The sequence below is a fragment of the Citrobacter sp. Cf087 genome (genome assembly GCF_030334285.1).
Classification (GTDB): Bacteria; Pseudomonadota; Gammaproteobacteria; order Enterobacterales; family Enterobacteriaceae; genus Citrobacter; species Citrobacter freundii.
This window is the reverse complement of the sequence record NZ_JAOWED010000032.1, coordinates 258,918-373,587: the sequence shown is the minus strand read 5'-3', so window position 1 is coordinate 373,587 and position 114,670 is coordinate 258,918. Positions and strand designations below refer to the sequence as shown.

Annotated in this window: 113 protein-coding genes and 1 tRNA gene (2 of these 114 only partly in view); 63 read left to right on the top strand and 51 right to left on the bottom strand. The window is 51.8% G+C overall.

The genetic code is table 11. The features are described 5' to 3' along the window. Positions 1–274 carry the 3' portion of a DUF202 domain-containing protein gene (locus tag OGV57_RS23360; protein ID WP_003840628.1) on the top strand. It extends 89 nt beyond the left edge of the window, so the window shows 274 of its 363 coding nt (coding positions 90–363); its start codon lies off the left edge, out of view; its stop codon occupies positions 272–274. After that, positions 271–1,383, top strand: coding sequence for an anaerobic sulfatase maturase (locus OGV57_RS23355; protein ID WP_157844753.1), 1,113 nt, complete (start codon positions 271–273; stop codon positions 1,381–1,383). Before OGV57_RS23360 ends, OGV57_RS23355 begins: the two co-directional genes overlap by 4 nt. A 2-nt stretch (positions 1,384–1,385) precedes the next feature. Here the strand turns inward: OGV57_RS23355 and dsdA are convergent, their stop codons facing one another. Further along, the gene (dsdA, locus tag OGV57_RS23350) at positions 1,386–2,708 is read right to left on the bottom strand and encodes a D-serine ammonia-lyase (RefSeq protein ID WP_048217036.1); all 1,323 of its coding nucleotides are present in this window, start codon (positions 2,706–2,708) and stop codon (positions 1,386–1,388) included. 17 nt (positions 2,709–2,725) lie between these two features. Further along, complete coding sequence (gene dsdX, locus OGV57_RS23345) at positions 2,726–4,063, bottom strand: D-serine transporter DsdX (RefSeq protein ID WP_003023897.1); 1,338 nt, start codon at positions 4,061–4,063, stop codon at positions 2,726–2,728. 229 nt (positions 4,064–4,292) lie between these two features. Between dsdX and dsdC the strand changes: the two genes are divergently transcribed. After that, positions 4,293–5,219, top strand: a complete 927-nt coding sequence (gene dsdC, locus OGV57_RS23340; protein WP_003840637.1) for a DNA-binding transcriptional regulator DsdC — start codon at positions 4,293–4,295, stop codon at positions 5,217–5,219. Between the two features lie 78 nt (positions 5,220–5,297). After that, positions 5,298–6,380: a cellulase family glycosylhydrolase gene (locus tag OGV57_RS23335; RefSeq protein WP_054528931.1), complete on the top strand. Its 1,083-nt coding sequence runs from the start codon at positions 5,298–5,300 to the stop codon at positions 6,378–6,380. On the opposite strand, the gene emrD is transcribed toward OGV57_RS23335, so the two are convergent. The 3 genes from emrD to tisB all read right to left on the bottom strand — a co-directional run bounded on the left by emrD (position 6,307) and on the right by tisB (position 8,731). Further along, a complete protein-coding gene (gene emrD, locus OGV57_RS23330) occupies positions 6,307–7,491 on the bottom strand; it encodes a multidrug efflux MFS transporter EmrD (RefSeq protein ID WP_003023905.1) in 1,185 nt (394 codons plus the stop codon). The two genes, OGV57_RS23335 and emrD, sit on opposite strands and share 74 nt — an antisense overlap. 193 nt (positions 7,492–7,684) lie before the next feature. Beyond that, on the bottom strand, positions 7,685–8,518 hold the full coding sequence (locus tag OGV57_RS23325) for an EamA family transporter (RefSeq protein WP_032937131.1): 834 nt from the start codon (positions 8,516–8,518) through the stop codon (positions 7,685–7,687). A 123-nt stretch (positions 8,519–8,641) separates the two neighbouring features. Further along, a complete protein-coding gene (gene tisB / locus OGV57_RS23320; RefSeq protein WP_003840643.1) occupies positions 8,642–8,731 on the bottom strand; it encodes a type I toxin-antitoxin system toxin TisB in 90 nt (29 codons plus the stop codon). Between the two features lie 521 nt (positions 8,732–9,252). Between tisB and ivbL the strand changes: the two genes are divergently transcribed. The 3 genes from ivbL to ilvN all read left to right on the top strand — a co-directional run bounded on the left by ivbL (position 9,253) and on the right by ilvN (position 11,441). Continuing rightward, positions 9,253–9,351: an ilvB operon leader peptide IvbL gene (gene ivbL, locus OGV57_RS23315; protein WP_003827118.1), complete on the top strand. Its 99-nt coding sequence runs from the start codon at positions 9,253–9,255 to the stop codon at positions 9,349–9,351. A 107-nt stretch (positions 9,352–9,458) separates the two neighbouring features. Next, complete coding sequence (gene ilvB, locus OGV57_RS23310; RefSeq protein ID WP_054528907.1) at positions 9,459–11,147, top strand: acetolactate synthase large subunit; 1,689 nt, start codon at positions 9,459–9,461, stop codon at positions 11,145–11,147. 3 nt (positions 11,148–11,150) lie between these two features. Next, on the top strand, positions 11,151–11,441 hold the full coding sequence (gene ilvN, locus OGV57_RS23305; protein WP_003023914.1) for an acetolactate synthase small subunit: 291 nt from the start codon (positions 11,151–11,153) through the stop codon (positions 11,439–11,441). Position 11,442: 1 nt separating this feature from the next. On the opposite strand, the gene OGV57_RS23300 is transcribed toward ilvN, so the two are convergent. Then, positions 11,443–12,228 carry a DeoR family transcriptional regulator gene (locus tag OGV57_RS23300; protein ID WP_003844461.1) on the bottom strand — a complete coding sequence of 262 codons (786 nt, stop codon included), beginning with the start codon at positions 12,226–12,228 and terminating at the stop codon, positions 11,443–11,445. A 324-nt stretch (positions 12,229–12,552) separates the two neighbouring features. Between OGV57_RS23300 and rbsK the strand changes: the two genes are divergently transcribed. The 8 genes from rbsK to OGV57_RS23260 all read left to right on the top strand — a co-directional run bounded on the left by rbsK (position 12,553) and on the right by OGV57_RS23260 (position 21,538). Beyond that, positions 12,553–13,473: a ribokinase gene (rbsK, locus tag OGV57_RS23295; RefSeq protein ID WP_003844463.1), complete on the top strand. Its 921-nt coding sequence runs from the start codon at positions 12,553–12,555 to the stop codon at positions 13,471–13,473. A gap of 27 nt (positions 13,474–13,500) precedes the next feature. Beyond that, complete coding sequence (fucP, locus tag OGV57_RS23290; protein WP_003023919.1) at positions 13,501–14,817, top strand: L-fucose:H+ symporter permease; 1,317 nt, start codon at positions 13,501–13,503, stop codon at positions 14,815–14,817. An 11-nt stretch (positions 14,818–14,828) separates the two neighbouring features. Continuing rightward, positions 14,829–15,842 (top strand): aldose 1-epimerase family protein, encoded by a 1,014-nt coding sequence (locus tag OGV57_RS23285; RefSeq protein WP_054528906.1) that lies wholly within the window; start codon positions 14,829–14,831, stop codon positions 15,840–15,842. Between the two features lie 153 nt (positions 15,843–15,995). After that, positions 15,996–16,589 carry a response regulator transcription factor UhpA gene (gene uhpA / locus OGV57_RS23280; RefSeq protein WP_003023923.1) on the top strand — a complete coding sequence of 198 codons (594 nt, stop codon included), beginning with the start codon at positions 15,996–15,998 and terminating at the stop codon, positions 16,587–16,589. Next, complete coding sequence (uhpB, locus tag OGV57_RS23275; RefSeq protein WP_003844466.1) at positions 16,586–18,088, top strand: signal transduction histidine-protein kinase/phosphatase UhpB; 1,503 nt, start codon at positions 16,586–16,588, stop codon at positions 18,086–18,088. The genes uhpA and uhpB overlap by 4 nt, the downstream gene beginning before the upstream one ends. Before the next feature lie 9 nt (positions 18,089–18,097). Further along, positions 18,098–19,426, top strand: coding sequence for an MFS transporter (locus tag OGV57_RS23270; protein ID WP_003023927.1), 1,329 nt, complete (start codon positions 18,098–18,100; stop codon positions 19,424–19,426). 142 nt (positions 19,427–19,568) lie between these two features. Then, the gene (gene uhpT, locus OGV57_RS23265) at positions 19,569–20,960 is read left to right on the top strand and encodes a hexose-6-phosphate:phosphate antiporter UhpT (protein ID WP_286531753.1); all 1,392 of its coding nucleotides are present in this window, start codon (positions 19,569–19,571) and stop codon (positions 20,958–20,960) included. 125 nt (positions 20,961–21,085) lie between these two features. Next, the gene (locus OGV57_RS23260; protein WP_003023933.1) at positions 21,086–21,538 is read left to right on the top strand and encodes a DUF1198 family protein; all 453 of its coding nucleotides are present in this window, start codon (positions 21,086–21,088) and stop codon (positions 21,536–21,538) included. Between the two features lie 66 nt (positions 21,539–21,604). On the opposite strand, the gene OGV57_RS23255 is transcribed toward OGV57_RS23260, so the two are convergent. Both OGV57_RS23255 and OGV57_RS23250 read right to left on the bottom strand, forming a co-directional pair. Next, on the bottom strand, positions 21,605–21,928 hold the full coding sequence (locus tag OGV57_RS23255) for a helix-turn-helix domain-containing protein (protein ID WP_003023937.1): 324 nt from the start codon (positions 21,926–21,928) through the stop codon (positions 21,605–21,607). Continuing rightward, the gene (locus OGV57_RS23250; RefSeq protein WP_032937135.1) at positions 21,912–22,271 is read right to left on the bottom strand and encodes a type II toxin-antitoxin system RelE/ParE family toxin; all 360 of its coding nucleotides are present in this window, start codon (positions 22,269–22,271) and stop codon (positions 21,912–21,914) included. Before OGV57_RS23250 ends, OGV57_RS23255 begins: the two co-directional genes overlap by 17 nt. A gap of 214 nt (positions 22,272–22,485) precedes the next feature. Here OGV57_RS23250 and nepI point away from each other — a divergent pair, with 214 nt between their 5' ends. Beyond that, positions 22,486–23,676 carry a purine ribonucleoside efflux pump NepI gene (gene nepI, locus OGV57_RS23245; protein WP_032937137.1) on the top strand — a complete coding sequence of 397 codons (1,191 nt, stop codon included), beginning with the start codon at positions 22,486–22,488 and terminating at the stop codon, positions 23,674–23,676. 49 nt (positions 23,677–23,725) lie between these two features. Here the strand turns inward: nepI and gmuD are convergent, their stop codons facing one another. After that, positions 23,726–25,108 carry a 6-phospho-beta-glucosidase GmuD gene (gene gmuD, locus OGV57_RS23240; protein WP_048233063.1) on the bottom strand — a complete coding sequence of 461 codons (1,383 nt, stop codon included), beginning with the start codon at positions 25,106–25,108 and terminating at the stop codon, positions 23,726–23,728. Positions 25,109–25,202: 94 nt separating this feature from the next. Beyond that, positions 25,203–25,496 carry a YicS family protein gene (locus tag OGV57_RS23235; protein ID WP_003840665.1) on the bottom strand — a complete coding sequence of 98 codons (294 nt, stop codon included), beginning with the start codon at positions 25,494–25,496 and terminating at the stop codon, positions 25,203–25,205. A gap of 130 nt (positions 25,497–25,626) precedes the next feature. Here OGV57_RS23235 and OGV57_RS23230 point away from each other — a divergent pair, with 130 nt between their 5' ends. The 10 genes from OGV57_RS23230 (at position 25,627) to nlpA (ending at position 35,611) form a co-directional block, all read left to right on the top strand. Beyond that, positions 25,627–26,043, top strand: a complete 417-nt coding sequence (locus OGV57_RS23230) for a GNAT family N-acetyltransferase (protein WP_003023951.1) — start codon at positions 25,627–25,629, stop codon at positions 26,041–26,043. Between the two features lie 90 nt (positions 26,044–26,133). Beyond that, a complete protein-coding gene (gene dagR / locus OGV57_RS23225; RefSeq protein ID WP_054528905.1) occupies positions 26,134–28,932 on the top strand; it encodes a transcriptional regulator DagR in 2,799 nt (932 codons plus the stop codon). 211 nt (positions 28,933–29,143) lie between these two features. After that, positions 29,144–29,569: a PTS sugar transporter subunit IIA gene (locus OGV57_RS23220; RefSeq protein ID WP_003023957.1), complete on the top strand. Its 426-nt coding sequence runs from the start codon at positions 29,144–29,146 to the stop codon at positions 29,567–29,569. Between the two features lie 12 nt (positions 29,570–29,581). After that, positions 29,582–30,067, top strand: a complete 486-nt coding sequence (locus OGV57_RS23215) for a PTS sugar transporter subunit IIB (protein WP_003023959.1) — start codon at positions 29,582–29,584, stop codon at positions 30,065–30,067. Between the two features lie 25 nt (positions 30,068–30,092). Further along, positions 30,093–30,842 carry a PTS mannose/fructose/sorbose/N-acetylgalactosamine transporter subunit IIC gene (locus tag OGV57_RS23210; protein WP_003023960.1) on the top strand — a complete coding sequence of 250 codons (750 nt, stop codon included), beginning with the start codon at positions 30,093–30,095 and terminating at the stop codon, positions 30,840–30,842. Then, positions 30,839–31,699: a PTS system mannose/fructose/sorbose family transporter subunit IID gene (locus OGV57_RS23205; protein WP_005121522.1), complete on the top strand. Its 861-nt coding sequence runs from the start codon at positions 30,839–30,841 to the stop codon at positions 31,697–31,699. The genes OGV57_RS23210 and OGV57_RS23205 overlap by 4 nt, the downstream gene beginning before the upstream one ends. 3 nt (positions 31,700–31,702) lie before the next feature. Then, entirely contained in the window at positions 31,703–32,812 is a 1,110-nt protein-coding gene (gene dgaE / locus OGV57_RS23200) for a D-glucosaminate-6-phosphate ammonia lyase (RefSeq protein ID WP_054528904.1), read from the top strand. Next, complete coding sequence (gene dagF, locus OGV57_RS23195; RefSeq protein WP_054528903.1) at positions 32,799–33,542, top strand: 2-dehydro-3-deoxy-phosphogluconate aldolase; 744 nt, start codon at positions 32,799–32,801, stop codon at positions 33,540–33,542. Before dgaE ends, dagF begins: the two co-directional genes overlap by 14 nt. A 211-nt stretch (positions 33,543–33,753) precedes the next feature. Then, positions 33,754–34,668, top strand: a complete 915-nt coding sequence (locus tag OGV57_RS23190; protein ID WP_003844476.1) for an Rpn family recombination-promoting nuclease/putative transposase — start codon at positions 33,754–33,756, stop codon at positions 34,666–34,668. 124 nt (positions 34,669–34,792) lie between these two features. Beyond that, complete coding sequence (gene nlpA, locus OGV57_RS23185) at positions 34,793–35,611, top strand: lipoprotein NlpA (RefSeq protein ID WP_054528902.1); 819 nt, start codon at positions 34,793–34,795, stop codon at positions 35,609–35,611. A 28-nt stretch (positions 35,612–35,639) separates the two neighbouring features. Here nlpA and OGV57_RS23180 read toward each other — a convergent pair whose 3' ends face one another. The 3 genes from OGV57_RS23180 to OGV57_RS23170 form a co-directional block, all read right to left on the bottom strand. Further along, positions 35,640–36,542 carry a carboxylate/amino acid/amine transporter gene (locus tag OGV57_RS23180; protein WP_003023973.1) on the bottom strand — a complete coding sequence of 301 codons (903 nt, stop codon included), beginning with the start codon at positions 36,540–36,542 and terminating at the stop codon, positions 35,640–35,642. Positions 36,543–36,660: 118 nt separating this feature from the next. Further along, positions 36,661–36,966, bottom strand: a complete 306-nt coding sequence (locus OGV57_RS23175; RefSeq protein ID WP_003023975.1) for a putative quinol monooxygenase — start codon at positions 36,964–36,966, stop codon at positions 36,661–36,663. 1 nt (position 36,967) lies between these two features. Beyond that, positions 36,968–37,975, bottom strand: a complete 1,008-nt coding sequence (locus OGV57_RS23170) for a zinc-binding alcohol dehydrogenase family protein (protein WP_032950556.1) — start codon at positions 37,973–37,975, stop codon at positions 36,968–36,970. A gap of 104 nt (positions 37,976–38,079) precedes the next feature. Here OGV57_RS23170 and OGV57_RS23165 point away from each other — a divergent pair, with 104 nt between their 5' ends. Continuing rightward, the gene (locus OGV57_RS23165; protein WP_016151204.1) at positions 38,080–38,982 is read left to right on the top strand and encodes a LysR family transcriptional regulator; all 903 of its coding nucleotides are present in this window, start codon (positions 38,080–38,082) and stop codon (positions 38,980–38,982) included. Between the two features lie 36 nt (positions 38,983–39,018). Here the strand turns inward: OGV57_RS23165 and OGV57_RS23160 are convergent, their stop codons facing one another. The 3 genes from OGV57_RS23160 to OGV57_RS23150 all read right to left on the bottom strand — a co-directional run bounded on the left by OGV57_RS23160 (position 39,019) and on the right by OGV57_RS23150 (position 42,092). Continuing rightward, positions 39,019–40,515 (bottom strand): C69 family dipeptidase, encoded by a 1,497-nt coding sequence (locus tag OGV57_RS23160; protein WP_005121531.1) that lies wholly within the window; start codon positions 40,513–40,515, stop codon positions 39,019–39,021. Between the two features lie 342 nt (positions 40,516–40,857). Further along, positions 40,858–41,322, bottom strand: a complete 465-nt coding sequence (locus tag OGV57_RS23155) for a hypothetical protein (RefSeq protein WP_003840687.1) — start codon at positions 41,320–41,322, stop codon at positions 40,858–40,860. After that, a complete protein-coding gene (locus tag OGV57_RS23150; RefSeq protein ID WP_016151203.1) occupies positions 41,322–42,092 on the bottom strand; it encodes a winged helix-turn-helix domain-containing protein in 771 nt (256 codons plus the stop codon). The genes OGV57_RS23155 and OGV57_RS23150 overlap by 1 nt, the downstream gene beginning before the upstream one ends. A gap of 576 nt (positions 42,093–42,668) precedes the next feature. On the opposite strand from OGV57_RS23150, the gene OGV57_RS23145 reads away from it, so the two are divergent. Next, positions 42,669–43,286, top strand: coding sequence for a helix-turn-helix transcriptional regulator (locus OGV57_RS23145; protein ID WP_003023988.1), 618 nt, complete (start codon positions 42,669–42,671; stop codon positions 43,284–43,286). A gap of 74 nt (positions 43,287–43,360) precedes the next feature. Continuing rightward, complete coding sequence (gene misL / locus OGV57_RS23140) at positions 43,361–46,171, top strand: intestinal colonization autotransporter adhesin MisL (protein ID WP_054528901.1); 2,811 nt, start codon at positions 43,361–43,363, stop codon at positions 46,169–46,171. 115 nt (positions 46,172–46,286) lie between these two features. On the opposite strand, the gene OGV57_RS23135 is transcribed toward misL, so the two are convergent. The 3 genes from OGV57_RS23135 to OGV57_RS23125 all read right to left on the bottom strand — a co-directional run bounded on the left by OGV57_RS23135 (position 46,287) and on the right by OGV57_RS23125 (position 47,651). Beyond that, positions 46,287–46,661, bottom strand: a complete 375-nt coding sequence (locus OGV57_RS23135; protein WP_003844485.1) for a Rap1a/Tai family immunity protein — start codon at positions 46,659–46,661, stop codon at positions 46,287–46,289. A 405-nt stretch (positions 46,662–47,066) separates the two neighbouring features. Beyond that, entirely contained in the window at positions 47,067–47,243 is a 177-nt protein-coding gene (locus OGV57_RS23130) for a hypothetical protein (RefSeq protein WP_054528900.1), read from the bottom strand. A gap of 117 nt (positions 47,244–47,360) precedes the next feature. Continuing rightward, positions 47,361–47,651 carry a SymE family type I addiction module toxin gene (locus OGV57_RS23125; RefSeq protein ID WP_003844489.1) on the bottom strand — a complete coding sequence of 97 codons (291 nt, stop codon included), beginning with the start codon at positions 47,649–47,651 and terminating at the stop codon, positions 47,361–47,363. 136 nt (positions 47,652–47,787) lie between these two features. Between OGV57_RS23125 and OGV57_RS23120 the strand changes: the two genes are divergently transcribed. Continuing rightward, complete coding sequence (locus tag OGV57_RS23120) at positions 47,788–47,982, top strand: toxin-antitoxin system HicB family antitoxin (RefSeq protein ID WP_044700466.1); 195 nt, start codon at positions 47,788–47,790, stop codon at positions 47,980–47,982. 8 nt (positions 47,983–47,990) lie between these two features. Here the strand turns inward: OGV57_RS23120 and OGV57_RS23115 are convergent, their stop codons facing one another. Together OGV57_RS23115 and OGV57_RS23110 are read right to left on the bottom strand one after the other, a co-directional pair. Then, positions 47,991–48,557, bottom strand: coding sequence for a DUF6680 family protein (locus OGV57_RS23115; RefSeq protein ID WP_049015891.1), 567 nt, complete (start codon positions 48,555–48,557; stop codon positions 47,991–47,993). A gap of 95 nt (positions 48,558–48,652) precedes the next feature. Continuing rightward, positions 48,653–48,747 (bottom strand) — tRNA-Sec (locus OGV57_RS23110). Between the two features lie 290 nt (positions 48,748–49,037). Here OGV57_RS23110 and OGV57_RS23105 point away from each other — a divergent pair. The 9 genes from OGV57_RS23105 (at position 49,038) to OGV57_RS23065 (ending at position 59,111) form a co-directional block, all read left to right on the top strand. Continuing rightward, a complete protein-coding gene (locus OGV57_RS23105; RefSeq protein WP_054528895.1) occupies positions 49,038–50,420 on the top strand; it encodes a glycoside-pentoside-hexuronide family transporter in 1,383 nt (460 codons plus the stop codon). 10 nt (positions 50,421–50,430) lie between these two features. Beyond that, complete coding sequence (gene yicI, locus OGV57_RS23100; protein WP_054528894.1) at positions 50,431–52,749, top strand: alpha-xylosidase; 2,319 nt, start codon at positions 50,431–50,433, stop codon at positions 52,747–52,749. Between the two features lie 322 nt (positions 52,750–53,071). Beyond that, positions 53,072–54,625: a BglG family transcription antiterminator gene (locus tag OGV57_RS23095; RefSeq protein ID WP_003844519.1), complete on the top strand. Its 1,554-nt coding sequence runs from the start codon at positions 53,072–53,074 to the stop codon at positions 54,623–54,625. Between the two features lie 26 nt (positions 54,626–54,651). Further along, positions 54,652–55,122, top strand: a complete 471-nt coding sequence (locus tag OGV57_RS23090; protein WP_008786490.1) for a PTS sugar transporter subunit IIA — start codon at positions 54,652–54,654, stop codon at positions 55,120–55,122. 19 nt (positions 55,123–55,141) lie between these two features. Further along, positions 55,142–55,462 (top strand): PTS fructose transporter subunit IIB, encoded by a 321-nt coding sequence (locus OGV57_RS23085; RefSeq protein WP_003844521.1) that lies wholly within the window; start codon positions 55,142–55,144, stop codon positions 55,460–55,462. Between the two features lie 26 nt (positions 55,463–55,488). Beyond that, positions 55,489–56,580 carry a PTS fructose transporter subunit IIC gene (locus tag OGV57_RS23080; protein ID WP_003837581.1) on the top strand — a complete coding sequence of 364 codons (1,092 nt, stop codon included), beginning with the start codon at positions 55,489–55,491 and terminating at the stop codon, positions 56,578–56,580. Between the two features lie 11 nt (positions 56,581–56,591). After that, entirely contained in the window at positions 56,592–57,443 is an 852-nt protein-coding gene (locus tag OGV57_RS23075) for a class II fructose-bisphosphate aldolase (protein ID WP_044714187.1), read from the top strand. 80 nt (positions 57,444–57,523) lie between these two features. Then, positions 57,524–58,384 (top strand): ketose-bisphosphate aldolase, encoded by an 861-nt coding sequence (locus OGV57_RS23070; RefSeq protein ID WP_003827236.1) that lies wholly within the window; start codon positions 57,524–57,526, stop codon positions 58,382–58,384. Between the two features lie 49 nt (positions 58,385–58,433). Continuing rightward, positions 58,434–59,111, top strand: a complete 678-nt coding sequence (locus OGV57_RS23065) for a D-lyxose/D-mannose family sugar isomerase (RefSeq protein ID WP_054528893.1) — start codon at positions 58,434–58,436, stop codon at positions 59,109–59,111. A 42-nt stretch (positions 59,112–59,153) separates the two neighbouring features. Here OGV57_RS23065 and OGV57_RS23060 read toward each other — a convergent pair whose 3' ends face one another. Both OGV57_RS23060 and xanP read right to left on the bottom strand, forming a co-directional pair. Then, on the bottom strand, positions 59,154–60,863 hold the full coding sequence (locus OGV57_RS23060; protein ID WP_054528892.1) for an AsmA family protein: 1,710 nt from the start codon (positions 60,861–60,863) through the stop codon (positions 59,154–59,156). A gap of 121 nt (positions 60,864–60,984) precedes the next feature. Continuing rightward, positions 60,985–62,376: a xanthine/proton symporter XanP gene (gene xanP / locus OGV57_RS23055; RefSeq protein WP_054528891.1), complete on the bottom strand. Its 1,392-nt coding sequence runs from the start codon at positions 62,374–62,376 to the stop codon at positions 60,985–60,987. A gap of 225 nt (positions 62,377–62,601) precedes the next feature. Here xanP and gltS point away from each other — a divergent pair, with 225 nt between their 5' ends. Further along, the gene (gene gltS, locus OGV57_RS23050; RefSeq protein WP_003024029.1) at positions 62,602–63,807 is read left to right on the top strand and encodes a sodium/glutamate symporter; all 1,206 of its coding nucleotides are present in this window, start codon (positions 62,602–62,604) and stop codon (positions 63,805–63,807) included. Between the two features lie 42 nt (positions 63,808–63,849). On the opposite strand, the gene recG is transcribed toward gltS, so the two are convergent. From recG to gmk, 5 genes are read right to left on the bottom strand one after another with little or no spacing between them, the layout of a single operon-like run. Further along, positions 63,850–65,931, bottom strand: a complete 2,082-nt coding sequence (gene recG / locus OGV57_RS23045; RefSeq protein ID WP_003837591.1) for an ATP-dependent DNA helicase RecG — start codon at positions 65,929–65,931, stop codon at positions 63,850–63,852. A 5-nt stretch (positions 65,932–65,936) separates the two neighbouring features. After that, positions 65,937–66,626, bottom strand: a complete 690-nt coding sequence (trmH, locus tag OGV57_RS23040; protein WP_003837594.1) for a tRNA (guanosine(18)-2'-O)-methyltransferase TrmH — start codon at positions 66,624–66,626, stop codon at positions 65,937–65,939. A 10-nt stretch (positions 66,627–66,636) separates the two neighbouring features. Then, entirely contained in the window at positions 66,637–68,751 is a 2,115-nt protein-coding gene (gene spoT / locus OGV57_RS23035) for a bifunctional GTP diphosphokinase/guanosine-3',5'-bis pyrophosphate 3'-pyrophosphohydrolase (RefSeq protein ID WP_003024038.1), read from the bottom strand. An 18-nt stretch (positions 68,752–68,769) separates the two neighbouring features. Next, positions 68,770–69,045 (bottom strand): DNA-directed RNA polymerase subunit omega, encoded by a 276-nt coding sequence (rpoZ, locus tag OGV57_RS23030; protein WP_000135058.1) that lies wholly within the window; start codon positions 69,043–69,045, stop codon positions 68,770–68,772. Positions 69,046–69,099: 54 nt separating this feature from the next. Further along, on the bottom strand, positions 69,100–69,723 hold the full coding sequence (gene gmk, locus OGV57_RS23025; RefSeq protein ID WP_003024042.1) for a guanylate kinase: 624 nt from the start codon (positions 69,721–69,723) through the stop codon (positions 69,100–69,102). Positions 69,724–69,984: 261 nt separating this feature from the next. Between gmk and ligB the strand changes: the two genes are divergently transcribed. Next, positions 69,985–71,664 carry an NAD-dependent DNA ligase LigB gene (gene ligB / locus OGV57_RS23020; protein ID WP_054528930.1) on the top strand — a complete coding sequence of 560 codons (1,680 nt, stop codon included), beginning with the start codon at positions 69,985–69,987 and terminating at the stop codon, positions 71,662–71,664. On the opposite strand, the gene OGV57_RS23015 is transcribed toward ligB, so the two are convergent. Together OGV57_RS23015 and OGV57_RS23010 are read right to left on the bottom strand one after the other, a co-directional pair. Next, entirely contained in the window at positions 71,661–72,278 is a 618-nt protein-coding gene (locus OGV57_RS23015) for a trimeric intracellular cation channel family protein (protein ID WP_003024049.1), read from the bottom strand. The genes ligB and OGV57_RS23015 overlap by 4 nt on opposite strands. Positions 72,279–72,537: 259 nt before the next feature. Next, a complete protein-coding gene (locus OGV57_RS23010) occupies positions 72,538–73,401 on the bottom strand; it encodes a YicC/YloC family endoribonuclease (RefSeq protein ID WP_003024052.1) in 864 nt (287 codons plus the stop codon). 125 nt (positions 73,402–73,526) lie between these two features. On the opposite strand from OGV57_RS23010, the gene rph reads away from it, so the two are divergent. Continuing rightward, the gene (gene rph / locus OGV57_RS23005; RefSeq protein ID WP_003024054.1) at positions 73,527–74,243 is read left to right on the top strand and encodes a ribonuclease PH; all 717 of its coding nucleotides are present in this window, start codon (positions 73,527–73,529) and stop codon (positions 74,241–74,243) included. 65 nt (positions 74,244–74,308) lie between these two features. Next, positions 74,309–74,950 carry an orotate phosphoribosyltransferase gene (gene pyrE, locus OGV57_RS23000; protein ID WP_003844527.1) on the top strand — a complete coding sequence of 214 codons (642 nt, stop codon included), beginning with the start codon at positions 74,309–74,311 and terminating at the stop codon, positions 74,948–74,950. Between the two features lie 82 nt (positions 74,951–75,032). Here the strand turns inward: pyrE and slmA are convergent, their stop codons facing one another. From slmA to coaBC, 3 genes are all read right to left on the bottom strand, one after another. Next, positions 75,033–75,629 (bottom strand): nucleoid occlusion factor SlmA, encoded by a 597-nt coding sequence (slmA, locus tag OGV57_RS22995; RefSeq protein ID WP_003024060.1) that lies wholly within the window; start codon positions 75,627–75,629, stop codon positions 75,033–75,035. Between the two features lie 116 nt (positions 75,630–75,745). Beyond that, positions 75,746–76,204: a dUTP diphosphatase gene (dut, locus tag OGV57_RS22990; RefSeq protein WP_006687626.1), complete on the bottom strand. Its 459-nt coding sequence runs from the start codon at positions 76,202–76,204 to the stop codon at positions 75,746–75,748. After that, positions 76,182–77,402 carry a bifunctional phosphopantothenoylcysteine decarboxylase/phosphopantothenate--cysteine ligase CoaBC gene (gene coaBC / locus OGV57_RS22985; RefSeq protein WP_003024066.1) on the bottom strand — a complete coding sequence of 407 codons (1,221 nt, stop codon included), beginning with the start codon at positions 77,400–77,402 and terminating at the stop codon, positions 76,182–76,184. Before coaBC ends, dut begins: the two co-directional genes overlap by 23 nt. A 171-nt stretch (positions 77,403–77,573) precedes the next feature. Here coaBC and radC point away from each other — a divergent pair, with 171 nt between their 5' ends. The 4 genes from radC to mutM all read left to right on the top strand — a co-directional run bounded on the left by radC (position 77,574) and on the right by mutM (position 79,790). Next, complete coding sequence (gene radC / locus OGV57_RS22980; RefSeq protein WP_003837605.1) at positions 77,574–78,239, top strand: RadC family protein; 666 nt, start codon at positions 77,574–77,576, stop codon at positions 78,237–78,239. Between the two features lie 218 nt (positions 78,240–78,457). Continuing rightward, positions 78,458–78,694, top strand: a complete 237-nt coding sequence (gene rpmB, locus OGV57_RS22975) for a 50S ribosomal protein L28 (RefSeq protein WP_003024071.1) — start codon at positions 78,458–78,460, stop codon at positions 78,692–78,694. Positions 78,695–78,714: 20 nt separating this feature from the next. Beyond that, positions 78,715–78,882 carry a 50S ribosomal protein L33 gene (gene rpmG / locus OGV57_RS22970; RefSeq protein WP_003024094.1) on the top strand — a complete coding sequence of 56 codons (168 nt, stop codon included), beginning with the start codon at positions 78,715–78,717 and terminating at the stop codon, positions 78,880–78,882. A gap of 98 nt (positions 78,883–78,980) precedes the next feature. Beyond that, positions 78,981–79,790 carry a bifunctional DNA-formamidopyrimidine glycosylase/DNA-(apurinic or apyrimidinic site) lyase gene (gene mutM / locus OGV57_RS22965; RefSeq protein WP_003844529.1) on the top strand — a complete coding sequence of 270 codons (810 nt, stop codon included), beginning with the start codon at positions 78,981–78,983 and terminating at the stop codon, positions 79,788–79,790. A gap of 38 nt (positions 79,791–79,828) precedes the next feature. Here the strand turns inward: mutM and coaD are convergent, their stop codons facing one another. Continuing rightward, complete coding sequence (gene coaD, locus OGV57_RS22960; RefSeq protein ID WP_054528890.1) at positions 79,829–80,308, bottom strand: pantetheine-phosphate adenylyltransferase; 480 nt, start codon at positions 80,306–80,308, stop codon at positions 79,829–79,831. A gap of 8 nt (positions 80,309–80,316) precedes the next feature. Further along, positions 80,317–81,594 (bottom strand): lipid IV(A) 3-deoxy-D-manno-octulosonic acid transferase, encoded by a 1,278-nt coding sequence (gene waaA / locus OGV57_RS22955; RefSeq protein WP_003837609.1) that lies wholly within the window; start codon positions 81,592–81,594, stop codon positions 80,317–80,319. Positions 81,595–81,990: 396 nt separating this feature from the next. On the opposite strand from waaA, the gene rfaQ reads away from it, so the two are divergent. Genes rfaQ through OGV57_RS22920 form a run of 7 tightly spaced genes read left to right on the top strand, consistent with a single transcriptional unit; the run spans position 81,991 to position 88,979 of the window. Next, a complete protein-coding gene (gene rfaQ, locus OGV57_RS22950; protein WP_046671031.1) occupies positions 81,991–83,061 on the top strand; it encodes a lipopolysaccharide core heptosyltransferase RfaQ in 1,071 nt (356 codons plus the stop codon). Next, positions 83,058–84,182: a glycosyltransferase family 4 protein gene (locus OGV57_RS22945; protein WP_046671030.1), complete on the top strand. Its 1,125-nt coding sequence runs from the start codon at positions 83,058–83,060 to the stop codon at positions 84,180–84,182. Before rfaQ ends, OGV57_RS22945 begins: the two co-directional genes overlap by 4 nt. Further along, a complete protein-coding gene (gene rfaP / locus OGV57_RS22940; RefSeq protein ID WP_054528889.1) occupies positions 84,175–84,972 on the top strand; it encodes a lipopolysaccharide core heptose(I) kinase RfaP in 798 nt (265 codons plus the stop codon). The genes OGV57_RS22945 and rfaP overlap by 8 nt, the downstream gene beginning before the upstream one ends. A 19-nt stretch (positions 84,973–84,991) precedes the next feature. Further along, a complete protein-coding gene (gene waaB / locus OGV57_RS22935; protein WP_046671028.1) occupies positions 84,992–86,080 on the top strand; it encodes a lipopolysaccharide 1,6-galactosyltransferase in 1,089 nt (362 codons plus the stop codon). Positions 86,081–86,085: 5 nt separating this feature from the next. Continuing rightward, positions 86,086–87,102, top strand: coding sequence for a lipopolysaccharide 3-alpha-galactosyltransferase (gene waaO / locus OGV57_RS22930; RefSeq protein ID WP_054528888.1), 1,017 nt, complete (start codon positions 86,086–86,088; stop codon positions 87,100–87,102). 51 nt (positions 87,103–87,153) lie between these two features. Next, on the top strand, positions 87,154–88,167 hold the full coding sequence (locus OGV57_RS22925; RefSeq protein ID WP_054528887.1) for a glycosyltransferase family 8 protein: 1,014 nt from the start codon (positions 87,154–87,156) through the stop codon (positions 88,165–88,167). Positions 88,168–88,193: 26 nt separating this feature from the next. Continuing rightward, positions 88,194–88,979 carry a glycosyltransferase family 25 protein gene (locus tag OGV57_RS22920; RefSeq protein ID WP_172616047.1) on the top strand — a complete coding sequence of 262 codons (786 nt, stop codon included), beginning with the start codon at positions 88,194–88,196 and terminating at the stop codon, positions 88,977–88,979. Positions 88,980–89,015: 36 nt separating this feature from the next. Here the strand turns inward: OGV57_RS22920 and OGV57_RS22915 are convergent, their stop codons facing one another. Genes OGV57_RS22915 through rfaD form a run of 4 tightly spaced genes read right to left on the bottom strand, consistent with a single transcriptional unit; the run spans position 89,016 to position 93,246 of the window. Beyond that, entirely contained in the window at positions 89,016–90,260 is a 1,245-nt protein-coding gene (locus tag OGV57_RS22915) for an O-antigen ligase family protein (protein ID WP_046671022.1), read from the bottom strand. A 22-nt stretch (positions 90,261–90,282) separates the two neighbouring features. Further along, entirely contained in the window at positions 90,283–91,251 is a 969-nt protein-coding gene (gene rfaC, locus OGV57_RS22910; protein ID WP_054528886.1) for a lipopolysaccharide heptosyltransferase RfaC, read from the bottom strand. 3 nt (positions 91,252–91,254) lie between these two features. Further along, a complete protein-coding gene (gene rfaF, locus OGV57_RS22905; protein WP_003837632.1) occupies positions 91,255–92,301 on the bottom strand; it encodes an ADP-heptose--LPS heptosyltransferase RfaF in 1,047 nt (348 codons plus the stop codon). Positions 92,302–92,313: 12 nt separating this feature from the next. Next, the gene (gene rfaD, locus OGV57_RS22900; protein WP_003827312.1) at positions 92,314–93,246 is read right to left on the bottom strand and encodes an ADP-glyceromanno-heptose 6-epimerase; all 933 of its coding nucleotides are present in this window, start codon (positions 93,244–93,246) and stop codon (positions 92,314–92,316) included. A gap of 215 nt (positions 93,247–93,461) precedes the next feature. Here rfaD and kbl point away from each other — a divergent pair, with 215 nt between their 5' ends. From kbl to OGV57_RS22885, 3 genes are all read left to right on the top strand, one after another. Then, entirely contained in the window at positions 93,462–94,658 is a 1,197-nt protein-coding gene (gene kbl / locus OGV57_RS22895) for a glycine C-acetyltransferase (RefSeq protein ID WP_054528885.1), read from the top strand. A 9-nt stretch (positions 94,659–94,667) separates the two neighbouring features. Then, on the top strand, positions 94,668–95,693 hold the full coding sequence (gene tdh, locus OGV57_RS22890) for an L-threonine 3-dehydrogenase (RefSeq protein WP_003024132.1): 1,026 nt from the start codon (positions 94,668–94,670) through the stop codon (positions 95,691–95,693). Positions 95,694–95,885: 192 nt separating this feature from the next. Next, the gene (locus OGV57_RS22885; RefSeq protein WP_003024135.1) at positions 95,886–96,923 is read left to right on the top strand and encodes a glycosyltransferase; all 1,038 of its coding nucleotides are present in this window, start codon (positions 95,886–95,888) and stop codon (positions 96,921–96,923) included. Here OGV57_RS22885 and OGV57_RS22880 read toward each other — a convergent pair whose 3' ends face one another. From OGV57_RS22880 to gpmM, 3 genes are read right to left on the bottom strand one after another with little or no spacing between them, the layout of a single operon-like run. After that, positions 96,924–97,859 (bottom strand): divergent polysaccharide deacetylase family protein, encoded by a 936-nt coding sequence (locus OGV57_RS22880; RefSeq protein WP_003024138.1) that lies wholly within the window; start codon positions 97,857–97,859, stop codon positions 96,924–96,926. A gap of 3 nt (positions 97,860–97,862) precedes the next feature. Then, positions 97,863–99,122 (bottom strand): murein hydrolase activator EnvC, encoded by a 1,260-nt coding sequence (gene envC, locus OGV57_RS22875; RefSeq protein WP_229235822.1) that lies wholly within the window; start codon positions 99,120–99,122, stop codon positions 97,863–97,865. Between the two features lie 33 nt (positions 99,123–99,155). Next, the gene (gpmM, locus tag OGV57_RS22870; RefSeq protein ID WP_003837640.1) at positions 99,156–100,700 is read right to left on the bottom strand and encodes a 2,3-bisphosphoglycerate-independent phosphoglycerate mutase; all 1,545 of its coding nucleotides are present in this window, start codon (positions 100,698–100,700) and stop codon (positions 99,156–99,158) included. A gap of 249 nt (positions 100,701–100,949) precedes the next feature. Between gpmM and OGV57_RS22865 the strand changes: the two genes are divergently transcribed. From OGV57_RS22865 to cysE, 5 genes are all read left to right on the top strand, one after another. Continuing rightward, a complete protein-coding gene (locus tag OGV57_RS22865) occupies positions 100,950–101,381 on the top strand; it encodes a rhodanese-like domain-containing protein (protein ID WP_003024148.1) in 432 nt (143 codons plus the stop codon). A gap of 52 nt (positions 101,382–101,433) precedes the next feature. Beyond that, positions 101,434–101,685: a glutaredoxin 3 gene (gene grxC, locus OGV57_RS22860; RefSeq protein ID WP_003844542.1), complete on the top strand. Its 252-nt coding sequence runs from the start codon at positions 101,434–101,436 to the stop codon at positions 101,683–101,685. A gap of 46 nt (positions 101,686–101,731) precedes the next feature. After that, entirely contained in the window at positions 101,732–102,199 is a 468-nt protein-coding gene (gene secB / locus OGV57_RS22855; protein ID WP_003024155.1) for a protein-export chaperone SecB, read from the top strand. After that, positions 102,199–103,218, top strand: coding sequence for an NAD(P)H-dependent glycerol-3-phosphate dehydrogenase (gpsA, locus tag OGV57_RS22850; RefSeq protein WP_003844543.1), 1,020 nt, complete (start codon positions 102,199–102,201; stop codon positions 103,216–103,218). Before secB ends, gpsA begins: the two co-directional genes overlap by 1 nt. Before the next feature lie 78 nt (positions 103,219–103,296). Then, complete coding sequence (gene cysE, locus OGV57_RS22845) at positions 103,297–104,118, top strand: serine O-acetyltransferase (RefSeq protein WP_003024160.1); 822 nt, start codon at positions 103,297–103,299, stop codon at positions 104,116–104,118. A gap of 86 nt (positions 104,119–104,204) precedes the next feature. Here cysE and trmL read toward each other — a convergent pair whose 3' ends face one another. The 6 genes from trmL to OGV57_RS22815 all read right to left on the bottom strand — a co-directional run bounded on the left by trmL (position 104,205) and on the right by OGV57_RS22815 (position 110,502). Next, positions 104,205–104,678: a tRNA (uridine(34)/cytosine(34)/5-carboxymethylaminomethyluridine(34)-2'-O)-methyltransferase TrmL gene (trmL, locus tag OGV57_RS22840; RefSeq protein WP_003024163.1), complete on the bottom strand. Its 474-nt coding sequence runs from the start codon at positions 104,676–104,678 to the stop codon at positions 104,205–104,207. A 46-nt stretch (positions 104,679–104,724) separates the two neighbouring features. After that, positions 104,725–106,065, bottom strand: coding sequence for an MFS transporter (locus OGV57_RS22835; RefSeq protein WP_003837645.1), 1,341 nt, complete (start codon positions 106,063–106,065; stop codon positions 104,725–104,727). A gap of 195 nt (positions 106,066–106,260) precedes the next feature. Further along, positions 106,261–107,451 carry an FMN-dependent L-lactate dehydrogenase LldD gene (gene lldD / locus OGV57_RS22830; RefSeq protein ID WP_048233023.1) on the bottom strand — a complete coding sequence of 397 codons (1,191 nt, stop codon included), beginning with the start codon at positions 107,449–107,451 and terminating at the stop codon, positions 106,261–106,263. Continuing rightward, a complete protein-coding gene (gene lldR, locus OGV57_RS22825) occupies positions 107,448–108,224 on the bottom strand; it encodes a transcriptional regulator LldR (protein ID WP_046671016.1) in 777 nt (258 codons plus the stop codon). The genes lldD and lldR overlap by 4 nt, the downstream gene beginning before the upstream one ends. Further along, a complete protein-coding gene (gene lldP / locus OGV57_RS22820) occupies positions 108,221–109,876 on the bottom strand; it encodes an L-lactate permease (protein WP_003837651.1) in 1,656 nt (551 codons plus the stop codon). The genes lldR and lldP overlap by 4 nt, the downstream gene beginning before the upstream one ends. A 263-nt stretch (positions 109,877–110,139) precedes the next feature. Beyond that, a complete protein-coding gene (locus OGV57_RS22815) occupies positions 110,140–110,502 on the bottom strand; it encodes a YibL family ribosome-associated protein (protein ID WP_003024174.1) in 363 nt (120 codons plus the stop codon). Between the two features lie 292 nt (positions 110,503–110,794). Here OGV57_RS22815 and OGV57_RS22810 point away from each other — a divergent pair, with 292 nt between their 5' ends. Then, positions 110,795–111,001 carry a hypothetical protein gene (locus OGV57_RS22810; RefSeq protein ID WP_003024176.1) on the top strand — a complete coding sequence of 69 codons (207 nt, stop codon included), beginning with the start codon at positions 110,795–110,797 and terminating at the stop codon, positions 110,999–111,001. A 12-nt stretch (positions 111,002–111,013) separates the two neighbouring features. Here the strand turns inward: OGV57_RS22810 and mtlR are convergent, their stop codons facing one another. The 3 genes from mtlR to mtlA all read right to left on the bottom strand — a co-directional run. Continuing rightward, the gene (gene mtlR / locus OGV57_RS22805; protein ID WP_003024179.1) at positions 111,014–111,601 is read right to left on the bottom strand and encodes a mannitol operon repressor MtlR; all 588 of its coding nucleotides are present in this window, start codon (positions 111,599–111,601) and stop codon (positions 111,014–111,016) included. Continuing rightward, positions 111,601–112,749, bottom strand: a complete 1,149-nt coding sequence (gene mtlD / locus OGV57_RS22800) for a mannitol-1-phosphate 5-dehydrogenase (protein ID WP_003024180.1) — start codon at positions 112,747–112,749, stop codon at positions 111,601–111,603. Before mtlD ends, mtlR begins: the two co-directional genes overlap by 1 nt. Before the next feature lie 220 nt (positions 112,750–112,969). Beyond that, positions 112,970–114,670, bottom strand: the 3' portion of a protein-coding gene (gene mtlA / locus OGV57_RS22795) for a PTS mannitol transporter subunit IICBA (protein ID WP_003024181.1). The gene runs 216 nt beyond the window's last position; 1,701 of the gene's 1,917 nt are visible here — the last part of the coding sequence; the start codon falls outside the window, past its right edge; the stop codon is at positions 112,970–112,972.

Sequence of the window (114,670 nt, the reverse complement as noted above, 5' to 3'; positions counted from 1 at the left end):
CTATGGCGCGTTAATGGCGCTGGCGCTAAAGCACAACTGGCATCAGACGGGGTTCCTGTTTTGGGTTTCAATTGTAGTGCTGGCGCTGGTGGCAATCGTTCTCTGGCGTTATACCCGTAGCCGCAACCTGATGGATGTCAGTCATAGCGATTTTTCTGAATCTCATGCGGTGCGTGACAAATTTATGATCTCCCTCGCGGTGTTATCCCTCGCAATACTGTTTGCTGTAGCGCATGTCCGCCAACTTATGGCATTTATCGGGAATTTAGCATGACAGGATGTCAGGTCATGGCCAAGCCGGCCAGCTCTCGTTGTAACCTCGATTGTCGCTACTGTTTTTACATTGAGAAACCCACTCAACCCACAATGGATGACGCTACCTTAGAGACGTTTATTCGCCAGCATATCGCCGCGCAGCCGGGGTCCGAAGTGATGTTCGCTTGGCAGGGCGGTGAGCCGACTCTTTGTGGGATCGACTTTTTTCGCCGCGTGGTGGCGTTGCAAAAACAGTACGGGGAAGGGAAGCAAATCCATAACGCTTTCCAGACCAACGGAATTTTGCTCAATGACGAATGGTGTCAGTTTTTACGCGATAACGGCTGGCTGGTTGGGATTTCCCTGGATGGCCCGGCCGAGTTGCATGATGCTTATCGCGTTAACCGCAGCGGAAAACCGACGCACCATAAGGTGGTGGAGGCCATTGCCAGACTTCGTGAGTATCAGGTGGAGTTCAATCTGTTGGTAGTGATTAACCGCCTGAACAGCCAGCAGCCCGGACAAATGTATCGTTACCTTCGCCAGTGCGGCACGCCGTTTTTGCAGTTCATTCCGCTGGTTGAATATGATGAAAAAGGCGAGCTTACCGCCGACTCGGTCCCGCCGCAGGCATGGGGAACCTTTCTGAATTCCGTCTTTGATATCTGGGTCAGAGAAGATATTGGCCGTGTATTCGTCCAGTTATTCGATTCAACCCTCGGGGTATGGTGCGGGCATCCGGCGCAGATGTGTTCGCTAAGCTCTACCTGTGGGCATGCTTTTGCCCTGGAAGCGAATGGCGATTTGTATCAGTGCGATCACTATGTTTACCCTGATTATCGCTTGGGTAATATTCATCACACATCGCTGGGTGAGCTCAATGCCAGCCCTCGGGCAGGGGAATTTGGTCAGTCCAAGAGAACCACGCTGAGCGCGGAATGTCAGGCGTGTTCACTGCTGCGTTTTTGCCACGGCGACTGTCCTAAGCACCGTGGCAGAAATGGAAAGAGTGCGATTTGCGGTGGATACAGCGCTTTTTTCAATCATACCGCGCCGCATATGCGAGTTATGCGCGATCTCATTAAGCAGCATCGCTCACCGATGGAGCTGATGGCGATGCTGCGCTGAGATTAGCGCCCTTTCGCCAGGTATTGCGCCATCTCGGTTTCCGGCACCATGCCGCCGCCGGTCGCCCACACCAGATGGGTGGCGTTATTGAGCTGATCCGCGTTGAAGCCATGCATCTGCTGGTAATCCGTGGAGGCACAAACGTGCTGAGGGCCAGCCATGCCTGCCAGCGCCGACGGCTCAAGACGAATGCCTTCTTCCTGCGCCAGCCAGCCCAGCATATCGTACATTGTCTGATCGTCCAGGGTGTACAGACCGTCGAGCAGACGTTCCATCGCCCGGCCAACAAAGCCCGATGCGCGACCCACCGCCAGCCCATCCGCCGCCGTCAGGTTGTCGATACCGATGTCCTGTACGGAAATGGTATCGTGCAGCCCGGTGTAAATCCCCAGCAGCATGCACGGTGAATGAGTCGGTTCAGCGAAGAAGCAGTGCACGTTATCGCCGAATGCCAGCTTCAGGCCAAATGCCACGCCGCCAGGGCCGCCACCGACGCCGCAAGGCAGGTAAACAAACAGTGGATGGTCTGAATCCACCGTGCGTCCCTGCTGCGCAAACTGCGCTTTCAGACGCTGACCGGCGACCGCATAGCCTAAAAATAGCGTGCGGGAATTTTCATCATCGATAAAGAAGCAGTTCGGATCGGACTGCGCCGCCTTACGACCTTGTTCAACCGCCACGCCGTAATCTTCTTCGTACTCCACCACCGTCACGCCGTGGCTGCGTAGCTTGGCTTTTTTCCACGCGCGGGCGTCGGCAGACATATGCACCGTGACGTTAAAGCCGATGCGGGCACTCATGATACCAATCGACATCCCCAGGTTGCCGGTGGAGCCAACCGCGATGCTGTACTGGCTGAAAAACTGTTTGAACTCCGGCGAAAGCAGAACGCGGTAATCGTCTTTGGTGGTCAGCAGACCGGCTTCCAACGCCAGTTTTTCCGCATGGGTCAGTACTTCATAAATGCCGCCACGCGCTTTAATCGAACCTGAAATCGGCAAATGGCTGTCTTTCTTCAGCAGGAGTTCGCCGTTAATGTGCTGCCCGAACTCTTTTTCCAACCGTTTTTGCATGGCAGGGATTGCGGCCAGCTCAGATTCGATAATGCCCCCAGTGGCGGCAGTTTCCGGGAAGGCCTGCGCCAGATACGGTGCGAAGCGCGTCAGACGCGCGTGGGCGTCCTCAACGTCGTGTGCTGTCAGGCCAACATACGGTAAACCTTCCGCAAGAGAGGTGGTGCCAGGGTTAAACCAGGTTGTCTCTTTCAGAGCCACCAGATCTTCCACTAAAGGATGCTGGGCGATAAGTGTTTGAATGTTTTCCATAGTCAGTCTCTTCGCGCTTAGATAATAAAGGAAAGCAGGAATGTGCAAGCCAGTGCAATAACGGACGCGATAAATGTCGCGGTCGTATAGTATTTGAACGTTTCATTCAGGGTGGCGCCGCAATACTGCTTCACCAGCCAGAACAGGGAATCGGTGACGATCGTGCAGCCAATAGCGCCGGAACCGATGGCAATGGCGATGATCTCCGGGCTAACGTTGGGATACAGCGGTAGCATCGGGGCAACGATTGCCGTTGCGCCCATCATCGCCACCGTGGCAGAGCCTACCGCCGCATGCAGAATCAGAGCGACCAGCCATGCCAGTAGAATCGGGTGCATATGCATGTTTGAGAGGATCAGCGCCAGAGTATCCGCCAGCCCGCTGCTCTTGAGAATAGCGTTGAATGCGCCGCCTGCGCCTATAATCAGCAAAATGTTAGCAATCGAGCCAAAACCGTTTTCGGTGTGGGTCAGCAGCGCACCCATACCGATGTGCTGACGCAGACCGAGAATGTAATAGGCTACGAAAACGGCGATAAACATCGCGGTGATCGGGTTACCAATAAACTCCAGCAGCGTATACACCGTGCTGCCTTTCGCCATGTTCAGCTCAGCGACGGTTTTGACCAGCATCAGGCCAATCGGCAGCAGTACGGTAAACAGCGTCGCGCCCAGCGATGGCAGCGTGCTTTCATCACGCACTTTCAGGTCGGAAAACTCAGCCGGTACCGGTTTAAATGGCAGACGGTTACCGAGGAATTTCAGGTACAGCGGCCCACCGACAAGCGAAGCCATTAAACCCACCAGTAAGCCGTAGACAATCACGGTGCCAATGTCTGCGCCCAGCTTATTAGCCACGAACAGGGCGGCCGGATGCGGAGGTACGACGCAGTGTACCGCCATCAGCGCCGTACACAGCGGAATCGCCAGCTTCAGTAATGAGGTATTGGTTTTTTTAGCAATCGAAAAGGCCAGTGGAATCAACAGCACCACGCCGACCTCAACGAACAGCGTGATCCCGCAAATCAGCCCGACCAGCACCATAATGACATCCGCTGAAAGCCAGCGGCAGCGCTGCAGCGTCAGACCGATGCGTTCGGCCGCGCCGGACACTTCCATCATTTTGCCCAGAATGGTCCCAAGGCCGATAACCGCCGCGAGGAAGCCCAGCGTACCGCCGATGCCGCTCTCAATGGCATTGACCATATCCAGCGGCCCCATCCCCATCATCGTACCCACGAAGAAACTGGCTAACAGCAGCGCCAGAAACGGGTGGAATTTGAACTTCACGATGGTCAAAACGATTAACACGATGCTTATCAGCAGCGTGCTCACAACCCAGATTTGAGAGTGCATAGCTCACCTTGCCCTGTGATTAATATAAGGTTATTGGACAAAAATAAGGCACCGTCTGACAAACGATATAAATCTCCTTTCACATGAGCCAGATTGCATCAAGTGAGTGATTTACGTCTAATTACGCTATGTTTATGCGATATGGTTCACCTTGATTCATCTTTATGCTGATTTTTGCAGCGAAGTTTTTTACACTCCGGCGAATGAATCAGGAGGACAGGAGGTGAGTTTGGATCCCCTACGCGAGGTCAGAAACCGGCTGCTCAATGGCTGGCAGTTGTCAAAGCTGTATACTTTTGAAGTGGCGGCCCGGCATCAGTCGTTTGCGCTGGCGGCAGATGAGCTGTCGTTAAGCCCCAGCGCCGTCAGCCATCGCATTAATCAACTGGAAGATGAGCTGGGCATTCAGCTGTTTGTCCGTTCGCACCGTAAAGTGGAACTCACCCACGAGGGTAAGCGGGTGTTCTGGGCGCTGAAATCGTCGCTGGATACGCTGAATCAGGAAATCCTCGATATTAAAAATCAGGAGTTGTCCGGGACGCTCACCGTTTACTCTCGACCTTCTATCGCCCAGTGCTGGCTGGTTCCGGCGCTCGGTGACTTTACCCGTCGCTACCCGTCAATTTCACTGACCATCCTGACCGGAAACGACAACGTCAATCTGCAGCGTGCCGGGGTCGATCTGGCTATCTATTTTGATGATGCGCCCTCCGCGCAGCTTACGCACCACTTCCTGATGGATGAAGAGATCCTACCGGTATGCAGCCCGGACTACGCTCGCCGCCATGACCTTACCGGTTCGTTAGTGAATTTGCCGCACTGCACCTTGCTGCACGACAGACAGGCATGGAGTAACGACTCAGGAACCGATGAATGGCACAGCTGGGCGCAGCATTTTACGGCGAATTTGCCGACATCATCGGGGATTGGTTTCGATCGTTCTGATTTAGCGGTAATTGCCGCCATGAACCATATCGGCGTGGCGATGGGCCGAAAGCGTCTGGTGCAAAAACGTCTCGACAGTGGAGAACTGGTCGCGCCTTTTGGCGATATGGCGCTGAAATGCCATCAGCATTACTACATCACCACGCTGCCCGGCAGGCAGTGGCCGAAAATCGAGGCGTTTATTAGCTGGCTTCAGGAGCAGGTAAAATAAGCGGACCGCGAATATTTTTTACGCTTTCTCTCTACACGGAAAGTGAAAAAGCGTGCTAAATACGTGATATCACTCCTGATGATTTGCGTAAGGACGACCGTGTTAAAGCCGATTGTTTCCCTTTTACTGTTGGCCAGCGCCACCGTGTGTGCCGCGCAACCTGCGCTGACGGCGGCGCAGTATGCACAGCAGCTTGGCGTTGGGATGGACGTAGATTGGGCGCGCACCGATCGGGGTATCCGTGAATTCGATCCGCTGGTAGTGCGGGACTACAAGGCGAAAGGGTTGGCCCACGTACGCATTCGCGTAGCGGGCGAGCCTACGGAGGCGCGGCTGATTCATCTGCGCAAGCTGGTGGAAGCCTGCGAGCAGTATGGCGTGATCCCGATCATTGCCTATCAGGCAGACGAATATAAAAAAGACCCCAGCGCCGGGAACGAAAAAGAGGTGGTTAACTGGTGGGTGGCGGTGGCGCATTACTTTGGTCAACGCTCGCCGTTGCTGGGTTTTGACCTGATCTACGACCCCTCTGATAAGCTCAACCATAATCAGGCGTCGCTCAATCGCGTGTATGACAAAACCATTCGAACCATCCATGCCATCGATCCACAGCGAATGATTTTTATCGCGCCGAAACTGCATGCCGCTCCGGAAGATTTGGCCAACCTAAAGCTGCCGCCGCAAAGTCAGAATACGGTGCTGGCCCAATGGCATATTTTTCCGTGGGGACCGCTGAAAAATAACGGCAAATATCCGTGGACCTCAGGGACTGCGGCAGAAAAGGCCGCCATTCGCGCCCGTATCAATACTGCCATTCATTGGCAACAGAAAACCGGGCATGTCAGTTGGGTAGGGGGCTGGTCGCTGGGAGAAACCGTCAAAAACGCGCCTTCTGCCTCGCAAATGGCGTTTGCCCGCTTTATGGCGTGCGAGCTGAAAAAAGCGAAAATTCCCTATGCTATCAATGCGGATACGCAGTTCTATGATGGTGAGGAGGGGGCCTGGCGTCCGGCGCTGGAACCGTTACTGACGACGATTATCGCGCCAGAATGCGAAAAGCCCGGCGATAAGCCGGGCCATCATACGCTTAAACCGCCTGTCCCTGATGCGACACGCGTGACGCCAGCGGAAGCCAGCAAACAAAAATCAACAGCCCCATAAGGGTCATCAGCAGGCCCAGACTGGCTTGCCCGGTCTGCGGCAGCATGGCAGAGAACCACGCCAGCACGCCGGAACCAATGTTCTGTAATCCCCCAACCAGCGCGCCGGCCGTGCCTGCCAGGAACGGGAAAGGCTCCATTGCACCGCTGGTTGCCAGCGGAAACAACATTCCGGCGCCGAAGAAAAACAGTGCGGCAGGAACCAGCAGCGTCCAGACGTTCATCACGTCAAACAGCCCTGGGATCCACATCATTAAACCCGCTACCAGACAGCAGGTCACCGACTGCCACATTAGCGTCGAGAAACGTTTATTCGGGCGACCGGCGAACCATGCGCCGAAAAACGCCGCCGGGATGGGCAGGATAAACAGGATACTGACCACCATGCTGCTTAGACCGAGACGTGCGCCCAATAATACTCCGGAGCAGGCCTCAAAGACCGCAACACCCGCCAGACCACCGATCAACATCAGCACGTAACAGGTGAAAGCGCTATTACCAAACAGGGTTTTGTAGCTGGCGATCAGCCGTGGACGCGGCGCACCTGCAGGGCGCGTTTCCGGCATCCAGCGTGCCATGCTAAACGTCACGCCCGCACACAGAATCAACAGAAAAATATAGCAGGCGCGCCAGTTCCACACTGTATCCAGCACACCGCCAATCAGCGGAGCTAACAGCGGACTGACCAGAATCCCCATGTTTAACAGACTATTGGCGTGGCGCAGTTGCGTGCCTTCGTACAGATCGCGCGGTAACGTTCGCGCCATCACTCCGCCGACGCCCGTTCCCATCCCCTGGATGGCACTGGCGATAATCAGTACCGTCAGGCTATGCGTGGTAATCGCGACCAGCGTGGCCAGCATAAAAATAGACATCCCGGCGAGGATAACCGGGCGGCGGCCAACGCGGTCTGAAAGGGGACCGTAAACCAGTTGTGATAGACCATAGGTCAACAGATAGGCGGCCATTACGCTTTGCACCGCCCCTTCGCGAACGTTCAGTTCACGCGCCATATCAGCAATCGCGGGGATATAAATGGTTTGCGCCATCTGACCTACCGCCACCAGTAATACCAACATCAACAACAAATTGACGCTTCTATGCCTTTTCATTTCGCTGATTACTTTTAAAAAAGAGAAAAAAGAAGAATAAGGTGCTGCACTTTCCCGTAAATGCGCGTGGAATCTACCACAACAGAAAAAGAAGGCCAGATAGTGGGCTGGAATGTTTATGTGATGGACGGCAGGAAATGTAAACAAAAAGCGGCAACAAATGTTGCCGGATTGCATCGGGTTTACAACGCGATCATGATAAGCGTAGTAAAACTGCGCCTACGGCAATACCTGCAGCCGCGACAAGACGTATTCCGGCAACCTTCTCTTTCAGTAGCAGCCACGCGAGCAGCGCGCCAAACAGGATAGAGGTTTCACGCAGTGCCGCGACTACCGCCAACGGAGCCTGGGTCATAGCCCACAGCGCCAGGCCGTAAGAACCCATTGTGCCAATGCCACCAAGAATACCTTTTTTCCACTGCTGTACCAGATAACGTGACGCTTCCCGGCGTCTGGCGATCATCGCCCAGCCCAGCAGGCAGGAGCCGTTCAGAAAGAAGGTCCACAGCGTGTAGCCCAGCGTGGTTTCTGATAAACGTACGCCGGTGCCATCAACCAGCGTATAACCGGCGATAAAGCAGGCGTTAATGAGCGCCAGGATAATCCCGCGTTGCGAACCGCTGCGTCCGTTAAATGCCATCCCGAGAATAGCCAGACAGATGGTGGCAATCCCCACCCAGGCGAGTAGCGAAAGGCTATCGCCAAGAAACAGGACGCTGATAATCGCGACCAGCAGTGGCGCTGTGCCGCGCATCAGAGGATAGGTCTGGCTCATATCCGAAACCTGATAGGTTTTAGCGACCAGGACGGTATAGACCACCTGTAATGCGGTTGAGACAGCCAAAAACGGCAGGCTGGCGGCAGAGGGTTGCGGCGCAAAGGGTAAACAAATCAGCGCCATAATCGCAGCGGTTCCGCTGACGCTGATCGCCGAGTACAGCTTGTCGTTTCCCGCTTTTACGATGGCATTCCAGCTGGCATGCAGCAGTGCGGCGAACAGCAAAATGCAGAAAACAGAAAGCGTCATGGCGGAATTCTTCCCTGAGGATGTCATAAAAACGTAACATATTGACGCGATACAAGCACCAGGGAGAAGGTGAAAGGGGAGCGGAGTGTTATCCGCCCCCCTTAGGTGCGACTTGAATCTGAATTACTTAATGTATTTCAGAACGGCATCAAGGAGTTGCAGTGCTGCAACAATGAGTTTGAGGATAAGAATAGCGATATCCACGAGGCTCATACGCTCTCCTTTTGGTACAAGGAGCACGGTGCTGACGTACCTCGCCGCTGCCTGTTGCCAGCACCTTTGTTGACATAACACAGTGTGCTCACGCGGGGGTTAAGGCGCTGACGGCACCACCCGTTTCAGCCAGGACTTTGATGCGCCGGTTTACGATGCGGCCCCCGCATAACACATTGCGTACCGAGACATTATAGATAAATACTGTATAAATTAACAGTATTTTATGGACGTTACGCTATTCATGTTCCATACTCAAAAACATCAAAATTCGTGCCGAAATTGCGTGTTCTTCGTAGAACGCGTATACTTTTTTCGTTGACATAACACAGTGTGTTCGGCGGCTACCAACCGCACAACGCTGAAAAAACCTCGCTCCGGCGGGGTTTTTTGTTTTTGCACGACATACAATTAAATGTGATCGTTGAAGCATTTTTGTGCAGATGAAAATTTTTCCATTGTCACGCTGAAAAACCTGTGTTTGTATAAATCCAGTTAATCAACAAACAGACAGGTCCCTAATGAACCCTTCCATGCTGACTGCGACCCTACTAAAAACTGCGCCATCTCGCGCAGCGGTCGTCGTGCGTGTGGTGGTGGTCGTCGGCAATGCGCCGTAGGGTCCGAATCAACACACGATTCCAAAACCCCGCCGGCGCAAACCGGGCGGGGTTTTTCGTTTCAGAGACCTGCCCGGAGCAAAGGCCCAGAATAAAAGGACTGGAGCATGGCAAGTTCGGGCATAACATCCAAGCGTACGCGTTTTACGGGCGCAGAATTCATCGTTCATTTCCTGGAACGTCAGGGGATTCAGGTCGTCACCGGTATTCCAGGCGGCTCGATTCTTCCCGTCTATGACGCCTTAAGCCAAAGCACACAAATCCGTCATATCCTGGCGCGCCACGAGCAGGGCGCGGGGTTTATCGCGCAGGGAATGGCGAGAACCGATGGCAAACCCGCTGTGTGTATGGCCTGTAGCGGACCGGGCGCAACCAATCTGGTAACCGCCATTGCCGATGCGCGTCTGGATTCCATCCCGCTGGTGTGTATCACCGGGCAGGTTCCGGCCTCAATGATCGGCACCGACGCTTTCCAGGAAGTCGACACCTACGGCATCTCTATCCCCATCACTAAGCACAACTATCTGGTCCGCCATATCAGTGAATTACCGCAGGTCATGAGCGATGCGTTCCGCATTGCGCAGTCCGGACGTCCAGGCCCGGTGTGGATAGACATTCCTAAGGATATTCAAACCGCTGTTTTTGACATTGAAGAGATGCCGGAACCCGCGCAGAAAATGGCGGCACCAGCGTTCAGCCAGGACAGCATTCGCGATGCTGCAGCTATGATTAACGCCGCCAAACGCCCGGTGCTGTATCTCGGCGGCGGCGTAATTAATGCGCCTGAGAGGGTGCGTGAACTGGCCGAAAAAGCAAAACTGCCAACCACCATGACGTTGATGGCGCTCGGTATGCTGCCAAAAGCGCATCCGCTGTCGTTAGGCATGCTGGGCATGCATGGCGCGCGCAGCACCAACTTTATTCTGCAAGAAGCGGATTTACTGATTGTCCTGGGCGCACGTTTTGATGACCGGGCGATTGGTAAAACCGAACAGTTCTGCCCGAATGCCAAAATCATTCACGTGGATATTGACCGCGCGGAGCTGGGTAAAATCAAACAGCCGCACGTGGCGATCCAGGCAGATGTCGATGAGGTTCTGGCACAATTGATCCCGCAGATTGAAGCGCAGCCGCGTGAAGAGTGGCATCAACTGGTGTCTGACCTGCAGCAAGAATTTCCGTGCGCGATCCCCCAGGAAAAAAATCCGCTCAGCCACTATGGATTGATCAACGCCGTGGCTGCCTGCGTAGACGACAGCGCCATTATCACCACCGACGTAGGCCAGCATCAGATGTGGGCGGCACAGGCTTACCCGCTGAATCGTCCGCGCCAGTGGCTGACCTCCGGCGGTCTGGGAACCATGGGCTTTGGCCTGCCTGCGGCGATTGGTGCGGCCCTGGCTAACCCAGACAAAAAAGTGCTGTGCTTCTCCGGCGATGGCAGCCTGATGATGAATATTCAGGAAATGGCGACCGCCAGCGAAAATCAGCTGGATATTAAAATCATTCTGATGAATAACGAAGCGTTAGGTCTTGTATATCAGCAGCAGAGTCTGTTCTATAAGCAGGGCGTTTTTGCCGCGACCTATCCGGGGATGATTAACTTTATGCAGATAGCTGCCGGGTTTGGTCTCGAAACCTGCGATCTGAATAACGAAGCGGACCCACAGGCAGCGTTGCAGGAGATTATTAATCGCCCAGGACCTGCGCTGATCCACGTGCGCATCGATGCCGAAGAAAAAGTGTACCCGATGGTGCCGCCGGGTGCGGCAAACACAGAAATGGTGGGGGAATAAGCCATGCAACAGCAGACTCATGACAACGTAATCCTGGAACTCACCGTACGTAACCATCCGGGCGTAATGACTCACGTTTGCGGCCTGTTCGCCCGTCGTGCGTTCAACGTAGAAGGCATCCTCTGTCTACCGATTCAGGACAGCGATAAGAGCCGCATCTGGCTACTGGTCAACGACGATCAACGTCTTGAGCAGATGATAAGCCAGATCGACAAGCTTGAAGATGTGGTGAAAGTGGCCCGCAATCAGTCCGATCCGTCGATGTTTAACAAAATCACCGTGTTCTTTGAGTGAGTTAGTCGCCGTCTGAATCCGGGGTGATCACTTTGACAGAGCCGTTCCGGCAGTGGGTTGCGTAATCTGCCGGTAACGGACGGTCGCTTATCAGTACGTCAAAGGTGGAGAGTGGACCAATGCTGGCGGGGGCGACCTCATCGAACAGGGCGCGGCGCGTCAGCAGAATTTTGCGTAATCCGCGTTCCATTGCTTTGCGTTTTGTGGCTAGATCGTCCGGATTGAACCAGCTAACGCCGAAATGCTCATGGACGCCGCTGGCGGAGATGAATACTTTTCGTGGGTTGAGCGCATCCAGCGGAGAGGGGGTGCTGGTATCGTAAAAGGCGTCACTTTTCGCCCGATAGGTGCCTCCGCAAAGAATCACCGTGGCGTTGGGTTTTTCATTTAGCGCCACGAATACCCGGTGCGAGTAGCAAATTCCGGTAAAGGAAATATCATCCGGGATCATGCTGACCACCAACGGCATTTCCGCACCATTATCAAAAAAGACCAGATCATTTTCACTTACCAGTCCCGCGGCCAGAATGGCAACCGGTAAATCGTCGCGGTGATACTGTTTTTGCGCAGGCACTGGGGCATTAACGATGGCGGCGGGCTTGTTCACCATCACAATGTAACCACCGAGCAGCGTAAGCGGTAACGGCTCGTCATCCTGACTGAGATCCCGACGAATAGTCATCACGGAAACTTCCAGCATTCGTGCCGCCTCTTTCAGATGGATTCGGTCGGTCTTCTTCAACAATTCCATCAGACGTCGAATACGTTCTTTTTGCTTAGTTTCCATGTGCTTCTCCACGAATCATGTTCCCATGTTCCTTCAGTAACATTTTTGTGTTTCTGAGAACATGGCATTGCCGTATTACTATACGTCTGACTATTCGGAAATAAAAGCGTGTTTTTTCACGTTTTATTGATTATATCCAGTTAACTTTCAGTCAATTGTAAGCAACTTCATTATTTGTAGTGTGATGGGGTCGCAACATTTAGCGTAATAAATAAACAATAAAATGATCTTCTAATCGCGATCCTAGTCACAAATGATACGAAAGTAACATGATAATGTTATTTTAATATCATTCTAGTGTGATTGTTTCTGAGAGGTAGTAAAATGGATATCGCGGTTATTGGCTCCAACATGGTGGATCTCATCACCTACATCAACCAGATGCCCAAAGAAGGGGAAACGCTGGAAGCGCCGGCGTTCAAAATTGGCTGCGGGGGCAAAGGCGCAAATCAGGCCGTTGCGGCAGCTAAGCTCAATTCCAAAGTACTGATGCTGACAAAAGTCGGTGATGATATTTTTGCGGATAACACTATTCGCAATCTCGAATCCTGGGGGATTAATACCACCTATGTCGAAAAGGTACCCTGCACCAGCAGCGGTGTCGCACCGATCTTTGTTAATGCGAACTCCAGCAACAGTATTCTGATTATTAAAGGAGCGAACAAATTTCTCTCCCCGGAAGATATCGATCGTGCGGCGGAAGATCTGAAAAAATGTCAGCTTATTGTCCTGCAACTGGAAGTGCAGCTGGAAACTGTTTATCACGCGATTGAATTTGGCAAAAAACACGGTATTGAAGTGTTACTAAATCCCGCTCCTGCATTACGGGAATTAGATATGTCTTATGCCTGTAAATGTGATTTTTTTGTGCCGAATGAAACCGAGCTGGAAATATTAACCGGTATGCCAGTGGATACTTATGACCATATTCGCGCAGCGGCACGTTCTCTGGTTGATAAAGGTTTGAACAATATTATCGTCACCATGGGTGAGAAAGGTGCGTTGTGGATGACGCGTGACCAGGAAGTCCATGTTCCGGCGTTTAAAGTGAACGCTGTCGATACCAGTGGCGCAGGCGACGCTTTCATCGGTTGTTTTGCCCATTATTACGTTCAAAGCGGTGATGTCGAAGCCGCCATGAAAAAAGCCGTTCTCTTCGCTGCATTTAGCGTTACCGGGAAAGGCACTCAATCATCTTATCCAAGCATCGAACAATTTAATGAGTTTCTTACCTTAAACGAATAATACTCCTGCATTGTAAAAGGTAGCACTATGAACGATAAAAACATCATTCAGATGCCCGACGGCTATCTGAATAAGACGCCTCTGTTCCAGTTTATTTTGTTATCCTGTTTATTCCCATTATGGGGATGCGCAGCCGCATTAAATGATATTCTGATTACGCAATTCAAAAGCGTATTTTCACTCAGCAACTTTGCCTCGGCATTAGTGCAGAGTGCCTTTTATGGCGGATATTTTTTAATTGCGATTCCTGCATCTTTGGTGATTAAAAAGACCAGCTATAAAATTGCCATCTTAATGGGGCTGACGCTATATATTGTTGGCTGTACGCTCTTTTTCCCGGCATCGCACATGGCCACCTACACCATGTTCCTCGCGGCAATTTTTGCGATTGCGATTGGCCTGAGCTTCCTGGAAACGGCAGCTAATACCTACAGCTCCATGATCGGCCCAAAAGCGTATGCCACTTTACGCCTGAACATCAGCCAGACCTTTTACCCCATTGGCGCCGCCGCCGGTATTCTGCTGGGCAAATATCTGGTCTTCTCTGAAGGTGAGAGTCTGGAAAAACAGATGGCTGGGATGAACGCGGAACAGATCCACAACTTTAAAGTGTTGATGCTGGAAAATACCCTTGAGCCTTACAAGTACATGATTATGGTACTGGTTGTGGTGATGGTGTTGTTCCTGCTGACCCGCTTCCCGACCTGCAAAGTCGCGCAAACGGCGAGTCATAAGCGTCCGTCAGCGATGGATACGCTGCGTTATCTGGCCAGCAATGCCCGTTTCCGCCGTGGGATTGTTGCGCAGTTCCTGTATGTGGGGATGCAGGTTGCGGTGTGGTCATTCACTATCCGTCTGGCACTGGAATTGGGTGATATCAACGAGCGTGATGCCTCAACCTTCATGGTCTATAGCTTTGCCTGCTTCTTTATCGGGAAGTTTATCGCCAACATATTGATGACGCGCTTCAATCCGGAAAAAGTGCTGATCCTATACTCCATCATTGGCGCGCTGTTCCTCGTCTATGTTGCGCTGGCGCCAAGCTTCAGCGCCGTGTACGTCGCCGTGCTGGTGAGCGTCCTGTTTGGACCCTGCTGGGCGACAATCTACGCCGGTACGCTGGATACCGTGGATAACGAGCATACTGAAATGGCGGGAGCTGTCATTGTCATGGCGATTGTCGGTGCGGCGGTGGTTCCGGCAATTCAGGGCTATGTGGCTGATATGTTCCACTCGCTGCAACTTTCGTTCCTGGTTTCTATGTTGTGCTTCGTGTACGTCGGAATCTACTTCTGGCGTGAGAGCAAAGTACGCAACAATCTGGCTGAAGCGACGGTTTCCTGAGGAGAACGATCATGACAACACGTATCACGCTGTGGCGGGAACTCTTTGCAGAGCATCCGCGAATCTTACTGAAAAATAGCGATTTCACGGTTACCGCGTTTCGTTACGCCAGCGGAGTGGAAGGGCTGAAGATAGAAAACAGTCGTGGACATCTGGTTATTCTGCCCTGGATGGGGCAGATGATCTGGGATGCGCAGTTTGACGGGCATGATCTGACCATGCGCAACATGTTCAGTCAGCCAAAACCGGCTGCAGAAGTGGTCGCGACCTACGGCTGCTTTGCTTTCCACTCGGGGCTATTGGCTAATGGCTGCCCGTCGCCGGAGGATTCTCACCCGCTGCATGGTGAAATGGCCTGTGCTGCGATGGATGAGGCCTGGCTGGAGCTGGAAGGCGAGAATTTGCGCGTGAGCGGACGCTACGAGTATGTGATGGGGTTCGGTCATCATTATCAGGCGTATCCTGCGGTGGTCATGCGCAAGGCGAGCGCGCTGTTTGATATTCAGATGTCGGTCACTAACCTCGCTTCAGTGGTAATGCCTTTGCAGTACATGTGCCATATGAACTATGCCTACGTCCCGGAAGCGACCTTCAGCCAGAATATCCCGGATGAAGCCATAACGCTGCGTGAATCGGTACCCGCACATGTTAAGCCTACCGAGCAGTGGCTGGCGTTTAATCAGCGGATTATTCAGGGTGAGGCTTCGCTGACGCGCCTTAATGAACCCGATTTTTACGATCCGGAAATCGTTTTCTTCGCTGACCAACTGGATAGATACACAGATAAGCCTGAATTTAGCATGATCGCACCTGATGGCACCACGTTCGTGACGCGTTTCTCCAGCGCGGAGCTGAATTATGTCACCCGTTGGATCCTCTATAACGGCGATCAGCAGGTGGCAGCCTTCGCCCTACCCGCGACTTGTCGACCTGAAGGCTTCCTGGCGGCGGAACGAAACGGGACGTTGATTCAGATAGAACCGAAACACACCCGCACATTTACCGTCACAACGGGCATAGCCTGATCGCTCAAGGCTTGAACAGCAAAGCACTTATCGTTAAGGTAAGCGCTTTTGCCGGATGTCGGTATTAATGCCTTATCCGGCCTACAACGGCACCTGCCCGTAGGCCTGATAAGCGCAGCGCCATCAGGCATGTCTTAGCGCCAGGATGAACCCATGATTACCGTTGCCCTTATTGACGACCACCTTATCGTCCGCTCCGGCTTTGCCCAACTGCTGGGGCTGGAACCTGATTTGCAGGTGGTGGCTGAGTTTGGCTCAGGCAGTGAGGCGCTGGCGGGATTACCGGGACGCGGCGTGCAGGTCTGTATTTGTGATATCTCGATGCCAGATATCTCCGGTCTTGAACTGTTAAGCCAGTTACCAAAAGGAATGGCGATTATCATGCTCTCCGTCCACGACAGCCCGGCGCTGGTGGAGCAGGCGCTCAACGCGGGCGCGCGTGGTTTCCTTTCTAAACGCTGTAGCCCGGATGAGCTGATCGCAGCGGTGCATACCGTTGCGACCGGCGGCTGTTACCTGACGCCGGACATCGCCGTCAAACTGGCGGCTGGTCGTCAGGATCCGCTCACCAAACGCGAACGTCAGGTAGCGGAAAAACTGGCACAAGGTATGGCGGTCAAAGAGATTGCTGCTGAACTGGGTCTGTCGCCGAAAACGGTGCACGTGCATCGCGCCAACCTGATGGAAAAGCTGGGCGTCAGTAACGACGTCGAACTGGCCCGCCGGATGTTTGACGGCTGGCAATGAACACGCTCTGTTCCCGGTTAATCACCGTTGTTGCCTGCTTCTTTATCTTCTCTGCCGCGTGGTTTTGCCTGTGGAGCATCAGCCTGCATCTGGTTGAGCGCCCGGAGCTGGCGGTACTGTTGTTTCCGTTTGGCCTGCGTCTGGGGCTGATGCTGCAATGTCCACGTGACTACTGGCCGGTGCTGTTGGGCGCGGAATGGCTGCTTCTTTTCTGGTTGGCACAGGAAGTGGTGCTGGCCCATTTGCCACTTTTGATGATCGGCAGCTTCCTCACGTTACTCCCGGTGATGCTGATATCGCGATACCGCCATCAGCGTGACTGGCGTACGCTGCTGTTGCAGGGCGCGGCGCTTACGGCGGCGGCATTGCTGCAATCGCTGCCCTGGCTTGGGCAGGGTGAAGAGGCATGGAACGCGCTGCTGCTGACGCTCACCGGCGGATTAACGCTGGCGCCGATCTGCCTGGTGTTCTGGCACTATCTGACCAGCACCACCTGGCTGCCGCTGGGCCCTGCGGTGGTGTCGCAGCCGGTGAACTGGCGCGGGCGGCATCTGGTCTGGTACCTGCTGCTGTTTAGCGTCAGCCTGTGGCTACAGCTCGGTTTACCCGCCGAGCTTTCGCGCTTCACGCCGTTTTGCCTCGCGTTGCCGATCATTGCGCTGGCCTGGCACTACGGCTGGCAGGGGGCGCTGATTGCGACGCTGATGAACGCCATCGCGCTGATTGCCAGCCAGACCTGGCACGATCATCCCGTCGACCTGTTGCTCTCGCTGCTGGTGCAAAGCCTGACCGGGCTGCTGCTCGGCGCGGGCATTCAGCGTCTGCGTGAGCTTAACCAGTCGCTGCAAAACGAATTAGCGCGCAACCATCGTCTGGCTGAACGCCTGCTGGAGACCGAAGAGAGCGTGCGTCGGGACGTGGCGCGCGAACTGCATGATGATATCGGCCAAACCATCACCGCCATTCGTACCCAGGCGGGTATTGTCCAGCGCCTGGCGCCGGAAAACGCAGGGGTGAAGCGTAGCGGGGCACACATCGAACAACTTTCTCTCGGCGTGTACGATTCGGTGCGTCGCCTGTTAGGCCGCCTGCGACCACGCCAGTTGGACGATCTCACGCTGGAGCAGGCCATCCGCTCATTGATGCGCGAAATGGAGCTGGAAAGCCGCGGCATCGTCAGCCATCTGGACTGGCGAATTGACGAATCTGCACTCAGCGAAAGCCAGCGGGTGACGTTGTTTCGCGTCTGTCAGGAAGGACTGAACAACATCGTTAAGCACGCCAACGCCAGCGCGGTGACGCTTCAGGGCTGGCAACAGGATGAACGGCTGATGCTGGTGATTGAGGACGACGGCAGCGGCCTGCCGCCAGGGTCGAATCAGCATGGATTTGGCCTCACCGGGATGCGTGAACGGATTAGCGCCCTCGGAGGATCGCTGTCGATTTCCTGTACGCACGGCACGCGGGTCAGCGTGTCACTGCCTCAACGTTATGTGTAAGGAGCGGCCATGTTTGCGTTTTTAAAAGCCCCGGCCAATGCGCCGCTCATCACTGACAAGCAGGAAGTGGATGCCCGCTATCGCTATTGGCGGCGGCATATTCTGACCACTATCTGGCTCGGCTATGCACTGTTCTATTTCACACGCAAAAGCTTCAATGCCGCCGTACCGGATATTCTCACCAGCGGTGTGCTGACTCGCAGCGATATTGGGCTATTGGCGACGCTGTTTTACATCACCTACGGCCTGTCGAAGTTTGTTTCCGGTATCGTCAGCGACCGCTCCAACGCACGCTATTTTATGGGCATCGGGCTGATCGCCACCGGCGTGGTGAACATTCTGTTTGGATTCTCTACCTCACTGTGGGCCTTTGCGGTGCTGTGGGCGCTGAACGCCTTTTTCCAGGGCTGGGGGTCGCCGGTCTGCGCGCGTTTATTGACCGCGTGGTATTCGCGTACCGAGCGCGGCGGCTGGTGGGCGCTGTGGAATACCGCGCACAACGTCGGCGGAGCGCTGATCCCTATCGTGATGGCGGCGACAGCGCTGCACTACGGTTGGCGCGCCGGGATGATGATTGCCGGGTTGCTGGCGATTGTGGTGGGGGTTTTCCTCTGCTGGCGGCTGCGCGACAGACCGCAGGCGATTGGCCTGCCGCCGATTGGCGACTGGCGGCATGATGAGCTAGAAATTGCTCAGCAGCAGGAAGGTGCAGGGCTGAGCCGCAAAGAGATCCTCACCCGCTATGTGCTGCTGAATCCTTATATCTGGCTGCTGTCACTGTGTTATGTGCTGGTATACGTGGTCCGTGCAGCGATTAATGACTGGGGCAATCTGTACATGTCTGAGACGCTCGGTGTGGATCTGGTGACTGCCAATACCGCCGTGACCATGTTCGAACTGGGTGGATTTGTCGGTGCGCTGGTGGCGGGGTGGGGCTCGGACAAGCTGTTTAACGGCAACCGCGGTCCAATGAACCTGATTTTTGCCGCCGGAATTTTGCTCTCCGTTGGTTCGCTGTGGCTGATGCCGTTCGCCAGCTACGTGATGCAGGCAGCGTGCTTTTTCACCACCGGATTCTTCGTCTTCGGCCCGCAGATGCTGATCGGCATGGCGGCAGCGGAGTGTTCGCACAAAGAGGCAGCAGGTGCAGCAACCGGTTTTGTTGGGCTGTTTGCCTATCTGGGGGCATCGCTCTCCGGCTGGCCCCTGGCGAAGGTGATGGAGGTCTGGCACTGGACCGGGTTTTTTGTGGTGATCGCCATTGCGGCGGGGATTTCCGCGCTGCTGCTGCTGCCGTTTTTAAACGCCCAGGCTCCGCGCGATCTCAACGAAGCGTGATGCACCTCACCTTTTTGCCCTGAGTGGGGCAAAACTAAGAAATTTTCCCGGTTTCACCTGGACGCTGTCTCAGGCACGTCTCCCGGCTGATTTTTACAATGCCTGCTATTCGCAGGTATAAAAATTAGCTCGGGAGTGTCAAATGCTGGCCTTTCTCAACCAGGTGCGCAAGCCGACCCTGGATCTGCCGCTCGATGTGCGGCGCAAAATGTGGTTCAAACCGTTCATGCAGTCCTATCTGGTGGTCTTTATCGGCTACCTGACCATGTACCTGATCCGCAAAAACTTCAACATCGCGCAGAACGACATGATCTCCACCTACGGGCTGAGCATGACGCAACTGGGGATGATTGGCCTGGGCTTCTCCATCACCTACGGCGTGGGAAAAACGCTGGTTTCCTACTACGCGGACGGCAAAAACACCAAGCAGTTCCTGCCGTTTATGCTGATCCTCTCTGCCATCTGTATGCTCGGCTTCAGCGCCAGCATGGGTGCGGGTTCAACCAGCCTGTTCCTGATGATTGCCTTCTATGCGCTGAGTGGTTTCTTCCAGAGTACCGGCGGCTCGTGTAGCTATTCCACCATCACCAAATGGACGCCGCGTCGCAAGCGGGGTTCTTACCTCGGTATGTGGAACATCTCCCACAACCTCGGCGGTGCGGGTGCGGCAGGCGTGGCGCTGTTTGGCGCTAACTATCTGTTCGACGGTCACGTCATCGGGATGTTTATCTTCCCGTCGATTATCGCGCTGATTGTTGGTTTTATCGGCCTGCGCTACGGCAGTGACTCCCCGGAATCTTATGGTCTTGGTAAAGCTGAAGAGTTGTTCGGCGAGGAGATCAGCGAAGAAGACAAAGAGACCGAAGAAAACGAGATGACGAAATGGCAGATCTTTGTTGAGTACGTGCTGAAAAACAAAGTGATCTGGTTGTTATGTTTCTCGAACATCTTCCTGTACGTAGTGCGTATCGGTATTGACCAGTGGTCCACCGTCTACGCTTTCCAGGAGCTAAAGCTCTCCAAAGAAGTGGCGATTCAGGGCTTTACCCTGTTTGAAGTGGGCGCGCTGGTCGGCACGCTGCTGTGGGGCTGGCTCTCTGACCTGGCGAATGGCCGCCGTGCGCTGGTGGCCTGCGTGGCGCTGGTGTTGATTATCGCCACCCTGGGCGTTTATCAGCACGCCAGCAACCAGTACGTTTATCTGGCTTCGCTGTTTGCGCTGGGCTTCCTGGTGTTTGGTCCGCAGCTGTTAATCGGCGTTGCGGCAGTCGGATTTGTACCGAAAAAAGCGATCGGCGCAGCCGATGGGATTAAAGGCACCTTTGCTTATCTGATTGGTGACAGCTTCGCCAAGCTTGGTCTGGGGATGATTGCCGACGGCACGCCGATTTTCGGCCTCACCGGCTGGGCAGGAACCTTCGCCGCGCTGGACACCGCCGCCATCGGTTGTATCTGTCTGATGGCCATCGTGGCCGTGTTTGAAGAACGTAAAATTCGCCGCGAGAAAAAGATTCAACAATTGAAAGTCGCTTAAGTTAAGTGTGCATTGGTAACTTTTGCCCGCCTTAATGGCGGGCTTTTTTATGCCGTGGCGTTCATCCATCGACAGCGATAAATTTGCCGCTATGATGGGCATCCTGTCTGGTAATGGATGTGCGCATGATTTGGATAATGTTGGCCACCCTGGTGGTTGTTTTTGTGGTGGGATTTCGGGTGCTGACGTCCGGTTCACGGCGGGCAATTCGCCGTCTGAGCGAGCGACTGAACATTGATGTCGTGCCAGTAGAATCGATGATCGATCAGATGGGAAAAGTACAGGGTGAGGCTTTTTTACAGTACCTCCACCGCCCTGATGAATCACATCTGCAAAATGCGGCCCAGGTGCTGTTGATCTGGCAAATCGTGATTGTCGACGGCAGTGAGCCGAATCTGCTGCAGTGGCACCGTTGGCTGCAAAAAGCTCGGCTGGCCGCGCCGATTACCGACGCGCAGGTGCGTCTGGCGCTCGGTTTTTTGCGCGAAATGGAGCCGGACATGCAGGAGCTTAATGCGTTTCAAATGCGCTATAACGCCTTTTTCCAGCCCGAAGATGGCGTGCATTGGTTGCATTGATAGTCATGCCTGATGGCGTTACGGTTCTCAGGTCGACAAAACGTGTCGCTATCTGGCAGTGGCTAATTACATCAGAACGTCCAGGCCATGTTTTTGCACGATGCTGAGTAGTTTTAATGACATCCCACCAGGTCGTTTAGCTCCGCTCTCCCATTTTTGCACTGTCGATACGCTGGTGTTCAGATAACGGGCAAAAACGGGTTGGCTTACATTTAGCTTTTCACGCAATGCTTTAATCTCAGTCGGTTGAAGATCTTCCACGTGACTAAGACTGGCTTTGTCAAAATCGCGCATCGTTTCCTGTGGAATTGCACCAACGCTAAATAATCCAGAAGCTGCGCTATGGATGGCTTCAAAGGCAGGGCTTTTGAATTTATTCTTTGCTGTCATGACAGACCTCTACCAGTTCTTTACTCTGAATCAGTGCTGCTATTTTCATATCACCGAGGCTTGCATAATGCTTCGCCAGTTCACGAAAGCCGCTTAACTCGCTACTGTTAATATTTGCTATGTTCTGCTTGGCGTACAAGAACGTATAAAACCAATGCTCTCCGCCTTTCGCAAGGATGATGGCGCGATCGCGATTTTGATTAAGCCGCTTTTTATAAACTCCTCCGCCGAGATTGTCTGCTCTTCCCTGAAGAGTGGCGGCTATTGCTTCACATAATTCATTGTCATTAATCGCATGAGATTTCGCTTCCCTGGTAAACCATTTGGTTTTGAACACTCGCATCGGGTTGACATCCTGTAACCATAAATATAGCACCTGGTGATATACTATGCATTTAGTTAGCTGTAAAAAGGGGAAAAATCAGCCACGTTCGGAATGTGCGAGCCTCTACGCAAGTGACAATGCAAAACGGTAGAGTTGCTGAAACGTTAAATACGTCACAAATTTAATGTTACACTGCGTAACTTTTCTACAATAACCCCACGCAGGTAACAAAATGAGTGAAGCTGTTGAACAAAAATCCCGCGCTGAGGCAAATTCCCGACCTAACTGGTCGGCGGTATTTGCCGTGGCGTTCTGTGTTGCCTGCCTGATAACCGTTGAGTTTCTGCCCGTTAGCCTGTTAACGCCGATGGCGCAGGATCTGGGGATTTCTGAAGGTGTGGCGGGGCAATCGGTGACCGTGACGGCATTTGTCGCCATGTTCGCCAGCCTGTTTGTGACGCAAATTATTCAGGCGACCGATCGTCGCTATGTGGTGATCCTGTTTTCGGTGCTGCTAACGCTCTCCTGCCTGCTGGTTTCCTTTGCCAACTCTTTTTCGCTGCTGCTCGTTGGCCGCGCCTGTCTCGGTCTGGCGCTTGGTGGCTTCTGGGCGATGTCGGCGTCGCTGACCATGCGTCTGGTTCCTGCACGTACGGTGCCGAAGGCGCTGTCGGTTATTTTTGGCGCAGTCTCCATCGCGCTGGTGATTGCCGCGCCGTTGGGGAGCTTTTTAGGCGGCATTATCGGCTGGCGTAATGTGTTTAATGCGGCGGCGGTGATGGGCGTGCTGTGCACAATTTGGGTGGTGAGAGCGTTGCCTTCGCTGCCTGGCGAGCCTTCGCATCAGAAACAAAACATGTTCAGCCTGCTGCAGAGACCGGGGGTGATGGCCGGGATGATTGCCATCTTCATGTCCTTTGCCGGGCAGTTCGCCTTCTTTACCTATATTCGCCCGATCTATATGAATCTGGCGGGCTTTGACGTTGATGGCCTGACGCTGGTGCTGCTGAGCTTCGGTATTGCCAGCTTTGTTGGTACGTCGCTTTCGTCGATGATTTTGAAGCGTTCGGTCAAACTGGCGTTAGCCGGTGCGCCACTGGTGCTGGCGCTCAGTGCACTGGTCCTGATTCTGTGGGGCAGTGACAAAGTGGTGGCGGCGGGTATTGCGATTATCTGGGGACTGTTGTTTGCGCTGGTACCGGTCGGCTGGTCGACGTGGATCACGCGCTCGCTTGCCGATCAGGCAGAAAAAGCCGGATCGGTGCAGGTCGCCGTGATCCAGCTTGCCAATACCTGTGGGGCTGCGGTGGGAGGCTATGCGCTCGATACTCTCGGATTGCTGTCACCCCTGATGCTTTCCGGCAGTCTGATGCTGCTGACGGCGCTTCTGGTGGCAGCAAAAGTTCGCATAAAGGGTATGTAATAAACTAAAGCTCGGTATGCCGGATCGCTATCCGGCATCCTGGTTATTTTTAATTAAAACCATTGTTTTCGGCAGTATGGGCAAACCATTCGCCGCTCTTTTTCACCGTACGTTTTTGCGTGTCTAAATCTAACTGGACAAAACCGTAGCGGTTTTTATATCCGTTGAGCCAGGACCAGTTATCAATAAAAGTCCACATATGGTAGCCAAGACAATTACAACCTTCGCTGATGCCTTTATGTAGCCATTTAAGATGCTCAGAAACAAATTCAATGCGGTAGCTGTCGTTGATCTGGTCATGCTCAACGAAACGCTGCTCATTTTCCACACCCATACCGTTTTCAGAAATAAAGCAGCGTGGGTTGCCGTAATTATCACGAAGATTAGTAATAATATCGTAAATACCAGGCTCATAAATTTCCCAGCCACGGTAAGGGTTCATTTTACGCCCCGGCATTTCGTAATAATCAAACAGCCACTCCGGCATAAACGGCGCGTTTGGATTGACCGCAGTATCACGACATTTCACGCGACGCGGCTGATAATAATTGATACCGAGCAGGTCGATTTTCCCCTCGGCGATGAGCTGACTGTCGCCTGGCTGACAGGTTGGTAGCTGATCGTACTCTTTCAGCAATTCGACCAGATCTGCCGGATATTCCCCTTTTAGTACCGGGTCAAGGAAGCTGCGGTTAAACAGCAGATCCGCATGGTGCGCGGCTTTCACATCCGCCGGGTGCTGAGAGCGTGGATAAGAGGGTGTCAGATTTAGGATCACACCGATCTCACCGCCGTAGTTTCCGGCGCGATACGCCCGCACCGCCGTGGAATGCGCCAGTACAGTGTGATATGCCACGGTGGCCGCGCGTTTGAAATCCACCACGTTTGGGTAATGGAAGTCATACAGATAGCCGCCTTCCACCGGGACAATAGGCTCGTTAAAGGTGAACCAGTGCTTCACCCGGTTGCCGAACAATGTAAAACACGTCTGCGCGTAGCGGCCAAACGCCTCAACCACCTCACGGTTTTCCCAGCCGCCTTTCTCCTGCATCACCATTGGCATGTCAAAGTGGAACAGGGTGAAAAATGGCGTAATGCCTTGCGCCAGCAGCTCGTCGATGACGTTGTTATAGAATTCGACGGCTTCCGGATTAACATCGCCGGTACCGTCCGGGATCAGGCGTGACCAGCTCAGAGATGTACGGAAGCTGTTGTGCTTCAGCTGCTTGAGCAGTGCGATATCCTGTTTCCAGTGCTGATAAAAGGTTGAGGTGTTTGCCGGACCAACCCCTTGGTGGAAACGACCTGGCTGACGGTCGAACCACACGTCCCACGTGGTCTGGCTTTTGCCGCCGTTCAGGCTATCCCCTTCGGTTTGCAGTGCCGAGCAGGCACTGCCCCACCAGAAGTTTTCTGGAAAACGGTATCGCATTGTTATTGCTCCATTGCTATTTATACGTTCTGGCAACAATACGTGTTTTTGCGACACAGAAACCGGTTACAGTGCTCATTTTACAACAAGATGCTTATAAATCCGGGCATTCAACTTTGCCAAGTGCTTCCCAGTAGTTGTTCTGGTTATTTCTTTGTATTGCCAGAATAGCCTCGCGGATATGCTGCTGATTACGTGTATCAGACATAATCGTTTTTTCCCACACGTCATCGGATGGCGACCCCTGTGGGGTGCAAATCTTGCGTAAGTCCTTCAATACAGTATTTTTTTCATGAACGGACTGTAGAGAGCCGTAAGCCGAATCGGCCTGCGCTAAACCCGGCAGCGTGAAAAGAATGGCAATAAGCGGTAAAGCGGCTCGTTTCATGATAATAATCCTTGTTGTCGATGCGCATCATCTCAAGAGTAAGTGTAGACGGCATGCGTCTCACTCATCAGCCTGTGTTAATTTCTAAACAAATAATCAGCCAGAAGTTGTAGTTTTTCAGGAGGATAGGATGCAAATACAGATTACAGATACCATTACCGAAGACGATCAAAATGCCCTGCTTGCCGGATTGCGCGCCTACAACCGCCAGTTCCTGCGAACCACCAACTTTGGCGACCTGGCGGTGTACTGGCGCGATGAAAGCAATGAAATTCTGGGCGGGCTGATTGGCAAAATCAAAGGCGAATGGCTGTGCATTGATTTCCTGTGGATGCATGATTCGCTGCGCAAAGGCGGTTACGGCACAAAATTGATGCAGGCTGCCGAGCAGACAGCGCGTGAGAGAGGATGCCTGCATGCATTGGTGGATACCATGAGTTTCCAGGCGCTGCCGTTTTATCAGAAAAACGGCTATCAGCTGCAAATGACCCTCGATAACTTTCCGGAAACCGGCTCCGCGCGGCATTATTTGTCGAAAACGTTTTGATGACCGGAAGCTCTGGACGCCGCCTCACTTTCTTGCGCAGCAGAATAGTGTATGTTCTGAACAATCATTTATTTCTTAAGCGGTAAAGAGATGAGACGGATTGAGATAATACTGGGGGAGCTGGAACGGCTGACGCGAGGACTGAATCTTGCCCATCTGGCGCAGGAAACGGCGTTCACAGCAGAAGCTATCGGCTTTAACCTCGGACTGGCGCGCAACTCGGTCAGTAAAGATCTCAATCAGCTCTGGAACGACGGCCTGGCGATTAAAAGCCGCGGACGCCCGGTATTCTTTCTGCATCGTCAGGCGATTGAAACGCTGCTGGGGCGCAAACTGGATGAGTCCGAGCGTGAAGTGCAAACCGTTGCCGACCTGTTGCCTGTTCAGGAAAACCAGGCGACAGACGATCCCTTTTCTGGCCTGATTGGTTACGATCGCAGCCTGCGCGACGCGGTGGAAAAAGGCCGCGCGGCGGTGCTGTATCCCCACGGGCTGCACGTTCTGCTGACCGGTCCCTCCGGCGTCGGCAAAACCTTTTTTGCCGAACTGATGCATCGTTTCGCCTGCGAACGCGCAGTGGGAGCGTCGCCGCCGCTGGTTTACTTTAACTGCGCGGAATACGCCCATAACCCGGAGTTGCTTTCTTCGCACCTGTTTGGTCATCGACAGGGGGCATTTACCGGCGCAAATGAAAATAAACCCGGTCTGGTCGAGCAAGCCGACGGCGGCTATCTGCTGCTCGACGAAGTGCATCGTCTGCCGTATGAAGGTCAGGAAAAGCTATTTTCTATTCTCGACAAAGGCGAATACCGGCCGCTGGGTTCCAGCGCCGTGGTGCGGTCAATCTCGGTTCGCCTGATATGTGCGACCACCGAACCGGTAAGTTCGGCGTTGCTGCGCACTTTCCAGCGACGTATTCAGGTATGTATCGATCTCCCCGGCATCCGCCAGCGTTCGGTGGAAGAGCAGGTTGAACTGATCGTTGGCTTCTTACAGCGTGAGAGCCGCAAAATCGAGCGTACGATAAGCATCGACCGTACCCTGCTGCTCTGGCTGTTGAACAAGCCGCTGGAAGGCAACATTGGTCAGCTTAAGAGTGACATTCAGTTTCTCTGCGCCCAGGCCTGGGCCTCAGGGATGACCGAGCACAGCGACACGCTACAGCTGGATAAACGTCTGACCGAGATCCCCTTTAACGCCACGCCGGAACAACGTCTGTTGGTTGGAGCGCTGTTCGAAGGCAAAGAACACCTGAGCATCGATGCCCGCACGCTGCCCGCGCTGAAAAATTCGCTGGCCACCGGAGCCGAAATTGAAGAGAGCGATCTTTTCTACAGCTTCCTGACCCGCGAATATATCAACCTGCGTAACAGCAACGTGCCGCCAGCCGAAACGCTGGCAATCCTCAAAAACAAGCTCAGTTCGATATTTGAATATGGTCTCTACAGCCGCGACAGCGTGGCGCATCCTCCGCGCTATGGCGATCAGATTGAAGAGCGAGTCACGCTGCTGATCGGCTGCGTTGAACAGGTGCTCGGTTTTACGCTGCCGGAAAATCTGGTTAACCCGCTGCGCAAACACTTCCTGGCGCTGATTGGCTATGTGCAACGCGGCCTTATTCCGCAACTTTATTCTTCCAGCCTGATCCTCGATCGCTGCAAAGATGAATACGAAAACGCTACGCTGTTATGCCGAAAAATCAATGAACTGCTGCATATTCAGTGTCCGGCGACGGAGGTGGTCTGGCTGTGCCTGTTCCTCAAAGAGTGTCGCCATTACCGCCAACGGATTGACGCCAGTCCTGACTGCGGGGTGATTTTGATTGCCCACGGTGCGACGACCGCCACAAGTCAGGCGCAGTACGTGAATCGCGTGCTGGAGCGCGAGGTGTTCAGCGCTATCGATATGCCTTTCGAGCAGTCGGTGCATGACACGCTGGAAGCCCTGACGCAGATGATCCAGACCCGGCAATATCGCCGATTGATCCTGATGGTGGATATTGGTTCACTGGTCCATTTTGGCAGCACGATCAGTAAGTTATTCCAGATAGACGTACTGTTAATGCCCAATATCACGCTCACCAGCCTGCTGGAGATTGGGCTGGATTTAAGCTACGAAACCAGCGACTTGCCGCAGCTGGCGGCGTTGATGCAGAGCAAAAATATTCCCTGTCAGCTTTGTACTCCGCAGCAGGAAAACAGCGGTAAAGTGCTGGTTATCTCCTGCATCACCGGGATGGGAACGGCAGAGAAAATCAAAAAGGTGCTGGAGGAGAGCTTCGGTGAGTTGATGTCGCAGGATACGCGGATGGTTATCCTCGATTACAACGAAGTTCGCAGCCTGGAGCGTGTTCAGCAGGCGATTAACGCCAGTGAACGCCTGGCGGGAATAGTGGGCACTTTCCAGCCAGGACTGCCGGATATTCCGTTTATCTCGCTCGAGGAGCTGTTCTCTGAGCAAGGCCCCGAGCTGGTACTCAGCCTGCTGACGCCAGATCTCTCCAGCAGCGAACGCCGTCTGGAGATGGAGCGCAGCGCGATGCGCTTTATCAGCGCGTTGACTATGGAGAGCATCATTAACCATATTTCGGTGCTCAACCCGCAGCGTATTCTCAAAGAGATGGAAGGCGTGCTGAATCATCTGACCACCGCGCTTTCGCTCAAACCGAGCCGTCAGGTGACACTGCGCTTCCTGATCCACTGCTGCTGTATGGTCGAGCGTATCGTGATTAACCGCAAACCGTTACAGATGGCGCTGGAGAACAAGCCGGATCTGGATAATCGCGCGTTTAGTGTCATTAAATCCGCTTTCCTGCCGATCGAAGAAGCCTATGCCATTCGCTTATCGGACGCGGAATATTTTTATATCTACGAACTGCTGTATAGCTAATCCCTTTACTGGCGCGGCTTTCTGCCTCGCCAGCGCTCCTCTCTTCCCCGCGTGACACAAATTCTGGCACAGCCTTTGCTCTTACTTTGATGAGTTTGCCGGATGGCGGCATAAAACGCCTTATCCGGCCTACAAAGCACTTGCCGTAGGCCTGATAAGCGAAGCGCCATCAGGCATTGCAAGTCTCATGTAATCGAGCCAGGAGGCCATTTTGACTACCACTGAATCCTTGCCCCAGATCCTGCTGCTGACCCATGGCGGCTGGGGGCAACAGCTTTGCAACAGCCTGCGCATGGTGATGGGTGAAATCAAAGGCGTGACGGAAATTGCGCTGATGCCCGTTGATACGCTCGGCGAGTTTTATCAGCGCGTCGAAGCCGTAGTGAAAACCATGCCGGAAGGCTCACTGATCCTGACCGATTTTATTGGCGGCACCACCTCCAACGTGGCGGCGCGGCTGAGCGCCGATTACCCGGTGGCTGTTATTTCCGGGCTCAACGCCTCTTTGCTGCTGGAGGCGCTCGACAAACGCGAGCATGGCCAGTTGACCACCTGCGTGGCTGAACTGGTCGACGCCGGGCGTAGCAGTTGCCTGGACGTTGTCGCCCACGTGCGTCAATTACAACAATCACAATAAGGAAAAAACATCATGGCAAACATCGTCTTATGTCGTATCGATAGCCGTCTGATTCATGGACAAGTGGTGACCAAGTGGGTTGGGCAATCTCAGGCCAACCGGATTGCGGTGGTTAGCGATGAGCTGGATGCCGATCCGTTTATGAAAAACATCTACCTGATGGCCGCGCCGCCAAACATCAAAGTGGATTGCTTTGGTAACCAAAGTTTTGCGGCCGCCTGGAAAGAAAACCAGCTTGGTGACGGCAAAGTGCTGGTGCTGTTCCCTTCTCTGGCGGCGGTTCAGGAAGCGGTCCAGTTGGGGTTTGACGTCACTACCATTCAGGTCGGTGGGCTGGGCGGTGGGCCAAACCGCAAAGCGGTATTCCAGAACATTACGCTGGATGAAAAAGACGTCGGCATTCTGAGCGACCTGAAAAATCGTGGGATTCAGGTGTTCTTCCAGACTATCCCGGAAGATAAGCCTCAGTCGCTGGACGATATCCTGAAAAAATTCTAATTCTTTGATAACAGGGTACTTAACTATGGATACTTTAGTCTTTGCAAGCCTGATGGGGTTGTATTACTGGTTTGCCCGATTACGCCTTGGCTACACCTTCTCCGCTATGCTGCTGCAACCGGTCGTGATTGCCGTATTCGTTGGCTTGCTGTTAGGCAACATGGAAACGGCGATGATCATCGGTGCCGGTATGCAGCTGGTTTATCTCGGCGTGACCTCTACGCCAGGCGGTAACGTCCCGTCGGATCCTGCGCTGGCCGCCTGTATTTCAATTCCTATCGCTGTGAAGGCCGGAATGGACCCGAACCTGGCTATCGCGCTGGCGATCCCGTTTGGCGTCATCGGCGTGTTCCTCGACCAGTTGCGCCGCACGTTAAACGCAGCGTGGGTGCATATGGCCGACAAGCATGCGGAAACGGCCAATATGGCGGGCATTATGCGCTGTGCATTCCTCTACCCGGCGTTGCTTGGCCTTGTACTGCGTTTCCCGGTGGTTTTCGCCGCCAACTATTTTGGTCAGGACGTGGTGGAAAGCTTCCTCAAGCTGATGCCGCACTGGCTGACGCACTCCTTTGAAATTATGGGCGGCATTCTGCCAGCGTTGGGCTTCGCCATTACCATTATGGTGATCGGTAAAAAGAGCCTTCTGCCGTGGTTTATCGGCGGTTTCTTTGCGGTGCTGTACCTGAAGGTAGACATCATGGCGATGGCAATCTTTGGTACCTGCGTGGCTTTCCTGATTAAAGGTCTGGCGAAAAATGAAGGAGCAGCATGATGAGCAGCGACGTAATGCAACATGAACTGGTGGAGCGTGCGCGTGAAAGCGGCACGCTGACCAAAGCCGATATCACCAAAGCCTGGTTTATCTACTGGCTGGGTGCAGAAGTTTCCAGCTCCTATGAGCGTTTGCAGAGCCTGATTTTCTGCGCCTCGATGACGCCGATCATCAAAAAGCTCTACCCGCAAAAAGAGGAACAGGTAGAAGCGCTGAAACGCCATCTGAACTTCTTCAACTCAGAGCAGACGTTCGGGGCGGTGATTCAGGGGATCTCCATTGCGATGGAGGAACAGAAAACCCGCGGCGAGCCGATCAGCGATGCTTCAATTACCGGGATTAAAACCGGGCTAATGGGACCGCTGGCCGGGATGGGGGACTCGATCATCTGGGCCGCCGTGATGCCGCTGTTAATTGCTATTTTTATCCCATTCGCGGCAAATGGCAGCGCGATGGGCGGAATTGTACCGTTAATCCTCTACCCGGCCATTACGTTGGCAATCAGCTACGGTATGGTGCACAAAGGCTATACGCTGGGACGTGACTCGATAATTGGTCTGCTGCAGGGAGGGCGAATAAAGGAACTGATCTACGGCGCGAACGTGCTGGGCCTGATCATGATGGGCGCGCTTTCTGCGAGCTACGTCAAGATCACCACGCCGCTAAAACTCAGCGCCCTGAAAGGCTCTGAAGTGGTGGTTCAGCAAATCCTCGACTCTATTGCCCCCGGTCTGTTGCCGCTGGCGGCGGTGTTCGCCATTTATTTCTATCTGGTGAAGAAAGGGCCGCGTTACACCACGATTTTGCTGTCGATTGTCGCACTCAGCGTGGTCTGTTCGCTGCTGGGAGTGTTGTAAGCCATGACACAGAATATCTATCAACAATTGGGGCTAAAACAGGTGATTAACGCCTGTGGCAAGATGACGATTCTGGGCGTTTCCAGCGTCGCGCCGGAAGTGATGCAAGCCACCGCGCGGGCAGCTTCGGCCTTTGTTGAAATTGACCGGCTGGTGGACCGTACCGGTGAATTGGTTTCCCGCTACACCGGCGCGGAGGACAGCTATGTTACTTCGTGCGCCTCGGCGGGTATTGCGATTGCCGTTGCCGCCGCCATTACCCGCGGTGACCAGGCTAGTGTCACGCTGATGCCGGACAGCGCGGGTATGGCCAATGAAGTGGTCATGCTGCGCGGGCATAACGTTGACTACGGGGCGCCCATCACCAGCGCGATCCGCTTAGGGGGAGGACGGGTGGTGGAGGTTGGCTCAAGTAATCTGGCGGCCCGCTGGCAGTTGGAGAGCGCGATTACCGATAACACCGCCGCGCTGCTGTACGTGAAATCGCACCACTGCGTGCAGAAAGGCATGTTGAGCATTGCAGACTTCGTACAGGTTGCGCAGGTTCATAACCTGCCGCTGATTGTCGATGCCGCCGCCGAGGAAGACTTACACGCCTGGGTGGCGAGCGGGGCGGATATGGTGGTCTACAGCGGAGCAAAAGCCTTTAACGCGCCGACCTCCGGGTTTATCACCGGGAAGAAACAGTGGATTGCCGCGTGTAAAGCGCAGCACCACGGAATTGCCCGGGCGATGAAGATCGGCAAAGAGAATATGGTCGGGCTGGTGTATGCCCTGGAAAACTATCATCAGGGGCAAACCGTGGTCACCGCCGAAGAGCTTCGCCCCGTGGCGCAGGCGATTTCAGCGATTCGCGGACTGGATGCGGATATTGAGCAGGACGAAGCCGGGCGCGCCATCTGGCGGATTCGTATTCGGGTGAATGCACAAGAGCTGGGGATGGATGCTTACGCCGTAGAAGCGCAGCTGCGAGAGGGTGATATCGCGATTTACGCTCGCCGTTACAACCTTCATCAGGGCGTCTTTAGTCTTGACCCGCGTACGGTCGCAGAAGGGGAAATGGCACTGATCGTGGCCCGACTAAAGGAGATTGCAGACCATGCAGCACATTAATTTTTATCGCAATAAAGTGGCTATTAACGTGCTGGCGAAGGATATCGCCAACGCCCGGGAAATCTATGACGCTGCCGAAGGTCACGCGGTGATCGGCATTCTTTCGGCGCAGTTCTCCTCGGTTGAGGAAGGGGTTAAGGAAGTAAAACGCTGGATGGTCGACGTGCCGTCGATTTCCGTGGGGCTGGGGGCGGGCGACCCGGCGCAGTATTACAAAGCGGCGATGATTGCCTCACAGGTCCATCCGGCACACGTCAACCAGACCTTTACCGGCTGTGGTTTTGCGGCTGGGGCGCTGGCGGCAACGGGCGGTGAACAGACCCATATCAACGCGTTAGTCAGTCCCACTGGCACGCCGGGGGAAGTGTTGATCTCCACTGGTGTCAGCAGCAGCCAGGGCACGCCAGCCCGCGTTTCCTGTGATGCAGCGGTACGCATGATGCTGGACTCTGGCGCGCATGCGGCGAAGTTCTTCCCGATGGGCGGTGAGCAGTCCCTGCCTGAGTTGTACGCACTGGCGACGACAGCGGTGTGCAACGGCATGACGTTGATTGAGCCGACCGGCGGTATCGATCTCGATAACTTCGGCATTATCCTGCAATCCTGTCTGGAAGCAGGAGTACCGCGCGTCATGCCGCATGTTTACAGCTCGATTATCGACCCACAGACCGGTAATACCCGGCCTGCAGATATCATCAGGTTGATGGAGATAGTCAAAGCCCTGGTGTGATGTTGCTATCGCCGGATGGCACACAAAAAATGCCCGGTAAGCGTTAGGTGCTACCGGGCATTTTTGCGAACACCCTTCCCTGAAAATGAATATATTGCACCAGCATGTATTTATCCTCGAAAACGCCTCGCAAAGGGGTAATTTCCCTGATGTCGTCTGTAGCATTGGCGAGTAATGTCCCGTCATCTTGTTCTTCCGGTGACGGACCGCCATGCAAAAACCAACAACATCTACACCGCATGATGCGGTGTTTAAAAAATTCTTAGGTCATCCAGATACGGCGCGGGATTTTCTTGATACCTATCTTCCTGCGTCATTACATGAGCTTTGCGATCTGGATACACTGAAACTGGAACCCGGGAGTTTTATTGAGGAGGATCTGCGTGCCAGCTATTCCGATGTTCTGTGGTCGCTAAAAACTAGAACCGGTAAAGGCTATATCTACGCGTTGATTGAACACCAAAGCTCGCCAGATGCTCATATGGCATTCAGGATGATGCGTTATGCCATTGCTACGATGCAGAAGCATCTTGATGCAGGACACAAAACGCTGCCGCTGGTGGTGCCGATACTTTTTTATCATGGCGTTGACAGCCCGTATCCATACTCGCTGTGTTGGCTGGATGAATTTGATGATCCACAAACTGCGCGGCAGCTTTATGGCTCTGCCTTCCCGCTGGTAGACATCACGGTGGTGTCTGATGATGAGATTATGCAGCATCGGCGGATGGCGCTACTTGAGCTTGTCCAGAAGCATATACGTGAACGTGACCTGATGGTGCTGGTGGATAACCTGGTTGCTCTGCTGGTTAAGGGATACGCTAATGACAGCCAGGTAGAAACGCTATTTAATTATCTGATGCAGTCTGGCAGCGCACCGCGTTTCGAGGCGTTTATTCGCGAGGTGGCTTTACGCGTTCCCCAACACAAGGAGAGATTAATGACTATTGCAGAATGCTTACGCGAGTCGGGGCGAAGAAGGGGTTTATTAGAGGGTAAACTCGAAGGTAAACAAGACGAAGCGTTGCGGATAGCCCATGCCATGCTGGAGAAGGGTATTGATCGTGAACTGGTGCTGATTATTACCGGACTTTCGTTGGACGAACTGGCGGCACATTCAGACTAATCCTTCTCTTTCCCTGTTATGCCTTTTTCTTCTTGCTGATGCTTTTTCGTTTTTTAAACCGCAGCGACCTTGCCGCTATAGTCATTTCATTACTCATCAGGCGGTTATTGCAAAAGGATAGAACGTGAAGCTGAAGATACCTTTTTTTGGGGCCGGGGCGGCGGTATTACTGGCGGGGTTATTGCTGGCAGGATGCGATCAACAGAGCAGTGATGCAAAGCATATCAAAGTGGGTGTGATTAACGGTGCCGAGCAGGATGTGGCGGAGGTCGCGAAGAAAGTGGCCAAAGAGAAGTACGGCCTCGATGTTGAACTGGTGGGTTTTAGCGGTTCTCTGCTGCCCAACGATGCCACTAATCATGGTGAGCTGGATGCCAACGTCTTCCAGCATCGTCCGTTCCTCGAACAAGATAATAAAGCACACGACTATAAGCTGGTTGCGGTGGGCAATACCTTTGTGTTCCCGATGGCAGGGTATTCGAAGAAAATCAAAACCGTCGCTGAACTAAAAGACGGTGCAACGATTGCGATACCTAACGATCCAACCAACCTCGGGCGGGCGCTGTTGCTGCTGCAAAAAGAGAAGTTAATTACGCTGAAAGCGGATACCGGCCTGCTGCCAACAGCGTTGGATATCACTGAAAATCCGCGGCATCTGAAAATTATGGAACTGGAAGGCGCGCAGTTGCCGCGCGTATTGGACGATCAGAAAGTGGATGTAGCGATTATCAGTACCACCTACATCCAGCAAACCGGGCTTTCCCCGGTACATGACAGCGTATTTATCGAAGACAAAAACTCACCGTACGTGAACATCCTGGTGGCGCGAGAAGACAACAAAGATGCCGAGAATGTGAAAGAATTCCTGCAATCTTATCAGTCACCGGAAGTGGCAAAGGCGGCAGAAACTATCTTTAACGGCGGCGCGGTTCCGGGTTGGTAATCGTGACCCGTTGTCGCGCCGGTTGGGGTTAAACCGCTCTGGCGCGGCGACGTGAGTCCATTGAGATCAGTACTACCGATGAGAGGATTAAAAGCGTGCCCAGCCAGTCTGGCAGGGTAAACGTAATACCTAACAATAGTAGTGACAGCAACGCGCTGCTCAACGGTTCTGCGCAGCTTAAAATGCTCGCTTTCGGTCCGCCAATCATCTGCGCGCCTTTCAGGTACAGGCTAAACGTCAGCGACGTGCCGATGACCACCAGATAGAAAAACGCCAGAATCAAACTGCCATTCACCACAAAATTAGTACCCTGTCCGGCATAAAACGGCAGCAGGATCATGCCGCCGATTAACATACTCCAGCCGACAACCGGCAGCGTGCCGTAGCGCGCGATAAGCGTTGAGGGGTAGGTGGTGTAGAACGCGGCGGCAAACGCCGAGGCAATTCCCCAGAACAGCGCGGCAGGTGAGATAGACAGCGACGTTGGGTTACCGTGGGTGACCAGTAAGAAGGTGCCGATAAGCGAGGTGAAGATTGCGGTCAGCACTAAAATCCCCGGTCGAGCTTTGCGCACCACGGAAAACCACGCCACGATAATGGTCGGTGACAAAAATTGCAGCACCGTCGCGGTAGCGGCGTTGGATTTTTCAATGGTCAGCAGAAAGGTGAGCTGTACGGTGAGCGCTCCAACTACGGAAAAAATCAGCAGGCTGATGGCGTCTTTGCGGTTTTTGATAATGGAGAACACTTTGTCGCCGTGAACGAAAGAGAGCATCAGCAGAATCAGCCCGGCGAAAATCAGACGTGTCATGGTCAGAAACTGCGACGACATCTGACTTTGCTCCATGATGTACTGCGCGCAAACGCCTGAACTTCCCCACAATACGGCGGCAATCAGGACGTTCATCATCCCTCTTCTGGTGGAACTCATCTTTCCCTCGGCATGCTGTTTTGTTTTATTTGTGTGCAGGCATCATAGCAGAGATAGCGAAGCGAGTGAGACATGACTGGTGTAGCCCCCCACGCGGCAGGGGGCTTCGGTAGTTATTTTATGGCGCAATCGGCGTCAGATAATCCAGCCGTAGCGGTTCGGCTAGCAGATCGTTCATTTGTAGAATGAACGCCTGGAAATGTGGCAGAGCGATATGCTCGTCCAGACCGGCCTGACCGTGCCAGGATTCGCGCACGTAAAACACATCCGGCGTGTCGCGTAACTGGAACAGGGCATATTCAATATTGCCCGGCTCCCGGCGAGTAGGCAGTAACAGAGCCTGCAGTGCCTGTTTCAGTGCATCGATTTTCCCTGGTTTGGCTTTCAGTACCGCAATAATTGAAATCACTTCTGAATCTGACATGTTAAAACCCCTCCAGCACAATCTTGCCGACCGAACGACCGGTTTCAATTTGCGCGTGGGCTTTTTGCAGATTTGCCGCGGTGATCGCGCCAAAATGTTCGCCCAGCGTGGTGCGGAGGGTGTTGCTGTCGATCAGCTGTGCCACGCGGGTCAGTAACTGATGCTGCGCAATGATGTCGTGGGTGGTAAACATCGAACGGGTAAACATAAACTCCCAGTGCAGCGAAATGCTTTTGGCCTTCAGCGGACGCGCATCGAGAGTGTGCGGATCGTCAATCAACGCCAGTTTGCCCTGCGGTGCCAGGGCGGCAATAATTTGCGAATAGTGCTGCTCGGTATTGTTCAGGCTGGCAACGTGCGTCACCTCTTTAATGCCTATCCGTGCCAGCTCTTCCGTCAACGGCTTGCTGTGGTCAATCACATGATGAGCGCCCGCTTCACGAACCCATTTCTGGCTCTGCGGACGTGATGCCGTACCGATGACGGTCATTTTGGTCAGCTTACTGGCCAGTTGCGTCAGAATAGAACCGACGCCGCCAGCCGCGCCAACGATCAATAACACATCATCTTCATTGCTATTTTCCTCAACGCCCAGACGGTCGAACAGCATTTCCCAGGCGGTGATGGCGGTCAGCGGCAGCGCCGCAGCAGAAGCATTATCCAGTGTTTTTGGCTTCAGCGCGGTAATACGTTCATCAACCAGCTGAAATTCACTGTTACTGCCAGCGCGGCCCAGCGCTCCGGCGTACCAGACTTCATCGCCAGGTGTGAACAGGGTGACGGTTTCACCCACGGACTTCACCACGCCAACGGCGTCCCAGCCCAGAACGCGCGGCACATCGGCGTTAAAACCTTCGCGAACCTTGGTATCAACGGGATTGACGGAAATGGCTTTCACTTCAACCAGCAGATCGTGCCCGGTAGCGACTGGCATGGGCAGGTCAATCTCTTGTAAAAATTCAATGTTATTGCCGTCGGTCGCGGCGCGGGTAATAGCGATGGCTTTCATGGTCTCTCCGGTCACAGGAATCAGTTGAATAATTCGATGGTAAACCGGTAGCAGAACGGGAAAAATAGCCCTACGGCGACAGGACTTATACTCGGGGAGTGAAAATGTTCCGGCTTGAAGATCTCACGTTGTTTGTCCGCGCCGCGGCGCTGAATAGTTTTAGCGATGCCGCGCGAGAAGTCGGCGTTCAGCCTGCTCAGGTCAGTTCAGCTATCAAGCGACTGGAGTCTACGTTGGCTATCCGCTTGTTCGCCCGCTCCACGCGCAGCCTACGCCTGACGCCGGAGGGCGAGGTCTGGCTACCCTATGCCCGCCAGATGCTGGACGTGATGCATGCCGGGCTGCAAAAAATTCAGACCCCAGAAGATGAAGTTTCTGGCACGCTGCAAATCGCCGTGCCTTCCGATCTTGGCCGTAACCTGCTGCTGCCGGTCTTTCAGTCGTTTCGACGCCGCTATCCCGCGCTGCGCCTGCGGATTTTTTTCTCTGATCAGGTGACGGATGTCTTTAAAGACCCCGTCGATGTTGCGTTTCGCTATGGCAATACCGAAGATGCGTCTTACATTGCGCTGCCCGTTGCACCGAGTAACCGACGTGTGCTGGTGGCATCACCGGAATGGATTGCACAAAACGGCGCGCCGCAAACCCCGGATGATTTAACACAGCTCAACGCCATGACCTTCGTATTACGCGGCCGTCTGCACGATCGCTGGACGTTTACGCGCAACGGCGAGGTCAGTAGTGTGCAGGTTAACGGCACCATTATGAGCGACGATGCGGAAGTGATCCGACGGCTGGCAATTGCCGGGGAAGGTGTGGCGTACAAGTCGTGGCTGGATGTCAGCGAAGATGTGCGTGACGGTCGATTACAACTGCTGATGCCGGATTATCAGGGGGAGAAAGTCCCGCTGAATATGATTTGCCCCCATCGGAAGCAGCTTTCAAGAGCAGTCCGTCTGCTGCACGACGCAGTGAAGGCGCGGTGTGAAATGCTGGCGCAAAGCTAATAAGCGCTTTACGCCAGAATACTATCGCGTCGTTACTCAGTCTTTTTTCGCAGCGTTTGCAAAGAAGATATCAGACTGAATGTCTTTGGTGCGGATGGTAAATAGCTGATTAGTCAGATCTTCCGTCAGCTTCTCGGCGTCGGCCATGATGCGCAGGTTGAAGTCATTCAGCATCTTATCGGCGGCTGGTTTATCAGTTTTCGCCATCTTCAGATACTCTGCTTCAACCTCTTTTTGCTCCTTGGCCACTTTGTCTTCCCACGCTTTGTAGGCTTTTTTGACGATTGGCGCGAGCTTCGGATAATCGGTCATCGTCAGCGTTTGTAATTTACGATATTTCCAGTAGATAGACTGATCGTCCGCTTTATCGGTACCCATCGTATAGTTAGCCGGATACGCTTTCAGGCCGCTGTAGTACGGAACAAAGGCGGTGAGATCAGCCATGCCCAAACCAATGTAGGTCGTTTCACCGATCTCTTTTGGCAACCACGGACGGACCTGCATAACATGCGCTTCATAGGTGCGGAAGACGCTGACCGGACGCCATGGCTCTTTGCCGTTCAGACCGTTGGTGTAGGGGTCATGGCTGGTGCCTTCATAATGGTTACGCAGTACGGCCTTCACATCGTCCAGTGTCATTTTCTTCTCTGGCGTCATGAAGACCGGGAATTCACGTCCTTTGGCCATATCCTGGTTTACGGAAGGATTGAACTCTTTCTGGATGGTCCAAACGCGAGGGTCGTTATACGTGCGGTCACGCTCATCATCACGGGTATAGGCTTTGGAGAAGTTGAATTTGCCATCTTTTGCCGGTTCGTACAGACCCTTTTCGGTCGCAAATTGAATCAGGTTTTTTGACGCCATCATGTCCGGGTTTTTCGGATCGTAATCCTGTAAGCGGCCCTGGTTACCGGTGGCAAAATACTGGTTATTTGGCAGACGCTGCGCCATCCACTGATGGCCGCTGCCGGTTTCCAGATACCAGATCTCGTTATCGTCGACGACGGCAACGCCAAAGCCTTCGCCTGCGCCGACGGTCTCAACGATATGGCCCAGTAGCGCCACGGCTTCACGCGCGGTTTTACTCTGCGACAGCAGAATATCCGGAATATCGTCTTCGGTGATCCCTTTATCCTCAACGTACGGGTCGGCGGCCAGCGCTTTTGGTGAGGCAAAAATAGATTCTGTGCCGCTCACGCCAACGCCCAGCTCGTTAAATCCGGTCGCGCCGTGCAGTTGGGTTTTCCAGTTTGGAACAGTGGTATAACGCAGCGAGTTTTTGGGTAGCGGCCAGGTAAAGTCATTCGCACCGTTATGTGCTTTGGTGCTGTATACCCCGGTCTGATTCTGTTTTGCCGGGTGAATGACAAAATGTTGCGCTTTCAGGGCATCGCTGTCAGCGCTACGGGCAACCAGCATCGAGCCGTCCGCTGATGCTTCGTTACCGACCAGCAGGGTCGTACAAGCAAAACCTGATGAAACAACGGCCAAATTTATAGAAAGTGCAATCAGGCACTTTTTAAAAGTAAACATTACGTATCCCTCATATGTACGCCAAAAATACACCGGAAACATACCGTTTCCTGAAATGCGATAACGCCTGAACCTTCAGACATTGCTCGCGAGAGAGATAAACGCCCCTGCCCACGCCTTCTCCAAATATCCATCCGTAGATTGAAGTCTTCTGGACAAAATAAAACGCCCATTTCGCTTAATTATTACGCAATGGATATCGTGATATTCAGGATGTTTCCTGATTCGGGATGAAGAATAGCAATGGGTTATTAGAGGATTCAGTGACCCATGTCGCGTAAGTCGATGATGGCAAATATGAATTCCATTGAGGGGGCGCGATTTTTGTTTCCGGATATGACGTTACCTCTTGCGGCAATACAACGAGGGTACATTGGAACTGGCAAAGATCCATGTGCCCTTATACTCTTCCATGACCAGACTGAGGGTTCGTCCGCTTTGGCGGTAAAAACCGGGTAAGGTATTGTTAATATCCGTTTCATCGGCGCTGTCTGCGAAGGTTTTGACCACCTGCATCGCCTGTAGCACCCGGGCTTCGTGCTGTCTGGTGTAGTTGAAATAAATGTTCCTGCTGATGTCTGAGGTATTACGTCCGTACAGTTTTCCGGTAATGGTGGCCAAACCTGCATTATCGTACATCCGAAACGCTAACGTACCGGCAAAGCGATTGCTGCCAATATTCCATTCCACGTTGCCGATGCAACTCAGCGGCTTTTCGGCAAAGCGTGAATACCATAGCCACCCGCCTGAACCGAGCAACGTCGCCAGACCGATTACCAGCAGAATAAGGTGATGTATTTTTTTCATTACCCGCGCATCCAGTAATAGTGGGTAGTACAAAACGCGTTAGCATCTATCCGCGCATCTTTATCACAGACAAACGCCACGATCCTCTCCGCTTTGCGGTAGCCGGAAAGGAAGACGTGCTTGTTGTTTTCGCAGAGATAGGGATGCAGTTGCATCAGATTGAAATAATTCTCCTGGTCGTGCTCATTTGGTGAGTAATAAATTTTACAGTTTTGCCGAGAGGGAACTTGCATAGAAACAGACACGAATTTACTAAACGGCATAACAGGACGCGTCTGATACCACACCAGCCAGATAATCAGGGTGGCAATAACGATGCCCGTGCTAAATATAATGTACCACCAGGGTCCCCGCGTCGTTTGTTGAGGCGCGGGAGCAATTATCTTTGGGGGCGCGTAATCCTCTATAACCGGTGGCTGGTAAACTTCACTTTGAGGATGTGTTATCGCCTCAACCTGCGTATTTTCATTTAATGCAAGCCCGCGCCGGGAAATTGTTTTTACCGTATCTCTCGGCAGACCCACATCCGCCAGCGCATTACGTAGCGTCAGAATAGCCTGGTAAAATGTGTTGGTGGTGGTCACATTATTTCTCTCACCCCAGCCCACTTTAATCAACGTGTTCTGAGAAACAATGTCACTTGCGTGAGTAATTAAATAGAGAAAACAGAGCGAGGCTGGTATCTGTAGTTGAATTGCTCGCCCTGTCTGTCGATTGACCAGGCTTTTGTTATCAGGATTAAATTCGACCAACTGATTGATAAGGTACAATTGCCCAGCCCTCAGTAACCTAAACGTATCACCGCATGTGCCAACACTTACCTTAAATTTTACATCCAAATTGATAATATGCCTCACTCTTTGTACGTGATCGCAGATAAGAATTTCACTTAAGATTTAAATGTTCTTTACATACAACGTGTTAGCTGATCAAGTTCTTAGGTAAAATTAACTAATGTTAAATAATGAGAATTCATTACAGGTTTATCTGAATTATCATTATATTTATCCACAGCACTTCAAGGGTGATTGAGTTATCAGTATTGTGTAATTAATGAGCATTGTTTACATCGGTTGTTTTTTAGCAAATAGTGCTTTTTTAAGATTTATCCTAGGGTTTTGATTTATGCATAAAATTCCTAATGCCCAGACTGTTATTCTGAGATAAGGCACAAAAAAGCTTAGCGCAATCGTATTAATCACAGTCCATACTTATTAGTACATCAGGAGTTTATTACATTTTATTAGCGCCACTGTTATTAGCTGACAAGGAATGTCGTACGTGTCGGATTGACACATTTATTTACCAATGAAATATTTATGGAAAAATAACAGGAGTCATTTTTGATGAAGAGATCACCATCACAGAGTGTTCGTTGCATAAGCTGTGAATTATCCTGTCAATTATTTCCGGATGCTGCGGTTCGCGCCAGTTACTGTCACCGTGCCGCTTTTGCTATCTGGCCTGAGGGAAATGGCTTTCTGCAAAAAGGAATTATTGAAAAACTTCTGCTTAATAATCAAAACCATTTGTCGCGCGGGTTTATTTTTGTGGACTTCTCTTTCCCGAACCTGCGCCTGTTTGCCGACCCGCAATGGGTTGATCGTCTGGCTTATAGCGGTATGCATATTGTTTTGATAGCGGACCGGAATCTGGCGCCGTTAGCCAACTACTGGCTGTCGAAAAGCAATAAAATACAAGGGATTATATATTCTGATGATGATGATGACGTACAGCATCAGAAAATGAGACGATTATTTACCGGTCATCTCGCTAACAGTAAACGTGGGCGCACACTCAACTATACAGAAATGATATTACTGAAGCGATTTGTCTCAGGAAAAAGTATTCAGCAAATTACCCAAATAGATAATATTGATATTAAGAAAATATATGTCTATAAGCTCCGGCTTGAAGATAAGTTGGGCCATAGTATTCATAAAATACTATCGAATATTTTATAACGCATTTCTGATTTTTATTATTTCACATCCTTGCGATGTGGTGGACGCTCTACGCCTAATAGCAGGAGGCTAATATGCCAAATCCCAAATCTTACTCTCGTATTGCCATCGCGGTTTCAGCCGCATTAACTTCTATGGTATTTTCGGCCCATGCAGCCTGGATTGATGTTGATAGTCTTCCTTCCAGCGGTCTGGTTAGTAGTCTGCCTCCGGAGTTGCAGGCTTTATTTCCTGCACAGGCGAATGCAAGTTTCGCTAAAACCAGCGCTACGCCGAATTATGTTTATCAATGGAGTGCTGGCACCATTCCTGTTTTTGGCAATGGGTTAACGCTCAATGGGCCAGGAGCAGAAGCCTTCGAGCACTCCATTACCGTTATTCAGAATAGCGCGACGGGTAGCCCAGGCGTTATTTTCGGTGATGACCTGACGATCCGCACACAGTCGAAGAATGCTGCCAACAATGGTAAAGATGTTGACGGTATTCGCACGCACGGGGCTAATACGCCGGATAACCCGGTCTTTATCATCACCGGAGATCGCACCAGCATTTATGTGGACGGTCAGGATGGTGACGGTATTAACGCCGGTTACAACTCCTATAGCCAGGGTTGGAAAGGTTCAGCCAACATATACGTCGGCGACGATCTGTATATTCAAACCACCGGTTATCAGGGGCGTGGTATCACTGCAAACGCAATGAAAGACGCCACGCAGGCTAAAAATACGATTGTCGTCGGCGACCGGGCACACATTGTGACGATAGGTGACAGTTCAGAAGGTCTTCGCACCGGGCAGAGTGGTTCCTCGATCCGCCTTGGTGATGACGCCACTATCGAGACGTCGGGTGCTTCCTCGACAGGGATCTATGCCGCCTCATCTTCCAAAACGGAACTGGGCAATAACGCCACCATTTCGGTGAGCGGTGCAAGCGCCCATGCGGTTTATTCCACCAATGCAACCGTGAATCTCGGCGAAAACGCGATGATCAACGTAAACAATTCGGCGAAAGCGGCGTCTTACAGCAAAGCGCCACGCGGTCTGTATGCGACTTCACGCGGGGCAATAAACCTGGCTGGCGGCGCCGCCATTACTATGGCGGGCAATCACAGCAATGAAAGTTATGCCATCAGCACCGAAACGGGCGGCTCCGTAGACGGCTCCGCTGGCGGGCGCTTCCTTATCGACGGTGATCTTCACGCCGCTGGCGCGACTGCCGCGACCAGCAGCCTGCCGCAGCAAAACAGTACCATTACGCTCAACATGACCGACAACTCGTTGTGGAGTGGGGCGTCATACATCACCAGCGTCACGGCCGGAACGGGGGTTATCTCGCTGCAAATGAGCGATGCGACCTGGAACATGACCAACAGCTCAACACTCACCGACCTGACGCTGAACGGCGGGTCAGTGGTGAACTTTGGGCATACTGACGGCGAACCGTGGCAGACGCTTACCATTAATGAAGATTTCACCGGCAACGGCGGCAAACTGGTTTTCAATACCGTCCTGAATGACGACACCTCCGAAACCGACAAGCTGAAAGTGCTCGGCAACACCGCAGGTAATGCGTTTGTGGCGGTGAACAACATTGGCGGAACCGGGGCGCAGACCGTTGAAGGTATTGAGATCATCGAAGTAGCCGGTAATTCTGACGGTACTTTTGAGAAAGCAGGCCGTATTGTTGCCGGTGCGTACGACTATAACGTGGTGCAAAAGGGCAGCAACTGGTATCTGACCAGCTTTATTCCTGCTCCGCCGGATCCGGAAGAACCGGACCCGGTAGATCCCATCGACCCAGACCCCGTTGACCCGGATCCGGTTGACCCTATTGACCCAGGTCCTGTCGATCCAGACCCGGTCGATCCGATAATCCCTGAGCCGGAAATACCTGTCGCACCTCCGGTCACCGAGCAGCAATACCGCCCGGAAGCAGGCAGTTATCTGGCGAACAACTACGCCGCTAACACGCTGTTTATGACCCGACTGCACGATCGTCTGGGTGAAACACAGTACATCGACATGCTGACGGGCGAGAAAAAAGTCACCAGTATGTGGATGCGTAACGTCGGGGCGCATACCCGCTTTAAAGACGGTAGCGGGCAGTTGAAAACCCAAAGCAACAGCTATGTGTTGCAGCTGGGCGGTGATCTGGCGCAGTGGAGTAGCGACGGCCTCGACCGTTGGCACATCGGCGCAATGGCTGGTTACGCCAACAGCCAGAACCGCACGCAGTCCAGCCTGACCGGCTACCATTCACGTGGTCAGGTTACCGGTTACAGCGTGGGACTGTACGGCACCTGGTATGCCAATGACGCAGACAAGACCGGCACTTACGTAGACACCTGGATGCTGTACAACTGGTTTGATAACAAGGTGATGGGCCAGGAGCAGGCGACGGAGAAATATAAATCCAGCGGGATCACTGCTTCGGTCGAAGCGGGTTATAGCTTCAAACTGGGTGAGAACGAGCGCAACAGCTACTGGCTGCAACCGAAAGCGCAGGTGGTGTGGATGGATGTGCAGGCCGACAGTCACCGCGAAGCGAATGGTACCCGTGTGAAGGATGATACCGATGGCAACCTGATGACCCGTCTGGGTGTGAAGGCCTTTATCAACGGTCACAACGCCATCGACGACGGTAAATCTCGTGAGTTCCAGCCGTTTGTCGAAGCCAACTGGATCCACAACACGCAGACGACCAGCGTGAAGATGGATGATGTGAGCAACGACATGCGCGGCACGAAGAACATCGGCGAGCTGAAAGTCGGCGTAGAAGGGCAAATCACCCCGCGCCTCAACGTGTGGAGCAACGTGGCTCAACAGATCGGCGACAAAGGCTACAGCGATACCCGCGGTATGCTGGGCGTGAAATACAATTTCTGACGGGATTGTAAGTAACAGAAAAGCCGCTGATTAATAGGTCAGCGGCTTTATTTTTTGGGGAGGCGGTAGGTCGGATAAGCGTTAGCGCCATCCGGTAAATAAGCTGCGTACAGCGCTAGCTATTACTATTTTTGTTACAAGCAAGTTCTTTGCCCAAAGCAATCATGGCCAATTCAGAAGGACTGTATTTTGTTCGTTCTTTAGGATGGGTCTGGAGGTAATTACCAACAATATCAGCTTCCTGTCCAATGGTTATGCTTTCATTACAGATGATATTTTCTTTTGATAGTGTCCCCGCTACACCGGCAACAAAAGACATATACATCACTGCTGTCTGTTCATCCCGAACATTCAAATAATCAAAACCTTTCTCATACAACTGATAGCCGTGATAAAGCGAGTTGCCGTCGATATTCAATGTCGATTTTGCCAGTACAGGCGTTGAAAAAAAGAGCAATAACAAGACAGGAATGGCAATTTTACTGATCATACGAGCACCAGCCGCCCTTATGGTGTGAGCCAGTACCGCCGTGCGGGTGTTCTCCTTTCGGGCATGCGAAAACAGTAGATGATGCGGTGATAGTGACGAGAGCGATAACCATTGCCATGAATACGTTTTTCATATGTAACCCAATAATCTAATTTATTAGAAACGAGGCTGTCCCTTCCTGATTAAAGAAAAAGGATGCCTGTGTATTTTTAGCGGGATTATAATATGGTGTTTATTGTGCTGTCATGTTTATCGTTTGGCATAGGCCATCAGGATAGTATTTTTATTATGATTTTTAGTGTAGTGGTTGAATGATTTCTAATGCGTTTCTGATTCATGGATAATGAGTTGCTGCTTCAAATATCATAATTATTGATTATTGCCCGTAAGTTTATAATGCTTTTTTCATTTATTAGGCTCCATTAATTCATCAAAGAAATTATCGCCGTTAACAATATTATCAGAATGAATATCACATTGTGCGCATTGAATCTTGGCTTTCAGTAACTGAATTTTTATTTCTTCGACTTTTTCATCGTCGTCAATCGAAAAGATGGTGTATGGTTTTTCGTGGTGATTCATTTGTTTGGGTTCCCGTTACACTTTGGCTTCATTTTCCAGGAGAGTAGGCCGGATAAGCGCAAGCGCCATCCGGCACCAAGTGAACCTGTAAGTAACGCTTACAGGTTCAGCCGTACTTCACTGGAGAGTCGCCAGCGTGCTCTCAATTCTGTTCAGCTTCTGATTTGCCTCTTGCAGCTCATCCTGCAATCGTTGTTCCTGCTCGCCGTAGACCATCAGGACGATACAGCCGTTCATCACTTTTACGGTAATCTGTTGCCCGGTATCAAACCCTGCCGCACGGAGCCATTTGCCGGAAAGAATAATTTTGGGTGTAGATTTGTCGAAAACATTCGGGCGATATCCCACAATTACCGAACGCTCGGTTCCGGATTGGTCGCTGTCTGGGGTAGAATGCGAATCAGCCATAATCAACTCCTTGATAGTTGGTGAGGTTAGCTCTCGTCGGGTACTGCGAATACCGGGCGAGGGCGTTTAAAAGTCAGGTCGCCAGATGTAAAGGTACGTACCTGAATGGTGATATCTTGCGCTTGTAGGTACGTACATGTCAACGGCTAAACGCGACCCAAATCAGTCCAAATCCGGAAAGGCACCGACTTTTCAGATTCGTATCACGCCGGAGTTAAAGGCGCAGTTCGAGGCTGCTGCAAAAGCAGAAGGGATGAGTTTAGGGAATTGGCTCAAGACCTTGGGGAGAAGAGAACTGGCAAGATTGGGTATTGAGCCGCAGGATAAGTAAAGAATTGATTAATTTTCCTGTCTATTCGGAATATTTATGATTTCCATTTTTAAGGCATTCTCCCCAGAGAAAATCGCAGCTAAACCCTTCCTAATTTTTGACTGATCGTTTTCTATTGCTCCGTGGGCCACAGGAGAATAGATGGCTGTTTGTAATTGCACTCGCTCAAAGTCATAGCCAATATCTTTTGCGATTTCTGACAATAGGTCTAAGAAAAGATTATTACTTGTTTGGTTCCATATGGCACCTAAAATATTATCATTATCAGGGTAAGATGTATTCAAATGTGCAAAATATAACTTCCATGAGGATAATACATTACCTTCAGAAGCACTTCTTTTGGCTTTTCCTTTTTTAATTTTCCCGTAAAATGCTAAGTCGATCATGTTTAGTGCACGAACATGTTCACTTGACAGCCTGGCGCTCTGAGATCTGGTAGCCATAAGATGTTTGAATATGTCAATTTTTAATGATTTCTTCTGGGAATATCTTTCTATAAATTTTTGTGTCTGAATGGCTAATAATGGGCTAATTACAGTAGCAGCAATAGCCATAATTGTAAGAGCAGTGCTCATATTAGATCCTCGTTATGAAAACATTTGGGTGAGGATCATAAAGGAATTTGTGTGCTGAAAAGATATGGCAAATGACTGGGATAAGGTAAGAATTTTGGCGGAAGATCACAGGAGTCGAACCTGCCCGGGAACGCTGGCGCCCCCAACTGGATTTGAAGTCCAGCCACCTCACCGGAGATGACGATCTTCCGCGCCTCGATTGCTACATGGAGGCGGGGCGCATTATAGCTACTTCCTACGGTTTCCACACCCCCTCACTCACTTTTTTAACTTCCCTTTTGTCTTGCCATGATCGGTTTCATATAAATCCTCAATAAATCCGGTAGTTACATTTCATCACATTTTTCGACGCAACTCTGATCACAGAAAACAAGAATCGTAATTTGATAACGAGATATCGGAATACCCGCGCTCACAGGGATGGTTTACAAGAACTGTAACCGGTATCAGTGCGTGTGAAAGTGCTAACAAGGATGCGTAATGAAAAGTGAGATTTTGTCCGTTAAAGAGAAGATTGGCTACGGTATGGGCGATGCGGCGAGCCACATTATCTTCGATAACGTCATGTTATATATGATGTTCTTCTATACCGATATTTTTGGTATTCCGGCCGGATTTGTCGGCACCATGTTCCTGCTGGCCCGCGCGCTGGATGCTATCTCCGACCCTTGCATGGGACTGCTCGCTGACCGCACCCGCTCACGCTGGGGGAAATTTCGCCCGTGGGTACTGTTTGGCGCACTGCCGTTTGGTCTGGTCTGTGTGCTCGCCTACAGCACACCGGATCTCAGCCTGCATGGCAAAATGATTTATGCCGCAATCACCTACACGCTGCTGACCCTGCTTTATACCGTGGTGAATATTCCCTATTGCGCGCTGGGCGGCGTCATCACCAATGACCCCACGCAGCGTATCTCCCTGCAGTCCTGGCGCTTCGTGCTGGCGACGGCGGGCGGCATGCTCTCCACCGTGCTGATGATGCCGCTGGTGAATCTGCTTGGCGGCGAGGATAAAGCGTTCGGCTTTCAGGGCGGGATTGCCGTGCTCTCGGTTGTGGCGTTCCTGATGCTGGCATTTTGCTTTTTCACCACCAAAGAACGCGTGGAAGCGCCGCCGAGCAGCAACTCAATGCGTGAAGACCTGCGCGACATCTGGCAGAACGATCAATGGCGCATCGTCGGCCTGCTGACCATCCTCAACATCCTTGCTGTCTGCGTACGCGGCGGGGCGATGATGTATTACGTCACCTGGATTCTGGGCACGCCAGAAGTGTTTGTCGCCTTCCTCACCACCTATTGCGTCGGCAATCTTATCGGCTCTGCGCTGGCGAAGCCGCTGACCGACTGGAAATGCAAAGTCAGCGTCTTCTGGTGGACCAACGCCGCGCTGGCGGCCGTCAGTCTGGCGATGTTCTTCGTACCGATGCACGCCAACATCACTATGTTCGTCTTCATCTTCGTGATTGGCGTACTGCATCAGCTCGTGACGCCAATTCAGTGGGTAATGATGTCCGACACCGTGGATTACGGCGAGTGGTGCAACGGAAAACGTCTGACGGGGATCAGCTTTGCCGGCACGTTGTTCGTGCTCAAGCTGGGTCTGGCGCTCGGCGGGGCGCTGATCGGCTGGATGTTGGCAGGTGGGGGCTACGACGCCGCAGCGAAAACCCAGAACAGCGCCACCATTAGCATCATCATCGCGCTGTTCACCATAGTCCCGGCTATTTGCTACCTGCTGAGTGCCGTGATCGCCAAACGCTTCTACACCCTAAAAACCCCGTATCTGACTGAAATCATGAGCCAACTGGCGCAGGGCGCGCGCCGCAATCAGCAAGATTTCACGACGAAAGAATTACAGAACTAAGGAACCGATGATGAAAATTAGCGATGGAAACTGGCTGATTCAGCCCGGTCTGAACGTGATTAACCCGATTCAGGTGTTCGAGGTTGAACAGCAGGGCAATGAGATGATTGTCTACGTTGCGCCGCGCGATGTGCGTGAACGTACCTGGCAACTGGATACCCCATTGTTTACCCTGCGCTTCTTCTCGCCGCAGGAAGGCGTGGTCGGTGTGCGTATGGAGCACTTCCAGGGGGCGCTGGATACCGGTCCGCATTACCCGCTCAATGTGCTGCAGGATGTGAAGGTCGAGATGCGCAACACCGCTGAGATTGCCGAACTGAAGAGCGGTAACCTGAGCGTGCGCGTAACCAAAGGGGAATTCTGGTCGCTGGATTTCCTGCGTAACGGCGAACGTATTACCGGCAGCCAGCTGAAAAACAACGGCTACGTGCAGGATACCAACAGCGGGAAAAACTATATGTTTGAGCGCCTGGATCTCGGCGTCGGGGAAACGGTATATGGCCTGGGCGAGCGCTTTACCGCGCTGGTGCGTAACGGGCAAACGGTAGAAACCTGGAACCGTGACGGCGGCACCAGCACCGAGCAATCTTACAAGAACATCCCATTCTATATCACCAACCGCGGTTACGGCGTACTGGTGAACCATCCGCAGTGCGTGTCGTTTGAAATCGGCTCTGAGAAAGTGTCGAAAGTGCAGTTCAGCGTGGAAAGCGAGTATCTGGAATATTTCGTCATCGACGGCCCAACGCCGAAGGACGTGTTGAACCGTTATACCCAGTTCACTGGCCGTCCCGCGCTGCCGCCCGCCTGGTCGTTCGGCCTGTGGCTGACCACGTCGTTCACCACCAATTATGACGAAGCGACGGTCAACAGCTTTATCGACGGCATGGCCGAGCGCAATCTGCCGCTACACGTTTTTCACTTTGACTGCTTCTGGATGAAAGCCTTCCAGTGGTGCGACTTTGAGTGGGATCCGATGACCTTCCCGGATCCGGAAGGCATGATCCGCCGCCTGAAAGAAAAAGGGCTGAAGGTCTGCGTGTGGATTAACCCGTATATTGGCCAGAAATCGCCAATATTCAAAGAGCTGAAAGAGAAAGGCTATCTGCTCAAGCGGCCGGACGGTTCCCTGTGGCAATGGGATAAATGGCAGCCGGGCCTGGCGATTTACGACTTCACTAATCCGCAAGCCTGTGAGTGGTATGCCAATAAGCTGAAAGGTCTGATGGATATTGGCGTTGACTGCTTCAAAACCGACTTTGGCGAACGCATTCCTACTGACGTTCAGTGGTTTGACGGTGCCGATCCGCAGAAAATGCATAACCATTATGCGTACATCTACAACGAACTGGTGTGGAACGTGCTGAAAGAGACTGTCGGTGAAGAAGAGGCGGTGCTGTTTGCCCGTTCAGCTTCGGTCGGCGCGCAGCAGTTTCCGGTGCATTGGGGCGGCGATTGCTATGCCAACTATGAATCGATGGCCGAAAGCCTGCGCGGCGGGTTGTCCATTGGTCTGTCCGGCTTTGGCTTCTGGAGTCACGATATTGGCGGCTTTGAGAATACTGCCCCGGCGCACGTCTACAAGCGCTGGTGTGCGTTCGGGCTGCTCTCCAGCCACAGCCGTCTGCACGGTAGCAAATCCTACCGTGTACCGTGGGCGTACGATGACGAATCCTGCGATGTGGTGCGCTACTTCACCGAGCAGAAATGCCGCATGATGCCGTATCTGTATCGCGAAGCGGCGCGCGCCAATGAGCTAGGAACGCCGATGATGCGCGCAATGATGCTGGAGTTCCCGGACGACCCGGCGTGTGATTATCTCGACCGCCAGTACATGCTGGGAGATAGCGTGATGGTGGCGCCGGTGTTCAGTGAGGCGGGCGATGTGCAGTTTTACCTGCCGAAAGGACGCTGGACGCATCTGTGGCGTAACGACGAGGTGTCTGGTAGCCGCTGGCATAAACAGCAGCACGACTTCCTGAGCCTGCCAGTCTACGTGCGTGAAAACACCCTGCTGGCGCTAGGCAGCAATAACCAGAAGCCGGACTACGCCTGGCATGAAGGAACCGCGTTCCAGCTGTTCCATCTGCAGGAGGGCCGGGAAGCGGTGTGTGAAGTGCCTGCGATGGACGGCTCGGTTATCTTCACGCTGAAGGCGACGCGTGTAGGTAATACCATCACTGTGAAAGGGAACGGTGAGGCACGTAACTGGACGCTGTGCCTGCGAAATATTCAGGAAATTGGCGGCATTAAATGCGGGTCGCATATGGGCAGCGAGCTGGGTGTAGTTATTACTCCACAGGGCAGTGAGCTGACGATTACCTTGTAAGTATGTGTCGACGTGGTGCCGGATGCGTTTTATCCGGCCCACGCTGCGAGCAGCATTCCAGATCTGAAAATCCAAAACATCCTGAATTAAATTTTTATCTCTGCATATTTGCGAGCGGTATCACTCTGATTCCCGCGAAAAATGTGATCTGCGCCGTAAATATCTCACTATTTCCTCTTTTTGTCTTATTTCTGTCCGGATTACTGGACACGATTTAGTATTGTTGACGCATCGTAGTCCTCTTATATTTATCATCACGGATTACACGTGGAGCATAAGCGCTTCTTTAGCTATTTAATCTGGTGTGTGATAAGGGTAAATAATGCAAATGATTACCTCGCGACAAAACAGATTATTAAAGTTTCTTCTGTCTAAGAAGGAATATGTCACGCTGCTGAAAATTGCCGAGTATTTATCTGTTTCAGAGAAAACTGTGCAGCGCGATCTGCGTTTACTGGAACCATGGTTATCAGAATGGAAAATAACCATCGATAAACGTGCTGGTGCTGGGGTGATATTAAGTTCCGATAATATTACCGACCTTTTATATATGGATCAGTTATTAGGATCGGAAGGTGATGATACTGACGGCATGATGAATAATTCACGGCGAGTCAAGATAGCCTCACAGTTATTAAGCGAAACGCCGCATGAAACGTCGATCAGTAAATTATCCGAACGTTATTTCATTAGTAGCGCATCGATTGTTAACGATCTGAAAGTAATTGAATCCTGGATTACCCCACTGGGCCTGTCGTTGATTCGCAGTCAGAGCGGCACGCATATCGAAGGCAGCGAGAGCGGTGTACGCCAGGCGATGGCGTCACTGATTAACGGCGTGATTAACCATAATGAACCTGGTAACGTGGTTTATTCACGCCTTGACCCGGGCAGTTATAAAGCCTTAGTGCATTACTTTGGTGAAGAAGATGTTTTATTTGTCCAGACGTTATTGCAGGAAATGGAGAACGACCTGTGCTGGTCTCTGGGCGAGCCTTATTACGTCAATATCTTTACCCATATTTTGATCATGATGTACCGCATCACGCGGGGCAATGCGCTGCCGAGAAAAGATGAAAATATCACCTCATGTGACGAGAATATTTTTTCCATTGCCAGCCGGATGATTCAGCATATTGAAAAACGCATTGCCCACCCGCTGCCGGAAGACGAAGTCTGGTTTATTTATCAATACATTATCTCTTCCGGCGTGGTAATTGAAGAGCATAACGACGTGAGCGTGATTGGCCATATGCACTCCAGCGACGAAGCGCGTTTGATTACCCATCGGTTGATTGCCTCCTTTGCCGAGATGGTCGACAGCGATCTTAGCCAGGACACGGCGCTTTATGACGGATTGCTGATCCACATTAAGCCGCTGATTAACCGCCTGAACTACCAGATCCGCATTCGCAATCCATTGCTGGAGGATATTAAAGGCGAGTTGCAGGACGTGTGGCGTCTGACCCAGTGCGCGGTGAATCGGGTGTTTAGCAGCTGGGGCGAGCGGGCCGTGTCGGAAGATGAGGTGGGATATTTAACCGTGCATTTTCAAGCCGCAATGGAGCGGCAGATAGCGCGTAAGCGCGTGCTGCTGGTCTGCTCAACCGGTATTGGCACCTCTCACTTACTCAAAAGCCGTATTCTGCGCGCCTTTCCGGACTGGACTATCGTCGGCGTGGTATCGGCAGGCAGCCTGCCCTCCGTACTGACTGACGATATTGAACTGGTGGTATCGACGATAAATTTACCTGCCGTTGCTATGCCGGTCGTGTATGTCACCGCCTTTTTCAATGATGCAGATATTAAGCGGGTAACAGAAACGGTTATTACGGAAAAATTACATCGGGCGACGTCGCTGGTCGTCGAAAATTAATGTCTGAACTCCATGAGGTATGATTGATGGACATCACGAAAATACTCAATACAAATCGCGTTATTTTGGACATGAAGGCCACAAGCAAAACGGAGGCTATTGAGGAACTGACGGATATTCTCCAAAAAGATGGGGCAATTAGCTGTCGGGAAACGTTTATTCAGGATGTCTGGCAGCGTGAATCAGAAGGCTCGACCGGCTTCGAAAATCATATTGCGATCCCGCACGGGAAATCCTCGGCGGTGGTCAATACCACGCTGGCAATTGGGCGTACCCGCCAGGATATTCCCTGGGAAACCCTGGATGGCAGCAACGTGCGCTGCATCATTCTGTTTGCCGTACGTCTTGAAGATCAAAACACTACACATATTCGTCTGCTTTCGCAGGTTGCCGGCGCGTTGGCGGATGACGACATTATTGAACAACTGTTAGTCGAAAGCAGTCCACAGAAAATTATTGAGCTTTTTAGCCAATATGCTGAATCCAATGTCTGCTAAATAAAAAGTGGAGCATGTTATGAATATTGTTTGTGTTGCCGCCTGTACGGCGGGTATTGCGCACACCTATATTGCCCGTGAGAAGCTAATTAAAGGTGCTAAAGCGCTTGGTCATAATATAAGAGTTGAAACCCAGGGAACTATCGGCACGGAGAACGAACTGCTGACAGAGGATATTTCTGCAGCTGATGTCGTAATTCTTGCTGTCGATGTCAAAATAAAAGGGGAGGAACGATTTTCAAATAAACGCATTGTGCGAGTGAAAACCGAAATCGTCATAAAATCGCCCATTCAGTTTCTTGAAAAGGTCGAAAAATCATTAGTTAATAATAACCAGTAGCGATCCTCATTCTGGAGGGATTTCACATGAGTGAAAATAAAATTCCGCTATCTCAGGAAATAAAAAGACATTTATTAACGGGGATTTCGTGGATGATCCCGTTAATTGTCGCCGCCGGGATCTGTATTGCTCTCGGGCAAATACTTGGCGGCACTAACGTGGGTGAAAAAACAGGAACCATACCCTGGATGCTCAACCAGATTGGCGGCTGGGGGATGGGGTTAATCGTACCGCTGATTAGTGCGGCGATTGCGTACTCCATTGCCGATCGTCCCGGATTTGCGCCGGGCCTGATTGTCGGCTTTGTTTGCGGCGAAATTCATACCGGTTTTATCGGCGGGATGCTGGGCGGGTTCCTGGTCGGTTATACCGTACTGCTACTTAAGCGCTATATCCGTTTGCCACAGTCGATGCAGGGGCTGATGCCCATCATGGTGTTGCCGGTACTGAGTACCGTCATTGGCGGCCTGTTGATGATGACGCTGATTGGCAAGCCGATAGCCTGGCTGCAGGACGCGTTGATTCATCTGCTGGAGTCCATGCAGGGCGGATCCCGCTTTCTGATGGGCGCTATCCTCGGTGCGATGGCGACATTCGACTTCGGCGGACCGGTGAATAAAACCATGTCGCTGTTTGCTGACGGCATGCTGGTCAGCGGTGTGTACGGTCCGGAAGCGGTGAAGTTTGTTGGTTCGATGATCCCTCCGTTCGGCATTACGCTCTCTTTCCTGCTGACGCGTCACAAATACACCCGTGCGGAGCGCGAGGCGCTGAAAGCGGCATTCCCGATGGGGATCTGCATGATTACCGAAGGGGTCATTCCGATTGCAGCGCGTGACCTGTTGCGCGTGGTGGGCTCCTGCGTGGTGGCCTCGGCGATTGCGGGCGGCCTGATTATGGTGTGGGGTGTCGAAAGCCCGGTACCGCACGGCGGCATGTTTGTGGTTCCGCTCTTTACGCATCCGCTGCTGTTTTGCCTGGCGCTGGGGATCGGCACAGTGATTTGCGGTGTCATGTTGTCGCTGTGGAAGAAACCGGTGACCGAGCGTGACGAAGAGTTTGATGAACTCAGCGATCAAAAATTGAAAGACGAAGAGATCACCTTCACCCTGGAATAACCGGAGGCCGTATGTTTGCCGATATGAAAAGCATGGTGACGAAAGCCTGGCGTGAGCAGTACGCGCTGCTGGCCATTAACTGCATGAACCTGGAAAGCGCCCGCGCGGCGGTTCGGGTGGCAGAGAAACACCGTGCGCCCATCATCCTGAATCTGTATCAGGGGCATCTGGAGCATTTTCCGGCCCCGATAGCCGCTGCGGTCGTCAAAACGCTGGCAGAGGAAGCCTCAGTACCGGTCGCGCTGGCGCTGGATCATGGAAAGGATCCTGTACGCATTCGTCAGGCTTTTCGCGCCGGATTCAGCGGGTTAATGATCGACGCCTCCGCCTTTGCGCTGGAGGAGAACATTCGCCAGACCCGTGCAGTGGTCGAGCTCGCAGCCAGCGTTTCTCTGTGCGTGGAAGGTGAGCTGGGTCATCTGGCCGATGCTCCGCGCTATGACCATGTGACTAACGTGGATTTGATGACTCAGGCCGCCGACGTGGAACCCTTTATCCAACAGACCGGGATCGATTTGCTGGCGGTGTCGGTGGGTACGGCACACGGCATGTACGCGCCGGGTATCACACCTGCTATTGATTTCCTGCGGCTGGAGGAAATAGCCCGGTTATCAACGGTACCTCTGGCACTGCATGGCGGCAGCGGGACGCCGTTTGATCAGCTACAGCGTTGCCCGACGTTTGGTGTCGCCAAGATAAACGTTGGTGCGGCGGTTTTCGAAGCCGGAAAGGCTGCGCTACTGCATACCCTGTGTCGTGACACATCCGGTGAACTCGTTAATGCCCTGGCCCTGATGGAACAGGCCTGCGAGGAAGCCATTATTCCGTACCTGCAGGCCAGCGGCGCTATCGGCAAAGCCTGATTCATTTTATGTAACGCCTTCTATGCCTCTGCGATGACGCACTGGCAGGGCTTTCTACACCCTGAAACTGGAGAATTAACATGTTAGTTTCGATGAAAGAATTACTGCAACCTACTCGTCAGCACGGTTTTGCTATCGGCGCATTCAACGTGGCGGACAGCTGCTTTGTACGTGCAGTAGTGGAGGAAGCGGAAGCGACCAATACCCCGGCGATTATCTCTATTCACCCCAGTGAACATGATTTTGTCGGCGATGCGTTTTTTAGCTACGTCCGTGATATCACGATGCGTAGCCCAGTGCCGTTTACTCTGCATCTGGACCACGGTGCTTCGGTTGAGCATGTGCTGCGGGCGATTCAGTGTGGGTTTACCTCGGTGATGATTGATGGCTCGCTGCTGCCGTATGAAGAGAACGTGGCGCTGACCCGCGAAGTGGTCAAGCTGGCGCATGCGGTAGGTGTTTCCGTGGAAGGGGAGTTGGGTACGATTGGTCAGACCGGGACGTCAGTGGAAGGCGGCGTGTCGAAGGTTACTTATACCGATCCTGCTCAGGCAGAGGATTTTATCGCCCGAACCGGTGCAGACACGCTGGCGGTGGCGATTGGAACCGCGCACGGGATCTACCCGAAAGGGATGCAGCCAGAGCTGCAAATGAACATCCTGCGCGACATCGCCGGGCGTGTGGATATTCCGCTGGTGCTGCACGGTGGTTCCGCGAACCCGGATGCGGAAATTGCCGAATCCGTGACGCTGGGTGTTGGCAAAATCAACATTTCCAGCGATATGAAATACGCCTACTTCCAGAAAGTCCGCGAAATCCTGGCGAAAGAAACCTGGTGGGACCCGAACGTAATCTACCCAGAAGCCATTAGCGCCGCGCGGGACGTGATCCGCCACAAAATGAAATTGTTCGGTTCAACCGGCAAAGCATCACTTTACTAACGGCATGCAGGCGGGGCGACCCGCCTCTTTCGCAACAAGGAAAAGTGGAATGAAGCGTTCACATATTAATTATGCCGTCGATAAAGCGCATGCCATCGCCGAGACTTTTCGGGTCTGTCTGCCTGATTTTGCGTATTTTACGATCGATGCCTGGCGGCAACAGGATCAAACTCTGTGGCGTGAAGTGCGCGCTCTCCAGTTGGGCTGGGACGTTACTGACTTCGGACGCGGAGATTTTGCGCAAACGGGGCTGACGTTACTGACGTTGCGCAATGGTCAGCCAGGGTCAGCGGGTTATCCCAAACCGTACGCCGAAAAGATGCTGCAAATTCAGCAGGATCAGCAAACGCCATGGCATTTTCATCGCCATAAAATGGAAGATATCGTGAATCGCGGCGGCGGTGACTTATGTATGCAGCTGGCATGGGCCACGCCTGATGACGGGTATGACGCACGGCGTATTGTTGAAGTTAGCGTCGATGGTCAGCGGCGTACCGTTGACGCTGGCGAGACGCTGGTATTGAAACCGGGACAGGGGGTGTGCCTGCCGCCGCGCTTGTATCATCGCTTTTGGGCGGAGAAGGCGTTCGTGCTGGGCTGGGAAATCTCGATGGTCAATGACGACCAGCATGACAACCACTTTCTGGAACCTGGCGGTCGCTTCCCGGCGATTGAAGAGGATGAGCCGGTGAAGTGGCTGTTGTGCAGTGAATATATTCGTTTATGAGCGTGAGTAGGCCCGGTAAGCGAAGCGCCACCGGGCAATAAATTATTGCGCAGGTGGTGGTGCTGTGACTTCACTCCCTGAAACCACACCCGCCTGCATAGTCTGCGTGACCTGCTGTTTCTCCACGTTCACCGCATGCAGTTGCCCGCTGACCGTTGGCTTGAGCGGCGCATCGGCCTGAATATTGCCGCTGGCGGTAAGCTGAATATTACCATCACCGGAAAGCGGCAGTGCGGGCCAGCCCCACTGCTGCAGGATCGTCATTGGCACGCCGCGTCCGTTCAGGCTGATCTGAGCCTGGCGCTGAGGCAACTGCGAAATACTGGCAGTGGCCTCCAGCAGCCCTTTTTCCGTATAGGCGCTCAGTTCACTGATATTGATGGTGCTGTTGTTCGCCGTCAGCGCCAGCGAAGGACGACGTACATCCGTGCGGTTAAAGGTAGCAGCAGCGGCGTTGAGGGTGGCGCTCCCGCTCCAGATCCCCCACTGATTGTTCTGTACCAGCCCGAGGTTAGCGCCGTAACCGTCCAGCGCGGTGAGTTGCCAAGGGAAGTCCGGATCGATATCAATTACCAGATTGCGGCTGGCGCTGAATTTCTTCAGCGTCAGGCTGTTTAGCCATGTTGGCAGAGGTTTCATCCACTGCTGCTTCCAGTTTTCCGGCAGCGTGTATTCCAGACCGGCAATAGCGGCATCATCGAGGACCAGCGCTTTGTTGCTGCGTAGCCAGTTTCCGGATGTTCTGACCATACCGCCTTCCCAGCGGGTGGTGAACTGGCGCAGCGCAATGCCCTGTGGTGAGAACTCGGCGTTCAGAATCGGATCGAAGAAGTGCAGAGAGCCGTAGATAAACTCGCTGGCGTTCATCGACAATTTTCCTTCCTGAGTTTGCCAGTCGTCCTTGCTGAAGGTCATGTTGCGCAAGCTCAGATCGAGATCCGTCACCGCCCAGTCAGGGCCTTGCAGACGGGCATCCGTTACTTCCAGACGACCAATTTGCAGGGAAGGAATGGTGCTTAACGGGGCAAAAAAGTCGGCCAGCGATTTGTCGCTTTGCAGCCGGATATCGTTCAGGCGCAGATTCTCCACTACCCAGCTCCCGTCGGCATTGCGTTGCGCTACGCCGGTTAATGCTCCACGCGCCACGTCTGCGCCAATATTGCTAAGCGTCACCCGGTCATGGTCAATGCTGCCTTCAATCAAGACGTTGGTGGTCGGGACATCGTTGAGCGTCAACGAGCTGGCGCTGAGCTGAATTTGCGCTTTGCTGCCGAGAATTTTACCTGCCTCAGGGCTCCAGGGAATGGCGCCGCCGTTAACGCGCTGGGCGCTGAGGTTCCACTCGCTACCGGGGCTGTTAAGCGCCATATCCTGCAATTGCAGGCGATCGGCCTGAAACGGCAGCGGCGCGGTTTGCTGGGAAAGATTCAGCGTGCCGTTTTGCAACAAAATGGTGTCTACGTGCAGCGGGTCGGTGATTTGTCGGCTACTGAGTCCAATATCGACCGTTTTGGCGACCAGCGTGGCGGGCTGACCATCCCGGCCAAAGGTGACGTTTTCCAGCAGAATATGGGAAGGGGAAGAAAACCGGTGATCGATGGCATCAAAGGCCAGATGGTAGCTGCTGTTCTGTGAAACCCAGGCGCTGACGTGCTCTGCGCCCCAGCGGGTTTGCAGTAGAAAATAAAGGCCGAGGATCGCCACTGCAAGGGCGATCAGCACGTAAAGAAGCAGCTTTCCAATAAATTTCATGGTCTTCCATCCCGCGAAGTGCACATAGTCAAGTTATGCACGATTTAGACGCAATGCTCAAGGCGGGAATGGTGAAAGAGCGTTACAGCGGCGTTGATTCAGATTCAACGCCGCATTTTGCTTATTGCTTCTCTGGTGGGAACACCAGGTTCAGAACGATAGCGGTAATACCGCCTGCGGCAATGCCGGAAGAGAGTAGGTTTTTCACCCAGTCCGGGGCGAACTGCAGGATCAACGGCTGCTGGGAGACGCCCAGGCCGACGGCCAGCGACAGCGCGATAATCAGAATCGCGCGGCGGTTCAGTGGCTCGCGGGACACAATACGCACGCCGGATGCGGCGATAGTACCGAACATTACCAGCGTTGCCCCGCCCAGTACTGGCTCAGGAATATGCTGTACAAAACCGCTGACCGCCGGGAACAGGCCCAGCGCGATCAACATCAACGCCACCACAAAACCGACGTAGCGGCTGGCAACGCCAGTTAACTGAATAACCCCGTTGTTCTGTCCAAAACAGGAATTCGGGAAGGTGTTGAACACAGCGGAAACAAACGAGTTCAGACCGTTCGCCAGCACGCCGCCTTTCAGGCGTTTCATATACAGCGGACCAGAAACCGGCTGCTCGGAGACATCAGAGGTGGCCGTAATATCGCCGATGGTTTCCAGCGAGGTGATCATAAAGACCAGCATCAGCGGCAGCAGTAAACTCCAGTCGATACCCAGGCCATAATACAGCGGCGTTGGCACCATTAGCAGGTCCTGGCTTACCGGTGCGGTATTTTGCGGCAGCATGTCCATAAACCAGGCCAGCAGATAGCCTGCCGCCATCGCAATCACCAATGACGCAACACGCAGGTAAGGGTTGCGTTGACGGTTAAGCAGGATGATTAGCGCCAGTACCACGCCTGCCAACAGTAAATTCTTCGGTGCACCAAAGGTGTTGTCGCTCATTGCGGCATAGCCACCACCAATTGATGTCAGACCCACCTGAATCAGCGACAGGCCGATAATCATCACCACCACGCCTGAGACCAATGGGGTAATGATCCGCCGCGCCAAATGCAGTACGCGTGAGATAACCATCTCGGTGCAGCTTGCCAGCATCAACGTACCGAACAGCGCCGCCATCATGGTTGGGACATCTGCGCCACCGGTTTTTAGCGCCGTACCGCCCATAATCAGTGGCGCAACAAAGTTAAAGCTGGTGCCCTGAATGGATAGCAGCCCTGAGCCTACCGGCCCCCAGGCTTTGATCTGAATGATAGAAGCTACGCCGGAGGCGAACAGCGACATACTGATAATGTGTTGAGTATCCTGAGCCGGTAAACCAAGCGCCTGGCAAATTAACAGAGCGGGAGTAATTACCGCGACGAACATGGCCAGCAGATGCTGACAGGCGGCAAACAAGGTCTGGGCTAACGGGGGGCGATCTTCAAGACGGTAAATCAGTTCACTGTTGTGAGCCTGCGCAACCGGTTGCGCATTTGTTGACTCTACGGCGTTAACGGACATCAGAGGCAATCCCATGGTGGAAAAGCGGTGATTTTATCTGACCAGGGCGGAAAAGCAAACGTTTGCTAGCAGGTATTCTTAATATTTAAAACGGATAAACAAACATTTTTATATAACTTTTCATCATTTTCTGCTTAAAATCCACCCCGAAAACTCAATAAGAGCTAAAAATCGGTCTGGAATGCATCGTGCGTGATTGTGCTAAACGCACTAATGGAGCTGTAAATGTTTTATCTCGATACGTTATCAACGCTGGTTGCGGCAACCCTTGTGTTGCTGCTGGGACGTAAGCTCGTCCAGTCTGTTTCCTTCCTGAAAAAATACACCATTCCCGAACCCGTAGCGGGCGGCCTGCTGGTGGCGATTGCGCTGCTGGTGCTGAAAAAAAGCATGGGTTGGGAAGTTAACTTCGATATGACCCTGCGCGATCCGTTGATGCTGGCCTTCTTCGCCACTATCGGTCTGAACGCCAATATCGCAAGTTTGCGTGCTGGCGGCCGCGTGGTGGGTATTTTTCTGATTGTGGTTGTTGGCCTGTTGCTGATGCAAAACGCCATCGGTATTGGTATGGCGACCCTGCTGGGTCTGGACCCGCTGATGGGTCTGATCGCTGGCTCGATCACCCTCTCTGGTGGACACGGAACCGGGGCCGCATGGAGCAAGCTGTTTATTGAACGTTACGGCTTCACCAATGCGACTGAAGTGGCGATGGCTTGCGCAACGTTTGGTCTGGTATTGGGTGGGCTGATTGGCGGCCCGGTGGCACGCTATCTGGTCAAACACTCCACCACGCCAGACGGTATGCCGGACGATCAGGCTGTGCCGACCGCATTTGAAAAGCCGGACGTCGGACGCATGATCACCTCACTGGTGCTGATTGAAACCATCGCGCTGATCGCTATCTGTCTGACGGTGGGGAAAATCGTTGCGCAAATGCTGGTTGGAACGGTACTGGAACTGCCGACCTTCGTTTGCGTGCTGTTTGTTGGGGTGATCCTCAGCAATGGTCTGGCGCTACTGGGCTTCTACCGGGTGTTCGAACGTGCGGTTTCTGTGCTGGGTAACGTTAGTCTGTCACTGTTCCTGGCGATGGCGCTGATGAGCCTGAAGCTATGGGAACTGGCTTCTCTGGCCTTGCCGATGCTGGCAATCCTGGTTGTGCAGACCATTTTCATGGCGCTGTATGCGATATTCGTTACCTGGCGCATGATGGGTAAGAACTACGATGCCGCTGTGCTGGCTGCTGGACACTGCGGTTTTGGCCTCGGCGCGACGCCGACGGCGATTGCCAACATGCAGGCGATTACCGAACGCTTTGGGCCATCCCATATGGCGTTTCTGGTGGTGCCGATGGTGGGGGCATTCTTTATCGATATCGTCAACGCGCTGGTGATTAAGCTGTATCTGCTGTTACCGATTTTTGCGCAATAACGGCTGTGCGGCGGGGTAACATCCGCCGCCGCTATGAATCGACTATGCGTTGGAGTAGCGTTCGGTTTCCGGCATCCAGCGCTCTATTAGCGCCACGGCCTGTTGCGGATAGCGTTCGTGAATATGGCGAGCAATGCGCTGAACTTCCGGGATAATCGCCTGATCACGCAGTAAATCTGCGACCTTGAATTCTGCCGTTCCGGTCTGGCGAGTACCTAACAGCTCGCCGGGGCCGCGAATCTCTAAATCTTTTTGCGCAATCACGAACCCGTCGTTGCTGTCTCGCAGAACCTGCAAGCGTTTCTGCGCGGTTTTAGACAGCGGTGATTTGTACAGCAGGACGCAGTGGGAGGCCACCGCGCCACGACCTACGCGGCCACGTAGCTGATGCAGCTGGGCCAGGCCCAGGCGCTCCGGGTTTTCAATAATCATCAGGCTGGCGTTTGGCACGTCCACGCCCACTTCAATCACTGTGGTGGCAACCAACAGATGCAGTTCACCCTGCTTAAAGGCCGCCATTACTGACTGCTTCTCGGCGGGCTTCATACGGCCGTGTACCAGGCCAATATTGAGTTCTGGCAGCGCAATCTTAAGCTCTTCCCACGTTGCTTCTGCTGCCTGAGCTTCTAACAGATCAGACTCTTCAATCAGCGTACAGACCCAGTATGCCTGGCGCGCTTCGTGGGTACAGGCGTTGCGCACGCGATCAATAATATCGCTGCGGCGGGTATCCGGAATGGCGACCGTGGTGACCGGGGTACGTCCCGGTGGGAGTTCATCAATTACTGAGGTGTCGAGATCGGCATAGGCGGTCATCGCCAGCGTGCGCGGGATTGGCGTGGCAGTCATGATTAGCTGGTGCGGGTGGAAACCCTGCTGCTGACCTTTTTCCCACAGCGCCAGACGCTGATGCACCCCGAAGCGGTGCTGTTCGTCGATGATAACCAGTGCCAGACCGTTGAACTGAACCTGTTCCTGGAAAATTGCATGAGTACCGACAATCATCTGCACCTGACCGCTGGCGATGGCTTCCTGTTGCGCCAGACGCGCTTTGCCTTTCTGCTTGCCCGCCAGCCAGCCCACTTCAACGCCCAGCGGCGCGAACCAGCTGCGGAAGTTATTCGCATGTTGTTCAGCCAATAATTCGGTGGGGGCCATCAGCGCAACCTGCTTACCATGTGCGATAGCGCGCAGGGCGGCTAACGCCGCAACCAGCGTTTTACCTGAGCCGACATCACCCTGTACCAGGCGCATCATTGGGACATCCAGTGCCATATCACGTTCGATCTCCGCGGTAACGCGAGCCTGTGCGCCAGTCGGTTTAAATGGTAGCGCCGCCAACAGCTTATCTTTCAGCGCATTGTTTGCGCTCAGCGGCTGGGCATGAAAACGCTGTGCCCCGGCGCGTAGTGCCAGCATGCTGAGATTATGCGCCAGCAGTTCTTCGAGAATCAGACGTCGCTGCGCCGGATGTTGTCCTGTTTCCAGATCGCTGAGTTGCAGCGACGGTGGGGGGCGGTGCAACGTGCGCAGTGCTTCGGGCAGGCTCATCATGCCCTGTAACAGCTCTGGCGGTAGCAGTTCGGCAATGGCGCAAGTATCGAGCAGATCCAGTGCCTGATCGGTCAGCTTGCGCAGCGTGGCCTGCTTCACGCCTTCGGTAGTCGGATAAACAGGGGTCAGCGTTTCCTGTAATTCCGGCGTGCTGAGATCGCCCTGCACACGGTATTCCGGGTGGATCATCTCTGCGCCGTATTTCCCGCGTTTGGCTTCACCGTAGGCCAGCACCCGGCGACCGGTGGCGAGGCTGTTTTTCATTGCTGCGCTGAAGTTGAAAAAGCGCATGGTGAGAATGCCGGAGCCATCGCTGATCTGACAGGTCATCATCCGGCGGCCACCGAAGGTGATATTGCAGTTCAGCACTTCGCCTTCAACGGTGGCATAGACGCCCGGCAGCAGTTCGCCAATTGGGTACAGATGGGTACGGTCTTCGTAACGCAGGGGGAGGTGTAGCAGGAGGTCCTGTACGGTGTGCAGGCCAATTTTCGCCAGTTTACTGCTTTGCGCTGCGCCAACGCCGGTCAGAGAGTTGAGTGGGATGGCATCCAGTAAACGGCCTTTCATCGCGTTTATCTCGCAGACTGCATAGTGGCCCACCACGTTGCATCGGCTTCAATTTCGCCCTGCGTGTTTACGTGAGGGTAGGGAAGACCTTTGCGCTTAGCGACATTCGCCAGCACCGGATAACCGCCTTCAAACAGTAAGCGCTGCTGCTCGTCTTGTGGCAGCATGCTGTTTTCTCGTCGGTACATCCCAGCGTTTTGCCGCTGGCGTTGTGCTTCGTACAGAATCAGCGCGGAGGCGACCGAAACGTTCAGCGACTGCACCATGCCAGTCATGGGAATGATGATGTCCTGATCTGCCAGATCCAACGCTTCCTGAGTGATGCCGGTTTTCTCCTGGCCCATCAGGATGCAGGTGGGGCGTGTGTAATCAATCTCGCGAAAATCCACGGCTTTATCTGACAGATGAGTTGCCAGAACCTGCATGCCGCGGTTTTTTAAATGTGTGACCGCATCGCCAATAGTAAGGTGAGTTTTCACCTGCACCCAACTGTTGCTGCCTGCGGCAGAAGAGGCCATGGTGCGCATACGGCTACCCGGCCAGACGGCGTGGACTTCATGCACGCCGACCGCATCTGCAGTACGAATGATAGCGGAAACGTTATGAGGTTTGTGGACCTCTTCCATGCAGACGGTCAGATCTGGCTGACGACGTGCGAGCATTTCGCGGATACGTGCATAGCGCTGTTCATTCATAAAACGTGTTCTAGTTACGGTTACGGGTGACTTTTATCACGTCCGGCATGACGCGGATTTTGCGCATGATATTCGCCAGGTGCACGCGATCGCGAGCGGTCAAGCGAATAAAGGCGCTATAGACGCGACCATCTTTCTCTTCCGTATTCAGGCTTTGAATATTGGAGGTGGTCGTGTTGATTGCCGCCGTCAGGTTCGCCAAAGCACCCTGGTGGTTAAACATATCCACCTTAATCTCAGTGATGAATTCCTGCTCTGTTTCTTTATCCCATTCCACCGCCATAAATTTCTCTGGCTCTTTCTGGTAGCCACGAATATTACGGCAGGACTCATGGTGAATCACCAGACCTTTACCCGGACTGACATGGGCAATGATGGGATCGCCTGGAATTGGACGGCAGCATTTCGCGAAGGTGATCAGCACGCCGTCTGCACCTTTGATCGGCAGATGACCATGACCAGATTGTGCCGGTACGTTCGCTGTTGCTTCGCCCTGCTGGAGGTTTTTCGCTACCACCACGCTCATGGCATTACCCAGACCGATTTCTGCGAGCAGATCGTCAAGAGTGGCGAGCTTCATACGCTCAAGCTCACGCTGGATGCTCTCTGGCGGGATTTCAGCCAGTTTACGGCTACCGCCCAGGGCATGGTTGAGCAGTCGACGGCCCAGACTGACGGAATCATCGCGCTTGAGGTTTTTCAGCAGTTGGCGAATCTTGGCGCGCGCTTTCGAACTGACGACGAAGTTGAGCCACGCGGCATTCGGGCGCGCACCCGGGGCGGTAATAATCTCAACTGTCTGACCGCTAAAGAGCGGTTGTGAAAGCGGGTAAGGCTGTCTGTCGACGCGCGCGCCGACGCAAGCGTGACCGATATCGGTATGCACGGCGTAGGCGAAGTCGACAGGCGTTGCACCGGCGGGCAGTTCGACAATGCGCCCTTCCGGTGTGAAAACATAAATCTCATCCGGGAAGAGATCAGATTTAACGCTTTCAATAAATTCAAACGAGCTACCGGCGCTCTGCTGCAGTTCCAGCAGGCTTTGCATCCAGCGTTGAGCGCGGATTTGCGCAGTGGTGCTGCTTTCGCCGCCGTGCTCTTTGTAAGCCCAGTGCGCTGCGACACCCATCTCTGCCATCTGGTCCATGTCTTCAGTACGAATCTGTACTTCAACCGGGACGCCATGAGGGCCGATCATTGAGGTGTGCAAAGACTGATATCCGTTCGCTTTTGGGATGGCAATATAGTCTTTCACGCGGCCAGGACGTGGTTTGTACAGGCTGTGCATCTGGCCGAGTACGCGATAGCAGGTATCGGAATCATGAACGATGACGCGAAATGCGTAGATATCCATGATGGAGTGAAAACGCTGCTCTTTGAGCACCATTTTGCAGTAAATAGAGTACAGGTGCTTCTCACGCCCGCTTACGCGACACGGAATACCTGCCTCCTGCAAACGCCCTTCGATTTCCGAGAGGATTTTTTGGATCATCTCTTTGCGGTTGCCGCGAGCGGCTTTAACCACTTCTTTAATCACGCGATAGCGGTTCGGGTACAGCGCTTCAAAACCCAGCTCTTCCAGCTCGGTTTTAATGTGATGAATACCTAAACGGTGTGCCAGCGGACTATAGATTTCGAGGGTTTCACGGGCGATGCGGCGACGCTTGTCCGGGCGTAATGAGCCCAGCGTGCGCATATTGTGGGTACGGTCGGCAAGTTTGATGAGAATGACGCGGATATCCTGCACCATCGCCATAATCATCTTGCGAAAGTTTTCGGCTTGCGCCTCTTTCTTATCGCGAAACTTAAGCTTATCAAGCTTCGATACCCCTTCTACCAGCTCTGCAACGCTTTTACCAAAAAGCTGTTCCATGTCCTGATAGGTGGCTGGGGTATCTTCAATCACGTCATGCAGCAGAGCAGCCATCAGCGTTTCGTAGTCGAGTTTCATCTCGGCCAGAATGCAGGCTACCGCTACCGGGTGCGTGATATAGGGTTCACCGCTTGAACGTGTCTGGCCCTCGTGAGCGTCACGTGCAACGAGATACGCCTGCCGAAGACGCTTAATCTGGTCTTCCGGCAGGTAGTTTTGAATCAGTTGATTCAGGCTTTCAAACAGATACAAGGGCGACCCGCTTTGTGATTAACGACGACCTTCAGCAATAGCGGTAACGGCTTGTAATTCAGCGGCTTCCTGCTCTTGCTGTTCCTGGCGCTCACGCACGTCGAGGATCTGGTTGTTGATCAGACCTTCTTCGATTTCGCGCAGCGCGATAACGGTAGTTTTATCGTTTTCTTCCGGTACGAGCGGATCCTTTCCGCCTACCTGCATCTGACGAGCGCGACGCGCGGCGACCAGTACCAGGTCAAAACGGTTACCAATTTTCTCTACAGCGTCCTGAACAGTTACGCGTGCCATACTTAAAATGCTCCACAGGTGAAGAAATGACTGGGCATGATACTGAATGTGGGTTCAGTCTGCCAACAGTTTGCTGATTAAAGCGTCATGACGCTGCTTTTGGCGGCTCATGCGCAGACGTTCGGCGCGAATGATGGTTTTCAAATCGCCCAGGGCGGTATCGAAATCATCGTTCACAATAAGATAATCATATTCGGCGTAATGGCTCATTTCTGCAACAGCTTGCGCCATACGTTTTGCGATCACGTCTTCGCTATCCTGACCGCGGCCACGCAGACGGCGGTCCAGCTCAATCTTAGATGGCGGCAAAATAAAAATACTGCGCGCATGCGGCATTTTTTCGCGAATTTGCTGCGCACCTTGCCAGTCGATATCTAAAAAGACGTCTACGCCGGATGCTAATACTTGCTCAATGGTTTCACGTGAGGTGCCGTAGTAATTACCGAAAACCTCCGCGTGTTCCAGGAACGCGTCTCTGCCAATCATGGTTCTGAATTCATCATGGTTCACAAAAAAATAGTGTTCACCGTGCACTTCCCCCGGGCGCGGTGCGCGCGTGGTGTGCGAAACAGAAACCTGGGTGTCATACAACGGTTGGGTCTTTAATAAAGCCTGAATCAGGCTGGATTTACCCGCGCCACTGGGGGCAGAAACAATATAAAGCGTGCCTTGAGCCATGAGTATCTTAATGTATGTGATTGTCGAAAGAGAGCCTACATACGGGCTTATTATACACGTAGCCGCTATGTGACGTAGCCCTTGTCACACTTTTTGCGCATGTTTATTGCGTTTTGCGTATCAGTTTCCTGTTTTATCGATGATTTGCAGCAATACGTGCAAATGTCAGGAACGTTGCTCGCAGGATGCTTTTTTGCCGCTCTGTTTCCCTATTATTTCGCGCTATACCTGCCAGGAAATGCAGTGCTCAGCGGAGGTAACATGGGATTATGGAAAGGCATAGGACTGGTTTTGCTAATGGGGTATCTACCCGCATGGGCGGTATGCCCCGTCTGGTCACCTGCCAGGGCAAACGAGGAAATTTCACGACTACAGCAGCAGATAACACAGTGGAATGACAGTTACTGGAAACAGGGTGAAAGTGCCGTAGATGACGGCGTTTATGACCAGTTCAATGCGCAACTAATTCAATGGCAGCGCTGTTTTGGTGATGAAGTTCCACCAGATCTGTCTGCGCCACCAATGGGTGGCACAGTATCGCACCCCGTTCCCCACACGGGTGTTCGAAAACTTGCCGATAAGCAAGCGCTACAGCAATGGATGCACGCGCGCAGCGATCTCTGGGTGCAACCGAAGGTGGATGGCGTGGCAGTGACGTTAGTCTATCGCAATGGCAATCTGGTACGGGCGATTAGCCGTGGTAATGGCCTGAAAGGCGAAGACTGGACGCAAAAGGTTCTTCAGATCCCTTCCGTACCACATTCCACCAAGGGGAATCTCGCTAACAGTACGTTGCAGGGTGAGATTTTTTTGCAGCAAGAGGGGCATATTCAGAAGCAGAGAGGGGGAATGAACGCCCGCTCGAAGGTTGCTGGATTGATGATGCGCCAGAGCAATCAGGAATTATTAGGCTCGCTGGCTATTTTTATCTGGGCCTGGCCCGATGGTCCTGCGGTCATGTCTGAAAGACTGGAGCAGCTCACTGCTGCCGGGTTCAGTTTCACGCAACATTTTACCAAGGCCGTGAAGAGTGCGGATGACGTAGAGCAAGTGCGAGCAAAGTGGTGGACTTCAGCATTACCTTTTGTCACTGATGGCGTGGTCGTGCGAACAGGAAAAGAGCCGCAGGCACGATACTGGCTACCCGGACAGGGAGACTGGCTGGCTGCGTGGAAATATCCTCCCGTGGCCAGGGTGTCTGAGGTAACCGGTATTCAGTTCTCCGTTGGTAAAAGCGGGAAAATTGCGGTGGTAGCATTGCTGACTCCCGTCATGCTGGATGATAAGCGCGTACAGCGCGTCAATATTGGCTCCGTTAGACGCTGGAATGAATGGGATATCGCGCCTGGCGATCAGATTCTGGTGAGCCTGGCCGGACAAGGGATCCCCCGTATAGATGAGGTGGTCTGGCGCAGTACCCAGCGTAGTAAGCCAGTGCCACCCGAGGGGCGCTTCAATTCATTAACCTGTTTTTATGCCACAGCGGAGTGCCAGGAACAGTTTGTTGCCAGACTGGTCTGGCTGGGGGCCAAAGAGGTGCTGGGGCTGGAGGGCATCGGCGAGGCGGGATGGCGGGAGCTCCACCAGGTGTATCGTTTTGAGCATATCTTTTCCTGGCTCGGGCTAACTCAGGAACAACTACAGTCCACATTTGGTGTAAGCAAAGGGGAGAAGTTATGGCATCAATTCAACCTGTCACGCGATCTTCCGTTCACGCGCTGGGTGATTGCCATGGGAATACCGTTAACACAGGCAACGCTGAATGCCAGCAGGGATGGTTCGTGGCAGCAATTGCAAGAACGCGATGAACAAAGCTGGCGGCAGCTTCCTTTCATGGGGGAGCAGCGGGCACGGCAGGTTATTCAATGGCTGGAGGATCGAGAGGTCACAGCGCTGAGCAACTGGTTAGCTGCTCAGCGGATCGCGGGATTTATGCCTTAATGGCCTTCATGGCGATAGTAAAATACTGGCAGACCTAACTTCAGGCGCAGCGCCAGTAGTCGGGCGGTAAAGCCGAAGAGCAGGGTAGAGATAACCACCACATCATGACTGGAGACATAATGCTGCAGCACGATGTACAGCACGGCAGCGGCAAATGATACGCCGGCATACAGTTCTTTCTGGAACACCAGCGGGATGCGTTTGCAGAACATATCGCGTAATACGCCGCCGAAAACCCCGGTAGTGACCGCAGCGACCACGGCGATAATCGGTCCATGGCCCATATCCAGTGCCACCTGAGCCCCGATAATAGAAAAGACCACCAGGCCCAGCGCATCCAGTACGAGGAATATTTTGCGCAGATAGGGCATCACGGGAGCAATAATAGTGGTCAGTACCGCGGCAGTGGCTACGATAATGACGTATTCAGGGTGCTTTACCCAGCCGAGCGGATAATGGCCGAGAAGAATATCGCGTACTGAACCACCGCCAATGGCTGTCGCGGTGGCAATGATAATGACGCCAAATGTATCCATACGACGACGCCCAGCCGCAAGCGCACCGGTCATGGCTTCGGCAGTAATACCAATTAAGTATAAAACGTGTAACAGCATGTATTCCCCCTGATTTGCTGGGGGCTAAGGTTAACGATTTGTGCGCACTGTCACGATTGAGATTTTCTAAGGCGAAGTGATTCTAATAACTACAGCTAATGCGAAATTGTTGTAAACACGTTATGGCATGCGCTTTGTGATATGAGTGGTGACAATAAATGATGAGAAAATATAAGTCTGATCGCATAGATGAGAACTGATAGCGTCGGGAAAAGCACGTAGCGCCGCCGTTTATTGACGGGCTACGTGAGATGGTGACTTACTCGATATTCTGAATTTGCTCGCGCATTTGCTCGATCAATACCTTCAGTTCAATTGCGGAGTTAGTCACTTCGGCATTGATAGACTTCGATGCCAGAGTATTCGACTCACGGTTGAATTCCTGCATCATGAAGTCCAGACGACGGCCAACCGCCTCTTTTTTCTTCAGAATGTTGTAGGTTTCTTTGACGTGAGCTTCCAGGCGATCCAGTTCTTCAGCCACGTCGATACGCTGTGCCATCAGCACCAGCTCTTGCTCAAGACGATTATTTTCCAGTTGCACCTGAGCATCTTCCAGTTTGGCTACCAGACGCTCGCGCTGCCATTGCAGGATTTCCGGCATATGCGCACGTACCTTCGTCACTTCGGCGCTGACGCCTTCCAGACGCTGCTCGATCAACGCCTTCAGAGCCTGACCTTCGGTTTCACGCGCAACGATAAAGTCATCCAGCGTACCGTCAAGCGCGGCGAGGATTTCGGCGGCAATGGCGTCCAGATCTTGCTCCTGGGCTGCCATTACGCCTGGCCAACGCAGGATATCAACCGGGTTAATTTCACCTTCATCACTCTGCATTTTGACCCAGTTAGCAGCGCTAACGAGCTGTTTAGCGAGTTTTTCATTCAGAATCAGCTCGCCTTGTGCACTGGCATCAGGCTCAAAACGCAGCGTACATTCGACTTTACCGCGCGTCAGACGCGTGCGGATACGTTCGCGAACTACGGGTTCGAGACTACGGAACTGCTCCGGCAGGCGAAAATAAGTTTCCAGATAACGCTGGTTTACCGAGCGCATTTCCCAGGTAGCGCTACCCCATTCACCCTTGATTTCACGCCGGGCGTAGGCGGTCATGCTGCGGATCATAGACGTTCCTGTTTTTAAAGATGAGATGGGAGGATTATAGCCATCCACGTCTTGTCAGGATAGGAATAACAGTCGGAAGTCCGTATAATGCGCAGCCACATTCGTTTCAAGCCGGAGATTTTATCATGCGTCCAGCAGGTCGTAGTGCCAATCAGGTGCGTCCCGTCACCCTGACCCGTAATTATACAAAACACGCTGAAGGCTCCGTGCTGGTCGAATTTGGTGATACCAAAGTGCTATGTACCGCTTCTATTGATGAAGGCGTACCGCGTTTTCTGAAAGGTCAGGGCCAGGGTTGGATCACCGCAGAATATGGCATGCTGCCACGCGCCACGCACACCCGTAACGCCCGTGAAGCGGCGAAAGGTAAGCAGGGTGGTCGTACCATGGAAATCCAGCGTCTGATCGCTCGCGCGTTGCGCGCTGCCGTTGACCTGAAGACGCTCGGTGAGTTCACCATTACCCTAGACTGCGATGTTATCCAGGCAGATGGCGGTACGCGCACCGCATCAATTACCGGTGCATGTGTTGCGTTAGCTGATGCGCTGAACAAGCTGGTCGCGAGCGGTAAACTGAAAACTAACCCGATGAAAGGGATGGTCGCCGCAGTTTCCGTGGGCATTGTTAACGGTGAAGCGCTCTGCGACCTCGAGTACGTTGAAGACTCTGCTGCAGAAACCGATATGAACGTAGTGATGACTGAAGACGGTCGCATTATAGAGGTTCAGGGCACGGCGGAAGGTGAGCCATTCAGCCATGAAGAACTTCTCACCCTACTGGCGTTGGCCCGAGGGGGAATCGAATCCATTGTAGCGACGCAGAAGGCGGCGTTAGAAAATTGATTTTAAAGGCGACTGATGAGTCGCCTTTTTTTTGTCTGTAATAAAGTGAGATGAGGAGCGAATCCATGAAACCGTATCAGCGCCAGTTTATTGAGTTTGCGCTTAGCAAGCAGGTACTAAAGTTTGGCGAGTTTACGCTGAAATCCGGGCGTAAAAGCCCCTATTTCTTCAACGCCGGACTGTTTAATACCGGGCGCGACCTGGCTCTGTTAGGCCGTTTTTACGCCGAAGCGCTGGTGGATTCCGGTATTGAGTTCGATTTGCTGTTTGGCCCAGCGTACAAAGGTATTCCGATTGCGACTACAACGGCCGTTGCGCTGGCTGAACACCACGATAAAGATTTGCCGTACTGCTTTAACCGTAAAGAGGCGAAGACCCACGGTGAAGGTGGCAATCTGGTCGGTAGTGCACTTGAGGGGCGCGTGATGCTGGTGGATGATGTTATCACCGCAGGTACGGCGATTCGTGAGTCGATGGAAATTATCCAGGCGAATGGCGCCACTCTGGCGGGGGTACTGATTTCTCTCGATCGTCAGGAACGCGGTCGCGGCGAGATTTCCGCTATTCAGGAAGTGGAACGTGATTACGGTTGCAAAGTGATCTCTATTATCACCCTGAAAGACCTGATTGCGTATCTGGAAGAGAAACCGGATATGGCGGAGCACCTGGCGGCAGTACGAGCCTATCGCGAAGCATACGGTGTATAAGGACTGCCGGATAGCGCTGCGCTGATCCGGCCTACGCACTTACCGGGCCTACGTTTTACGTAGGCCGGACAAGACGAAACCGCTACTGCAATTGAGCGGCAACCAACGGCCAGCGGGTGTCAAAATCATCCGTTGGGCGGTATTTAAATTCGCTACGTACAAACCGGGATAGCATACCTTCGCAGAAAGCCAGTAACTGGCTGGCCAGAAGCGTTTCATCCACGGTGTAGCCTTCACCTTCACGCATTCTTTTTTCTCGCAGAACCTGGCGCAACTGCGCTTCAATGCGCTCAAAAAGTTGGTTAATGCGACCTTGCAGACGGTCTTGCTCGAACATCAACGCGTGTCCGGTCAGAATTCGCGTCAGGCCCGGATTACGCTCACCAAACCCTAAAATCAGCAGAACGATCAGACGCAGACGCGCGCTGGTGTCCTTTTCATCTTTCAAAATCAGATTGATACGCGTAATCAGACTATCTTCGATAAACTCAATCAGGCTATCGAACATACGGGTCTTGCTGGGGAAATGGCGATACAATGCCGCTTCGGATACGCCAACTGAGGCTGCCAGCTTTGCTGTGGTGATGCGTTGGCTACCATCGCTGGACTCAAGCATCAGTGCCAGAGACTGAAGTATTTCTTCGCGACGATTCCTTTTCGCAGTTTGCTTTTCTACCATGTTACAAAATACCCCTGAAAATAAGCTCTTGCCAGGCAGGCATCCACACAGCGACCGCAAACTGTTGTTTGCGGTGTGTTATTGCGTTATTACGCTATGGGATACTTTTCTGCGGGTTACTTGCGCCCGGAATGGCCGAAGCCACCTTCGCCACGATCGGTGGCTTCAAACTCTTCCACCAGATTAAATTCAGCCTGCACGACCGGTACAAATACCATCTGCGCGATACGTTCGCCCGGCTCAATAGTGAAGCTGTCCTGACCACGGTTCCAGATGGACACCATCAGTTGGCCCTGGTAGTCGGAATCAATCAAACCAACCAGATTGCCCAGCACGATACCGTGCTTATGGCCCAATCCGGAGCGCGGGAGCATCACCGCTGCCAGAGAAGGATCGGCAATGTGGATAGCTAACCCGGTTGGCACCAGCGTTGTTGCGCCCGGTGCCAGTTCTACGGCGTCATCAAGACAAGCACGCAGGTCAAGTCCGGCAGAACCAGAAGTGGCGTACGTCGGGAGCGGAAATTGTTGCCCAACGCGCGGGTCCAGAATCTTAACGTCGATTTTTTTCATCATAACGGGTCACGATCTCGTCGAGTAATAATTGGCCCAGGAGTTCTTTACGCTCAAGCGGTAAGACTTTGTCTCCATCCTGCCAAAAAAGGTGTAATGCGTTGCTATCGCTGTTAAACCCTTGAGTTGACAGCGAAACGTCGTTCGCACAGATCACATCAAGGTTTTTGCGGATGCGTTTTTGCCGGGCATATTCTTCCACATTATTTGTTTCGGCGGCAAACCCAACGACAAAAGGACGGTTAGCATCCAGTGCGGCAACACCGGCGATAATGTCCGGGTTTTTGACCATTTTTACTGTTAATTCATCACCCTGCGTCGCTTGTTTTTTTATTTTTTCGTGGGCGACAGTTTCAGCGCGATAATCAGCGACTGCAGCGCAGCCGATAAAAATATGCTGTTGTTGCACTGCAGACTGCACAGCGGCTTCCATTTCCAACGCGGTCATCACATCAACCCGCTGAACAAATGGTGGTGTGGATAACGAAACCGGACCCGATACCAGTGTGACGTTTGCCCCGCGCTTTGCTGCAGCGGCCGCGATAGCAAATCCCATCTTCCCGGAGCTATGGTTGGAAATATAACGCACGGGATCAAGCGGTTCACGCGTCGGACCCGCCGTAATCATGATGTTGAGATGTTGCAGATCGTTGACAGGCGAAAAATGTTCTGCCGCCATATCCACAATTGTTAACGGATCCAGCATACGTCCAGGACCGACATCGCCACATGCCTGGCTACCGCTGTCTGGGCCCCAAATGAGCAAACCGCGTGAGGCAAGAATACCCAGATTGTGCTGGGTTGCGGCTGCGCGATACATCTGCTGGTTCATGGCTGGCAGTACAGCAACAGAAGCAGGCGTTGCCAGACAAATCGTTGACACCAGGTCGTTGGCCATACCTGCGGCGACACGAGCAATCAGGTCTGCTGTAGCGGGCGCCAGGATGACCAAATCGGCCCATTTTCCCAGCTCAATGTGGCCCATCGCAGCTTCGGCTGCGGGATCAAGCAAGCTGTCGGAAACGGGATAACCTGAAACTGCCTGTAAACTCAGGGGAGTAATAAATGCTTTTGCCGCTTCGGTCATCGCCACGCGGACGTCAGCGCCGCGTTCCCGTAAACGACGCACCAGCTCAGGGGTCTTGTACGCAGCAATCCCGCCACTGACGCCAAGTACGATTTTTTTACCGGCCAGGCTCATCATGATCTTTCCTGTTGGGTTTCACCAGAAGGCGGATATTTTATCACAATCCGCAATTTGTCGTGCTTTTGACCGCCTTCTACTTTGCGAGGCACTACGAAGAAGTGAAAACCGCGCGTCGATTCACCGTCGGTGTTATGCCACTATGCGGACGCGAAAGGAGGGAAAAGTATGGACAATACAGGAAGTATGATGCCCAGGGAAAAGCTGTTGGCACAGGGGGCCAGTTCGCTGACCGATGTTGAGTTACTGGCGCTTTTTTTACGTACCGGCATTCAGGGTAAAGATGTGCTTACGCTGGCGAAAGAGATGCTTCAGCATTTTGAGTCGTTGTATGGTTTGTTGTCTGCTGATTACATGGATTTTAGCTATGTTCCGGGAATCGGTATCGCGAAGTATGCACAGTTGAAGGGTATTGCGGAGCTGGCAAGACGCTACTACAACGTGCGAGTGATAGAGGAGCGTGCTCTACTTAGCCCGGAAATGGCGCGTGAATTTCTGCAAAGCCAGCTCTCGCAAGAGGAACGCGAGATCTTTCTGGTGATCTTTATGGATTCTCAACATCAAGTGATTAAACACAGCAAACTTTTTTCCGGGACACTAAGCCACGTCGAGGTACATCCGCGAGAAATTGTCCGCGAAGCGATAAAAATGAATGCTTCCGCTGTGATCCTTGCGCATAATCACCCTTCGGGGTGTGCAGAGCCGAGTAAAGCAGATAAACTCATCACCGAGCGTGTTGTGAAATGCTGTCAGTTCATGGATATCCGGGTGCTTGATCATCTGGTCATTGGGCGCGGAGAGTACGTTTCTTTTGCGGAACGCGGTTGGATTTAACGCACTTTACGCGATCCATCGGGATCTTTGTCTGTTCGGGACTTGAGCATAACGCCGGGTCAGCGTATACTACGCCACCTTTGAGAATCTCGGGTTTGGCATTTGGGCCTGGCAATCGAGAGTTCACTTAGAACTATGCGATGACCGGGCTGTAAAGCCTGACGAGGCGCCGATACCCCATACGAAGCTCGAGCTAATTTGATTTTTGGAGAATAGACATGTCCCGAGTCTGCCAAGTTACTGGCAAGCGTCCGGTGACCGGTAACAACCGTTCCCACGCACTGAACGCGACTAAACGCCGTTTCCTGCCGAACCTGCACTCTCACCGTTTTTGGGTTGAGAGCGAGAAGCGTTTTGTCACCCTGCGTGTATCTGCTAAAGGTATGCGTGTAATTGATAAGAAAGGCATCGAAACAGTTCTGTCTGAACTGCGTGCCCGTGGCGAAAAGTACTAAGTACTAAGAGGAAATAAATCATGGCTAAAGGTATTCGTGAGAAAATCAAGCTGGTTTCTTCTGCTGGTACTGGTCATTTCTATACCACTACGAAGAACAAACGTACTAAGCCGGAAAAACTGGAACTGAAAAAATTCGATCCAGTTGTACGCCAGCACGTACTGTACAAAGAAGCTAAAATCAAATAATTTTAGTTTCGATGTAGCAAAAAACCTCGCCTCGGCGGGGTTTTTTGTTTTCTGGCCGTCCCCATATTAATGAGACCTGATATACCGCCGGAGATACTATGCCTGAATTACCTGAAGTCGAAACCAGTCGCCGTGGGATTGAGCCGCATCTGGTGGGGGCAACGATTATGCACGCGACTGTGCGTAACGGTCGTTTGCGTTGGCCGGTATCAGAGGAAATCTATCGCCTGAGCGATAAACCTGTCCTGAGCGTACAGCGGCGCGCAAAATACCTGCTTCTGGAGCTGCCGGATGGCTGGGTAATCATTCATCTGGGGATGTCGGGTAGTTTGCGTATCCTTCCTGAAGAGCTTCCGGCAGATAAGCACGACCACGTTGACTTAGTGATGAGCAATGGCAAAGTTCTGCGTTATACCGATCCCCGTCGCTTTGGTGCCTGGCTGTGGACTAAAGAGCTGGATGGACATAATGTCCTCGCCCATCTTGGCCCTGAGCCGCTGAGTGACGATTTCAACGCCGGTTATCTACAGCAGAAATGTGCAAAGAAGAAAACGGCGATTAAACCCTGGCTGATGGATAACAAGCTGGTGGTGGGGGTGGGAAACATCTATGCCAGCGAGTCGCTGTTTGCGGCTGGTATCCATCCTGACCGTCTGGCATCATCGCTGTCGAAAGATGAGTGTGAACTGCTGGTACGCGTTATCAAGGCGGTTTTGCTGCGTTCTATCGAGCAGGGCGGGACGACGCTGAAGGACTTTCTGCAAAGTGACGGTAAGCCGGGCTATTTTGCCCAGGAGCTGCAGGTCTATGGGAGAGAAGGTGAACCTTGCCGCGCATGTGGCGCACCGATTGTTGCGACAAAACACGCCCAGCGTACAACGTTCTATTGCCGTCGCTGTCAGAAATAGTTTCATTGCTGGCCGGATGCAGCATCCGGCCAGGCACATTACTTCAACTTACTCATTAACGCCTGATGGACGTTTTCCGGCAGAAAGTGCGTCACATCACCCTGATGGCGGGCGACTTCTTTCACCAGTGACGATGAGATAAATGACCACTCTTTAGACGGCATCAGAAAGACGCTTTCCAGTTGCGGCATTAGGTGGCGGTTCATGTGCGCCAGCTGCATTTCATACTCAAAATCTGCTACCGCGCGTAGGCCTCGGATCAGAATGTTAGCCTGATTATCACGGGCAAAATTTGCCATTAAGTCGCTGAATCCCAGAACTTCCACATTGCCGAGATTCGCCGTTGCCTGTTGCGCCAGCTCGACGCGCTCTTCAAGGGTAAACATCGGTTTTTTACTGGGACTTGCGGCAATCGCCAGGATCACGTGATCGAACATGCTGGTCGCACGCGTCACGATATCAAGATGGCCGTTAGTTATGGGATCAAAGGTTCCTGGATAAATCGCCCGTTTTTGCATGGCTTGCCTCAATGCGTTTTGGGTGGCAGATAAGGTTCCAGCAGCTGCAGCAGACGCTGTAACGCGCCCTGATTTTGATACAGAACTTCAACTGCGTGACGGCCATAAAAATTACGATAATCTGCATCGGTCAGTAAAGAAGATACTTCTTTTACCAGCGTAGGTGCGTCGGTGACGGTGATCAATCCGCTTGCCTGTTCGAGGCGGGCGCAAATATCTTTAAAATTAAACGTATGTGGTCCCATCAGCACTGGAATAGCATGTGCTGCGGCTTCCAGTGGATTGTGCCCACCACGTTCAACCAGTGAACCGCCGACAAAAGCAAGGTCGGCAATGCCATACAGCAACATCAGCTCACCCATGGTATCACCGATCACAACCTGAGTGCCTGAGGACGGAACTTCACCCGAAGAACGAGTGGTATAGCTTAGCCCAGCCTGGCGTACGAGGTTAATTGCATCCGGGAACCGTTCAGGATGTCTGGGAACCAGAATTAGTAAAAGATTCGGGAACTGATTTAATAACGCCTGATGGGCGGCAATGATGATGCTTTCTTCGCCGTCGTGGGTGCTGGTTGCAATCCATACCGGGCGGTGAGGAGCCCATTGACGACGTAATGTCACCGCTTTTGCAGCCAGTTGTGGCGTGACGGATATATCAAACTTCAGGCTGCCAGTAACGGTGACCTGATTGCTTCTGGCGCCAAGCGTAATAAAACGTGCGCCATCTTCTTCGTTTTGTGCGGCAATTAACGTAATTCGACGCAGTAGTCTGCCAACAAATTTACCTAATTTCGCATAGCCAGCGGCTGAACGAGCAGAAAGACGTGCGTTGGCAATGACCAGAGGAATGTGACGCTTATGGAGTGCCGCGATCAGATTTGGCCACAGCTCGGTTTCCATAATTAACACCAGTTTGGGGTCAACTTTATTCAGAAAACGGTTCAGGGCATCCGGTAAATCGTAAGGCAGATAAATATGCTGAACATCAGTGCCAAAAGCAGATTGTACGCGCTCGGAACCGGTTGGCGTCATGGTGGTGACCGTGATCGGCAAGTCGGGATAACGGTGGCGCAGAGCGCGAACTAATGGGATTGCAGCCAGCGTTTCGCCCACAGAAACCGAATGAAGCATGATCCCGCCGGGTTTTAGCGGGCGGCGATAAAAGCCGTAGCGTTCGCCCCAGCGTTTACGGTAGGCCGGAGCCTTACGTCCGCGCACCCAAAGCCGTATCCAGATCAAAGGCTGAATAAGGTAGAAAAGGGCGGTGTAAAGCAATTCGAGCATAATGGTAGCTGACTTATGAATGTGCTGGGGATTCTATGTATTTAGCTGTGGCTTTACCAATACTTTTCCTATTTTTAAATTAAATAGCGTCCTTTGTGGGAACTGCCAATGGGAACAACATCTTTTTCATCTTTACGTTTTTTGTTGAAATTTTCAGGTTTAGTCGAGATATAGTGCTAAAACTCAAAAGCATGTAACATATCAACATATTGATTTAAAAGAATAAAAAACATTATTTGTGCAAAGATTATTCGAGTCGGAACATGGCAAAAGAAGTGATACACTAGCACGTAAAAATCAGTGCGATATCAGTAATCAGGTAGCTGTTGAGCCTGGGGCGGTAGCGTGCTTTTTTCTGCTTAACTTAACCAGACAATCACAACAAAAGAGTCGCTTGTGGAAAAGCCATTTCGAAAAATCCTGGTCATAAAAATGCGTTTTCACGGAGATATGTTGTTAACAACTCCTGTTATTAGTACGCTAAAGCAGAATTATCCTGACGCTAAAATAGATGTGCTGCTTTACCAGGATACGATCCCAATTTTATCTGAAAACCCTGAAATTAATGCACTTTATGGGATCAGTAATAAGGGGGTAAAAACCACAGATAAGATTAAAAATGCCCTTTCGCTGATCAAAACTTTGCGCGCCAACCAGTATGATCTTGTCGTCAATCTCACCGATCAGTGGATGGTGGCAGTCATTGTACGTTGTCTTTCTGCTCGTGTGAAAATCTCACAGCTTTATGGTCACCGACAACATGGTTTTTGGAAAAATAGCTTCACACAATTAGCACCTATTCATGGTACTCATATTGTTGAGCGTAATTTATCTGTGCTGGAGCCTTTAGGTATCACTGATTTTTATCAAGATACTACTATGAGCTATGCTCCCGAGCACTGGCAGAAAATTCATAAAAATTTGGATACCTTGGGAATTAAAGGGCGCTATGTGGTTATTCAGCCAACCGCAAGACAGCAGTTTAAATGCTGGGATAACGACAAATTTTCTCGTGTAATTGATGCACTACATCGTCGTGGATACAAGGTTATTCTGACGTCAGGCCCTTCGGCAGATGACCTGGCTTGTGTGGAAGAAATTGCACAGGCATGCGAAACCCGGCCCGTTACGGAACTTGCTGGCAAAACCACTTTCCCCGAGTTGGGAGCATTGATTGACCATGCGGATCTCTTCATTGGCGTCGATTCTGCGCCTGGTCATATTGCTGCAGCGGTAAAAACGCCAGTGATTTGCCTGTTTGGTGCCACCGATCATATTTTCTGGCGTCCCTGGACTGACGATATTATTCAGTTTTGGGCAGGCAATTATCAACCCATGCCACAGAGAAACGAGCTCGATCGGAATAAAAGATATCTTTCCGTTATTCCCGCCGAAGATGTGATTGCTGCTACGGAAAAAATGTTACCGCAAAATGTGCAAACCGACATCCGAGATGTATCGCTATGATCGTCGCTTTCTGTTTATATAAATATTTCCCGTTTGGTGGCTTGCAGCGGGATTTTATGCGAATTGCTCAAACTGTTGCCGCCCGCGGACACCACGTTCGGATCTACACTCAGTTTTGGGAAGGGGAATGCCCTGATGTTTTTGAGTTGATTCGGGTTCCGGTTAAATCGCGAACGAATCATGGTCGTAATGCTGAGTATTATTCATGGGTACAAGTGCACTTACGTGAACATCCTGTCGATCGCGTTGTGGGGTTTAATAAAATGCCGGGGCTGGACGTTTACTATGCTGCAGACGTCTGCTATGCCGAGAAAGTGGCACAAGAAAAAGGTTTTTTCTACCGTCTAACGTCACGTTATCGTCACTATGCTGCTTTTGAACGCGCGACGTTTGCGCAGGGTAAACCGACACAGCTATTAATGCTAACTGACAAACAGATTGCTGATTTCCAGAAGCATTATCAGACCGAGGCTGGGCGTTTTCATATTCTCCCTCCGGGAATTTATCCGGACAGAAAATATAGCCAACAGATCCCAAATAGCCGTGAAGTTTATCGCCAGAAAAACGGCATAACGGAGCAGCAGCATTTATTGCTGCAGGTGGGGTCTGATTTTACCCGTAAAGGGGTTGACCGTTCTATTGAGGCGTTGGCATCCCTGCCCGAAATGTTGCGGCATAATACGTTGTTGTTTATTGTTGGGCAGGATAAACCGCGAAAATTTGGAGTGTTGGCGGAAAAGCATGGAGTTCAGGCTAATGTCCATTTTTTCTCTGGGCGGAATGATGTCGCAGAATTAATGGCTGCTGCCGATTTGCTCTTGCATCCAGCGTACCAGGAGGCTGCGGGTATTGTGCTTCTGGAGGCAATTACTGCGGGGTTGCCAGTTTTGACATCGTCGGTATGTGGATATGCGCACTATATTGAGGATGCAAATTGTGGTGTGGTAATTGAAGAGCCCTTCCGGCAGGACATGTTAAACAAGGTCTTATGTGAAGCGCTGACGCAACCTTCATTGCGTGCTGCGTGGGCAGAAAATGCACGGCATTATGCGGATACACAGGATTTGTATAGTTTGCCGGAAAAAGCGGCAGACCTCATTACAGGTGGTTTGAATGGTTGAGTTGAAAGAGCCGTTGACCACACTTTGGCGCGGCAAAGATGCTTTTGAGGAAGTCAAAACATTGCAGGGTGAAGTATTCAGAGAGCTGGAAACTCGCCGAACTTTGCGATTTGAACTAGCTGAAAGAAGCTATTTCCTCAAATGGCATCGGGGTACTTCTCTTAAAGAGATCGTGAAAAATCTGCTCTCTTTTCGCAAGCCTGTTTTAGGTGCGGATCGAGAGTGGAATGCTATTCACCGGCTTAGTAATTTAGGCGTAGATACGATGCATGGCGTTGGTTTTGGCGAAAAGGGGTTGAATCCTCTGACCAGAACGTCGTTCATTATTACAGAGGATCTGACGCCAACGATTAGTCTGGAAGATTATTGTGCCGATTGGGCGATGAATCCTCCTGATATCAAAGTGAAGCGGATAATTATAAATCGTGTCGCCATGATGGTCCGTAAGATGCACGCAGGAGGGATTAACCATCGTGATTGCTATATTTGTCATTTCCTACTGCATTTACCCTTCACTGGTTATGAGGATGATTTAAAGATTTCTATTATTGACCTGCATCGTGCTCAGATTCGCAGTAAGGTTCCTCGCCGCTGGCGAGATAAAGACCTGATAGGGCTCTATTTTTCATCAATGAATATTGGTTTGACGCAGCGCGATATTTTCCGGTTTATGAAAACTTACTTTGGCATATCTCTAAGAAATGTTCTTTCTCGGGAAGAAAAATTGCTGACCCAAACAGAGATGAAAGCTGAAAAAATTCGTGAACGGACACAACGAAAATCTCTTTAAAATATAATAAACTAACTTTATGAAAATAACATTCGTCGGTGAAGCTGTTTCCGGATTCGGTGGAATGGAGACAGTAATTAAAAATGTCATCAGTACTCTTCAGACCAAATCACAGCCTGATGAGTGCAGTGTTTTCTTTTTTTGTCGAAATGATAAAATGGATAAAAATTGGTTGCGTGGAATTAATGTCGAATACTCTCTCTCCAGGCAAAAAATTTCCTTTTTAAGACGGATGAAACTAGTTTCTGATTTTAAAAAATGGCTTAAAAAAAATAATCCTGATGCTGTTATTTGTATCGATGTTTTATCCTGTCTTCTGGTAAATAAGGCCAGATTGAAGTCAGGGGTAAATTTCAAACTTTTTTCATGGCCACATTTTTCTCTTGATCATAAGAAGTATGCTGAGAACATAGTCTATGCCGATCATCATCTGGCAATCAGTTCTGGTATTAAACGGCAGATTATGGCGAGAGGTGTACCAGAAGGCTCGGTCAGTCTCATTTACAATCCAATCGCTAGGAAAGAAGAAACAATTCCATCACCAGGTAAAGAAGATGTAACAACCTTCCTCTATATCGGCCGTATGAAATTTGAAGGACAGAAGCGAATAAAAGATTTACTTGATGGGCTTTCTAATGCGAACGGAAAATGGAAGCTTCATGTCATCGGTGATGGTTCAGATTTTATTAAGTGCCAGAGTTATGCTAAGGAGCTTAAAATTGATAATCATATTACTTGGCACGGTTGGCAATCGGATCCCTGGGCTCTGGTAAAAAATGAGATAAAATATGTTAGTGCATTATTACTAACATCATCCTTTGAAGGATTCCCTATGACATTGCTAGAGGCTATGTCATATGGCATACCATGCATAAGTTCTGATTGTGAGTCTGGTCCTGAAGATATAATAAAGAATGGTATAAATGGTTTTTTATATTCACCGGGTAATCTAACTGAATTCACTATGCTATTAAATAAAATTATTTCTGAACCTCTTACTATATCTGCGAAAGAAATCAAAGAATCAATGTTTGAATTTTATGATTCTGTATATTATAAAAATATGAATGAGACCATCTTATCTGTAGTCCATAAAAGTGAGAAGTAAATCGTATGTGCTTAAATGATAATAGATTTATCCTTTCTCAAATAGATTATAATTATTCTGGATATGATGAGACGGAATGTTTTAATGTCTGTTATGGATTGGACAAAAATTTCTTATTTGGATGTGGTGTATCTATTGCCTCAATTTTAATTAATAATCCACAAGAAAAACTTGCTTTTCATGTATTCACGGACTATTTTTCAACGGATTTTCGTGAAGAATTTGAAATGTTGGCCAAAAAATACAAAACCCGTATTTTTATATACTTAATAAACGGAGATACGCTAAAAATACTCCCTAGCACAAGAAGTTGGTCTTATGCGATCTATTTTCGGTTTATTATTGCTGATTATTTTTCTGATAAACTTGATAGGATTCTGTATCTTGATGCTGATATTGTCTGTAAAGGAAGCATTCAAGAGTTAATTGACTTCAACTTTGATCCTGATGATATTGCTGCTGTTGTTGCCGAGGGCGATGAAAAATGGTGGAAACGGAGGGCAGAGCATTTATCAACACCGGGTCTAGTTGATGGGTATTTTAATTCCGGCTTTCTTTTAATTCAGCCACCTGTTTGGGCTGCTCAAAGAATATCCTCAAATGCTATTGAACTGTTGAATGATCAAGAAATAACGAAAAAAATTACACATTTTGATCAGGATGTTTTGAATATTTTGCTAACGGGTAAAATCAAGTTTATAGATAGGAAATTTAATACTCAGTATAGTATTAACTACGAATTGAAAGACATTACTGTAAACCCGGTACGAAATTCAACTGTACTTGTGCACTATATCGGGCCAACGAAGCCTTGGCATTCATGGGGAGATTATCCTGTCTCAAGTTTTTTCTATCAGGCAAAAGATGCTTCACCGTGGCAGAATACAAAACTTTTTGAACCTCAAAATACAGTGCAAAGTCGGTATGCAGCTAAGCATTTTTTGAAACAGAAAAAATTTACTCAAGCATTTCTCTGTTGGGGAAAATACTATGCCTATAAAGCAAAAGCAATCATCAAGTAATTTGGTTGTCTCAAATCCAACGATTTGTTTGATTTCTTTTGGGTGGAAAATATGGATGTATTAACACAATATATTAAGAAAGAGTATTCATTTACTAATAATAATCTATTGCGGGTTCAAGATGGTTACTTTAACATTGCATATGGTACAGATGCTAATTACCAGATGGGAGCTGCAATTTCCATAGCATCTATTCTCGAAAATAATAAAAAAAGAAAACGAAATTATTGTTTCCATGTTTTTACTAATACTATATCAGAAGAATACGCTAGGCGCTTGAAGTTAATTTCTGAGCAGTTTGATGCCGTCATTAATATTTATACGATTGATGAGAGAATTCTCGGTAAATTGCCAGTAAGTGCAATATGGCCATTGTCAATATATTACCGGTTATTGGCATTTGATTATCTATCTCAAAGTATGAATGTGCTCCTCTATCTTGATTCTGATGTAATTTGTAAAAATGAACTGACAGAGTTAGAGGAGTTGTATTTAGGCGATAAGTTTGCCGCTGTTATCCCTGATGTTGAATCTACGCAGAAACGGAACCAGCAGCGATTGAATATTGATTTTCAAGGTAAATATTTTAATTCAGGTGTTATTCTTGCTAACTTGCTGCAGTGGAAAGAAAAAAATATCTCAGATCAAATATTTTCTCTAATTAGAAATGAGGGGAATAATTTAAAATATCCTGATCAAGATGCATTAAATATAATTTTCCGCGGGCGGTTGGTCTATCTCGATAGAATATATAACTCAATTTATCCGTTGAAGTCTGAGTTTGAAAAAAAAGATAAAAGTAATTATAAAAAATACATTACAGAAAAAACCGTCTTTATTCATTATACAGGTGTCACGAAACCATGGCATGAATGGGGAGCATATGACGCCTCAAGTTATTTCCGGACTGTTTATGAGTTAACACCATGGAAAAATGACAGGTATTTAAAGGCAAAGACGAAACCTGAATATAAAGAAGAGTATAAGCACTATATATATCAAAGGAGTTATATAAAAGCTTTATGTTCATTGTTTCTATATCAAAAAATTAAGATTTTTAATTAGGCTGTAATGCAGTGAATACTATACCTATGAATAATAACTTTCCTGTTTTTATCATTTCTCTTAAGAATGATGTTGAGCGAAGAGAAAATATCTCGAGGCTTCTTGCCAATGTAAATATTGGCTATGAATTTTTTGATGCAATTGATTACCGGAGCGAATTATTTCAAGATAAAAAAAGGAACGTCCCTATTAACTCAGGGAAAGTATATGGTGAGATGACTGAACCAGAAATGGCTTGTACATTAAGCCATCTCAGTGTGTATCAAAAAATATTAGATAACAATTTCAAGTGGGCTCTTATACTTGAAGATGATGTCTCATTTGATTCTAGGTTGGCTGCTGTGGTACACACACTTTCTCAATCAACGGATATACTTAAGAATGGTTGCTCATATGTACTTGGTGGTCAACAGGGAACTTCTGACCATCAGCTTTTTGGCTTAAGTTTACTTAATGTTTCAAAGATTGGACCTGTTAATTTTCGGAAGGCAACATATAAGAAGCACAAAGTAACGCGGACGTGCTGTTATATTGTTGATAGACAATACTGTCAACGAGCTTTGTCATTACTCTCCACCCATGGATTTTATTTGGTCGATGATAGAAAAATTCTATTAGATAATGGTGTGATGAATGATATTTATTTTTGTGATATAGTCTCTCATCCCTTGGTTAACTCATTGAACTCACATCTGGAAAATAGTCGTATTAATAAAAAAAACCAGACTAAAGTAAAAAAAAGAAACTACTTAATTTCCAAATTGCTATTATGGCGATATAAGTTTAGGGTGTTACTTGGTTGCTTTATATAATAAAAAGCCAGAATTTTATAATTCTGGCTTTTTTTGTTAGATTTTTTCTTTGTTATTAACTAGTGAGCATATTAATGTTAATGTTAATAACCATGCGAGTGGTACTGGGACTGCGTATGTCAAAATGTCACTTAATCCATATAATACTATTGCCACCACATAAGTATACATCATCGGTATATTTTTCTTGTGTATGAATGTAATTATAGAGATTAAGAATAAGATATTCAATATTACGCCTAACCAACCAGTGGTTGATAGTGTATCAATTATCTGATTATGAAGATGAATGTTAAGAAATAACAGTGCTCCAGATAGTTCCTTATTATTTTCGACAATTTTTTTGATTTTATATCCTCGTTCTTCAAGCGATTGTCCTGTGAAGTTATTGTACGAGGATTCGATACCCGTTTTATACATCGCAAAGCGAGCTCCCACAGACGTCACTGTGTTATTCTCATGGTATTGCTCTATATCTGACTTTAAATTGTTCACCCTTTCAATAATTGGCTTATATAATAATACACCGGAGAATATCGCAAGTACAATAATAGAGAAAATGCTGGTTTTTCTTGCTTTTACACTGTGTCTTTTTAGCTCATTCCAAAAAATAAAGATAATAACTAATGGATATATAATAATTCCTGCTCTTGTGCCTGTTGCAGAAATAGCAATGAAGTTTGCAAAGCTAATAATTATAAGCAGTGGTAATCTAAATTTTGTGACAAGCGTTGATATCGCGATTAATGCATACAATGAAATAAAAGTAATTGTATATGCTGCACCTGTTGCATTTGGTCCATATGCCAATGATAAAGTTGCTCTGTTTTCATTAAGGATGAAAAATTGATAGTACGCATATACTATATATATCAGATTAACTAATAGAGCGATGAAAAGATGAATATTTTTCATTATCTTTTCTGAGCGATCTCTTATGCTGGTCACGACAGGAATAGTAAATGCTGTAAATAACCCTGCCAGGCTCCAGTCTCGATAGTTCATATAAGCACCTACATATTCTGAATCTGGTGTTTTATATATCCTGAACCATAAAAATGACAAAATTGACAGGGCTAAGAGACTGAGTGCTATATATCTATGTTCTGATTTTAAATATTTATTTGGCGAAATTATGATAGCTAGTAATGCAATTTCTCCAGCAATTCTTAGCGATTTTAAGGCAAAGCCTTGCTCAAATGGTAAAAGCAATAACGCAAGGAAACATAATCCCATTGTTATTGAATACATTATGCTATCGGCGTTATTTCTATTTATCATAAAAAAGATGATCCACAATTTTTTAAATGCATATGTTTGTTTTTATTATGTCCAGTATATCTTGAGATGGGATATCTTCAAGGTCATGCGATGATGAAATACATGCTATCTGATTCTTCCCATATCCACCAATCAATCCCGGGTCTGTCGGGCCATACAACGTAATATTGGGGCGATCCAATGCGGCGGTTAAATGGCTGAGACCTGTATCAACCGACACCACAAATTTTGCTCCCGCCAGGATGCGAGCAACCTCTTCCAGACTCATCCGCGGCAGGACATCGACGTAAGGAAAACCTTCCGCCAGCCTTTTGGCGCGCTCTTCTTCATGAGGGGCGCCCCAGGGGAGTTTAATACGGATGCCCGTATTATTTAACAGCCCAATCAGCTCCCGCCAGTTGGCTTCTGGCCAGTGCTTATCATCACGTGTTGTGGCATGCAGAAATACGGCATATTGGCCTGTATCAGCATTACATTCATTCACAAAATGCTGAGCGATAGCGTAATCACCCTGCGATTGCGGTTTGGCATATCCCAGACTTTTGGCGAACAATTCACGCGTACGTTCTACCGCATGCTGCTGTTTAGCAATGTGATGTTTGCGATTATAAAACAGGCTAGCCAGCGGCTCGCGGGCCGTACTCCAGTCCATACCATGCTTGACGCCACGTGCCAGACGCGTCACCAACGCCGCACTTTTAACCAGACCCTGCGCATCAATTATCGCGTCATACTGCTGCAAACGTACCGCATCGCGAAACGCTTTACGCTCGGCTTTAATCGGCGCTGAAAACCAGGCTTTACGCCAGCGGCGAATCGCCACTGGGATGACCCGGTCAACGGCTGCATGCCAGGAAGGGATCTGCGCGAATCCTTCTTCTACCACCCAATCAAATTGAATGCCTGGAATAGCCTGCTGCGCATCGGTTAATGCGGGCAACGTATGCAGTACATCGCCCATAGACGACGTTTTAACGATCAGAACCCGCATCCGTCAGGCTTCCTCTTGTAACAACAGGTCGTTGAGTTCTTCCAGTACACGCTGGGGTGTGATGTCAATCAGGCTTTGGTGATAGCCTTCTGCCGCATCGCCCTTGCGCACTTTGTGATAGCCCGTAATCAGACGAATGACCCGTGCTTTGTGCGACAACGGCGGGGTAAAGTCCGGACTACTTGGGCCATACAACGCTACCAGAGGTCGATTCAACGCTGCGGCAACGTGCATTAATCCAGAGTCGTTGGTGACGACCGCTTTGCAGGCGGCGAGCAGAATAACGGCCTGCTCCAGCTGCGTTTCGCCCGCCAGATTACGACACCAGGCCTGCTGCTCAACGCTTAACGTTGCCAGGATTTCATTTCCGGCTTCATGATCTTTTGCCGAGCCAAACAGTACAATCTGATGACCTTCGTCGATCAGCTGTTTTGCCAGTTCAGCATAATGGTAGTGTGGCCAGCGTTTCGCCGGACCAAATTCCGCACCCGGGCAAAAACCGATGATGGGGCGTTCGGCAGAAAGGGAGAACTGACTACAGGTCAGAGACTTTTCACCTTCGCTGACCTGCAACTGTGGCCACAGCAGAGGCTGCGGCAAATCTTTAGCCGACAGCATCACACCTTTATCGTAGGCCAGGGCCACATAGCGTTCGACCATCAGCGGCCATGCGTCTTTGTCCAGCACGCGCGCATCGTTGAGCAAGCCGTAGCGCATTTCACCACGCCAACCGGTACGATGTGGAATACCTGCAAAAAAGGGCACCAGCGCGGATTTAAACGAGTTAGGCAGCACATAAGCGCGGTCATAGCGCTTCTCACGCAGGCTATGACCGAGCTTACGCCGTTCGCCAATTTCCAGAGCGCCATGCCCAAGCGGCATCGCGATCGCTTCATTGACTTCCGGCATCCGCGACAGCAGCGGACGGCACCATGCAGGTGCCATCACGTCGATTATCGCCTGGGGATAGCGCGCCTTGAGCGTGCGATAGAGACTTTGCGACATCATCATGTCGCCCACCCATGACGGGCCAACCACCAGAATCCTCATAGATTGCCTGCCTTATGCGTCGCGGTTCAGCCAGGCCATATATTCCGTTACGCCTTCAGCAACGGTCTTAAACGGCTTGTCATAGCCCGCGGCGCGCAGGTTGGTCAGGTCTGCCTGAGTAAACGCCTGGTAGCGGCCTTTCAGTTTTTCCGGGAATGGAATGTACTCAATGCTGCCTTTTTTGTGGTACGCCAGCGTTGCGTCAGCAACGGCCTGGAAAGATTCTGCGCGACCGGTACCGAGGTTAAAGATGCCTGATACCCCGTTTTCCAGGAACCACAGGTTTACCGCAGCCACATCGCCAACATAAACGAAATCACGTTTGAAGTTTTCGCTGCCTTCGAACAGTTTTGGTGTTTCGCCATTGTTAAGCTGGGTATTGAGGTGGAAAGCAACGCTTGCCATGCTGCCTTTGTGGCCTTCACGCGGTCCGTAGACGTTGAAATAGCGGAAGCCAACAATTTGTGAGTTGGCTTCTGGCAGGATCTGACGCACGTACTCGTCGAACAGGAATTTTGAGTAGCCATAGACGTTCAGCGGTTTCTCATATTCACGGGATTCGATGAAATCAGAAGTGCGACCGCCATAGGTGGCGGCAGAGGATGCGTACAGGAACGGGATTTCACGCTCCAGGCAGTAGTGCAGTAGCTCTTTGGAGTATTGATAGTTGTTATCCATCATATACTTGCCGTCCCACTCGGTGGTGGAAGAGCATGCGCCTTCGTGGAAAATCGCTTCGATATCGCCGAAATCTTCCCCGGCCATAATCTGGATCAGGAAGTCTTCCTTGTCCATGTAGTCAGCAATATTCAGATCCACCAGGTTAACAAACTTGGTGCCGTCTTTCAGGTTGTCCACCACCAGGATGTCGGTGATGCCTTTATCATTCAGGGACTTAACGATGTTGCTGCCGATAAAGCCCGCGCCGCCGGTAACGATGATCATAAATGTAACCTTCGAATTATGGAGTCAGAGACAATCTCAGACACGAATACTTTCTATCATATCACTACATGGCTCAGGCTTCAGCCATTCACCGATAAGCCGTGCGGGTACACGTGATTTATGCTTCATTTTGAAGAAGTGATGATGCGTCATCTCGTATCAACGTATAGCTTTGGGTAATATGTGCTGAAATTTGCCCAGTCTGGAGAATTGAAATGCGTGGGGATTTTTACAAACAGTTAACCAACGATCTCGACACCGCACGTGCGGAAGGATTGTTTAAAGAAGAGCGCATTATTACATCTGCCCAGCAGGCGGATATCACCGTGGCGGACGGAAGCCACGTTATTAACTTTTGTGCGAACAACTATCTGGGACTGGCTAATCATCCAGAACTGATTGCAGCAGCAAAAGCGGGTATGTATTCTCACGGATTTGGTATGGCTTCGGTTCGCTTTATTTGCGGTACCCAGGATAGCCATAAGCAACTGGAGCAAAAACTGGCGGCATTCCTCGGTATGGAAGATGCCATCCTTTACTCTTCCTGCTTCGACGCCAATGGCGGCCTGTTTGAAACGCTGCTGGGCGCAGAAGACGCAATTATTTCCGATGCCCTGAACCACGCTTCTATCATTGATGGCGTTCGTCTGTGTAAAGCAAAACGTTTCCGTTACGCCAACAACGATATGGTGGAACTGGAAGCTCGCCTGAAAGAAGCACGTGAAGCGGGCGCTCGTCATATCCTGATCGCCACTGATGGCGTGTTCTCTATGGATGGTGTGATCGCTAACCTGAAAGGCGTTTGCGATCTGGCGGATAAATACGACGCGCTGGTCATGGTTGATGATTCCCATGCCGTCGGTTTTGTCGGCGAAAATGGTCGTGGCTCCCATGAATACTGTGACGTGATGGGTCGCGTGGACATCATCACCGGTACGCTGGGTAAAGCACTCGGCGGCGCATCCGGTGGTTACACCGCAGCGCGCAAAGAAGTTGTTGAGTGGCTGCGTCAGCGTTCCCGTCCTTATTTGTTCTCCAACTCACTGGCGCCAGCGATTGTTGCGGCCTCCATTAAAGTGCTGGAAATGGTTGAGGCTGGCAGCGACCTGCGCGACCGCCTGTGGGCGAACGCACGTCAGTTCCGCGAGCAAATGTCTGCCGCTGGCTTTACGTTAGCCGGTGCGGATCACGCGATCATCCCGGTGATGTTGGGTGATGCAGTAGTGGCGCAGGCGTTCGCCCGCGAGCTGCAAAAAGAGGGGATTTACGTTACCGGATTCTTCTATCCGGTGGTTCCAAAAGGCCAGGCGCGTATCCGTACCCAGATGTCTGCGGCGCATACCCCTGAGCAGATTACGCGTGCTGTTGAGGCGTTCACACGCATTGGTAAACAACTGGGCGTTATTGCCTGAGGATGTGAAATGAAAGCGTTATCCAAACTGAAAGCGGAAGAGGGCATTTGGATGACTGACGTTCCTGAACCGGAAGTCGGTCATAACGATTTGCTGATTAAAATCCGTAAAACAGCCATCTGCGGGACTGACGTTCACATTTATAACTGGGATGAATGGTCGCAAAAAACCATCCCAGTACCGATGGTCGTTGGGCATGAATATGTCGGCGAAGTTGTTGGCATCGGCCAGGAAGTTAAAGGCTTTAAAATCGGCGATCGTGTTTCTGGTGAGGGTCATATCACCTGCGGACATTGCCGTAACTGCCGCGGTGGACGTACTCATCTGTGCCGCAATACCACCGGTGTCGGTGTAAACCGTCCGGGCTGCTTTGCGGAGTACCTGGTGATCCCGGCATTTAACGCATTTAAAATCCCGGACAATATCTCCGACGACCTGGCGTCTATCTTCGATCCGTTCGGTAATGCAGTGCACACGGCGCTGTCGTTCGATCTGGTTGGGGAAGATGTACTGGTGTCCGGTGCGGGTCCAATCGGTATTATGGCGGCGGCGGTCGCGAAGCACGTTGGCGCACGCCACGTGGTGATCACCGACGTTAATGAGTATCGCCTTGAGCTGGCGCGCAAAATGGGTATCACTCGCGCGGTCAACGTATCGAAAGAGAATCTGACCGACGTGATGGCTGAACTGGGTATGACCGAGGGGTTTGATGTGGGCCTGGAGATGTCCGGGGCGCCGCCAGCGTTTCGCGCTATGCTGGACACCATGAATCACGGTGGCCGTATTGCTATGCTGGGTATTCCGCCATCTGATATGTCCATCGACTGGACCAAAGTTATCTTTAAAGGACTGTTTATTAAAGGTATCTACGGTCGTGAGATGTTTGAGACATGGTACAAAATGGCTGCACTGATCCAGTCTGGTCTGGATTTGTCGCCGATCATCACCCACCGATTCTCCATCGATGAATTCCAGCAGGGCTTTGACGCGATGCGTTCAGGCCAGTCAGGGAAAGTGATCCTGAGCTGGGATTAACCGTATCCACCCTGTGGATTCTGTGTGTTGTCCCCGGATGTTGATTATCATTAATCATCCGGGGCGTTTTTTGCCTGCACAATCTCTCCCGCCCGGTGCATTTTCCGCTAAAGAATTAATAATTTTTTCTGAAAATCTACCGCTTAATATGCTAAAAAGTGCCGATTACTCTATTGTCTGGCTGGATTTGATATGACCTATATCCCTGGTCTCCTGAGCGTCATTATGCCGCTTTACAACACGGGTGAACCGTTCATTGCGTGTATGGATTCGCTGATTGCGCAAACCTGGAAGAACCTGGAGATCATCATTGTTAATGATGGCTCTACGGATAACTCTGCGGAGCTTGCTCAGTCTTATGCGGATCGTTATCCGCACGTTCATCTGCTGCACCAGCGCAATGGGGGCGTTTCGGCGGCGCGCAATACCGGTATGAAAGTCGCCAGGGGGGAGTACATCGCGTACGTAGACGGCGATGATATTGCCTACCCGGAAATGTATGAAACGCTGATGACTATGGCGCTGAAAGACAACCTGGATGTTGCGCAGTGCAACGCTGATTGGTGTATTGCGGAAACCGGCCACACTTGGGCATCCATTCCTACCGATCGTATTCGTTCTACCGGCGTGATGACCGGGCCAGACTGGTTACGCAAAGCGTTAGCCAGCCGCCGTTGGCGACACGTTGTCTGGATGGGCGTTTATCGTCATCAGACTATCCGCGACGCGGGGCTGACCTTCCTGTCTGGCCTGCATCACCAGGATATTATCTGGACGACGGAGTTTATGTTTAATGCGAAGCGCGCGCGTTACACGGAAATCCCTCTGTATAAATACTTCCTGCACGGCGCATCTGTTAGCCGTCTGCCGCGCACCGGGCTGAAAAACCTCGCTTACCAGCGCCACTACATCAAAATTACCCGTCTGCTGGATAAGATGAATCACGACTACGCCGGGCGTATTCCCATTTACCCGGAATTCAAACAGCAGGTGATTTACGAAGCGCTGCGCGTTTGTCATTGCATACGTAAAGAGCCAGACGAGAAAATCCGCCAGCGCATGATTGCTGAAGTATTCGTGTCGGGTATGTTCAAGCGTATGGTAAGCAATATTTGCAGCGTTAAGCTGGGCTATCAGGTGCTGTTGTGGGCCATCCGCTTTAGCCAGTGGCGCGATAAAGCACTGACGCCGCGCCGCCTGGCTCATTTAACGCTGGATAGCAAAGAGTGATTATTGCCAGCCCTGCCACTGCAGGCGCATATACTGCACCAGCGTGCTTTGGGTAATGCTTTCGCCGAGCACGCTGAAGAAGCGGCTGGCGTACACTGGTTCTAACGGCTGCTTCGGTTTGCATAATTTCACCCCGCGGAAAGGATTACGCGGCGCATCAGGTGTACCGTTCTTCGGTGGCGTGAGGTTTGGTCTGGAGGTATCCACCTGCGGTTCATTGAGCAGGCTGCTTGGGCGAACCAACGTGATGTCGGCTGGCAGGCTATACAGCATCTGCTGCAGGACACGAACCGTAGACGGGTGAGGGTGGCCAATGGCGATTGCGGAACCGTTGCGGCGCGCCAGCTCGACGGCACGATTAAACTGACGGCGAATATCGGCTTCGTTTTGCGTGTCATCCAGGAAGACTTTGCGTTTGATGACTTTCACACCGGTCCCTGACGCTGCGCGCATTGCCTGGCTGTTACCAATGGTCATGCTGTCCAGGAAGTAGAGATCGTAGCGCTCCAGCGCCTGCATCACCTTCTGCATGCCAAACAGGCTGGAGGTCATCGCGCTGCCCATATGGTTGTTCAGACCGACCGCATTCGGTACTTTGCTTACTGCGTCGCGAATAATTCGCTCAATCTCTTCGCTGCTCATTTCAGGGCGTAAAGTATCTTTCTCTAACGGCTGCTTGCTCAGCGGTGCCATTGGCAGATGGATTAAGACTTCATGCCCGCTGTTATGCGCTTTGATTGCCATTTCACGCGCATGTGGGGCGTTAGGCAGAACGGCAACGGAGATGGTAGAAGGCATCGCCAGTACCTGGTTTTCAGTGTGTGGGCGATAGCCGAAATCATCAATGACGATGGCGAGTTTGCCAGCAAAAACAGGTGTTGCGAAGGCCAGCAGGCTGGCGAGAGAGAGTAGTAGACGACGAAATTGTTGTGGCAAAACTTATCTTCCCAACCACGGCTGTGGATTGACCGCCTGACCCTGGCGACGAATTTCGAAATAGAGTGCCGGCCTGCCCTGACCGCCGCTGCTACCCACTAGTGCTATAGGCTGCCCGGCGCGAACCTGCGTACCGACGCTGACCAGTGCGCTCTGGTTATAACCGTACAGGCTCATATCGCCTTTACCGTGCTCAACGACGACCACCAGGCCATAGCCCTGCAACCAGTCCGCCAGAATGACGCGACCATCGGCAATGGCTTTAACTTCGGTGCCTTCGGATGCACCAATAACCATCCCCTTCCAACGTAGCTCACCCTGCAGTTGTTCGCCATAACGATGTAGGGTTGGACCCCGAACGGGCCAGAATGCCTGGCCGCGTGGCGAACCCAAACCGCCGGTACGTGACATCAGAGATTTTTCACTTTCGGTCGGTTTGTAGGTTGAGCCTTTCCGTGATGCATCCTGTTGCTTATCGCGTACGGCCTGCGCCTCGCGGGCTTCACGTTCCGCGCGTGCTTTGGCTGCGGCTTCGGCGCGAGCAATGCTGTTGCGCAGGCGCGATTCGTTGGCGCGCATTTCGCCTAGCTGCTGCTGACCCTGTTGAATCGATGATTCCAGACTCGAAAGCGTTTTCTGGCGTTCGTTACGTGCCTGTTCCAGCTTAGCCTGCTGAGCGCGCTGTTCGTACAGTAGCGTCTGCTGTTCGCTCTGCTTATCTTCCAGCTCGGCTTTTTGCGAGTCGACTTCTTCGCGGGTTTGTTTCAGCTGCGCGATAGTTTCTTGCCTCGCCTGGTTCAGGTAGCCGAAATAGGCTTGCAGGCGCTGTCCGCGCTGGCTTTCTTCGCCGCTAAGGATGAGCTGAATACCGGTGTGTTCACCCTGGCGAAACGCGGCGTCTAACTGGGCTGCCAGACTGCGCTCTTGCGCTGCTCGTTGCTTTTCCAGCTTCGCGAGTGCTGCGTTCATCTCTGCGATTTGCGCGTTCAGTTGTGCCAGTGAGTTCTGCGTTTCGCGTAACTGCCTTGCGGCAACGGCGATGGCTTGTTCCTGAGCTTTAAGCTGAGCGAGGAGAGTGGAACGTTGTTGTTGCTGTTGGCGTACCGCGCGTTCTTTTGCCGCGATATCGGCCTGAATAGATTTGAGCTGGTCGCGTTCGTCCGCGTGGGCGGAAAAGGCGCACAGCAATACGCCAGCGCTAAGCGCGCTGGCGTAGAACAAGGGCCTGACTGAAAACTTACGCGGTTTCACGGCCCGAGTGATGGTATTAATCGCCTTTCCCCTCATGGGGAGGGATTATTCCACGATGAACAGCGGCTTACCAGTCATCTCTTGCGGGATTTCCATACCCATCAGCGTCAGCATCGTTGGGGCGATATCAGAAAGTTTGCCGCCTTCGACTGCTTTGACGTTCTTACCACCGACATAAATCAGCGGAACGGGCAGGTTGGTATGTGCAGTATGTGCCTGACCGGTGGACGGATCACGCATCTGCTCTGCGTTACCGTGGTCTGCGGTGATCAGCAACTGGCCGCCAACGGACTCAACCGCTTTAGTCACCTGCTCAACGCAGTGATCCAGCGCTTCAACCGCTTTAACCGCTGCTTCCATCACCCCGGTGTGACCAACCATGTCGCCGTTCGGGTAGTTACAAATGATGGTGTCGTATTTACCGCTCTCAATCGCTGCAACCAGCTTCTCGGTCAGTTCAGCAGAGCTCATTTCCGGCTGCAGATCGTAGGTCGCAACTTTCGGAGAGTTGATCAGGATGCGGTCTTCGCCTTTGAACGGCTCTTCTACGCCGCCGTTGAAGAAGAAGGTCACGTGCGCATATTTTTCAGTTTCGGAAATACGCAGCTGCGTTTTTTCGTTCTTCGCCATCCACTCACCAAAGGTGTTGGCCAGAGAGGCTGGTGGGTAAGCAACCGCAGTTTTGATGTCTGCCGCGTATTCGGTCAGCATCACAAAGTTGAGGTTAACGACTTTCTTACGGGCGAAGCCGTCGAAATCAGCGTTAACAAACGCACGGGTGATTTCACGCGCACGGTCAGCACGGAAGTTCATGAAAATCAGCGTATCGCCATCTTCCATAGCAGCATCTGCCTGACCTTCGGCACGGATCACGGTCGCTTTGACGAATTCGTCGTTTTCGTCGCGGGCATAAGCAGCCTGCAGACCTTCAACCGCCGTAGCGAACTGGAACTCGCCCTTCGCCAGCGTCATCAGATCGTAAGCCTGTTCTACGCGATCCCAACGGTTGTCGCGGTCCATAGCGTAGTAACGACCGATGATGGACGCTACGCGGCCTTTGCCCAGCGCGGCAAATTTCTCTTCGAATTTCTGCAGTGAATGTTCAGCGCTGCGCGGCGGGGTATCACGACCATCAAGGAAAGCGTGCAGATAGATTTTTTCAGCGCCGCGTTCAGCGGCCATTTCTACCATCGCCATGATGTGATCTTCGTGGCTGTGAACGCCGCCAGCAGAGAGCAGACCCATGATGTGTACCGCTTTCCCGGCATTTTTTGCCTGGTCGACCGCATCGGTCAGCACCGGGTTAGCGAAGAAAGTACGTTCTTTGATTTCAACGTCCAGACGGGTAAGGTCCTGATACACGATACGGCCCGCGCCCAGGTTGACGTGACCCACTTCGGAGTTGCCCATCTGGCGATCGGGCAGGCCGACTTCCAGACCGGACGCATCAATCAGGGTATGCGGACGTTTTGCCCACAGCGCATCCATTACCGGGGTTTTAGCACTAAAAATGGCGTTATCCTGGCTGTCTTCGCGATAGCCGTAGCCATCCAGAATTACCAGTACCATAGGTTTTTTAGAAACCGACATTGCGACAACCTCACACTCAAGAGATAAAAAATAATTGCGTAATTTTACTACAGCTGAATCGATAAAGTAGCCCCCGAAGATCAAATAATGGGGGATCGCGTGCCAGGGGGAACACCGATTTACATTTTTTTTTCCGTAGCGCCCCGCAAAAATGCAATCCAATGCACGCTCTGGCTGTATTTGCGCCAACGCGCAGGTATACTCCTTTCCTGGTTTTTTTAATCACTGAGTCGGGAGTTGTTACCCCCCATGCAAGAAATTATGCAATTTGTTAGTCGCCACCCTGTCTTGAGTATCGCCTGGATTGCGTTACTGGCGGCTGTATTATTTACCACGTTTAAGAGCCTGACCTCAAAAGTGAAGGTGATTACTCGCGGCGAAGCTACACGTCTCATCAACAAAGAAGACGCCGTTGTTGTGGATTTACGCCAGCGCGACGACTTCCGCAAAGGCCATATCGCAGGCTCCACTAACCTGCTGCCGAGCGAAATCAAAGCCAACAATTTTGGCGAACTTGAAAAACACAAAAACAAACCTGTGATTGTGGTTGATGGTTCAGGCATGCAGTGCCAGGATTCAGCAACTGCGCTGATTAAAGCCGGTTTTGAGCAAGTATCCGTACTGAAAGACGGCGTAGCGGGCTGGAGTGGTGAGAATCTGCCACTGGTTCGCGGCAAGTAATTTACCCATCTTCTTTCATGCCGCAGGGTAAAAAGAACACTGGAGATAAGTCATGGCCAATATTGAGATCTACACCAAAGCAACCTGCCCGTTTTGCCATCGCGCAAAAGCGCTGTTGAACAGCAAGGGTGTGAGTTTCCAGGAGCTTCCGATTGACGGCGATGCCGTAAAGCGTGAAGAGATGATCAAGCGCAGTGGCCGTACGACGGTTCCGCAGATTTTTATTGATGCACAGCACATTGGCGGTTGTGACGACTTGTATGCGTTGGATGCGCGTGGTGGACTGGATCCCCTGCTGCAATAAGGCGTACTGAAAGTATTTAAAGGACAACACTAAGGGTTTTCTAAACATGTCAGAACAAAATAACACTGAAATGGCTTTCCAGATCCAACGTATCTATACCAAGGATGTGTCTTTCGAAGCGCCAAATGCACCGCATGTTTTCCAGAAAGATTGGCAGCCAGAGGTTAAACTTGATCTTGATACCGCATCTACCCAACTGGCAGATGACGTGTATGAAGTAGTGCTGCGTGTCACCGTAACGGCTTCCCTGGGTGAAGAAACTGCGTTCCTGTGCGAAGTTCAGCAGGGCGGTATTTTCTCCATCAGTGGTATCGAAGGGACTCAGATGGCGCATTGCCTGGGCGCATACTGCCCGAACATTCTGTTCCCGTATGCCCGCGAATGCATCACTAGCTTGGTTTCACGCGGTACGTTCCCGCAACTGAACCTTGCGCCGGTCAACTTTGATGCGCTGTTCATGAACTATTTACAGCAGCAGGCTGGCGAAGGTACTGAAGAACATCAGGATGCCTGATGAACCAAAGTAATGCTTCAATGACTGTGATTGGTGCCGGCTCGTACGGCACCGCTCTTGCCATCACCCTGGCAAGAAATGGCCATCAGGTTGTCCTGTGGGGCCATGATCCGAAACATATCGCGACCCTTGAGCACGATCGCTGCAACGTCGCGTTCCTTCCTGATGTGCCTTTTCCTGACACACTGCGCCTGGAAAGTGATTTAGCCACTGCGCTGGCCGCCAGTCGTAATATTCTGGTGGTGGTGCCGAGCCACGTCTTTGGCGAAGTGCTGCGAAACATCAAACCATTGATGCGTCCTGACGCACGACTGGTCTGGGCGACAAAAGGTCTGGAGGCGGAAACGGGGCGTCTGCTGCAGGACGTCGCGCGTGAAGCGCTGGGGGATTCTATTCCACTGGCGGTTATTTCCGGCCCGACGTTCGCCAAAGAGCTGGCTGCGGGCATGCCGACGGCGATTTCTCTGGCCTCGACGGACGACGCCTTTGCTGACGATCTCCAGCAGTTGCTGCACTGCGGCAAAAGCTTTCGCGTTTACAGCAACCCGGATTTCATTGGCGTGCAGCTTGGCGGCGCGGTGAAAAACGTCATTGCGATTGGTGCGGGGATGTCTGACGGCATCGGTTTTGGCGCGAATGCGCGTACCGCATTGATCACCCGTGGACTGACCGAAATGTCTCGCCTTGGCGCGGCGCTGGGTGCCGATCCTGCCACCTTTATGGGGATGGCGGGTTTAGGCGATCTGGTGCTGACCTGCACCGACAACCAGTCGCGTAACCGTCGTTTTGGCATGATGCTCGGCCAGGGTATGGACGTGCAGGGCGCGCAGGACAAGATTGGTCAGGTGGTTGAAGGCTATCGCAATACGAAAGAAGTTCGTGAATTGGCGCACCGTTTTGGTGTCGAGATGCCAATAACCGAGGAAATTTATCAAGTATTGTATTGCGGAAAAAACGCGCGCGAGGCAGCATTGACGTTATTAGGTCGTGCGCGCAAGGACGAGCGAAGCAGCCACTAGCCGTAAGGAACCGTTTCAATCTAACGACCCGACCCGCGAAGAACGGGTCGGTCGTTTTGCTACCTTCTGGAGTACGCAATGCCGTGTGAAGAACTGGATATCGTCTGGAAAAACATTAAAGCGGAAGCCCGGGCACTGGCGGAATGTGAGCCAATGTTGGCCAGTTTTTACCACGCAACGCTGCTCAAACATGAAAATCTCGGCAGTGCGCTAAGCTATATGCTGGCGAATAAACTCGCTTCTCCAATCATGCCCGCCATTGCGATTCGCGAAGTCGTGGAAGAGGCCTATGCCGCCGATCCTGAAATGATTGCCTCAGCGGCCTGTGATATTCAGGCGGTACGTACGCGTGACCCGGCTGTCGATAAATATTCCACCCCACTTCTGTACCTGAAGGGTTTTCATGCGCTTCAGGCCTACCGTATCGGTCACTGGCTGTGGCATCAGGGGCGTCAGGCGCTGGCGATCTTCCTGCAAAATCAGGTGTCCGTTACCTTCCAGGTAGACATTCATCCGGCGGCAAAAATTGGCCGTGGGATTATGCTCGATCACGCAACCGGCATTGTGGTCGGTGAAACGGCAGTGATTGAAAATGATGTCTCTATTCTGCAATCCGTCACGCTAGGCGGGACCGGTAAAGCCGGCGGCGATCGTCATCCGAAAATTCGTGAAGGTGTAATGATTGGCGCGGGAGCAAAAATTCTCGGCAACATTGAAGTCGGGCGCGGCGCGAAGATTGGCGCAGGTTCCGTGGTTTTACAACCGGTACCCCCACATACCACTGCGGCAGGCGTACCTGCACGCATCGTCGGTAAGCCTGACAGCGATAAACCGTCTATGGATATGGATCAGCATTTCAACGGGATTCATCATACTTTCGAATACGGTGATGGCATCTGATTTCGAGCTATGCCCGGCGGCGCAGTGCTTACCGGGCCTACAAATCTCGTGGGTCGGATAAGGCGTCAGCCGCCATCCGACAAAAATCAACTACGCAATACCGCGCCGGGATAACCTAACTGGCGCCAGGCCTCATACACCACCACCGACACCGCATTTGACAGGTTCATGCTGCGACTGTCCGGCATCATCGGAATTCGAATTTTTTGTTCGGCTGGCAGCGCGTCGAGGATGCTGGGTGGCAGACCGCGAGTTTCCGGGCCAAACATCAGATAATCCCCGTCCTGATAGCTTACCGCGCTATGCGCTGGCGTACCTTTGGTGGTCAGGGCAAACAGACGTTGCGGATTTTCTGCGGCGACGAAGCTGGCGTAATCAGGGTGGCGCAGCACGGCGGTAAACTCATGGTAATCCAGCCCCGCGCGACGCAGGCGCTTGTCGTCCCAGGTAAAGCCCATTGGCTCAATAATATGCAGACGAAAGCCGGTGTTGGCGCAAAGACGGATAATATTGCCGGTATTTGGCGGGATTTCTGGTTCGAATAAAACGATGTTAAGCATACTGCCCCCTTGATAACGGGGGGCAGAATAGCAGAAAGAGCGGGTACTATGCGACGGTCAGCGCGTGCGGTTTATAGCGTTGCAGTTTGTAAATCGTTGCGGCAGCCGCAATCAGCGCCGGAAGGCTGAGGAACATTAATATACTGTCTGCCTGCCATTGCAGGGAAAGCAACTGGGCGCTCATCATCGTTCCGGCTACGCCACCGAAGCGGCCCACGCCCTGCATCCAGGCAATGCCCGTTGCGCGGCAGTGGGTTGGATAAAACGTGGCGGCCAGCGTCTGCAGCCCGGACTGCGCGCCGTTCATGGTAATCCCCATCAGGAAGATCAGTGCGCCGAACAGGATGATATGGTTATGTTCAAACCCGAGAGCGAGGGCAAACAGCATCGTCAGAATAAAGCCAAGTGACACCACTTTATGTGCTTCCCAGCGATCCATTAACCAACCGGCCAGCAGGATCCCCGCAGTACCGCCGAAGGTAAATAGCGATGTCAGCCAGGCGGATTCGGCCAGCGGATAGCCCATTCCCAGCATCAGCGTTGGCATCCAGCTCAGCAGCACGTAATAGATAACCAATCCCATAAAGTAGGTCATCCAGAGCATCAGCGTGCCCGGCAGCCAGGGCATACTGAATAGCTGTGCCACGCTGCCTTTTTTGACCGTGACGCGGTCTTCATCCAGATAAAACTGGGTAACCTGTTCCAGACTTCCCGACATAAAGCGTTGAGCAATGCGTTTAACCTGTGCAACCCCTTTACCGCGGTGAACCAGATACTTCACCGACTCCGGCAGGAACAGCACCAACAATACGGTGAGGGCCAGCGGGGCGATCGCACCGGCAAGCAGGACGCTGTGCCAGCCGTAGTTGGGGATAAGCCAGGAGGAGATCACCCCGCCGCCTGCAGCCCCTAACGGAAAGCCGCAGTACATGGTGTTAATCGCCATTGAACGACAGCGTTTTGGTGCAAATTCTGACACCAGGGTGATGGCATTGGGCATTGCCGCGCCAAGACCCAGTCCGGTGAGAAAGCGCCAAAATGTGAGCATATTCAGCGTCTGGGCATAGGCTGTTCCCAGACTGGCGAGGCCAAAAAACAGACAGGAAAAGACCAGCACGCGTTTACGGCCCATACGATCGGAAATCGGCCCGGCCAGCAGTGCACCAAATGACAGGCCCAATAGCGCGGCGCTTAACACCGGTCCGAGATCCTGTTTCTTGATGCCCCAGTCGGCTGAGAGCGTGGGCGCAATATAGCCCATCGCCGCCGTATCGAAGCCGTCGATGGCCAGGACCAGAAAACCCAGGACAATAATGACCCAGTGGAAGCGCGAAAAAGGACTGTCATCTATCGCCTGCTGGATATTCACTTTTCCGGAATAAGCCATGTTACCCTCGCCCGTTATGATGGTTGTTATCTGTATATTTCGCCCTTGTATTAGCTTGTATATACATCTGACAGGTGGATAAAAAGTTGTCAAATATATTGGTTATAAATGTTAACTGGTCGTTATTTTTGGATAAAAAATGGCCGGGCTGAGAACAGACCGACCATGCAGAAAGTGGGTTTTATGGGGATATTGTTACGCCGCGCTACCCTGAACCAGAGGTGCCAGCGCAGCAGGCAGGTTTTTTCCCAGTTCTTGTACCAGCGAATCATGACTGATTTCGCTAATCGATTTTGCACCGGTCAGGGTCATTGCCACCTTCATCTCTTTCTCGATCAGATTCAGCAGATTCGCTACCCCGGCCTGACCGTGGGTTGCCAGCGCGTACAGATAAGCACGTCCCAGCAGAACACTATCTGCACCCAGCGCAATCATGCGTACGACGTCCAGACCGTTGCGGATCCCGCTGTCTGCCAGAATGGTGATATCGCCTTTTACCGCATCGGCAATAGCGGGTAACGCGCGAGCTGAAGACAGCACGCCGTCTAACTGGCGACCACCGTGGTTAGAGACAACGATGCCATCAGCGCCGAAGCGTACGGCGTCGCGAGCATCTTCAGGATCGAGGATCCCTTTGATCACCATCGGACCATCCCAAAATTCGCGGATCCACTCGAGGTCTTTCCAGGAAATCGACGGATCGAAATTATTCGCCAGCCAGCCGATGTAGTCTTCAAGGCCGGTGGGTTTGCCAAGATAGGTCGAGATATTGCCTAAATCATGCGGGCGACCGTTCAGGCCAACGTCCCATGCCCACTGTGGATGGGTGACAGCCTGCCAGTAGCGACGCAGTGCCGCATTTGGACCGCTCATCCCGGAATGGGCGTCACGGTAGCGTGCGCCAGGTGTTGGCATATCGACGGTAAAGACCAGCGTGGAGCAACCTGCCGCTTTGGCTCGTTCCAGGGCGTTACGCATAAAGCCGCGATCGCGCAGAACATACAGCTGAAACCACATCGGACGCTTGATAGTCGGGGCGACTTCTTCAATCGGGCATACGGATACTGTGGAAAGCGTAAACGGAATGCCTTTGGCATCAGCGGCGGCGGCGGCCTGAACTTCGCCCCGACGCGCATACATGCCGCACAGACCGACAGGTGCAAGGGCCACCGGCATGGAGAGCGTTTCGTTGAACAGTTTTGTCTCCAGGCTCAGGTCGGACATATTCTTCAGCACGCGCTGGCGAAGGGCCACCTCCGACAGGTCTGCCACGTTACGGCGCAAAGTGTGCTCTGCATACGCCCCACCGTCAATATAGTGGAACAAGAAGGGGGGTAGGATGCGCTGGGCTGCGGCGCGATAGTCGCTGGCTGCTGAAATAATCATGTGTTGTTCTCCCTGCTATTCTCACCAGGGTCACCGGGCAGGCGGGTGATTCGCGCCTGGCGGGCCTGATCTTCATCAAATCGTTTAATCGTGGTGTGGACAAAACTGAGGTGCGCCATCATCGCTTTACGCGCGCCGTCGGCATCTCCGGCAACAATCGCATCCAGTACGGCCTGATGCTGTGCCGTCAGCTGTGAAAATACGGGCGGCACGAGGTACATTCGCTGGCGGCTCTGTTTCACCGAAGACTGCAATACGTCGAAGAAACCGCGCATGGTCTGTAACAGCACCACGTTGTGTGAGGCCTCCGCAATGGCGAGATGAAAGCGAACGTCTGCCTGCGAGGCGAGATCTGGATCTTCGCTTTGTGTGGCCTCGAAACAGAGTCTGATCTTCTCTTTGTCGGCAGCAGTGGCACGCATAGCTGCGTGCCAGGCGGTGCTGGCTTCGATGGCGTGGCGGGCTTCCAGAATATCGAAACTGTAATCAGGATCGTCCGCCAGCAGGGTTTTCAGCGGCTGAACGATGTTTTGTTCAGACCATGCCTCATGCTGCCAGCGGACAAACGTTCCACCGCCACGACGGCTAATCAGTACGCCTTCACTCACCAGCTTTGCTAACGCCTCGCGCAGCGAGTTGCGCGATACGCCGAGCTGTACGGCCAACTGACGCTCAGCGGGCAACTTCATGCCCGCTTCCAGCTGTTGTTCTTCAATCAGCGCCCGCACACGAGATGCGACTTCGTCTGACAAGCGTCTGGGCATCACTATCATGGAATCATCCAGGTTAAGACATAGGCCTGCAGTGTGGTAATCACACCCACCATGCAGGTGAAAATCAGACTGTGCTTCACGGTAAAGCGGAACAGGTCAGACTCTTTTCCCACTAATCCCACTGCCGCACAGGCGATAGCGATAGATTGCGGAGAGATCATTTTTCCGGTCACGCCGCCGGTGGTATTTGCAGCCACCATTAATACATCCGAAACACCGATTTGCTGAGCGGCCGTGGCCTGTAGGGCGGCAAACAGTGCGTTTGATGAGGTGTCGGATCCAGTCAGGAATACCCCCAGCCAGCCAAGGAACGGCGAGAAGAAGGTAAATGCGCTGCCGGTGTGAGCCAGGGCCAATGCCAGGGTGGATGAAAGCCCGGAGTAGTTAGAGATAAACGCGAATGCCAGCACCATCCCGATGGAGTAGATAGGTAGCGCCAGATCTTTCAGCGTGCTACCAAAGGTCTGAAGCGCAGCAGACGGCTTCATCTTCAGCCAGACGATGGACAGCAGGGCGGCAAACAGTATTGCGGTACCGGTCGCGGAGAACCAGTCAAATTTGTACACCGCCGCGTAGGCTGTGGCTTCGTGTACGACCGGCGGCATACGGGCAACCAGCTTGTCGAGGAACGGAACCGGAATATTGACCACCCAGTGGTACATCGCGCCGCCTGGTGCAAACAGCGCTTTAAACGGCGGTATGCTCCACAGCGTGACGGTAGCTGTCAGGAACAGGAACGGCGACCAGGCGCGGATGATTTGCCCGGCGGTGTAGCGGGTGCGCGACAGATCCATATCGACCTGCGAAGCGCCCATATCACCAAAGCGGAAGATGCGTACCGGCTGCCAGCGCTTCAGGAACAGCGTCAGACAGACCAGGGAAACCAGAGAAGAGATGATGTCCGGCAGTTCCGGTCCGATAAAGTTAGAGCTGAGATACTGCGCGATAGCAAACGAGCCGCCAGCGACCATCACCGCAGGCCAGGTTTCTTTCACGCCACGCCAGCCATCCATAATCGCCATAATCCAGAACAGCACGATAATGGTCAGGAACGGCAGTTGACGGCCCACCATCTGGCCAATCTCGAAGCTGTCCAGACCGGTAACCTGACCGGCAACCAGAATCGGAATGCCCATTGCCCCAAAAGCGACTGGAGCGGTGTTTACGATCAAGCACAAGCCTGCTGCATACAGTGGGTTAAAGCCAAGGCCAACCAGCAGTGCGGCGGTAATCGCTACTGGAGCACCGAAGCCTGCCGCCCCTTCGAGGAATGCCCCAAAGGAGAAACCGACAATCAGCATTTGCAGACGCTGGTCTGGGGTAATCGAGAGTATCGAGGAGCGGATAATGTCGAACTGCCCGGTTTTTACCGAGATTTTATAGACGAATACCGCGGCGATAATGATCCAGGCAATTGGCCACAGACCGTAGAAGAAACCGTACACTACGGATGCCAGAGCGTGATCGACCGGCATTTTGTAAAACAGCAGGGCGACCGACAAAGCGATCACCACCGTCCATGACGCCGCAACGTAGCCTTTCAGCTTGAGCTTAATCAGGGCGAAGAAAAAGAACAGGATGGGGAGCGATGCGATCAGACTGGAAAGCCAGATGTTACCGGCCGGGTCGTAGTTCTGTTGCCAGAGATTCATTGCAGGTCTCCTGGGGGCCGCCGACATAATGGAATGAGTCTTTGCTCAAATCTTCGTCACATTATGTGTAAAAGTGGCCCTGCCAATATTGTTGTGTAGGGGTAATGACAATGAATGGTTAATCAAATGTTATTTATTGGCAACGGTATTGTACGCACATTTTAATGAAATGTGAGGTGCTGGTATGATCTGGCTAAAATTGGTAGGGCCAATTTCGAGGGGGAAGTGAAGGACCGGGCAAGCGGATGTTGCCCGGTGGGAGATCAGAACTCGCTCTTCGCGAAGCCCGTCATCTCTTTCAGGCCCATTTCACGGCCAAGCTCGGTCATCGGGTGAACGACAATCAGGCCGCGCACGCTCTTCTTCAGCTTGCCCATGTCGGCCTGTTCTTTTTTGGTGATGGTACGACGGAAAGGGAGTTTCGTCAGCTTTTGCGCTTCTTTGCTCAGCTTCTGACCATGGACTTCACGCAGACGCGCAATCTCGTTTTCCAGAGTTTCTTTCTCTTGCTCCAACTCAGCATATTTGTCGGCGGCTTCAACCAGAGACAGGTCAGCCTGCTGGTGGCGGATAGCGTCCAGACGATCGCTCAGGCGTTTAATTTCGTTTTTTTCGACTTCTTTCATAGGATAGCTTCTGATAAAAATAGGATGAATATCCTATAGTATGCGCGCAGAGCGGGATTATTCACAACTAATCGAAGATAAATAATCAAATGTTGCAAGTATTATTCAGCTAATGAAAATATTACTATTTTGATTAATAAGGAATTTTAAGCGATAAGATCGACCATGGCGCATTTTGTTGGCGGGTTCATAGTGAAGCACGTTTTCCTTAATGTATTTGCCAAACCGATCCTAAACTTAAATGATCAACCGCGCAGGCTGAGCGCGGTTAATACATGGAGGAGGGAAGATTATGGCGAAAATAGGTGAGAACGTTTCGGCTCTAATTGATAAGACGGTCGATTTTATGGCTTCAAGCCAGGCTTTTCGCGAGTATCTGAATAAAACACCGCCACGCAACGTTGTCCCTTCTGAAATACCGCAGGAGAATGCGCAGTTGTATCTGCAACGTCTGGCGTACTATCGGCAGCTTTATCGACCGCAGCAGGAAGAGAAATAAGCAAGCATCGTCTTATTTTTGAAAGGCTTTTTTTAAGCTGATTTTAGAAATCAGCTCGGTCAGGGAAAGTACCATCGTGGAGCGCACCATCTGCTGGTAGCGCTGGATCTGCATCGCGTGCAGACCTGAGTCTGAGGTATCAAACTGCGGTGGCGGCGGGAGTGCCGTCACGCAGTGGAGTTCGCCAAACGGACCAAGAATTTCGTCGTCGGTGAACGCATATTCATTGCCGTCATGGTTTAACTCTTCCCGCAGCGCCATCAGAAGCTCGGCGTCTTCATACTCCGGTCGGCTGAGCACGCCCAGACCGTAGATGAGCTTCAGGCGAACGGAAAGATCGCCCAGCGGACCGTCGCCGTCAAGCAGTGGTTCTACAGCATATTTCACCGCATAGTCGTCTTTGCGAAATACCTGAAGCACAAGAATATTCACCGCCTCGGTGAGCAGTTCTACGGCGGTGATGAGGAAGCTGCGTACGGTTTTGCCAGCATTCAGACGCTCAAGCACACGATTTTCAAAGGCCTGCGTTTGTTCCATTATTGCCTGCATATCTGACAATCTATTATTTAGGCGCAGGATATCCTGCGCCAGGTCCTGCATCATTTCTTTGCGTTATACGCGTTAACAGCCTCAAGCACGACATCGCTGTTGGCATCCAGCCCGGAAACTTGCGCCAGCGCGGCCTGTGGACCTTTTTCGTCAATCAGCGCGGCCAGTTCCTGTGCCTGCGGATCTTCTTCGCTGCGATAGTGCATCGCTGCCGCAATACCGATAACCAGATTCGCATGCGGCAAACCATACTCCAGCGTACCCAGCAGCGGTTTAATCAGACGATCTCCCGCGCTCAGCTTACGCAGCGGCTGACGACCCACGCGCTCAACGTCATCTTTCAGATACGGGTTTTCAAAGCGACCGAGGATTTTCTGAATGTATGCCGCATGTTTTGCTGCATCAAAACCATAGCGTTTGATCAGTACCGCGCCGCTCTCTTCCATCGCACCTTTTACCACTGCGCGGATTTTCTCGTCGAGAATCGCGTCACGGATGGTCTGATGACCGGTCAATTTTCCGAGGTACGCGGTTATAGCATGCCCGGTGTTCAGCGTGAAGAGTTTACGTTCGACAAATGCCATTAGGTTATCAGTTAATTCCATTCCTGGGATATTTGGTAGTTCACCTTTGAACTGTGTTTTGTCGACAATCCACTCACTGAAGGTTTCTACGGTAACTTCTAGCGGGTCATTGGTTGCTGAAGCCGAAGGCGGAACAATGCGGTCCACGGCGGAATCGACGAAGCCAACATGTTCTTCAACCCAGGCTTTGTCTTCATCTGCCAGCGCGTTCATTACATGGCCTTTCAACTGGGTCGTTCCGCGCACCATGTTTTCACAGGCGATGATATTCAGCGGAGTAGCTATGCCCTGTGCCTTGCGTTTAACCAGCCCTTTGGCGATGGCCGGAGCGATACGCTCAAGCACGACCGGACCGACGGCGGTAGTGACTAAATCTACATGGGCAATCAGGTCGACGACATCATCGCCGATGCTGCTCACGGCGTTGACGCCGGAGACGGTATCAACCTGTTCGTTTTCACCTACGACATGAACCTGATAGCTATGACGGGCATTCAGGGCATCGAGCACGACCTGATTTACATCCGCGAACGTCAGCTGTATCCCCGCGTCCGCCAGCAGTTTGCCGATAAAGCCACGACCGATATTACCTGCGCCAAAATGTAATGCTTTCATAGTATTAACCTTCATCAATGTTTTTACCCAAGAGGGCTGGGGTGAGGCTTTTCCCTCAACCTAACCCTCTCCACAAGGGAGAGGATATCGCCTTCATATTTCGAACTGCAGATGCGTTGGCTCTCCTCGCTCACCCCAGTCACGTACTTATGTACGCTCCTGGGGATTCACTGCGTTGCCGCCTTCCTGCAGCTCGAACTATTTTGGAGATACTTAACCGTTAAGCTTTTTTACCCGCCAGCAGCTCCAGAACTTCATCCACGCTGGTGGTATGGGCCAGACGTTCGATCACGGATTCGTCATCCAGCGCGTTGGTCAGGCTGGTAATCACCTGGATGTGCTCGTTGTTACGTGCTGCGATACCAATCACCAGGCGGGCAATATCGTCTTCTTCTTCACCGAAGCGAACGCCTTCCGGGTACTGGCAGAACACCACACCGGTTTTCAGCACACGGTCTTTGGCTTCAACCGTCCCGTGCGGTACTGCGATGGACTCGCCGAGGTAAGTCGGAGTCAGTTTTTCGCGGTCCAGCATCGCCTCGACGTATTCTGGCTCAACGTAACCGCCTTTCACCAGTTGCTCACCAGCAAAGCGAATTGCTTCCTCTTTGTTAGTGGCTTTACGACCGAGGAAGATATTCTCCGCACCCAGTTTGAACAGGTGGGTATCACCCTCTTCAAAGCTGTCTTTCAGGTGATCGCGGACTTTCTCTTCGTTCACGTTGTGGCGCTGTGCAGCGACCAGACGTTCGGTCAGGTTGGAGTACAGGCCGCTGTCGAGGAAGTTGGTCAGCGAAATGTGCTGTGCCTGAGGCACCTGGCGCATCGCGCGTTCGGTCAGGTCACGGTGGGTAATGACCAGATCCACATCCGGCGGCAGATTGTTAATCGCGCTGTTAGTGACGGAAATCTGAGACAGACCTGCATCCTGCACTTTCTTACGCAGTACGCCCGCACCCATGGCGCTGGAACCCATACCGGCATCGCAGGCAACAATGATTTTACGCACATGGCTCAGGTCGTTGGTCACGTCGCCAGCCGCCAGCGGAGATGCGCCTTTGGATTCCGCTTTCATGTCGTGCATACGACGGGTTGCGGCATCAATGTCATCATCTTCTTTCACTTTGCTGGTTTTCAGCAGAATGGCTGAAACCACAAAGGAGACTGCCATAGCAGCACAGATAGCAGCGATGTTAGCGAAGTAAGCGCCCTTCGGCGTCATGGCCAGCACGGCCAGGATAGAACCCGGAGAGGCCGGAGAAACCAGACCGCCGTTCAGGATAGTCAGGGTAAATACGCCAGTCATACCGCCGAGGATAACGGCCAGGATCAGACGTGGGTTCATCAGCACGTACGGGAAGTAAATTTCGTGGATACCACCCAGGAAGTGGATGATTGCCGCGCCGCCCGCAGACTGCTTAGCGCTGCCGCGACCGAAGAACATGTATGCCAGCAGAACGCCCATACCCGGACCCGGGTTAGCTTCAATCAGGAAGAAGATGGATTTGCCCATCTCATGGGACTGCTGAATACCCAGCGGTGAGAAAATACCGTGGTTGATGGCGTTGTTGAGGAACAGGATTTTCGCCGGTTCAACGAAGATAGACGCCAACGGCAGCATGTCATGGACAACCATGAAGTTAACGCCTGCCGCCAGGATTTTGGACAGTGCTTCAACCAATGGGCCAATGCCAAGGAATGCCAGAATGGCGAGGATCATCCCGATGATGCCTGCGGAGAAGTTATTCACCAGCATCTCAAAACCGGACTTGATCTTACCGTCTACCCAGTTGTCGAAATGTTTGATAGCCCAGCCGCCCAGCGGGCCTGCGATCATCGCGCCGAGGAACATTGGCATATCTGCACCGACGATAACGCCCATGGTGGTGATAGCACCAACCACGCCGCCACGTTCGCCGCC

Bases quoted from the DNA above. Each gene is read 5' to 3' on its own strand.
- OGV57_RS23210 (WP_003023960.1), top strand. From the start codon at position 30,093: ATGGATACTTTAGTCTTTGCAAGCCTGATGGGGTTGTATTACTGGTTT.
- radC (WP_003837605.1), top strand. From the start codon at position 77,574: ATGGACAATACAGGAAGTATGATGCCCAGGGAAAAGCTGTTGGCACAG.
- OGV57_RS22835 (WP_003837645.1), bottom strand. From the start codon at position 106,065: ATGGCTTATTCCGGAAAAGTGAATATCCAGCAGGCGATAGATGACAGT.
- grxC (WP_003844542.1), top strand. From the start codon at position 101,434: ATGGCCAATATTGAGATCTACACCAAAGCAACCTGCCCGTTTTGCCAT.
- OGV57_RS23250 (WP_032937135.1), bottom strand. From the start codon at position 22,271: ATGCGAGTGTTCAAAACCAAATGGTTTACCAGGGAAGCGAAATCTCAT.
- OGV57_RS22815 (WP_003024174.1), bottom strand. From the start codon at position 110,502: ATGAAAGAAGTCGAAAAAAACGAAATTAAACGCCTGAGCGATCGTCTG.
- gmk (WP_003024042.1), bottom strand. From the start codon at position 69,723: ATGGCTCAAGGCACGCTTTATATTGTTTCTGCCCCCAGTGGCGCGGGT.
- OGV57_RS23075 (WP_044714187.1), top strand. From the start codon at position 56,592: ATGTTTGCCGATATGAAAAGCATGGTGACGAAAGCCTGGCGTGAGCAG.
- ilvB (WP_054528907.1), top strand. From the start codon at position 9,459: ATGGCAAGTTCGGGCATAACATCCAAGCGTACGCGTTTTACGGGCGCA.
- cysE (WP_003024160.1), top strand. From the start codon at position 103,297: ATGCCGTGTGAAGAACTGGATATCGTCTGGAAAAACATTAAAGCGGAA.
- OGV57_RS22920 (WP_172616047.1), top strand. From the start codon at position 88,194: ATGAATAATAACTTTCCTGTTTTTATCATTTCTCTTAAGAATGATGTT.
- lldP (WP_003837651.1), bottom strand. From the start codon at position 109,876: ATGAATCTCTGGCAACAGAACTACGACCCGGCCGGTAACATCTGGCTT.
- rfaD (WP_003827312.1), bottom strand. From the start codon at position 93,246: ATGATCATCGTTACCGGCGGCGCGGGCTTTATCGGCAGCAACATCGTT.
- OGV57_RS23165 (WP_016151204.1), top strand. From the start codon at position 38,080: ATGTTCCGGCTTGAAGATCTCACGTTGTTTGTCCGCGCCGCGGCGCTG.
- OGV57_RS23145 (WP_003023988.1), top strand. From the start codon at position 42,669: ATGAAGAGATCACCATCACAGAGTGTTCGTTGCATAAGCTGTGAATTA.
- OGV57_RS23300 (WP_003844461.1), bottom strand. From the start codon at position 12,228: ATGGAAACTAAGCAAAAAGAACGTATTCGACGTCTGATGGAATTGTTG.
- OGV57_RS23355 (WP_157844753.1), top strand. From the start codon at position 271: ATGACAGGATGTCAGGTCATGGCCAAGCCGGCCAGCTCTCGTTGTAAC.
- OGV57_RS23120 (WP_044700466.1), top strand. From the start codon at position 47,788: ATGTCAACGGCTAAACGCGACCCAAATCAGTCCAAATCCGGAAAGGCA.
- gmuD (WP_048233063.1), bottom strand. From the start codon at position 25,108: ATGCGATACCGTTTTCCAGAAAACTTCTGGTGGGGCAGTGCCTGCTCG.
- OGV57_RS23215 (WP_003023959.1), top strand. From the start codon at position 29,582: ATGGCAAACATCGTCTTATGTCGTATCGATAGCCGTCTGATTCATGGA.
- dgaE (WP_054528904.1), top strand. From the start codon at position 31,703: ATGACACAGAATATCTATCAACAATTGGGGCTAAAACAGGTGATTAAC.
- OGV57_RS23135 (WP_003844485.1), bottom strand. From the start codon at position 46,661: ATGATCAGTAAAATTGCCATTCCTGTCTTGTTATTGCTCTTTTTTTCA.
- OGV57_RS23105 (WP_054528895.1), top strand. From the start codon at position 49,038: ATGAAAAGTGAGATTTTGTCCGTTAAAGAGAAGATTGGCTACGGTATG.
- lldD (WP_048233023.1), bottom strand. From the start codon at position 107,451: ATGATTATTTCAGCAGCCAGCGACTATCGCGCCGCAGCCCAGCGCATC.
- rph (WP_003024054.1), top strand. From the start codon at position 73,527: ATGCGTCCAGCAGGTCGTAGTGCCAATCAGGTGCGTCCCGTCACCCTG.
- OGV57_RS23125 (WP_003844489.1), bottom strand. From the start codon at position 47,651: ATGGCTGATTCGCATTCTACCCCAGACAGCGACCAATCCGGAACCGAG.
- yicI (WP_054528894.1), top strand. From the start codon at position 50,431: ATGAAAATTAGCGATGGAAACTGGCTGATTCAGCCCGGTCTGAACGTG.
- rpmB (WP_003024071.1), top strand. From the start codon at position 78,458: ATGTCCCGAGTCTGCCAAGTTACTGGCAAGCGTCCGGTGACCGGTAAC.
- OGV57_RS23260 (WP_003023933.1), top strand. From the start codon at position 21,086: ATGATTTGGATAATGTTGGCCACCCTGGTGGTTGTTTTTGTGGTGGGA.
- OGV57_RS23015 (WP_003024049.1), bottom strand. From the start codon at position 72,278: ATGCTGTTACACGTTTTATACTTAATTGGTATTACTGCCGAAGCCATG.
- slmA (WP_003024060.1), bottom strand. From the start codon at position 75,629: ATGGTAGAAAAGCAAACTGCGAAAAGGAATCGTCGCGAAGAAATACTT.
- emrD (WP_003023905.1), bottom strand. From the start codon at position 7,491: ATGAAAAGGCATAGAAGCGTCAATTTGTTGTTGATGTTGGTATTACTG.
- ligB (WP_054528930.1), top strand. From the start codon at position 69,985: ATGGGATTATGGAAAGGCATAGGACTGGTTTTGCTAATGGGGTATCTA.
- secB (WP_003024155.1), top strand. From the start codon at position 101,732: ATGTCAGAACAAAATAACACTGAAATGGCTTTCCAGATCCAACGTATC.
- OGV57_RS23235 (WP_003840665.1), bottom strand. From the start codon at position 25,496: ATGAAACGAGCCGCTTTACCGCTTATTGCCATTCTTTTCACGCTGCCG.
- uhpT (WP_286531753.1), top strand. From the start codon at position 19,569: ATGCTGGCCTTTCTCAACCAGGTGCGCAAGCCGACCCTGGATCTGCCG.
- gpsA (WP_003844543.1), top strand. From the start codon at position 102,199: ATGAACCAAAGTAATGCTTCAATGACTGTGATTGGTGCCGGCTCGTAC.
- waaO (WP_054528888.1), top strand. From the start codon at position 86,086: ATGTGCTTAAATGATAATAGATTTATCCTTTCTCAAATAGATTATAAT.
- OGV57_RS23090 (WP_008786490.1), top strand. From the start codon at position 54,652: ATGGACATCACGAAAATACTCAATACAAATCGCGTTATTTTGGACATG.
- ivbL (WP_003827118.1), top strand. From the start codon at position 9,253: ATGAACCCTTCCATGCTGACTGCGACCCTACTAAAAACTGCGCCATCT.
- OGV57_RS22925 (WP_054528887.1), top strand. From the start codon at position 87,154: ATGGATGTATTAACACAATATATTAAGAAAGAGTATTCATTTACTAAT.
- OGV57_RS23270 (WP_003023927.1), top strand. From the start codon at position 18,098: ATGTTTGCGTTTTTAAAAGCCCCGGCCAATGCGCCGCTCATCACTGAC.
- OGV57_RS22915 (WP_046671022.1), bottom strand. From the start codon at position 90,260: ATGATAAATAGAAATAACGCCGATAGCATAATGTATTCAATAACAATG.
- OGV57_RS23060 (WP_054528892.1), bottom strand. From the start codon at position 60,863: ATGAAATTTATTGGAAAGCTGCTTCTTTACGTGCTGATCGCCCTTGCA.
- OGV57_RS23095 (WP_003844519.1), top strand. From the start codon at position 53,072: ATGCAAATGATTACCTCGCGACAAAACAGATTATTAAAGTTTCTTCTG.
- OGV57_RS23115 (WP_049015891.1), bottom strand. From the start codon at position 48,557: ATGAGCACTGCTCTTACAATTATGGCTATTGCTGCTACTGTAATTAGC.
- gltS (WP_003024029.1), top strand. From the start codon at position 62,602: ATGTTTTATCTCGATACGTTATCAACGCTGGTTGCGGCAACCCTTGTG.
- OGV57_RS23285 (WP_054528906.1), top strand. From the start codon at position 14,829: ATGACAACACGTATCACGCTGTGGCGGGAACTCTTTGCAGAGCATCCG.
- uhpA (WP_003023923.1), top strand. From the start codon at position 15,996: ATGATTACCGTTGCCCTTATTGACGACCACCTTATCGTCCGCTCCGGC.
- OGV57_RS23070 (WP_003827236.1), top strand. From the start codon at position 57,524: ATGTTAGTTTCGATGAAAGAATTACTGCAACCTACTCGTCAGCACGGT.
- OGV57_RS23170 (WP_032950556.1), bottom strand. From the start codon at position 37,975: ATGAAAGCCATCGCTATTACCCGCGCCGCGACCGACGGCAATAACATT.
- gpmM (WP_003837640.1), bottom strand. From the start codon at position 100,700: ATGTCGGTTTCTAAAAAACCTATGGTACTGGTAATTCTGGATGGCTAC.
- OGV57_RS23255 (WP_003023937.1), bottom strand. From the start codon at position 21,928: ATGACAGCAAAGAATAAATTCAAAAGCCCTGCCTTTGAAGCCATCCAT.
- rpoZ (WP_000135058.1), bottom strand. From the start codon at position 69,045: ATGGCACGCGTAACTGTTCAGGACGCTGTAGAGAAAATTGGTAACCGT.
- tisB (WP_003840643.1), bottom strand. From the start codon at position 8,731: ATGAGCCTCGTGGATATCGCTATTCTTATCCTCAAACTCATTGTTGCA.
- kbl (WP_054528885.1), top strand. From the start codon at position 93,462: ATGCGTGGGGATTTTTACAAACAGTTAACCAACGATCTCGACACCGCA.
- rfaF (WP_003837632.1), bottom strand. From the start codon at position 92,301: ATGAGGATTCTGGTGGTTGGCCCGTCATGGGTGGGCGACATGATGATG.
- OGV57_RS23205 (WP_005121522.1), top strand. From the start codon at position 30,839: ATGATGAGCAGCGACGTAATGCAACATGAACTGGTGGAGCGTGCGCGT.
- uhpB (WP_003844466.1), top strand. From the start codon at position 16,586: ATGAACACGCTCTGTTCCCGGTTAATCACCGTTGTTGCCTGCTTCTTT.
- OGV57_RS23155 (WP_003840687.1), bottom strand. From the start codon at position 41,322: ATGAAAAAAATACATCACCTTATTCTGCTGGTAATCGGTCTGGCGACG.
- nepI (WP_032937137.1), top strand. From the start codon at position 22,486: ATGAGTGAAGCTGTTGAACAAAAATCCCGCGCTGAGGCAAATTCCCGA.
- waaA (WP_003837609.1), bottom strand. From the start codon at position 81,594: ATGCTCGAATTGCTTTACACCGCCCTTTTCTACCTTATTCAGCCTTTG.
- OGV57_RS23160 (WP_005121531.1), bottom strand. From the start codon at position 40,515: ATGTTTACTTTTAAAAAGTGCCTGATTGCACTTTCTATAAATTTGGCC.
- rfaC (WP_054528886.1), bottom strand. From the start codon at position 91,251: ATGCGGGTTCTGATCGTTAAAACGTCGTCTATGGGCGATGTACTGCAT.
- OGV57_RS23325 (WP_032937131.1), bottom strand. From the start codon at position 8,518: ATGACGCTTTCTGTTTTCTGCATTTTGCTGTTCGCCGCACTGCTGCAT.
- dut (WP_006687626.1), bottom strand. From the start codon at position 76,204: ATGATGAAAAAAATCGACGTTAAGATTCTGGACCCGCGCGTTGGGCAA.
- OGV57_RS23065 (WP_054528893.1), top strand. From the start codon at position 58,434: ATGAAGCGTTCACATATTAATTATGCCGTCGATAAAGCGCATGCCATC.
- dagR (WP_054528905.1), top strand. From the start codon at position 26,134: ATGAGACGGATTGAGATAATACTGGGGGAGCTGGAACGGCTGACGCGA.
- fucP (WP_003023919.1), top strand. From the start codon at position 13,501: ATGAACGATAAAAACATCATTCAGATGCCCGACGGCTATCTGAATAAG.
- coaBC (WP_003024066.1), bottom strand. From the start codon at position 77,402: ATGAGCCTGGCCGGTAAAAAAATCGTACTTGGCGTCAGTGGCGGGATT.
- dagF (WP_054528903.1), top strand. From the start codon at position 32,799: ATGCAGCACATTAATTTTTATCGCAATAAAGTGGCTATTAACGTGCTG.
- mtlD (WP_003024180.1), bottom strand. From the start codon at position 112,749: ATGAAAGCATTACATTTTGGCGCAGGTAATATCGGTCGTGGCTTTATC.
- OGV57_RS22945 (WP_046671030.1), top strand. From the start codon at position 83,058: ATGATCGTCGCTTTCTGTTTATATAAATATTTCCCGTTTGGTGGCTTG.
- OGV57_RS23010 (WP_003024052.1), bottom strand. From the start codon at position 73,401: ATGATCCGCAGCATGACCGCCTACGCCCGGCGTGAAATCAAGGGTGAA.
- coaD (WP_054528890.1), bottom strand. From the start codon at position 80,308: ATGCAAAAACGGGCGATTTATCCAGGAACCTTTGATCCCATAACTAAC.
- misL (WP_054528901.1), top strand. From the start codon at position 43,361: ATGCCAAATCCCAAATCTTACTCTCGTATTGCCATCGCGGTTTCAGCC.
- OGV57_RS23130 (WP_054528900.1), bottom strand. From the start codon at position 47,243: ATGAATCACCACGAAAAACCATACACCATCTTTTCGATTGACGACGAT.
- OGV57_RS23085 (WP_003844521.1), top strand. From the start codon at position 55,142: ATGAATATTGTTTGTGTTGCCGCCTGTACGGCGGGTATTGCGCACACC.
- pyrE (WP_003844527.1), top strand. From the start codon at position 74,309: ATGAAACCGTATCAGCGCCAGTTTATTGAGTTTGCGCTTAGCAAGCAG.
- OGV57_RS23175 (WP_003023975.1), bottom strand. From the start codon at position 36,966: ATGTCAGATTCAGAAGTGATTTCAATTATTGCGGTACTGAAAGCCAAA.
- OGV57_RS23180 (WP_003023973.1), bottom strand. From the start codon at position 36,542: ATGAGTTCCACCAGAAGAGGGATGATGAACGTCCTGATTGCCGCCGTA.
- mtlR (WP_003024179.1), bottom strand. From the start codon at position 111,601: ATGCAGGACCTGGCGCAGGATATCCTGCGCCTAAATAATAGATTGTCA.
- tdh (WP_003024132.1), top strand. From the start codon at position 94,668: ATGAAAGCGTTATCCAAACTGAAAGCGGAAGAGGGCATTTGGATGACT.
- OGV57_RS23230 (WP_003023951.1), top strand. From the start codon at position 25,627: ATGCAAATACAGATTACAGATACCATTACCGAAGACGATCAAAATGCC.
- rbsK (WP_003844463.1), top strand. From the start codon at position 12,553: ATGGATATCGCGGTTATTGGCTCCAACATGGTGGATCTCATCACCTAC.
- rfaP (WP_054528889.1), top strand. From the start codon at position 84,175: ATGGTTGAGTTGAAAGAGCCGTTGACCACACTTTGGCGCGGCAAAGAT.
- trmL (WP_003024163.1), bottom strand. From the start codon at position 104,678: ATGCTTAACATCGTTTTATTCGAACCAGAAATCCCGCCAAATACCGGC.
- rpmG (WP_003024094.1), top strand. From the start codon at position 78,715: ATGGCTAAAGGTATTCGTGAGAAAATCAAGCTGGTTTCTTCTGCTGGT.
- lldR (WP_046671016.1), bottom strand. From the start codon at position 108,224: ATGATAGTGATGCCCAGACGCTTGTCAGACGAAGTCGCATCTCGTGTG.
- waaB (WP_046671028.1), top strand. From the start codon at position 84,992: ATGAAAATAACATTCGTCGGTGAAGCTGTTTCCGGATTCGGTGGAATG.
- OGV57_RS23190 (WP_003844476.1), top strand. From the start codon at position 33,754: ATGCAAAAACCAACAACATCTACACCGCATGATGCGGTGTTTAAAAAA.
- dsdX (WP_003023897.1), bottom strand. From the start codon at position 4,063: ATGCACTCTCAAATCTGGGTTGTGAGCACGCTGCTGATAAGCATCGTG.
- OGV57_RS23335 (WP_054528931.1), top strand. From the start codon at position 5,298: ATGATTTGCGTAAGGACGACCGTGTTAAAGCCGATTGTTTCCCTTTTA.
- OGV57_RS22885 (WP_003024135.1), top strand. From the start codon at position 95,886: ATGACCTATATCCCTGGTCTCCTGAGCGTCATTATGCCGCTTTACAAC.
- OGV57_RS22865 (WP_003024148.1), top strand. From the start codon at position 100,950: ATGCAAGAAATTATGCAATTTGTTAGTCGCCACCCTGTCTTGAGTATC.
- ilvN (WP_003023914.1), top strand. From the start codon at position 11,151: ATGCAACAGCAGACTCATGACAACGTAATCCTGGAACTCACCGTACGT.
- mutM (WP_003844529.1), top strand. From the start codon at position 78,981: ATGCCTGAATTACCTGAAGTCGAAACCAGTCGCCGTGGGATTGAGCCG.
- recG (WP_003837591.1), bottom strand. From the start codon at position 65,931: ATGAAAGGCCGTTTACTGGATGCCATCCCACTCAACTCTCTGACCGGC.
- OGV57_RS23080 (WP_003837581.1), top strand. From the start codon at position 55,489: ATGAGTGAAAATAAAATTCCGCTATCTCAGGAAATAAAAAGACATTTA.
- xanP (WP_054528891.1), bottom strand. From the start codon at position 62,376: ATGTCCGTTAACGCCGTAGAGTCAACAAATGCGCAACCGGTTGCGCAG.
- dsdA (WP_048217036.1), bottom strand. From the start codon at position 2,708: ATGGAAAACATTCAAACACTTATCGCCCAGCATCCTTTAGTGGAAGAT.
- OGV57_RS22810 (WP_003024176.1), top strand. From the start codon at position 110,795: ATGGCGAAAATAGGTGAGAACGTTTCGGCTCTAATTGATAAGACGGTC.
- trmH (WP_003837594.1), bottom strand. From the start codon at position 66,626: ATGAATGAACAGCGCTATGCACGTATCCGCGAAATGCTCGCACGTCGT.